This is a genomic window from Streptomyces sp. NPDC031340 (assembly GCF_055569945.1).
Window position 1 is genome coordinate 57,192 of the sequence record NZ_JBVIIE010000017.1, and the last position, 110,972, is coordinate 168,163.

The 110,972-nt window shown below is 72.6% G+C and carries 109 protein-coding genes and 2 pseudogenes (1 of these 111 only partly in view); 61 read left to right on the forward strand and 50 right to left on the reverse strand.

Annotated features, from left to right (window positions below):
• Window positions 1-14: 14 nt before the first annotated feature.
• The 3 genes from ACZ5GT_RS15585 to ACZ5GT_RS15595 form a co-directional block, all read right to left on the reverse strand.
• Window positions 15-1,331 carry a lipase family protein gene (locus ACZ5GT_RS15585; protein ID WP_469022253.1) on the reverse strand — a complete coding sequence of 439 codons (1,317 nt, stop codon included), beginning with the start codon at window positions 1,329-1,331 and terminating at the stop codon, window positions 15-17.
• 228 nt (window positions 1,332-1,559) lie between these two features.
• Window positions 1,560-2,003 carry a large conductance mechanosensitive channel protein MscL gene (locus ACZ5GT_RS15590; protein WP_469022257.1) on the reverse strand — a complete coding sequence of 148 codons (444 nt, stop codon included), beginning with the start codon at window positions 2,001-2,003 and terminating at the stop codon, window positions 1,560-1,562.
• Window positions 2,004-2,154: 151 nt separating this feature from the next.
• Window positions 2,155-3,435, reverse strand: a complete 1,281-nt coding sequence (locus ACZ5GT_RS15595) for an oxygenase MpaB family protein (RefSeq protein WP_469022261.1) — start codon at window positions 3,433-3,435, stop codon at window positions 2,155-2,157.
• 140 nt (window positions 3,436-3,575) lie between these two features.
• Here ACZ5GT_RS15595 and ACZ5GT_RS15600 point away from each other — a divergent pair, with 140 nt between their 5' ends.
• Window positions 3,576-4,139 carry a TetR/AcrR family transcriptional regulator gene (locus ACZ5GT_RS15600; protein WP_469022265.1) on the forward strand — a complete coding sequence of 188 codons (564 nt, stop codon included), beginning with the start codon at window positions 3,576-3,578 and terminating at the stop codon, window positions 4,137-4,139.
• A 37-nt stretch (window positions 4,140-4,176) separates the two neighbouring features.
• On the opposite strand, the gene ACZ5GT_RS15605 is transcribed toward ACZ5GT_RS15600, so the two are convergent.
• Window positions 4,177-4,593 (reverse strand): hypothetical protein, encoded by a 417-nt coding sequence (locus ACZ5GT_RS15605; RefSeq protein WP_469022268.1) that lies wholly within the window; start codon window positions 4,591-4,593, stop codon window positions 4,177-4,179.
• A 109-nt stretch (window positions 4,594-4,702) separates the two neighbouring features.
• Window positions 4,703-6,058 (reverse strand): erythromycin esterase family protein, encoded by a 1,356-nt coding sequence (locus tag ACZ5GT_RS15610; protein WP_469022275.1) that lies wholly within the window; start codon window positions 6,056-6,058, stop codon window positions 4,703-4,705.
• Window positions 6,059-6,320: 262 nt separating this feature from the next.
• Between ACZ5GT_RS15610 and ACZ5GT_RS15615 the strand changes: the two genes are divergently transcribed.
• A complete protein-coding gene (locus ACZ5GT_RS15615) occupies window positions 6,321-6,815 on the forward strand; it encodes a hypothetical protein (protein ID WP_469022281.1) in 495 nt (164 codons plus the stop codon).
• A 113-nt stretch (window positions 6,816-6,928) separates the two neighbouring features.
• On the opposite strand, the gene ACZ5GT_RS15620 is transcribed toward ACZ5GT_RS15615, so the two are convergent.
• Complete coding sequence (locus ACZ5GT_RS15620) at window positions 6,929-7,669, reverse strand: DUF1775 domain-containing protein (protein ID WP_469022654.1); 741 nt, start codon at window positions 7,667-7,669, stop codon at window positions 6,929-6,931.
• A gap of 1,017 nt (window positions 7,670-8,686) precedes the next feature.
• Here ACZ5GT_RS15620 and ACZ5GT_RS15625 point away from each other — a divergent pair.
• Window positions 8,687-11,326 (forward strand): beta propeller repeat protein, encoded by a 2,640-nt coding sequence (locus ACZ5GT_RS15625; RefSeq protein WP_469022285.1) that lies wholly within the window; start codon window positions 8,687-8,689, stop codon window positions 11,324-11,326.
• A 47-nt stretch (window positions 11,327-11,373) separates the two neighbouring features.
• Here the strand turns inward: ACZ5GT_RS15625 and ACZ5GT_RS15630 are convergent, their stop codons facing one another.
• A complete protein-coding gene (locus ACZ5GT_RS15630; RefSeq protein WP_469022288.1) occupies window positions 11,374-11,580 on the reverse strand; it encodes an acetyl-CoA synthetase in 207 nt (68 codons plus the stop codon).
• A gap of 700 nt (window positions 11,581-12,280) precedes the next feature.
• On the opposite strand from ACZ5GT_RS15630, the gene ACZ5GT_RS15635 reads away from it, so the two are divergent.
• Window positions 12,281-13,249 (forward strand): ferritin family protein, encoded by a 969-nt coding sequence (locus ACZ5GT_RS15635; protein WP_469022291.1) that lies wholly within the window; start codon window positions 12,281-12,283, stop codon window positions 13,247-13,249.
• Window positions 13,250-13,437: 188 nt separating this feature from the next.
• Here the strand turns inward: ACZ5GT_RS15635 and ACZ5GT_RS15640 are convergent, their stop codons facing one another.
• From ACZ5GT_RS15640 to ACZ5GT_RS15655, 4 genes are all read right to left on the reverse strand, one after another.
• A complete protein-coding gene (locus ACZ5GT_RS15640) occupies window positions 13,438-14,082 on the reverse strand; it encodes an Rv1733c family protein (RefSeq protein WP_469022294.1) in 645 nt (214 codons plus the stop codon).
• Between the two features lie 299 nt (window positions 14,083-14,381).
• Window positions 14,382-15,119 (reverse strand): rod shape-determining protein, encoded by a 738-nt coding sequence (locus ACZ5GT_RS15645; RefSeq protein WP_469022657.1) that lies wholly within the window; start codon window positions 15,117-15,119, stop codon window positions 14,382-14,384.
• Between the two features lie 77 nt (window positions 15,120-15,196).
• Complete coding sequence (locus tag ACZ5GT_RS15650; protein WP_469022297.1) at window positions 15,197-15,571, reverse strand: TraR/DksA family transcriptional regulator; 375 nt, start codon at window positions 15,569-15,571, stop codon at window positions 15,197-15,199.
• Between the two features lie 46 nt (window positions 15,572-15,617).
• A complete protein-coding gene (locus tag ACZ5GT_RS15655; protein ID WP_469022302.1) occupies window positions 15,618-15,929 on the reverse strand; it encodes a TraR/DksA C4-type zinc finger protein in 312 nt (103 codons plus the stop codon).
• A 354-nt stretch (window positions 15,930-16,283) separates the two neighbouring features.
• Here ACZ5GT_RS15655 and ACZ5GT_RS15660 point away from each other — a divergent pair, with 354 nt between their 5' ends.
• From ACZ5GT_RS15660 to ACZ5GT_RS15680, 5 genes are all read left to right on the forward strand, one after another.
• A complete protein-coding gene (locus ACZ5GT_RS15660) occupies window positions 16,284-17,243 on the forward strand; it encodes a sensor histidine kinase (protein ID WP_469022660.1) in 960 nt (319 codons plus the stop codon).
• A 20-nt stretch (window positions 17,244-17,263) separates the two neighbouring features.
• Complete coding sequence (locus tag ACZ5GT_RS15665; protein WP_469022305.1) at window positions 17,264-18,046, forward strand: response regulator; 783 nt, start codon at window positions 17,264-17,266, stop codon at window positions 18,044-18,046.
• Between the two features lie 44 nt (window positions 18,047-18,090).
• Window positions 18,091-18,591, forward strand: a complete 501-nt coding sequence (locus tag ACZ5GT_RS15670; RefSeq protein ID WP_469022312.1) for a hypothetical protein — start codon at window positions 18,091-18,093, stop codon at window positions 18,589-18,591.
• Window positions 18,592-18,686: 95 nt separating this feature from the next.
• Window positions 18,687-20,930, forward strand: coding sequence for a protein translocase subunit SecD (secD, locus tag ACZ5GT_RS15675; RefSeq protein WP_469022317.1), 2,244 nt, complete (start codon window positions 18,687-18,689; stop codon window positions 20,928-20,930).
• 101 nt (window positions 20,931-21,031) lie between these two features.
• The gene (locus tag ACZ5GT_RS15680) at window positions 21,032-21,772 is read left to right on the forward strand and encodes a VOC family protein (RefSeq protein WP_469022321.1); all 741 of its coding nucleotides are present in this window, start codon (window positions 21,032-21,034) and stop codon (window positions 21,770-21,772) included.
• A 56-nt stretch (window positions 21,773-21,828) separates the two neighbouring features.
• Here ACZ5GT_RS15680 and ACZ5GT_RS15685 read toward each other — a convergent pair whose 3' ends face one another.
• The 5 genes from ACZ5GT_RS15685 to ACZ5GT_RS15705 all read right to left on the reverse strand — a co-directional run bounded on the left by ACZ5GT_RS15685 (window position 21,829) and on the right by ACZ5GT_RS15705 (window position 25,112).
• Complete coding sequence (locus ACZ5GT_RS15685) at window positions 21,829-22,113, reverse strand: WhiB family transcriptional regulator (protein ID WP_469022325.1); 285 nt, start codon at window positions 22,111-22,113, stop codon at window positions 21,829-21,831.
• Window positions 22,114-22,421: 308 nt separating this feature from the next.
• Window positions 22,422-22,652, reverse strand: a complete 231-nt coding sequence (locus tag ACZ5GT_RS15690) for a hypothetical protein (RefSeq protein WP_469022328.1) — start codon at window positions 22,650-22,652, stop codon at window positions 22,422-22,424.
• A 56-nt stretch (window positions 22,653-22,708) separates the two neighbouring features.
• Window positions 22,709-23,476, reverse strand: a complete 768-nt coding sequence (gene map, locus ACZ5GT_RS15695; protein ID WP_469022332.1) for a type I methionyl aminopeptidase — start codon at window positions 23,474-23,476, stop codon at window positions 22,709-22,711.
• 167 nt (window positions 23,477-23,643) lie between these two features.
• On the reverse strand, window positions 23,644-24,270 hold the full coding sequence (locus ACZ5GT_RS15700; RefSeq protein ID WP_469022335.1) for an ester cyclase: 627 nt from the start codon (window positions 24,268-24,270) through the stop codon (window positions 23,644-23,646).
• Window positions 24,271-24,383: 113 nt separating this feature from the next.
• Window positions 24,384-25,112 carry an SDR family oxidoreductase gene (locus ACZ5GT_RS15705; protein ID WP_469022339.1) on the reverse strand — a complete coding sequence of 243 codons (729 nt, stop codon included), beginning with the start codon at window positions 25,110-25,112 and terminating at the stop codon, window positions 24,384-24,386.
• A gap of 180 nt (window positions 25,113-25,292) precedes the next feature.
• Here ACZ5GT_RS15705 and ACZ5GT_RS15710 point away from each other — a divergent pair, with 180 nt between their 5' ends.
• Window positions 25,293-26,246, forward strand: a complete 954-nt coding sequence (locus tag ACZ5GT_RS15710; protein ID WP_469022342.1) for a LysR family transcriptional regulator — start codon at window positions 25,293-25,295, stop codon at window positions 26,244-26,246.
• A gap of 136 nt (window positions 26,247-26,382) precedes the next feature.
• On the opposite strand, the gene ACZ5GT_RS15715 is transcribed toward ACZ5GT_RS15710, so the two are convergent.
• Window positions 26,383-27,468, reverse strand: coding sequence for an MGDG synthase family glycosyltransferase (locus tag ACZ5GT_RS15715; protein WP_469022345.1), 1,086 nt, complete (start codon window positions 27,466-27,468; stop codon window positions 26,383-26,385).
• Window positions 27,469-27,784: 316 nt separating this feature from the next.
• Between ACZ5GT_RS15715 and ACZ5GT_RS15720 the strand changes: the two genes are divergently transcribed.
• The 11 genes and pseudogenes from ACZ5GT_RS15720 (at window position 27,785) to ACZ5GT_RS15770 (ending at window position 35,849) form a co-directional block, all read left to right on the forward strand.
• Window positions 27,785-28,717, forward strand: coding sequence for a DMT family transporter (locus ACZ5GT_RS15720; protein WP_469022348.1), 933 nt, complete (start codon window positions 27,785-27,787; stop codon window positions 28,715-28,717).
• Between the two features lie 24 nt (window positions 28,718-28,741).
• Window positions 28,742-29,593 (forward strand): annotated as a pseudogene (locus ACZ5GT_RS15725) (polysaccharide deacetylase family protein); the annotation flags it as partial.
• 44 nt (window positions 29,594-29,637) lie between these two features.
• Entirely contained in the window at window positions 29,638-29,769 is a 132-nt protein-coding gene (locus ACZ5GT_RS15730; RefSeq protein ID WP_469022680.1) for a hypothetical protein, read from the forward strand.
• Window positions 29,770-29,831: 62 nt separating this feature from the next.
• Window positions 29,832-29,957, forward strand: coding sequence for a hypothetical protein (locus ACZ5GT_RS15735; protein WP_469022351.1), 126 nt, complete (start codon window positions 29,832-29,834; stop codon window positions 29,955-29,957).
• Entirely contained in the window at window positions 29,954-30,517 is a 564-nt protein-coding gene (locus ACZ5GT_RS15740) for an HPP family protein (RefSeq protein WP_469022354.1), read from the forward strand. Before ACZ5GT_RS15735 ends, ACZ5GT_RS15740 begins: the two co-directional genes overlap by 4 nt.
• Before the next feature lie 106 nt (window positions 30,518-30,623).
• Window positions 30,624-31,175 carry a hypothetical protein gene (locus ACZ5GT_RS15745; protein ID WP_469022357.1) on the forward strand — a complete coding sequence of 184 codons (552 nt, stop codon included), beginning with the start codon at window positions 30,624-30,626 and terminating at the stop codon, window positions 31,173-31,175.
• A 160-nt stretch (window positions 31,176-31,335) separates the two neighbouring features.
• Window positions 31,336-32,154, forward strand: coding sequence for an SDR family NAD(P)-dependent oxidoreductase (locus ACZ5GT_RS15750; RefSeq protein ID WP_469022664.1), 819 nt, complete (start codon window positions 31,336-31,338; stop codon window positions 32,152-32,154).
• Between the two features lie 42 nt (window positions 32,155-32,196).
• Window positions 32,197-33,573 (forward strand): trehalase-like domain-containing protein, encoded by a 1,377-nt coding sequence (locus ACZ5GT_RS15755; protein WP_469022360.1) that lies wholly within the window; start codon window positions 32,197-32,199, stop codon window positions 33,571-33,573.
• Between the two features lie 142 nt (window positions 33,574-33,715).
• Window positions 33,716-34,633 (forward strand): annotated as a pseudogene (locus ACZ5GT_RS15760) (lysozyme); the annotation flags it as partial.
• A 60-nt stretch (window positions 34,634-34,693) separates the two neighbouring features.
• A complete protein-coding gene (locus tag ACZ5GT_RS15765) occupies window positions 34,694-35,053 on the forward strand; it encodes a peptidoglycan-binding domain-containing protein (protein WP_469022667.1) in 360 nt (119 codons plus the stop codon).
• A 25-nt stretch (window positions 35,054-35,078) separates the two neighbouring features.
• Window positions 35,079-35,849: a D-Ala-D-Ala carboxypeptidase family metallohydrolase gene (locus tag ACZ5GT_RS15770; protein ID WP_469022363.1), complete on the forward strand. Its 771-nt coding sequence runs from the start codon at window positions 35,079-35,081 to the stop codon at window positions 35,847-35,849.
• Between the two features lie 25 nt (window positions 35,850-35,874).
• Here the strand turns inward: ACZ5GT_RS15770 and ACZ5GT_RS15775 are convergent, their stop codons facing one another.
• The 4 genes from ACZ5GT_RS15775 to ACZ5GT_RS15790 all read right to left on the reverse strand — a co-directional run bounded on the left by ACZ5GT_RS15775 (window position 35,875) and on the right by ACZ5GT_RS15790 (window position 40,204).
• Window positions 35,875-36,819 carry a 3-carboxyethylcatechol 2,3-dioxygenase gene (locus ACZ5GT_RS15775; protein ID WP_469022366.1) on the reverse strand — a complete coding sequence of 315 codons (945 nt, stop codon included), beginning with the start codon at window positions 36,817-36,819 and terminating at the stop codon, window positions 35,875-35,877.
• Window positions 36,816-38,522: a bifunctional 3-(3-hydroxy-phenyl)propionate/3-hydroxycinnamic acid hydroxylase MhpA gene (gene mhpA, locus ACZ5GT_RS15780; RefSeq protein WP_469022368.1), complete on the reverse strand. Its 1,707-nt coding sequence runs from the start codon at window positions 38,520-38,522 to the stop codon at window positions 36,816-36,818. The genes ACZ5GT_RS15775 and mhpA overlap by 4 nt, the downstream gene beginning before the upstream one ends.
• Before the next feature lie 19 nt (window positions 38,523-38,541).
• The gene (locus ACZ5GT_RS15785) at window positions 38,542-39,402 is read right to left on the reverse strand and encodes an alpha/beta fold hydrolase (RefSeq protein WP_469022372.1); all 861 of its coding nucleotides are present in this window, start codon (window positions 39,400-39,402) and stop codon (window positions 38,542-38,544) included.
• A 121-nt stretch (window positions 39,403-39,523) separates the two neighbouring features.
• Entirely contained in the window at window positions 39,524-40,204 is a 681-nt protein-coding gene (locus ACZ5GT_RS15790; protein ID WP_469022375.1) for an IclR family transcriptional regulator, read from the reverse strand.
• A 100-nt stretch (window positions 40,205-40,304) separates the two neighbouring features.
• Between ACZ5GT_RS15790 and ACZ5GT_RS15795 the strand changes: the two genes are divergently transcribed.
• The 5 genes from ACZ5GT_RS15795 to ACZ5GT_RS15815 all read left to right on the forward strand — a co-directional run bounded on the left by ACZ5GT_RS15795 (window position 40,305) and on the right by ACZ5GT_RS15815 (window position 45,760).
• Window positions 40,305-41,027 carry a TetR/AcrR family transcriptional regulator gene (locus ACZ5GT_RS15795; protein WP_469022378.1) on the forward strand — a complete coding sequence of 241 codons (723 nt, stop codon included), beginning with the start codon at window positions 40,305-40,307 and terminating at the stop codon, window positions 41,025-41,027.
• Window positions 41,028-41,197: 170 nt separating this feature from the next.
• Entirely contained in the window at window positions 41,198-42,778 is a 1,581-nt protein-coding gene (locus ACZ5GT_RS15800; protein ID WP_469022383.1) for an MDR family MFS transporter, read from the forward strand.
• Between the two features lie 258 nt (window positions 42,779-43,036).
• Complete coding sequence (locus ACZ5GT_RS15805) at window positions 43,037-43,636, forward strand: hypothetical protein (RefSeq protein ID WP_469022386.1); 600 nt, start codon at window positions 43,037-43,039, stop codon at window positions 43,634-43,636.
• A 556-nt stretch (window positions 43,637-44,192) separates the two neighbouring features.
• Window positions 44,193-45,194: a sporulation protein gene (locus ACZ5GT_RS15810; RefSeq protein ID WP_469022389.1), complete on the forward strand. Its 1,002-nt coding sequence runs from the start codon at window positions 44,193-44,195 to the stop codon at window positions 45,192-45,194.
• 110 nt (window positions 45,195-45,304) lie between these two features.
• Window positions 45,305-45,760, forward strand: coding sequence for a tellurite resistance TerB family protein (locus ACZ5GT_RS15815; protein WP_469022394.1), 456 nt, complete (start codon window positions 45,305-45,307; stop codon window positions 45,758-45,760).
• 86 nt (window positions 45,761-45,846) lie between these two features.
• Here the strand turns inward: ACZ5GT_RS15815 and ACZ5GT_RS15820 are convergent, their stop codons facing one another.
• The 3 genes from ACZ5GT_RS15820 to ACZ5GT_RS15830 form a co-directional block, all read right to left on the reverse strand.
• On the reverse strand, window positions 45,847-46,779 hold the full coding sequence (locus ACZ5GT_RS15820; protein ID WP_469022398.1) for a M56 family metallopeptidase: 933 nt from the start codon (window positions 46,777-46,779) through the stop codon (window positions 45,847-45,849).
• Between the two features lie 5 nt (window positions 46,780-46,784).
• Window positions 46,785-47,174, reverse strand: coding sequence for a BlaI/MecI/CopY family transcriptional regulator (locus tag ACZ5GT_RS15825; RefSeq protein ID WP_469022403.1), 390 nt, complete (start codon window positions 47,172-47,174; stop codon window positions 46,785-46,787).
• Between the two features lie 184 nt (window positions 47,175-47,358).
• On the reverse strand, window positions 47,359-47,574 hold the full coding sequence (locus ACZ5GT_RS15830; protein ID WP_469022408.1) for a twin-arginine translocase TatA/TatE family subunit: 216 nt from the start codon (window positions 47,572-47,574) through the stop codon (window positions 47,359-47,361).
• Window positions 47,575-47,855: 281 nt separating this feature from the next.
• Between ACZ5GT_RS15830 and ACZ5GT_RS15835 the strand changes: the two genes are divergently transcribed.
• Both ACZ5GT_RS15835 and ACZ5GT_RS15840 read left to right on the forward strand, forming a co-directional pair.
• The gene (locus ACZ5GT_RS15835) at window positions 47,856-48,119 is read left to right on the forward strand and encodes a GlsB/YeaQ/YmgE family stress response membrane protein (RefSeq protein WP_469022410.1); all 264 of its coding nucleotides are present in this window, start codon (window positions 47,856-47,858) and stop codon (window positions 48,117-48,119) included.
• A gap of 191 nt (window positions 48,120-48,310) precedes the next feature.
• Window positions 48,311-48,487, forward strand: a complete 177-nt coding sequence (locus ACZ5GT_RS15840) for a hypothetical protein (protein WP_469022416.1) — start codon at window positions 48,311-48,313, stop codon at window positions 48,485-48,487.
• A gap of 52 nt (window positions 48,488-48,539) precedes the next feature.
• Here the strand turns inward: ACZ5GT_RS15840 and ACZ5GT_RS15845 are convergent, their stop codons facing one another.
• On the reverse strand, window positions 48,540-49,127 hold the full coding sequence (locus ACZ5GT_RS15845) for a helix-turn-helix domain-containing protein (RefSeq protein ID WP_469022421.1): 588 nt from the start codon (window positions 49,125-49,127) through the stop codon (window positions 48,540-48,542).
• 16 nt (window positions 49,128-49,143) lie between these two features.
• Window positions 49,144-50,196 (reverse strand): isopenicillin N synthase family dioxygenase, encoded by a 1,053-nt coding sequence (locus ACZ5GT_RS15850; RefSeq protein WP_469022427.1) that lies wholly within the window; start codon window positions 50,194-50,196, stop codon window positions 49,144-49,146.
• Between the two features lie 267 nt (window positions 50,197-50,463).
• Between ACZ5GT_RS15850 and ACZ5GT_RS15855 the strand changes: the two genes are divergently transcribed.
• Window positions 50,464-51,564, forward strand: coding sequence for an NADH:flavin oxidoreductase/NADH oxidase (locus ACZ5GT_RS15855; RefSeq protein WP_469022431.1), 1,101 nt, complete (start codon window positions 50,464-50,466; stop codon window positions 51,562-51,564).
• A 125-nt stretch (window positions 51,565-51,689) separates the two neighbouring features.
• On the opposite strand, the gene ACZ5GT_RS15860 is transcribed toward ACZ5GT_RS15855, so the two are convergent.
• The 4 genes from ACZ5GT_RS15860 to ACZ5GT_RS15875 form a co-directional block, all read right to left on the reverse strand.
• Window positions 51,690-53,339, reverse strand: coding sequence for a hypothetical protein (locus ACZ5GT_RS15860; RefSeq protein ID WP_469022433.1), 1,650 nt, complete (start codon window positions 53,337-53,339; stop codon window positions 51,690-51,692).
• A gap of 90 nt (window positions 53,340-53,429) precedes the next feature.
• Window positions 53,430-53,621 (reverse strand): hypothetical protein, encoded by a 192-nt coding sequence (locus ACZ5GT_RS15865; RefSeq protein ID WP_469022436.1) that lies wholly within the window; start codon window positions 53,619-53,621, stop codon window positions 53,430-53,432.
• Complete coding sequence (locus ACZ5GT_RS15870) at window positions 53,618-53,896, reverse strand: hypothetical protein (protein WP_469022439.1); 279 nt, start codon at window positions 53,894-53,896, stop codon at window positions 53,618-53,620. Before ACZ5GT_RS15870 ends, ACZ5GT_RS15865 begins: the two co-directional genes overlap by 4 nt.
• A gap of 215 nt (window positions 53,897-54,111) precedes the next feature.
• Window positions 54,112-55,335, reverse strand: a complete 1,224-nt coding sequence (locus ACZ5GT_RS15875; protein WP_469022442.1) for a Rieske 2Fe-2S domain-containing protein — start codon at window positions 55,333-55,335, stop codon at window positions 54,112-54,114.
• A gap of 266 nt (window positions 55,336-55,601) precedes the next feature.
• On the opposite strand from ACZ5GT_RS15875, the gene ACZ5GT_RS15880 reads away from it, so the two are divergent.
• Window positions 55,602-56,489, forward strand: a complete 888-nt coding sequence (locus tag ACZ5GT_RS15880) for an MBL fold metallo-hydrolase (protein WP_469022448.1) — start codon at window positions 55,602-55,604, stop codon at window positions 56,487-56,489.
• Between the two features lie 265 nt (window positions 56,490-56,754).
• Here the strand turns inward: ACZ5GT_RS15880 and ACZ5GT_RS15885 are convergent, their stop codons facing one another.
• The 3 genes from ACZ5GT_RS15885 to ACZ5GT_RS15895 all read right to left on the reverse strand — a co-directional run bounded on the left by ACZ5GT_RS15885 (window position 56,755) and on the right by ACZ5GT_RS15895 (window position 59,649).
• Window positions 56,755-57,405, reverse strand: coding sequence for a tetratricopeptide repeat protein (locus ACZ5GT_RS15885; protein WP_469022453.1), 651 nt, complete (start codon window positions 57,403-57,405; stop codon window positions 56,755-56,757).
• 145 nt (window positions 57,406-57,550) lie between these two features.
• Window positions 57,551-58,009, reverse strand: coding sequence for a DUF5709 domain-containing protein (locus tag ACZ5GT_RS15890; protein WP_469022671.1), 459 nt, complete (start codon window positions 58,007-58,009; stop codon window positions 57,551-57,553).
• Between the two features lie 263 nt (window positions 58,010-58,272).
• Window positions 58,273-59,649 carry an FAD-dependent oxidoreductase gene (locus ACZ5GT_RS15895; RefSeq protein WP_469022456.1) on the reverse strand — a complete coding sequence of 459 codons (1,377 nt, stop codon included), beginning with the start codon at window positions 59,647-59,649 and terminating at the stop codon, window positions 58,273-58,275.
• A 71-nt stretch (window positions 59,650-59,720) separates the two neighbouring features.
• Between ACZ5GT_RS15895 and ACZ5GT_RS15900 the strand changes: the two genes are divergently transcribed.
• Window positions 59,721-60,734, forward strand: coding sequence for an AraC family transcriptional regulator (locus tag ACZ5GT_RS15900; protein WP_469022462.1), 1,014 nt, complete (start codon window positions 59,721-59,723; stop codon window positions 60,732-60,734).
• Between the two features lie 74 nt (window positions 60,735-60,808).
• Here ACZ5GT_RS15900 and ACZ5GT_RS15905 read toward each other — a convergent pair whose 3' ends face one another.
• Window positions 60,809-61,645: an alpha/beta fold hydrolase gene (locus tag ACZ5GT_RS15905; protein WP_469022465.1), complete on the reverse strand. Its 837-nt coding sequence runs from the start codon at window positions 61,643-61,645 to the stop codon at window positions 60,809-60,811.
• Window positions 61,646-62,106: 461 nt separating this feature from the next.
• On the opposite strand from ACZ5GT_RS15905, the gene ACZ5GT_RS15910 reads away from it, so the two are divergent.
• The 10 genes from ACZ5GT_RS15910 (at window position 62,107) to ACZ5GT_RS15955 (ending at window position 73,802) form a co-directional block, all read left to right on the forward strand.
• Complete coding sequence (locus tag ACZ5GT_RS15910) at window positions 62,107-62,832, forward strand: alpha/beta fold hydrolase (protein ID WP_469022468.1); 726 nt, start codon at window positions 62,107-62,109, stop codon at window positions 62,830-62,832.
• 157 nt (window positions 62,833-62,989) lie between these two features.
• Window positions 62,990-63,922, forward strand: a complete 933-nt coding sequence (locus tag ACZ5GT_RS15915) for a pirin family protein (protein ID WP_469022471.1) — start codon at window positions 62,990-62,992, stop codon at window positions 63,920-63,922.
• A gap of 10 nt (window positions 63,923-63,932) precedes the next feature.
• On the forward strand, window positions 63,933-64,274 hold the full coding sequence (locus ACZ5GT_RS15920; RefSeq protein ID WP_469022474.1) for a GNAT family N-acetyltransferase: 342 nt from the start codon (window positions 63,933-63,935) through the stop codon (window positions 64,272-64,274).
• A 195-nt stretch (window positions 64,275-64,469) separates the two neighbouring features.
• Complete coding sequence (locus ACZ5GT_RS15925) at window positions 64,470-65,720, forward strand: MFS transporter (protein ID WP_469022477.1); 1,251 nt, start codon at window positions 64,470-64,472, stop codon at window positions 65,718-65,720.
• A gap of 184 nt (window positions 65,721-65,904) precedes the next feature.
• A complete protein-coding gene (locus ACZ5GT_RS15930) occupies window positions 65,905-68,652 on the forward strand; it encodes a helix-turn-helix transcriptional regulator (RefSeq protein WP_469022480.1) in 2,748 nt (915 codons plus the stop codon).
• 88 nt (window positions 68,653-68,740) lie between these two features.
• On the forward strand, window positions 68,741-69,487 hold the full coding sequence (locus ACZ5GT_RS15935; protein ID WP_469022485.1) for an alpha/beta fold hydrolase: 747 nt from the start codon (window positions 68,741-68,743) through the stop codon (window positions 69,485-69,487).
• Window positions 69,488-69,623: 136 nt separating this feature from the next.
• Window positions 69,624-70,877 carry a sugar ABC transporter substrate-binding protein gene (locus ACZ5GT_RS15940; protein ID WP_469022487.1) on the forward strand — a complete coding sequence of 418 codons (1,254 nt, stop codon included), beginning with the start codon at window positions 69,624-69,626 and terminating at the stop codon, window positions 70,875-70,877.
• Window positions 70,878-70,983: 106 nt separating this feature from the next.
• A complete protein-coding gene (locus ACZ5GT_RS15945; RefSeq protein WP_469022675.1) occupies window positions 70,984-71,838 on the forward strand; it encodes a carbohydrate ABC transporter permease in 855 nt (284 codons plus the stop codon).
• Window positions 71,839-71,849: 11 nt separating this feature from the next.
• On the forward strand, window positions 71,850-72,665 hold the full coding sequence (locus ACZ5GT_RS15950) for a carbohydrate ABC transporter permease (RefSeq protein ID WP_469022489.1): 816 nt from the start codon (window positions 71,850-71,852) through the stop codon (window positions 72,663-72,665).
• 114 nt (window positions 72,666-72,779) lie between these two features.
• On the forward strand, window positions 72,780-73,802 hold the full coding sequence (locus ACZ5GT_RS15955; RefSeq protein WP_469022491.1) for an AraC-like ligand-binding domain-containing protein: 1,023 nt from the start codon (window positions 72,780-72,782) through the stop codon (window positions 73,800-73,802).
• Between the two features lie 88 nt (window positions 73,803-73,890).
• On the opposite strand, the gene ACZ5GT_RS15960 is transcribed toward ACZ5GT_RS15955, so the two are convergent.
• The 4 genes from ACZ5GT_RS15960 to ACZ5GT_RS15975 form a co-directional block, all read right to left on the reverse strand.
• The gene (locus tag ACZ5GT_RS15960) at window positions 73,891-74,628 is read right to left on the reverse strand and encodes a YoaK family protein (RefSeq protein WP_469022493.1); all 738 of its coding nucleotides are present in this window, start codon (window positions 74,626-74,628) and stop codon (window positions 73,891-73,893) included.
• A complete protein-coding gene (locus ACZ5GT_RS15965) occupies window positions 74,609-75,133 on the reverse strand; it encodes a DoxX family protein (RefSeq protein ID WP_469022495.1) in 525 nt (174 codons plus the stop codon). The genes ACZ5GT_RS15960 and ACZ5GT_RS15965 overlap by 20 nt, the downstream gene beginning before the upstream one ends.
• A 54-nt stretch (window positions 75,134-75,187) precedes the next feature.
• Window positions 75,188-75,850, reverse strand: coding sequence for a hydrolase (locus ACZ5GT_RS15970; protein WP_469022498.1), 663 nt, complete (start codon window positions 75,848-75,850; stop codon window positions 75,188-75,190).
• A 131-nt stretch (window positions 75,851-75,981) separates the two neighbouring features.
• Window positions 75,982-77,859, reverse strand: a complete 1,878-nt coding sequence (locus tag ACZ5GT_RS15975; protein WP_469022677.1) for an amidohydrolase — start codon at window positions 77,857-77,859, stop codon at window positions 75,982-75,984.
• Between the two features lie 435 nt (window positions 77,860-78,294).
• On the opposite strand from ACZ5GT_RS15975, the gene ACZ5GT_RS15980 reads away from it, so the two are divergent.
• Window positions 78,295-79,272, forward strand: a complete 978-nt coding sequence (locus ACZ5GT_RS15980) for an alpha/beta hydrolase (RefSeq protein WP_469022501.1) — start codon at window positions 78,295-78,297, stop codon at window positions 79,270-79,272.
• A gap of 245 nt (window positions 79,273-79,517) precedes the next feature.
• Here ACZ5GT_RS15980 and ACZ5GT_RS15985 read toward each other — a convergent pair whose 3' ends face one another.
• Together ACZ5GT_RS15985 and ACZ5GT_RS15990 are read right to left on the reverse strand one after the other, a co-directional pair.
• Window positions 79,518-80,645: a low temperature requirement protein A gene (locus ACZ5GT_RS15985; RefSeq protein ID WP_469022504.1), complete on the reverse strand. Its 1,128-nt coding sequence runs from the start codon at window positions 80,643-80,645 to the stop codon at window positions 79,518-79,520.
• Between the two features lie 50 nt (window positions 80,646-80,695).
• Window positions 80,696-82,063: a dihydrolipoyl dehydrogenase family protein gene (locus ACZ5GT_RS15990; RefSeq protein WP_469022507.1), complete on the reverse strand. Its 1,368-nt coding sequence runs from the start codon at window positions 82,061-82,063 to the stop codon at window positions 80,696-80,698.
• A gap of 249 nt (window positions 82,064-82,312) precedes the next feature.
• On the opposite strand from ACZ5GT_RS15990, the gene ACZ5GT_RS15995 reads away from it, so the two are divergent.
• Both ACZ5GT_RS15995 and ACZ5GT_RS16000 read left to right on the forward strand, forming a co-directional pair.
• Window positions 82,313-82,891 carry a Dps family protein gene (locus tag ACZ5GT_RS15995; protein WP_469022510.1) on the forward strand — a complete coding sequence of 193 codons (579 nt, stop codon included), beginning with the start codon at window positions 82,313-82,315 and terminating at the stop codon, window positions 82,889-82,891.
• A 115-nt stretch (window positions 82,892-83,006) separates the two neighbouring features.
• Complete coding sequence (locus tag ACZ5GT_RS16000; protein ID WP_469022513.1) at window positions 83,007-83,876, forward strand: LysR family transcriptional regulator; 870 nt, start codon at window positions 83,007-83,009, stop codon at window positions 83,874-83,876.
• Window positions 83,877-83,981: 105 nt separating this feature from the next.
• Here ACZ5GT_RS16000 and ACZ5GT_RS16005 read toward each other — a convergent pair whose 3' ends face one another.
• From ACZ5GT_RS16005 to ACZ5GT_RS16025, 5 genes are all read right to left on the reverse strand, one after another.
• A complete protein-coding gene (locus ACZ5GT_RS16005; protein ID WP_469022516.1) occupies window positions 83,982-84,572 on the reverse strand; it encodes a GTP-binding protein in 591 nt (196 codons plus the stop codon).
• Window positions 84,553-84,951 (reverse strand): DUF742 domain-containing protein, encoded by a 399-nt coding sequence (locus tag ACZ5GT_RS16010; RefSeq protein WP_469022519.1) that lies wholly within the window; start codon window positions 84,949-84,951, stop codon window positions 84,553-84,555. Before ACZ5GT_RS16010 ends, ACZ5GT_RS16005 begins: the two co-directional genes overlap by 20 nt.
• Window positions 84,948-85,394: a roadblock/LC7 domain-containing protein gene (locus ACZ5GT_RS16015; RefSeq protein WP_469022525.1), complete on the reverse strand. Its 447-nt coding sequence runs from the start codon at window positions 85,392-85,394 to the stop codon at window positions 84,948-84,950. Before ACZ5GT_RS16015 ends, ACZ5GT_RS16010 begins: the two co-directional genes overlap by 4 nt.
• The gene (locus ACZ5GT_RS16020; RefSeq protein ID WP_469022531.1) at window positions 85,391-87,772 is read right to left on the reverse strand and encodes a sensor histidine kinase; all 2,382 of its coding nucleotides are present in this window, start codon (window positions 87,770-87,772) and stop codon (window positions 85,391-85,393) included. The genes ACZ5GT_RS16015 and ACZ5GT_RS16020 overlap by 4 nt, the downstream gene beginning before the upstream one ends.
• Before the next feature lie 889 nt (window positions 87,773-88,661).
• Window positions 88,662-89,429 carry a FadR/GntR family transcriptional regulator gene (locus ACZ5GT_RS16025; RefSeq protein WP_469022536.1) on the reverse strand — a complete coding sequence of 256 codons (768 nt, stop codon included), beginning with the start codon at window positions 89,427-89,429 and terminating at the stop codon, window positions 88,662-88,664.
• A gap of 129 nt (window positions 89,430-89,558) precedes the next feature.
• Between ACZ5GT_RS16025 and ACZ5GT_RS16030 the strand changes: the two genes are divergently transcribed.
• The 9 genes from ACZ5GT_RS16030 to ACZ5GT_RS16070 all read left to right on the forward strand — a co-directional run bounded on the left by ACZ5GT_RS16030 (window position 89,559) and on the right by ACZ5GT_RS16070 (window position 98,239).
• On the forward strand, window positions 89,559-90,674 hold the full coding sequence (locus tag ACZ5GT_RS16030) for an enolase C-terminal domain-like protein (RefSeq protein WP_469022539.1): 1,116 nt from the start codon (window positions 89,559-89,561) through the stop codon (window positions 90,672-90,674).
• An 86-nt stretch (window positions 90,675-90,760) separates the two neighbouring features.
• The gene (locus ACZ5GT_RS16035) at window positions 90,761-92,128 is read left to right on the forward strand and encodes an ABC transporter substrate-binding protein (RefSeq protein ID WP_469022544.1); all 1,368 of its coding nucleotides are present in this window, start codon (window positions 90,761-90,763) and stop codon (window positions 92,126-92,128) included.
• An 8-nt stretch (window positions 92,129-92,136) separates the two neighbouring features.
• Complete coding sequence (locus ACZ5GT_RS16040; RefSeq protein ID WP_469022548.1) at window positions 92,137-93,045, forward strand: carbohydrate ABC transporter permease; 909 nt, start codon at window positions 92,137-92,139, stop codon at window positions 93,043-93,045.
• A 16-nt stretch (window positions 93,046-93,061) separates the two neighbouring features.
• The gene (locus ACZ5GT_RS16045; protein WP_469022552.1) at window positions 93,062-94,024 is read left to right on the forward strand and encodes a carbohydrate ABC transporter permease; all 963 of its coding nucleotides are present in this window, start codon (window positions 93,062-93,064) and stop codon (window positions 94,022-94,024) included.
• Between the two features lie 5 nt (window positions 94,025-94,029).
• Window positions 94,030-94,362 (forward strand): L-rhamnose mutarotase, encoded by a 333-nt coding sequence (locus tag ACZ5GT_RS16050; RefSeq protein ID WP_469022555.1) that lies wholly within the window; start codon window positions 94,030-94,032, stop codon window positions 94,360-94,362.
• A gap of 158 nt (window positions 94,363-94,520) precedes the next feature.
• Complete coding sequence (locus tag ACZ5GT_RS16055; protein ID WP_469022558.1) at window positions 94,521-95,372, forward strand: fumarylacetoacetate hydrolase family protein; 852 nt, start codon at window positions 94,521-94,523, stop codon at window positions 95,370-95,372.
• Window positions 95,373-95,442: 70 nt separating this feature from the next.
• Entirely contained in the window at window positions 95,443-96,306 is an 864-nt protein-coding gene (locus ACZ5GT_RS16060; protein ID WP_469022561.1) for an SDR family NAD(P)-dependent oxidoreductase, read from the forward strand.
• Window positions 96,303-97,310 (forward strand): aldo/keto reductase, encoded by a 1,008-nt coding sequence (locus tag ACZ5GT_RS16065; RefSeq protein ID WP_469022564.1) that lies wholly within the window; start codon window positions 96,303-96,305, stop codon window positions 97,308-97,310. The genes ACZ5GT_RS16060 and ACZ5GT_RS16065 overlap by 4 nt, the downstream gene beginning before the upstream one ends.
• Complete coding sequence (locus ACZ5GT_RS16070; protein WP_469022568.1) at window positions 97,307-98,239, forward strand: amidohydrolase family protein; 933 nt, start codon at window positions 97,307-97,309, stop codon at window positions 98,237-98,239. Before ACZ5GT_RS16065 ends, ACZ5GT_RS16070 begins: the two co-directional genes overlap by 4 nt.
• Window positions 98,240-99,186: 947 nt before the next feature.
• On the opposite strand, the gene ACZ5GT_RS16075 is transcribed toward ACZ5GT_RS16070, so the two are convergent.
• The gene (locus ACZ5GT_RS16075) at window positions 99,187-100,077 is read right to left on the reverse strand and encodes a fumarylacetoacetate hydrolase family protein (protein WP_469022572.1); all 891 of its coding nucleotides are present in this window, start codon (window positions 100,075-100,077) and stop codon (window positions 99,187-99,189) included.
• 173 nt (window positions 100,078-100,250) lie between these two features.
• Between ACZ5GT_RS16075 and ACZ5GT_RS16080 the strand changes: the two genes are divergently transcribed.
• From ACZ5GT_RS16080 to ACZ5GT_RS16105, 6 genes are read left to right on the forward strand one after another with little or no spacing between them, the layout of a single operon-like run.
• Window positions 100,251-100,976: a FadR/GntR family transcriptional regulator gene (locus tag ACZ5GT_RS16080; protein WP_469022577.1), complete on the forward strand. Its 726-nt coding sequence runs from the start codon at window positions 100,251-100,253 to the stop codon at window positions 100,974-100,976.
• The gene (locus ACZ5GT_RS16085; RefSeq protein WP_469022582.1) at window positions 100,973-101,788 is read left to right on the forward strand and encodes an enoyl-CoA hydratase/isomerase family protein; all 816 of its coding nucleotides are present in this window, start codon (window positions 100,973-100,975) and stop codon (window positions 101,786-101,788) included. Before ACZ5GT_RS16080 ends, ACZ5GT_RS16085 begins: the two co-directional genes overlap by 4 nt.
• Window positions 101,789-101,795: 7 nt before the next feature.
• The gene (locus tag ACZ5GT_RS16090) at window positions 101,796-103,016 is read left to right on the forward strand and encodes a CaiB/BaiF CoA transferase family protein (RefSeq protein WP_469022584.1); all 1,221 of its coding nucleotides are present in this window, start codon (window positions 101,796-101,798) and stop codon (window positions 103,014-103,016) included.
• Window positions 103,013-104,188, forward strand: a complete 1,176-nt coding sequence (locus tag ACZ5GT_RS16095; RefSeq protein WP_469022587.1) for a carbohydrate ABC transporter substrate-binding protein — start codon at window positions 103,013-103,015, stop codon at window positions 104,186-104,188. The genes ACZ5GT_RS16090 and ACZ5GT_RS16095 overlap by 4 nt, the downstream gene beginning before the upstream one ends.
• Window positions 104,185-104,922: an SDR family NAD(P)-dependent oxidoreductase gene (locus ACZ5GT_RS16100; RefSeq protein ID WP_469022592.1), complete on the forward strand. Its 738-nt coding sequence runs from the start codon at window positions 104,185-104,187 to the stop codon at window positions 104,920-104,922. The genes ACZ5GT_RS16095 and ACZ5GT_RS16100 overlap by 4 nt, the downstream gene beginning before the upstream one ends.
• On the forward strand, window positions 104,919-105,992 hold the full coding sequence (locus ACZ5GT_RS16105; protein WP_469022598.1) for an aldose 1-epimerase family protein: 1,074 nt from the start codon (window positions 104,919-104,921) through the stop codon (window positions 105,990-105,992). The genes ACZ5GT_RS16100 and ACZ5GT_RS16105 overlap by 4 nt, the downstream gene beginning before the upstream one ends.
• A 108-nt stretch (window positions 105,993-106,100) precedes the next feature.
• Here ACZ5GT_RS16105 and ACZ5GT_RS16110 read toward each other — a convergent pair whose 3' ends face one another.
• The 3 genes from ACZ5GT_RS16110 to ACZ5GT_RS16120 are packed head-to-tail and all read right to left on the reverse strand — an operon-like array spanning window position 106,101 to window position 108,420.
• Window positions 106,101-106,949: a phosphatase PAP2 family protein gene (locus tag ACZ5GT_RS16110; protein WP_469022604.1), complete on the reverse strand. Its 849-nt coding sequence runs from the start codon at window positions 106,947-106,949 to the stop codon at window positions 106,101-106,103.
• Window positions 106,946-107,764 carry a polyphosphate polymerase domain-containing protein gene (locus ACZ5GT_RS16115; protein ID WP_469022610.1) on the reverse strand — a complete coding sequence of 273 codons (819 nt, stop codon included), beginning with the start codon at window positions 107,762-107,764 and terminating at the stop codon, window positions 106,946-106,948. Before ACZ5GT_RS16115 ends, ACZ5GT_RS16110 begins: the two co-directional genes overlap by 4 nt.
• The gene (locus ACZ5GT_RS16120; protein ID WP_469022615.1) at window positions 107,761-108,420 is read right to left on the reverse strand and encodes a DUF4956 domain-containing protein; all 660 of its coding nucleotides are present in this window, start codon (window positions 108,418-108,420) and stop codon (window positions 107,761-107,763) included. Before ACZ5GT_RS16120 ends, ACZ5GT_RS16115 begins: the two co-directional genes overlap by 4 nt.
• Window positions 108,421-108,594: 174 nt before the next feature.
• On the opposite strand from ACZ5GT_RS16120, the gene ACZ5GT_RS16125 reads away from it, so the two are divergent.
• Entirely contained in the window at window positions 108,595-109,266 is a 672-nt protein-coding gene (locus ACZ5GT_RS16125; protein WP_469022621.1) for a response regulator transcription factor, read from the forward strand.
• Window positions 109,263-110,636: a HAMP domain-containing sensor histidine kinase gene (locus tag ACZ5GT_RS16130; protein WP_469022629.1), complete on the forward strand. Its 1,374-nt coding sequence runs from the start codon at window positions 109,263-109,265 to the stop codon at window positions 110,634-110,636. Before ACZ5GT_RS16125 ends, ACZ5GT_RS16130 begins: the two co-directional genes overlap by 4 nt.
• Before the next feature lie 28 nt (window positions 110,637-110,664).
• Here ACZ5GT_RS16130 and ACZ5GT_RS16135 read toward each other — a convergent pair whose 3' ends face one another.
• Window positions 110,665-110,972, reverse strand: partial view of a TetR/AcrR family transcriptional regulator gene (locus tag ACZ5GT_RS16135; protein ID WP_469022635.1) — the 3' end only. The gene runs 400 nt beyond the window's last position; only the last 308 of its 708 coding nucleotides appear in the window; the start codon falls outside the window, past its right edge; it ends in the stop codon at window positions 110,665-110,667.

Genomic DNA, 110,972 nt, shown 5'->3' on the forward strand with positions numbered 1-110,972 from the left:
CCTCGGGCGGGGCGTCACTTGCCCTGGGGCTGGGGGGATCCGGACGGCCGGCAGCGGTTGACGGGCGGGGTGTTCTTCAGCCGGTCCCGCATCCAGGTGCCGAGGTCGCGCAGGCCGGCGATCGCCACGTCCGGGTGGCCGACGCCGGGATACGACTTCCAGTCGACGACGTCCTGCTCGGCGCAGAGTTCGGTGATCAGTTTCCTGGTGCTCGCCGGGGTCACGACAGGGTCGCTCTCGCCCTGCAGCACGAGGATCGGGCCGGACGACGTCCGTTGCGCCGGGTTCACGGAGTCCAGGAATTTCTTGATTTCCCGGTTCACGGTTTCCCAGTCCGGGTTGAGGGTCTTGTACTTGTTCTCCGGCGCGAAGAGCGACAGGTACCCATCGATCTGGTTCAGGCAGAGGTTGTGCACCGCGGGCTCGGCCAGCTGCCTGGCGAGCTCGGGGGACAGCAGGTCCTCGTACTTGATTCCCTTCGGGTCGAAGAGGTGTATGCCGACGGCGGTGTAGGCGAGGAGTCCGCGGAGTCCCTGCAGGGATACGCCGCTCGACTGATTCTTCGCCGCTTCTCTCAGCCACGCGGCGGTGTGCGCGGCGGGAGCGAGGGCCGCGGTGCCGAGGAAGCGCATGCCCTTCGCCTCGGCCGCCGCTTCGCCGGCGCCCAACGCGGCCTGACCGCCCTGGGAGATGCCCACGGCGAACCACTTGTCGCTCACCTCCTTCCGGTCGGCGTTGCGTGCCGCGAGCGCTGCGTGGGCGACGGACCGGCCCTCCGCACGCAGGTGGAGGTAGTCGTGGACCTTGCCGTTGGGGCCGAGGCCGGGGTAGTCGGCGGCGGCGACGGCGAAGCCCTCCCGCAGCCACTTCACCAGCAGGGGGGTCGTCTCTCCGGAGCTCACAAACCGCGACGGCGCACACGCGGGCCCCACTCCGGTCGTACCGTGCGCCCAGGAGATCACCGGCCAGCCGTCCCTGTCTTTGGGCGCCTTCTTGGGCAGCAGCAGGAACCCGGTGGCCGCGACGGGCCTGCCGCGCTCGTCCGCGGTGCGGTACATGATGCGTTCCGCCCGGGAGGCGGCGGTTCCCAGCAGGGTCGACTCCGGTGTCGGGATCTTCTGCGACTTCAGGATCTCACCCGGCGCCGCCCTGTCGATGAGGGCCTGGGCGGGGTAGTCGTAGAAGGCGTTCTCGCTGTCGTCGGACCGCGGGGCGGCCTGTGCTCCCCGCTCGGCCCCGGGGGCGGATGACGCTCGGCCGCCGGCTCCGCAGCCCGCGGCGCCCGTGGCCAGAGCCAGCAGACCGAGCATGGCTATCGCTTTCCTGCGCATCGGCAGGTACCTCGCTCTCCCTTGCCTTCGGCCTGTGCGGGCAGCGGACGTCGAACCCATTCCAGGCGCGAAGAGTTGTCTGGGGACGGATTGAACGTAGGTCCGGGACAACGGCCCCTGCCTGCCAGGACGCGCATCCGGGTGACCGACGCCGACGGGCATCCGCCCCCGCTCGATGACGAACGGCCGGCCGAGCGAGGCGAGTGGCCGGAGGCTGGGCCGGGCGCCTCACGGGTGCTGCGCCGTGCCCGCCGCAGGCTGCTCCGTCCCGCAGTACCGGCACTTGCCGGCCGCGGCGGGAAGGTCCTCGGAGAGGCAGGCGGGGCACGTCTTCACCGCGCCGGGCTCCTGGAACGCGGCCACACCGCGCCGGGCCTGGATCTTCTTGTAGGGCACGACGATCAGGAAGTAGACGACGGCCAGGAAGATGACGAAGTAGATGACCGCCGAGATGAACGACCCGATGTCGAGGAAGGTCGCCTTGTTCCCGGGCTTCCCGAGCTGCCACCCGAGCCCGAAGGTCCGGCCCCCTTGCGCCCGAGCGATGATCGGGTTGATGACGTTGTCCGTGAACGACATGATGAGGGTGCTGAACGCCAGCGCGATGATCAGCCCGACCGCCACGACGACGATGTCGCCCCGCATCAGAAAGTTCTTGAATCCTCTGAGCATTCTCGTCTCTCCACACTGGCGCTGATTCGACCGATTCAACGTATTTGACTGATTCGTCGTCAGAACGCTAGCGAGCTTGCGCGGTGAGGCCAGGGTGTGACGCGCGGGAATCGCCGTGTCCTCCCGGGCGATCGTCGGCTGGTGGCTGTGCTCAGTGCCTGATGTCGAGCGGTGCGACATCGGGGGCCTGCTCATGGAAGTACCGGCGCAGGTGCCGCCGGATGAAGCGGTCACCGCTGCGCAGGAGGTAGCCGCGGCCGGCCGCGGTGCGGCCGAGGATCTGGTGGCGGAAGAGGTTGGCCACGATGATCGGTGGCACGGCCCAGGGAAGGGCCGGCGGCAGCCGCAGGTCGCGCATGCCCCGGCGGCCGAGGAAGTAGCGCAGCATGCTCAGCAGTCGTGCGCGGGCGTAGGCACGCCGCCACCGGGCGAATCGAGTGAACCGCAGCTCGCCCTGTGCTTCGACGAGCGCGTTGGCCAGGGGCGGACCGGCCGGACCGCCGTAGCTCTGGGTGAGGAGCAGATGGTAGTTGAACCGGTGTTGCTGGAGCTCCCGGTCGAAGAGCCAGTCCTCGTCCACCCCCATCAAGTGGCCGACGTATTTCCACAGGTGCATGAAGGCCCGTGAGTCGGCGCGGGTGACGCGCACGCCGAGCAGGCGGACTCCCAGCAGCTGGACCGCGTTGAAGAGGCCGAGGGTGGCGGCGAGATCGGCCTGGTTGACGGGGAGCCCCCAACGGCCGGCGTCCCAGCGGCCACCGTGCTCGATCTGGTGGTTGACCAGGGCGTGCATGAGGCGGACGTGCACCGTGAGCCGGAATCCCGCCCCGTCGCGGCGCATGGCGTCATGACCGCTGACCGCCGTGGCCCACTGCTGGGTCTCGGCGATGCGCCGGAGGGCGGACCCACCGGTCAGACCTCCGGTCTCGACCAGCACACGCGGCGGCCCGTCGAAGCGGTAGGAACCGATCAGGGCCAGTTGCATCATCACGTCGGCGGCACTGCGGCCGAGCCTTCTGGCGACCCGTCCCCCCTCGTTGACCAGGTCGAAGTCCACCCAGTCCGGTACCGCGTCGACGGCGGCGAAGAAGTCCTTCAGCGGCCCGGGAGGATCGGGTACCGCGCCGATGCCGTCGGCGAGCGCGCGACGGAACTGCTTGATCGTGACCTTGTCCGGAGCGGTGCTGTCGCCGCGCAGCGCGTTCGCCAGGGCGGCTCCGGCCTCGTCGCGGGTCATGAGCCGCTTGCCGATGGTGGCCAGCAGTTCCTCGTCCACACCGCCCTGGTTGAGCAGCAGCAGGCGCAGCGGCCTTCCCTGACGACGGTTGAAGGCTTCGGTCTCCCGGAAGCGCCGGGGGAAGCGCGACGAAGGGGGTGCCGTGTCCCTCGTCCCGGCAGAGGTGTCGACCTGCGATGACTCGTGTGCGACCATGACTCGATGCTGACCGACCACCGCGCTCGCGTTCAATTCGCGTCCTGACCTCCATGTCATCGCCTCATCGGCATCCGCCGCGTGATCCGGGCACTCGCGTTTCCCCGCGCAGGACACCGCGGCAGGAACGGTCGCGGGCGATGGTGAAGCGGATCCTCGACGCCGGTGAACAGATACTTGCCGAGTACGGCTACGAAGGCGCCTCCACGAGCCGGATCGCGGCGACGGCGCACATCAGCCCCGGCTCGCTGTACCAGTACTTTCCGCACAAGGACGCGATCGTCCTGTCCGTTCTGGAGCACTACGGCGATGAACTCGTCTCGCGTGTCACCGCACGGATGACCGAGCAGTTCGAGCAGCCCGCGCCGGTGATCGTCCAGGGCACCCTCGCCGTGCTGCTCGACGGACTCGACGTGGCGCCGCCGTTCCTGCGCGCGGTCGTCGAGCACGGTCCCCGGCTCGACGACGGCCGCGCCCTGCGGGTCTTCGAGCAGCGGATCGGCGAACTGGTCCTGGCCTACCTGACCACGCAGCGCCCGGGTCTGCGCTCGGACGCCTCTCTGGAGACGGCGGTCTGGATGCTGGTGCGCATGGTCGAGCACCTCACCGTGCGCTACCTGCTGGACGGACCGCCCATCCCGAGGGAACGGTTCCTGGACGAGCTCACCCATCTCGCCCTGAGCTATCTGCGCCCGGTGCCGTGAACCGGGAAGACGCTGATGATCCCCCGGCAGGTGCCGGTCACCGGCTGAGGAGGACGAGCAGCCCGCGTCCGGTGCGGGCCGCTTCGTCCAACCAGTTCCGGTGCAGGTCCACGACACCGCGGAAGTGCGCGATGTCGCGGACGTCGTGCCTGGTGGTACGTGGTGGCATCACCGCTCCGGCAGCGGCTTGCTCGATCTCGGGCCACGGCACCGCTCCCGCGCGCTCGAGCACCGTCCGCACCGTCGCCGGACGCATCGTGTAGTACGTTTCGCACTCCGAGAGTGCGATTCCGGCGTCGTCGGCGAGATCCTCGGGCGGCTCGGGGCAGTCCTGCCCGAGGTCGTCGAAGACGCGGCCGAGAAGGGCGTCGGCCGTGGCGCGCAGCCGGCTCGGCAACTGGCGACTGGCGACTGGCGACTGGCGACTGGCGACTGGCGACTGGCCCATCGTCATGACCGAGACGGCGCTGCCGAGGCCGGTCCCGGGCCGGTCCCGGGCCGGTGGCGGCCGAGGTGACGGCGAATCCGCCGACTCCGACGACGTGCTGGAGGCGTCGGCCGAACTACTGGGGCAGGAGCCGCGCGGCGTCGACGTGGTGGAAGTGGATCAGCAGGTCCGAGCTCTCGCGCAGCGACGTGACGGCCAAGGGAGTGGGCCAGACGGTGCCGATCTCCCTGGTCGGGCGTGCCTCGGTCAGCCACTGCCGGGCGGGTTCCCGGACGGTGCGCAGGTCCAGCAGGTAGCCCGGGTGGGGCACCAGGTCCAGAATGTACTCGTTGGTGCCCCGGGCGGGCGGCCCGACGGTGAACGTGCGCAGGGGCCGGGGCAGACGGGGGCTGAGGTCGTCGTACGCGAGGAATGACCCCTCGCCGAAGCTGGTGCGGACGCTGAGGTACCCGGCACCGAACCGGTCGCGCAGGAAGGCGCCCTGCGGCCGGGGATAGGCGGGGCTGTTGCTGACCAGGGCCACGTGCCCGTCGTGCGCGGCGAGCACGGTCCTGCTGCCCGTGTGCTCGTACCACCAGGTGAGGTTGGCGGCCATCTGCTCGTCGCGGTACAGATCCTGCTGGGTACCCTGCGTGGCGTTGTCGAAGGCGTAGAAGCGGGTGCTCTGCGCGATGACCCGGGCGTGCTGGACGGTCCAGTCGAACTCCTCGCGGTCCTTGCCGGGCGGCTGCGAGCGGAGCAGTTCGTACGCCTGCCGGGTACGCCGGGCCAGGTCCAGGCGCTCGCCCTGCGGCCGGTTCCTGAACTCGCGGGTGGCCGCTAGCACTTCGCCCGTCGGATGGCCTCGGTAGAGGTCGGTGAAGCGTGCGCGCAGTGCCGGGAACCGGCGATCGACGTACCGCAGCACCCTGTCGTAGAGCCTGGGTTCGACAGGGGTGATGTCGTCGCCCACGAACTGGAGTTTGCGGCTGCTGCGCGCGTTGTGGGCCCGCATCCACTCGAACAGGTCCAGATACTCCTGGTTGTTCCACAGCCGGTCCTCACTCTGGAAGACCTCACGCATGATCCGGCGGATGTCGCCCCTGCCGGTCAGCACCCAGTCGTTGATGCGCAGGCCGGCGTCCCAACCCGCCTCCCTGGCGAGGGAGGTGAACCCCTTCTCCGCGGCCAGGTACCGGAAGACCCGCTGTTGGAGGGTGAAGAACTGGTGGGAGCCGTGCGTGGCCTCCCCCACGCCCACGATCACCGCGTCATCCACGGCCCGGCCCAGCGGCCGCAGATCCCTCAGATCGTCCATCGGTTCGCCGGGGGACAGCGCGGACGCCACCCGGGTCAGTTCGGCGACGACCGGGTCGGGTACGTATCCGCCCGCCCGGGCGGGCGCCGCCGGAACGATCACCGTCAGCAGCAGGGCCAGCGGGGCGAACAGGGCGGCGCGACGACGGCGCGGTATGTGAGACGCGGACTGCATGGGCCGGTACTCCTCACGTCAGCCCCCTCGGGTCAGCATGTTCCAGGCACCGCCGGCCCGCCCGCCCACTGACCGCTCGTTGGGCCGATCGGGGTAATGGGCCGAGCCCGGGAGGGGGCGGTGTTCCGGCCGCCTCACGGGCCCTTGTGGCCTCACGGCCCTTGCCGTCGTACGGGCCCCTTGCCGTCGTAGGTGGTGAACGGTTACCGGCGTTCGTCCGTACCCCAAGGCAGTACGCACAGACCGTAGATGGAGAGGCGACGTGCCCCAGCAGCAACCGCGAGGTCCCATCGGCCGAAGCGTGTCCTTCGCGTCCGCGAGGCGCGCGGCCGTCGTCGCAGGCCTGGCTCTCCTCCCCCTGGCCACGGCCTGCGGCGGCGACGAGGAGCAGGCGGCCGAGGAGACCGGTCCGTCGGGGATTTCCGCCGCCCCGGCGGCCGGAGTCGTCGCGCCGGCCCGGGTCGAAGTGATCGCCGAGCTGACCGGCTGCAAGCCCGAGATCCGCATCGAGGCGGACGAACTGCGCCAGGGCGTGTGCCACACGCCGGAGGTCGACTACCTCATCACCACCTTCCCGGCGGAGAAGTACAAGGAGACCTGGCTGGACTCCGCCGCCGGTTACGGGGGCAAGTACCTCGTCGGCTCGCGCTGGATCGTCAGCGTGAGGGAGCCGGAGATGCTGGAGGAGTTCCGGACCAAGCTCGGTGGAACCATTCAGCAGTTGCGCGGCATGCGGCCCGTCCCGAGCACCTCCTAGTCCGGGCTCGGCCGTCGTCACCTCCGGCTCGTACTCGCCGGTTCGCCCGTTCCGGCAAACCGGCGAGCCACGGGGCGGCACTCGCGCGCCCCGTGGACTTCCGCACCGGCCGATCAGTTCCCGGCCGAGGCACGGCGGCGCCTGGCCAGCCACCACGCGCCGCCGCCGAGGGCGACGACCGCCGCGACCACCCCACCGGCGATCACCCCTGCCGAGCCGCCTCCGTCTCCGTCGGCCGTGGTCTTGGCCGTGGCGTAGGCGGTCGCGGGCGAGACGGCGGCGGGCGATCCGGTGGCCGACGGGGTCGGGCTGGGGGTCGCGGACGGGCTCTGGCCGATGGGCTTGGCACCCGGGGCGGCGGCCTTCAACTTCAGTACGGGCGCGGGCTGTTCGGGCTCCGCTCCGCCGCTGGGCAGCTCGATCCAGCGGGAGATCTCGCCGTCGCTGTAGGTCTCGATGGTCTTGAAAGCCAGCTGCTCGGCCTCCGGCAGCTGCTTCACCTTGATCTTGTACTCGGCGTCGACGCCGGGCTTCAGGGCGGGTCCGTCGACGGTGTAGCCGTCGTCGGTCACCGTCAGCTTCCAGCCCTTCGGCGCCTCGTCGAGCGTGACGTCGGCGGGAGCGATGCCCGCAGGCAGGACGACGCGCACCTTAAGGAAGCCCGCGTCGTCGGACTCGGCCTCGGAGACGAAGGTGAGGGTGACGTTCTCGGCCAGGGCCTGCGCCTTGTCGGCCTCGACCTCCGCGTGGGCGAAGGCCGGTCCGGCCAGGGCGAGGGTCGCCGTGAGCGCGGCGGCGCCGACGAGCGCGAGACGGCGGGACGTACGGACGGGGAGGCGCTTGGGCATGGACATGGACATGGAGATTCCTCGCTGGTGAAGCCGGGCAGGCCGGAGCCCGGGCCCGGGTGAAGGGACGGTTCGGGACGCGGTCGCGCCCCGGTGGTCCCCTGCGCACCAGCGCGTGTTCCAGAGTTCGTGTCCCCGGCGCCCTCGGAGGCGCGAAGCAGCCGGCCGGCCGTACCGCGAGCGGGGCCGGGACGGTGACGGTGTGCGCCGCCGTCACCATCCGGGCCACGACGGCCGCGGCGAGACGGCGCAGCGCGCGGGCCGTGGCCAGTCCCGCCGCCACGGCCGCGTCCGCGCGCTGCAACAGCACGGCGACCACCAGCGCGGCCGCCACGTGAGCGGTCGTCATGGCCGCCGACGCGTGATGCCAGGCATGACCGTCCCCGGGAACCATCGGCACGTGACCGTCCCCGGGGAACATCGCCGCGTCGCCGTCCATGGGGTTCGCCGCGGGACGGCGGTGCGGGGGCTGCGTGCCGCCGGCCCGGGTCAACGCCCGGTGCAGTACGCCCTGGGCGGCGAGGGTGCACGCGATCACGGCGGGCAGGGACGGCCGACGGCGGGCGAACGGCCACAGGAGGACGAACTGGACGAGCGCGAACGTCGCCACCAGGCGCCAGGGAACGGCTCCTTGGGCGACCGTGTGATGGCCGAGCGCGGCCAGCACGCTGCCGACGAGGGCGAACAGCCCGGCCCTGGCACAGGCCACGCCCCAGCCCGGACACGTGCCCGCGTCCCGGCCGTCGCCCGTTGCCCTGTGATCACCCGGCACGGTCGCCCATCATCCCCTCTCCGGCCGCTGCCCGTGACCCCGGGTCGTGCTGAAGGTCACGGCGGTCACCTCGTCGTATACGTCGTTGTCGGGCGGGGTGTTCACGCGTTGTCGTCCCTGTCGGCCGGTTCGGCTCGCGGTCGTTGGTGACAGGTTCCGATCAAAGACTTGTCCAAGTGCCGGACGGTTCCCGTCGCCGGTGGTCGGGTTCTCTGCAACAGCTGTACGACCACCCGTTCTGGGAGGATCTGGTGTCAGCACCAACCCGCAAGAGACGATGGTTCACGATCTGCGCCATCACCGCATCCGCCGCACTCGTCGCGACACCCGCAGGCGCGGCGGCCGGAAAGGGCCACAAGCCCTTCGGGGCGCGCACCCTGGCGCGACTGGCCGCCGAACGCGAGCAGTCCGTGGGCGCCATGAGCCCCACGGCGAAGGCCGAGGACGACGGCAACGAGGCGGACGAGATAGCCGAGGGCGCGCAGCAGTACGCCGAGGCCCGCACCTCGCCCGGCGTGGTCTCCCCCGGCGCGTACGGCGCCGCCTGGGCCGGCCTCACGAAGCTGCCGAGCACCGGCGGCAGTTGGCGGGACGTCACCGCCCTGCCGTACGACTCCGACGATCCCCGCTACCGGGACATCGACTCCAACTCCAGCGGCGGTTCGGGCAACGTCACCGGCCGCATGGCCGCGATGGCCGCCGACGACGCCGGCTACGTCTACGCGGGCAGCGCGGGCGGCGGCGTATGGCGGTCCAAGCGGGGCGGCGGGCACTGGAAGCCGATCAGCGACAGGCTGCCTTCGCAGTCCACCGGCGCGCTCGCGGTGGACGGCGCCGGGCGGCTGTGGCTGGGCACCGGCGAGGCGACCACCAACGCCGACGCCTACCTCGGCAGCGGCGTCTACGTCCTGTCCCACCCGCACCACGGCACCTTCTCCTCCCGCAGCCGGGTCGGCGGCGACGAGCTGGAGTCCACCACCGTCCACCAGTTGCGCTTCGGCGGCGGCAAGGTGTGGGCGGCGACCAGCGAGGGTGTGTGGAGCCACTCCACGAAGACGCTGAAGGGCGCCTGGAAGCTGGAGTATGCCCCCAACCCCGACTACCTGCCGGGCGGTTCGAAGGGCGACGAGCCCGAAGCCCCGTACAAGAACATCACCAACGACATCGCGATCGACCCGAAGGACCCGTCCAAGGTGGTCCTGGCGGTCGGCTGGCGCAGCGGTGACGACTACAACGGCTTCTACACCAAGGACGCCGGCGGCGCCTGGACCCGGATCACCGGCGGCCTGGGCGACCTGCCGGCCGACCCCGACCAGGTGGGCAACGTCACCTTCGCCCGGTCCGCCGACGGCTCGCGCTACTACGCCATCGACCAGTCGCCGGAGCAGCTGAACACCAACCCCGACAGCGGCCTCGAGGGCATCTTCGTCTCCAAGTCCGGCTCTCCCACCGGACCCTGGACGAAGATCGCCGACTACCAGGGGCTGGCCGCCTCCGGCTCCGCGCTGACCTCCGCCGGTTACATGCCGGGCGTGCAGGCCTGGTACAACCAGTTCCTCACCGTCGACCCGAGCGACCCGCGGCACGTGTACGCCGGGCTCGAGGAGGTCTACGAGACCAAGGACGGCGGCAGCAACTGGTCGACCGTCGGCCCGTACTGGAACTTCACCTTCCCCTGCTGGTCCATCGACCCGGCGAAGCAGAGCGGCGACTGCAACCGGACCACCCACTCCGACCAGCACGGCGTCGCGATCGGCCGCTACCACGGCAAGAGCTTCGTGTACGTCGGCAACGACGGCGGCGTCTACAAGCGCCCGGTCGACGGCTCCCAGGACGCCTCCGGCCACGCCACCGACTGGACCTCCCTCAACGACGGCACCATCGACACCCTCCAGTACTACTCGGTCGGCGTCGGCAAGGACCTGGACCACGGCGGCGTCTCCGTCACCGGCGGCCTGCAGGACAACGGCCAGTCCGTCCTGCGCAGCAACGACAAGGTCATGGGCTCGAACTTCGGCGGCGACGGCGGCGACACGCTCACCGACCCGGCCGACGGCTGCAACATCGCGGAGGAGTACGTCTATCTCGCCGTCCAGGTGACGCAGAACTGCGCCGTCAACGACGGCAGTTGGATCACCGACCCGGCCAAGGCCACCTCGTACGGCGTCGCTCCGGCCGACAACGCGACCGGCGAGGCCCGCTTCATCGCCCCGCTCGCGGCCGACCTGAAGAGCAGCTCGACGTGGATCGCCGGCGGCCGCCACGTCTGGGTGCAGACGCACGGCTACGCCATCCGCAGCGGCGACGAGTGGAAGAGCGTGTACGACCTCGGCGCCGGCCGCACCGCGACCGCCGTCGCGGCCTCGGGCGGCAAGGTCTACGCGGCCTGGTGCGGCCCCTGCAACAACCAGGGTTTCGCCCGCGGCATCTCCGTCGGCAACGCGGACGGCACCGGCTGGCACGACATCGCCCTGCCCGTGGACGGGACGGTGCCCAACCGCTACCTCAGCGGCTTCGCCATCGACCCGAAGAACGCCGACCACGTCTTCCTCGCCGTCAACGGCTTCTCCCGGCACTGGACCGAGGGCCCCGGCGCGGGCGTCGGCCACGTCTTCGAGTCCACCGACGGCGGCACCACCTGGAAGGACATCTCGGCCAACCTGCCCGACGTGCCGACCGACTCCGCGGTCGTCACGCCGAACGGCGGCCTCGCCGTCGCCACCGACCTGGGCGTCGTCTACCGCGCCCCGGGCCACACCAAGTGGCAGCGCGTCGGCAGCCTCCCGGCGGTCGCCGTGCTCCAGCTGAAGCTGGGCCCCGACGGAAGCACCCTGTACGCGGCCACGCACGGCCGCGGCATCCGCAGCATCAAGGTGCGCGACTGCGACTGACGCGCACCGCGTGATGAAGGGAGGGTTGATTCCGGGTGCTCCCGGGGTCACCCCTCCCGCGCGTACGGGGTCACCGTCATGTCGAAGAAGAAGGCGCCGCGCGCCGCTCCCGCCACGTCCGGAGCCTTCGCCAGCGCGGTGATCTCGGCGCTGCCGCCCCGGGTGCCCGCGCACCGCAGCGCGGCGTGCGCGGTGCCGTCGGCGTCCACTCGCCATCCGGACACCAGGACGAAGACCGGCGCGGAACTCCGCACGGCCGTCCACCGTTTGTCGTCCGTGCGGGGCCGGAGCACCAGTGACACCACGGTCCCCGGCCGCACGCACACCTGCCGCCGGAGCGGACCACCCGGCGCGACGGTGATCTCCGTCCGCCCGGCGGCACAGCGGGTGGCTGAAGCCGAGGACGAGGCGGCGGGCGCGGACGGGCCGGGTCCCGTCGGGCTCGCGGGCCCGGTGGAGGCCGGGCCCGGGGGCACCGGCGAGACCGGTGGAACGGAACCGCTCGACGGCGCACCGGCCGTAGGCGCGTTGCTCGTGGGCGCACTGCCCGGCGGCTCCGTCGCGCGGTCCCCGGACGCCCCTGCGGCCGGTCCACCACCGGGCGACGCGCCGCAGGCGGCCAGGGCAATCATCCCGGCGACCGTCCATCCCCCGGCCCACCACCGCATGCCGACACCTCCCGGCCCGCTGTCCCGGATCCCAGGATGCCCCGTCGTCGCGGACGGAGCGGCGGTCGCGCGAGAACTCGCCGAGGACCGGGGCGCGCCACCACCTGCCGCCGGGCCACCGGGCCACCGGGCCACAGGGCCACAGGGCCACGCGACCGAAGTGACTCGCCCCGCTTCTGGTGACGTTCCGTCACCCGGGAGCATCAGCAGAAAGGGCGGGAACGGGACCCATCGGTTCGGATGAGCAAGGGGCGCGTCATCCGAGAGGCCCCCGGAGGAGGAAGTCGTGTTCCGCCATTCGTTCCGTACGCTCCTGGTCGGTCTGTGCGCACTGACCGCAGCGTCGCAGGCAGCCCCCGCCCTGGCCGTCGCCGCCCCGGTCGACGCCCATCCGGCGGTCCATGCCGGCACCCGGGCTCTTCATGCGCAGACGCTCGAAGACCTCAACACCACCATGAAGGGCGAGGCGTTCGCCTTTGCCTCCTACGACCTCTTCGGCGCGCAGGCCGACCGCGAAGGCCACCCCCGCGTCGCACGGCTCTTCCGGAGCACCGCACAGACCGAGCTGAACGAGCACCTGCGCGAGGCGGCCACGCTGGCCGGCGTGGTCGGCACGAACGCGGCCAACCTGCGCCAGGCCATCAACGGGGAGACGTACGAGCACCAGATCATGTACCGCGAGTTCGCGGAGCAGGCCCGGCAGGACGGGGACCAGAACGCGGCCGAACTGTTCACGGAGATCGCCGCGGACGAGGGCCTGCACCGCGACGCCTTCCGTGCGGCGCTCGCCGTCCTGACGACCGGCCACGGCACCATCCCGCCGCCGCCCCAGGTCGACCCGGTCTCGGTGCCCGCCGGGCCGCCGCAGGTGCACGCCGCGCGGACGAAGGCCAACCTGGACACCGCGATGCACGGCGAGGCTCTCGCCTACGCCAAGTACATGCTGTTCGCGGAACGTGCGAGGCAGACCGGGAACGAGGCACTGGCCCGTCTGTGGGAGGGGACGGCCGCGGTCGAGCTGCGCGAGCACTTCGCCGGCGAGGCCGTCCTGGCCGGCCTGGTGCGAACCACCAGGGAGAACCTGGAGAGGGCCATCGCCGGTGAGCGCTCGGAGGCGACCAGCGTCTACCCGGGCTTCGCCGCCCGGGCCGCCGCCGTCGGCGACACCGCTGCCGCTCGCTTCTGGCTCGACACCGCCGCGGACGAGGCACGGCACGCCATCGCCTTCCAGGCGGCGCTGATCCGGCTGCGCTGAGCGCCGGGCAAGTCGGTCACCCGGTCGCCAGGCGGCCCGGACCCGTACCGGCCGGGTGGCCTCTGGGGGCCCGCAGGCCGGTACGGGGCACTGCCGGTCCGCCCGCCCGGTCTGCCCATCGGTCCGCCCGTCGGTCCTCCCACCGGTCCGCCCGTGGTCCACGGCGCCCGCGGGTGCCGGATCGCGGGCTACGGCGAAGTCGTCCAGCGGGGTGCCGTCTCGGCCCAGGCGGTGTCCCATGCGGCCAGGTTGCGGCGCTGGACGACGCGGCCGGCGACGCCGTAGGCGGCGGCTGCGGTGGCGTGGACGCCGAGGGCGGCGATGATGGCCGAGCCCATGGCACGGCTGCGGACCTGGCCGGGGCTCATGGGCGGGTCGGTGATCTTTCCGTCGGTGCCGACCCAGACGCGGACGGTGCTGCCCCTGGGCAGTGCGGGCTCGACGTCCGTCGTGGCGGTGTGAGTGTGTCCGTCGGGGCCGGTGAAGCGGACCTTGGCCGGGTAGCGGGTCTTCCTGGCCTCGGCGGAGCCGGGTTCGGGGTGACGCCGGGCGTCCTCGACTAGGACGGCGGTGGTGTGGTGGCGGGTGGCGGCCTGGTGCCGGGCGGTGCGGGTGCAGTGGTGGTAGGAGGCGTCCCCGGCCAGGAACATGGCGGCAGGGGTGGCTGCCAGGGCGGCCAGGATCAGGCCGAGGCCGATCCAGGCCTGCACCAGGTCGCTGCGGCGGCGCAGGGGGTTGCGCCGCAGCCGCCAGAGCGTGACCCGGGGCAGTTCCCGCGGTGGCGGGGGTGGGGATGGTGGTGGGGCCGGGGACGGGGGTGTGCGGCCGGGCACGTGTCCTCCTTTCGGCGGTGGACGCAGCGGATGCGGAGCGCCGAGGAAGCCGAGGAGATCGGGGACGGCGGCGCGGCCCAGGGCCTTTCGTCTGGATCAGGCCGGCTGTGAGGTTCGGTGCCTTGCGGCCGACCCGAGCGGGGTCTGGTGCGTGCAGCTGCAAGGCGGAGGAGGGCGTCGACGCGATGGGGGTCCCCCCGCGCGAGCGCAGCCGAGCGTGGGGGAGTCGGCAACCGACGACAACGCGGCAGATGCGCGTGCCAGACCCCGCGCCGCCGGGATGATCCAAACGCCAGGCCCTAATGAGAGCGGGCGGCCGGAGGCGGGGGGCCGGAGGCGGAGGGGTGGGTGTGGGCGGCTTGCAGGAGCTCGGCGGCGCCGCGGACGGCCGCGGTGTGCGGGGCCGGCACCACACGCAGCGGCGCGTGCAGCCGCCCGGTGAGGTGATACGTGATCTCGGGGCGCAGGGCGCCTCCGCCGGCCAGGAGGACACCGCGGTGCAGGGCGTCCACGGTGAGCGAGGTGCGGTCCTGCCGGAGCATCGCGGTGAGCATCGTCGCCACCGCCTCGGCGATCTCCTCGGGTGTGGTCGATCCGGCCAGGTCGCTGGTGCCCAGGGCGGTACGGCGCGCGTCGGTGATGTCGCCGTCGCCCAGCAGGACCGCTTCGGTGAGGTGGGCTCCGATGTCCACCACCATCAGCGGACGGGACAGGTCCGCGCCGGCCGCCACGGCGATGGCCCGGGCGCTGGGCACGGTCAGCACGGTGCGCGGGCGCAGCACGTCGATCGCGGTGCGGGCCTGGGTGCGGTAGGCGACTCCGTCCAGGCCGGGAGTGGTGACGATGACCATGGGGCGGGCGACGCGGGGCAGTCGGTCGGCGAGCAGGCGCCGCAGCATGCGGGCGCACCCCGGCGCGTCGACGATGGTGCCGCGCTGGATGGGGAACACCGCGTCGGCGCCGGGAAGGGTGACGGTGGGTACGTCGACGACCACGCCCCGGCCGGCGATCCAGGCGCGGGTGCGGGCGCTCCCCATGTCCAGGGCGATGCCGCAGCAGCGCCGGCACGCCGGCCAGGGCCGGTGCGGGGCGGCGGTGTGCGGGAGGGACGCGGTCACGGTGCTGCCTTCCTGACCTGCTGGCAGCGTCCGCAGTAGCGGGCCTGCGGCACGATCATCAGCCGTTCTCGGTCGAGGGGTCCGCGGCACAGGTGGCAGGTGCCGTACGTGCCCTCGTCCATGCGGGCGAGGGCGGCTTCGACGTCGGCGAGGACCATGCGGGCGGAGGCGGCGAGCTTGACCTGCACCTCGATCCGCGCGGCGTCCTGCTGCCGGAGTCGGTCCTCGGTGCGGGAGGTGACCTCGCCGACGAGCTGCCGCAGTTGCTCCTGGCGGAACAGGAGCTGGTCGTGCAGGGTGTCGCGCAGGGCGGCGAGGTCCTCGGCCGACAGGTGTGCCGTGCGCTGGCCGATGGTCTGGTGGTTCACCACTTCACCCCTTTGAGGGCAGGGCGTCGGAGGGTCGGTGCGGGCGTGGTCAGGTGGTGCGGCGCCGGCAGGCGACGCAGAAGCGGGTGTAGGGCAGGATCTCCAGCCGTTCCGCGGGGATCGGCTGGGTGCAGCCCAGGCAGGTTCCGTAGGTACCGTCCTCGACGCGGGCGAAGGCTTCCTCGATCTCTTTCAGGGCCCGTTCCATCGCGGTCCGCTGCTCGGACAGCAGGTGGTCGTCCGGGGTCTGCCCGGTCTCGTCGATGGCGTGCAGCTGCGCCAGCCGGGAGCTGCGGGCGTGTTCCAGGCGCTGTCGCGCCTCGTGCAGGTGGGGTTCGGCCCGGGTGACGTCGAGCGACATGGTCGATCCCTTTCTCGAGGACTCGCCGCACGCGCGGCGTCGCGCGGGCGGGTGCCGGACGTCGGAGTGCCCGGCGGCTTGCCGGGCCGACCGCTTCGGCCGGCCCGGTGCATTGCCTTCCACCCTGGCCGGGCCGGCGGCGGACGCCCATCGGGCGCGGGCCCCATTTACGCCGGGCCACGGGATCCATGCGGCGACGCGTGGGTGGTGCGCGTCCCGGAAAATGGGGTCCGGGTCCCATCGACGGGGCACGCGGAACGGGGCAGGCTGGCCGCAGACTCACTTCGAGCACCCGGCACCGTGAACGTGGCGGGCCACAGTGGAGGTGAAGTGAGGGGGAAAGGCGTGCGGCAGGTGTCGTTGTTCTGGCGGATCTTCGCCCTCAACGCCGTGGTGCTGGGCACAGCCACGGCCCTGTTGCTGTGGTCCCCGGTGACCGTCTCGGTGCCGGTTCTGCTCACCGAGGCGATCATCCTGGTCGCCGGTCTGGCGGTCATGCTGGTCGCCAACGCCGTACTCCTGCGGCTGGGCATGGCGCCGCTGGACCGGCTCGCCAAGCTGATGACCACGGTGGACCTGCTGCGTCCCGGCCAGCGCCTGCCCGCCTCCGGTGGGGGCGAGGTCGCCGAGGTGATCCGCACGTTCAACGCCATGCTGGAGCGGCTGGAGCAGGAGAGGGCCACCAGCAGTGCCCGGGCGCTGCTCGCGCAGGAGGCCGAACGCCGCCGTATCGCCCAGGAACTGCACGACGAGGTCGGCCAGACCATGACGGCGATCCTGCTGGGTCTGAAGCGGGCCGCGGACGACGCGCCCGAGCCGCTGTGCAAGGAGCTGACCGAGGTGCAGGAGATCACCCGGCAGAGCCTGGACGAGGTCCGCCGCCTGGTGCGCCGGCTGCGGCCGGGCGTGCTGGACGACCTGGGTCTGGTCAGCGCGCTGACCTCGCTCACCGAGGACTTCGCCACCCACACCGGGCTGCGGGTCACCCGCCGTTTCGACGCCGACCTGCCCGCCCTCGCGCCGGAGACGGAACTGGTGCTCTACCGCGTCGCGCAGGAGTCGCTGACCAACGTCGCCCGTCACGCGGAGGCCGAAACGGTCACCGTGGCCCTGTGTCACACCGACGACGGCGTGGTGCTGACGGTCACCGACGACGGCTCCGGCATCAAGGCCGCCCGTGAAGGCGCCGGCATCCGCGGCATGCGTGAGCGGGCCCTGCTCGTCGGGGGCAGCCTCGAGATCAGTCCGGCACCCCGCACCGGCACCCGGGTCCGGCTCGCCGCGCCCGTCCCCAGGAAGCAGCTCAGCCCATGACCGGAACGACCACGACCTCCATGAGTGAAGCGAGCACGAAGTCCGTGAGCAGCCGATCGAACACGACCCCCGTGAGCGGGCCGGACACGCCCTCCGTGAGCGGATCGGACACGACTTCCCTGAGCCGGTCGCGCACGGGCTCCGCGAGCGGCTCGGGCACGATCCGCATCCTGCTCGCCGACGACCACGCGCTGGTCCGCCGCGGGGTGCGGCTCATCCTCGACCAGGAACCGGACCTGGAAGTGGTCGCCGAGGCCGGTGACGGCGCGGAGGCCATCGAACTGGCCCGCACCCTGGACGTCGACCTGGCCGTGCTGGACATCGCCATGCCCCGCCTGACCGGACTGCAGGCCGCCCGCGAACTGGCCGTCCTCAAGCCGGGCCTGCGGATCCTGATGCTCACCATGCACGACAACGAGCAGTACTTCTTCCAGGCTCTGAAGGCCGGTGCGAGCGGGTACGTGCTGAAGTCCGTCGCCGACCGGGATCTGGTCGCCGCCTGCCGGGCCGCGATGCGGGACGAGCCCTTCCTGTACCCCGGCGCGGTGACCGCGCTGATCCGCAACTACCTCCACCGGGCCCGCCACGGCGAGGAGACCCCCGACCAGATCCTCACCCCGCGCGAGGAAGAGGTCCTCAAGCTGGTGGCCGAGGGGCACTCCTCCAAGGAGATCGCGGACCTGCTGTTCATCAGCATCAAGACGGTCCAGCGGCACCGCGCCAACCTGCTGCAGAAGCTCGGTCTGCGTGACCGTCTGGAACTCACCCGCTACGCCATCCGCGTCGGCCTGATCGAACCCTGACCTCCCGGCCCGCACCACCCACCGTGATGAGAGGGGGACGGTGCATGCACCCCAACGCGCGCACCTCCCCCGCCCCCGGCTCCGCCCCCCGCACCAGCGCCGCCCGGCCGCCGGCTGCCACCATGCTGACGGCCGCCGCGGTGCTGACGGCCGTGGTACTGGCACTGCTGGCCGTGCTCGCCGCCGCCGGACCACTGCCCGGTACGGCGGGCGGGCCGATGACCGCCGCGGCGGGCGAGCCGGCGGTCGGCGCGAAGGGCGAGCCGGCGGTCGGCGCGACGGCGGCAGCCGGTCACCTGCGTGACGCCGGGCCGCACGCCGGCGACGGGTGCGACGCCGTGTGCGGCGTCCGGGCGGCGACCCGCCAGGAGCCGCACGGCGAGCACCCTCCCCCGCGCGGCCACCTCGCCACCTGCGGTCCGGGCACGCACATCGCCTCGCCCCGGCCGGCCCGGCCGTCGGCGCCGGCCGGGCACACTCCCCTGTCCGATCCGCACGCGCCCCACGACCGTGGGCGGGCACCGCCCGTGCCCTCCGGCACCTGACACCCCCTTCTTTCGCACTTCACACCCCACCTCACCGGGCTGCGGCCTTCTGCCGGCCGCAGCCCTGGCTGTGGTGCGCCTGCCGGAGGCCCGCGTTGAACCGTTCCGTGCGTGTGAGGGCGCTGCTCGCCCTCGCCGTGATCGCCCTGTCCGTCTACATCGCCGCCACCGTGCCGGTCCGCCTCGGACTGGACCTGCGCGGCGGAACCCAGATCGTGCTGGAGACCCGCTCCACCCCCACCACCGAGGCCGACCGCGACGCCACCGACCGCACCCTGGAGGTGCTGCGCGGCCGTATCGACGCGCTCGGCGTCGCCGAACCCACCCTCGTCCGCTCCGGCGACCACCGGATCATCGTCGAACTGCCCGGCGTGCAGGACCCGAAGAAGGCCGCCGACGTCCTGGGCCGTACCGCGCAGCTCACCTTCCACCCGGTGCTCGGCACCGCCGACGCCGCCTCCCGGTCCCTGCCCGAGCGGGCCGGCGAGCGGGTCCTGCCCGACGAGTCCGGCGGGTTGCTGCGGCTCGGGACCGCGGCCCTGACCGGCGAGCACGTGAAGGAGGCCGCAGCCGGGTTCGACCAGCAGGGCGGCGCCGGATGGCACGTCACCGTGGACTTCGCGGGCGCCGGCCGCGACGGCTGGGCCCGGCTGACCGGTGAGGCCGCCTGCAATCCGGCGGGCGATCCGGCGCGGCGGGTGGCCATCGTCCTCGACGACAAGGTCATCTCCTCACCCCAGGTGGATCCGTCCGTCAGCTGCGGCGCCGGTATCCGCGACGGCGCCACGCGGATCACGGGCTCCTTCGGCACGGAGGAGGCCCGCGAGCTTTCGCTGCTCATCAACGGCGGGGCGCTGCCCGTGCCGGTCGAGACCGTCGAACAGCGCACCGTCGGCGCGACCCTGGGCGCGCGGGCCATCACCGCGAGCGCCTGGGCGGCGGCCGTCGGCACCGCGCTCACCGCGCTGTTCGTCATCGTGGTCTACCGACTGCTGGGCGTGCTGGCCGCCGTCGCCCTGGCCTGCTACGGCCTCGTCTCCTACGCCGCCCTGGCCGCGCTCGGCGCCACCCTGACCCTGCCCGGCCTGGCCGGTTTCGTCCTGGCGATCGGCATGGCCGTGGACGCCAACGTGCTGGTCTTCGAACGGTCCCGCGAGGAGTACGCGGCCCGCCGTCATCCCAGCCCCCGCTCGGCGCTGGCGGCCGGGTTCCGCAACGCGCTCAGCGCGATCGCCGACTCCAACATCACCACTCTGATCGCGGCCGCTCTGCTGTTCTTCCTCGCGTCCGGGCCCGTGCGGGGCTTCGGCGTCACCCTCGGCATCGGCGTGCTCGCCTCCATGTTCAGCGCCCTGGTGATCACACGCGTGCTCGCCGAGTACGCCGCCGGCCTCCCCCGGGTCCGCCGCAGCCCCCGCCTCACCGGCATCGCGACCACGGGCGCCGTCCGGGACCGCCTCAGCCGCCGCGACCCGCACCTGATGCGCCGCCCCCGCCGCTGGCTGGCCGCCTCAGCCGCCGTGCTCGTCCTGGCCGCGTCGGGCATCGCGGTGCGCGGGATCGGCCTCGGCGTGGAGTTCACCGGCGGCCGCCTCATCGAGTACACCACCGAGGCCCCCGTCGACGCCGACCGGGCCCGCACCGCGCTCGCGCGGGCCGGCTTCCCCCGGGCCGTCGTGCACTCCTCCGGCGGCAACGCCCTGACCGTGCGCACCGATCCGTTGAACGACGCCGAGGAGGCCGAGGTGACCGGCACGGTGCGCGACCTGGCCGGAGGGGCGGACAAGGTGCGCGACGAACTGATCGGCCCCAGCCTCGGGAAGGAGCTGCGCCGGGGCGCCCTGATCGCGCTCGCGGTGGCCCTCGGCGCGCAGTTCGTCTACCTCGCGGCGCGGTTCCGCTGGGTGTTCGGCACCGCCGCGGTCGCGGCCCTGGCCCACGACGTGGTGATCCTCGTCGGCGTCTTCGCCTGGCTGGGCAAGCCCGTCGACGGGGTGTTCCTGGCTGCGCTGCTCACCGTCATCGGCTACTCGGTCAACGACTCCGTGGTCCTCTTCGACCGCGTCAGGGAACTGACCCGCAGGTGCCCCAAGGCGCCGCTGCCGGACCTCACGAACCGGGCGATCCTGCAGACCCTGCCCCGCACGGTGAACACCGGCATGGGCGCCGCCTTCATCCTCACCGCCCTGGCCGTGCTCGGCGGGTCCTCACTCACCGATTTCGCCCTGGCCCTCCTCATCGGCCTGGCCGTCGGTACGTACTCCTCCGTCTTCACCGCCGCCCCGGTGGCCGTGGAGATCCACCGGCGCACCACCCGCCGCCCCTCCCGGCACCCCTGACCGGCACCCCTGCCCCGCCGGACGGACCCCCGCCCGTCGCTCTCCGTCCGGCGACGGCAGCCGCGGATGCCGTCGCCGAACAGGCGCATAGGATCGCCGGCATGGCACTGCGACCCGTGCATGTGAACATCAAGGCGCTCGACGCCTCGGCTGTCGGCCGGTTCTGGGCGGAGGCGCTCGGGTGGAGTGCTTACCGGGCCGGCGTGACCACCTACGTCGGCCCCGTCGGCGGCCTGGTCTGGCCGCACCCGGTCGCCGTCGGCGTCGACGTCGTTCCCGTCCCGGAACCCGGAACGGGAACGAAGAACCGTGTGCACCTCGATCTGGCCACCACCTCGGCGGCCCATCAGGCTGAACTGGTCGCGCGGTTGAGGGCTCTCGGTGCGACGCCCGCCGACGTGGGCCAGGGCGACGTGCCGTGGACGGTCCTCGCCGACCCGGAGGGCAACGAGTTCTGTGTGCTGGAGCCTCGGGAGGTCTACCGGGACACCGGGCCGATCGCGGCCGTGGTGGTCGACTGCGTGGATCCGCGGGCCATGGCCCGGTTCTGGGGCGAGGCGGTGGACTGGACCCCGCACGAGGTGAGTGACGGCCACGCGGTGTTGCGCTCCGCCGCGGGCGTCGGCCCGTATCTGGAGTTCCTGCGCACGCCCGGCGTGAAGACCGTGCCGGACCGCGTCCACCTCGACCTGCTGCCGTACCCCGGCGACGACCAGGCGGCCGAGGCGGACCGGCTGCGGGCCCTCGGCGCCACCGACCTCGACATCGGCCAGGGGGACGTCCCGTGGACGTGCCTGGCCGACCCGGAAGGCCACGAGTTCTGCGTTCTCGCCCCGTCCTGACGCGGAGCCTCGACGACACCCCGGCGGGCGTCCCGGCCGGTCCGGGGGGACGCGGTTCACGTCGTGGGAGGCGGCGTTTGCGGCACCGCACGGCGGATGGCGCGGCGCTGGGCGGCGGTGGTCGCACCCCAGATGCCGTGGTCCTCACCGTGGTCGATCGCCCAGGTACGGCAGGCGACGACCACCGGGCACCGGCAGCACAGCGCCCGGGCCAGGGACGCCTCCCCCGCGAAGGCCGCGGAGTCGGAGAGCGGGAAGAAGAGTTCGGGGTCCTCCCCGACACAGGCAGCGCGATCACGCCAGTCGGAGCGTGCGGGGATTCCGTGGGGTGAGCCAGTCATGGTGCACCTCTGATCGGCCTGGCGGCAGGCAGTGCGAGCGGTGGTCACGGCACACGGGTGCGCCGCGTGCCCGGCAGAGGTGCGTTACAGCATAGGGGCAAATACCTGATTTGCGACAGAGGGACCGGAAGCCGGTCCGCTACCGCCCGGGGACGTCATCACGGGCCGGCGGCCCCACGTCGGCACGCCTTCCGGATCGCCGGGCGGCGTGCCGTTGCCCGGGACCGGGACCGGGACCGGAGCGGAGCGGCCGGCGCGTCGGCCACGGCACCGGCACCGGCACCGGCACCGGCACCGGCGGCGAACGCCTAGACGGCCTTGTGCAGCAGGTCCACGACCAGTTCCCCGCGCGGCCAGGTCCGCGGCGGGGCCCCGACTCCGGTGGCGTTCTCCAGGACCTGCTCGTCCTCCAGGGTTCGCGCGGGCACGTAGGAGTTCGGCCGGCCGGTCAGGCGCTGTTCGGCCTTCTCGCCCAGCGTCATCACCACGGCCCCTGCCGCTCCCGCCACGAGCCCCTGCCACGCCGCCTGCCCGATCACGCCGCCACGGGTACCCGTCCCGGCGGATCCTTCCCGCTGTCCGGTACCGAGCCGGGTCAGGGCAGGGTCAGGATGCGGGGGCCCTGGTCGGTGATGGCGACGGTGTGCTCGATGTGGGCGGCCCTGCTGCCGTCGGTGGTGCGCAGCGTCCAGCCGTCGATGTCGGTGCGGTAGGTGTTCTGCCCGCCGGCCATGAGCATGGGCTCGATGGCGAGGACCAGGCCGTGGCGGAGCGGGAAGCCGCGGCCGGGGCGGCCGCGGTTGGGGACGTGCGGGTCCTCGTGCATGCGCCGGCCGATGCCGTGGCCGCCGAAGTCGGCGGGCATGCCGCAGCCCGCCTTGCGGGCGACGGTGTCGACGGCGTGGGAGATGTCGCCGATGCGGCTGCCCACCCGGGCGGCGGCGATGCCCGCGTCGAGGGCTTGCTGGGTGGCGTCGATCAGTTCGAGGTCGCCGGGGCGCGGCGTTCCGACGGTGAAGGTGATGGCCGCGTCGCCCGTCCAGCCGTCGAGCTCGGCGCCGCAGTCGATGCTCACCAGGTCGCCGTCGCGCAGCCGGTAGCCGGTGGGGATGCCGTGCGACACGGCGTCGTTGACGGACGTGCAGATCACGGCCGGGAAGGGGACCGGGGCGAAGGACGGCCGGTATCCGAGGAACGGGGAGCCGGCTCCGGCCTCGTCCAGAACCGACCGGGCCGCTTCGTCCAGTTCCCGCAGGGACACCCCCACGCCGGCCGCTTCCTTGACCGCGGCCAGGGCGTGGGCCACCACCCGTCCGGCTTCCCGCATCGCGTCCAATGCGGCATCGGTCTTGATCTCCACCATGTGCGTGACTCCCCGGAGCAGGTCGACCCAATACTTATACCGGTATTAGTATCACGGTCGGGGTGGGGGCTCCCCGGACGCCGTGGGAGCGGGAGGGTGGCGAGCGGTTCGGCGCGCCGCACGCCCCGGGGTGCGCCGACGGCCAAGGCCGCCGGCGCGGACGGGTGTCAGCCGGTGGCTCCGAGCTGGCTCAGCAGCGTCTCGTTGTCCTCGATGTGCCAGTCCTCGATGATCTTGTCGGTTCCTACGTGCTGGATGTCGATGGCACCGAAGCGGATCCGCTGCCCCTTGCCGTGGACGCCGTCGAAGGTGCCGGTGAAGTGGCCGCGGAAGACCAGCCGGGCGGTGATCTTGTCGCCGGTGACCAGGAGGTCGGCCAGTTCACAGGTCAGGTCCGGTACGGCGGCGCGGAAGTTCTTCGAGGCGAAGAGCGGCCCGGCGGGGCCCTGGGGGCGGCCGGAGGGCAGGGTGTCGTCCCGGAAGCGCGGGCTGACCGCGGCGTCGAGGTACTTCCGCTCGCCGGTGTTCCAGAACGTGTACAACTGCTGGGCCAGGCGCACCTCCTGGGAGGCCCGCCGCTCGCCGATCGAGCGGTCCACGGTCAGCGCCCCGGGCCGGACCAGGCCGGGCGAGTGGTCGACGAGGCCGCGCGGCGACGCCGGTGCGCCCGGCCCGCTGAGCTGCTGACGGTGGTAGCCGAACGCGCCGACGGCCATGACGGTGCCGACGGTGAGCGCCGCCGCGCCGACGACGGCGGCGGCGGTGATGAGGACGGTGCGGATCACCTTGTGCATGAGGGAGCTCTCTTGATTTCGATGTGGTCGTGGTTGCTCGGCCGGCGGGCGTACGGTCGCCCTGCCGGTGCCGGTGGACGCGCCGGACACCGCCACGGCCGCCTCGCCGTGTTTCAGGCGAGCCGACCGCCGCCGTCGACGTGCAGCACGGTGCCGGTGACGTAGGGGTTGCTCATGGCGAACAGGACCGCCTGGACCAGGTCGTCCGGGGTGCCGACGCGGCGGGCCGGGTTGCGTTCGGCGACTCGGCGCAGGAACGCTTCCTTGTCCGCGCCGAGGCCGTCCCAGGAGCCGGTGTCGACGATGCCGGGAGAGACGGCGTTGACCCGCACCGGGGCGATCTCCACGGCCAGGGCCTGGACCAGGAAGGCCAGCGCCCCGTTGGTGGTGGCCATCACGGTCCGTTCCGGGGCCGGCCGCCAGGCGGCCACCCCGGAGAAGAAGGTGAACGAGCCACCCTCGTCGGCCTGCCCCGCCAGGTGCTTGGCCAGCAGCAGCGGGCCGATCACCTTCGCGGCGAAGGCCCGCTGCACCGCGGCGAGGTCGAGGTCGGCCAGCGGCCCGTTCGCGGGCATCGCCGCCGTGGACACCAGATGGTCGAAGGCGCCGGTCTGCCGGGCGAGCCGGGCGATCGACTCCTCATCGGCCAGATCCACGGGCACCACCAGGGCGGGGCGGCCGGACAGTTCACCGGCGGTCCACTCGAGTCGGCGCGGGTCCGGCCCGGCCAGCACCAGGTCGGCGCCGGAGGCCGAGGCAGCCTGGGCGACCAGCCTTCCCGTACGGGAGCCCGCGCCGATGACGACCAGGCGCCGCCCGTCGAGAGCCGCGGAAGAAGGCACGGAAGCAGGAGAACCAGGCATGGGAGTAGGCATGGGAGTAGGCATGGAAGTGCTCCGTCGAATGATCGGGAAAGGGATCCGCCGTCCGCGTGCTGAGCGCGGCGGCCACGGCACGAGCCTCTCCCACACTGCGCCGATGAGTCCAAGGCTTGCTTTTCAGCGCAGCGATAACATTTGTTCATGGCGACGCTTCGGCAACTCGAGTACCTGGTCACGGTCGTCGACACCGGGTCCTTCACCCACGCGGCGGAGCTGCTGCACGTCACCCAGCCCGCCCTCTCCCACCAGATCCGCGCGTTGGAGACCTCCCTCGCGGGCCCACTGCTCGAACGCCTGCCGCGCGCCATCCGTCCGACGCCCCTCGGCCGCGCCGTGCTGCCGCACGCCCGCGCCGCCCTCAAGGACGCGGACCGCCTGCGCTCCGCCGCGCGCCGGGCAGCGGGACTGGACGGCGGTGAACTCGAGGTCGCCACCGTCTACTCCGTCAGCCTCGGGGTCCTGCCCCCGGTCCTGCGCGCCTGGCGCCGCCGGCATCCGGGCGTCCGCATCCGGCTGCGGGAGTACCCGCACAGCAGCCGGCTGGAGGCGGCGATGGCCGCCGGCGAGGCCGATCTCGCCGTCGGCCCTGCCCCGCAACGCTGGGAAGGCCCCGTGCGCGACCTCGGCGTCGAGGAGTTCGTCGTCGTCCTGCCCGCCGACGACCCGCTCGCCGACGGCGCTCCCGCGGCCATCGCCCTCAGCGCGCTCGCCGACCGCGACTGGGTGCACTTCGCCGCCGGCAACGGCCTCGCCGACCTCCTCGACCAGGCCTGCGCGAAAGCGGGCTTCCAGCCCAGGGTCGCGGTCCGTGCCGAACAGACCTCCGCGGTCCCGCTGCTCGCCGCCGCCGGACTCGGCCCGGCACTGGTGCCCGCCAACATCGTCCCGCGGGAGTTCGACGGCGTGGCGCTGCGCCTCGACCCTCCGCTGCGCCGCACCCTCACCGCGTACACCCGCACCCGCCCCGACCCGCTCACCACCGCCTTCGCCGAGGTCCTCGCCCGGCAGGCCTGCGTCCTGCCCCGGCACCTCCGTACCCAGGACGCCCGGTCGGCCGCTTCGGACGACGTGCCCTCCGAAGGCCCCGCGGGCTGACACGCTCAGCGGCGCGGGGCCGGAGTCCGTAGAGCATGGGGGCGGGCCGGCCGGTCGGAGCAGACCGACGGTGAGGTCCCAGGCGGCGGCTGCCCGAGCCGTGCGGCGCTCGCGGATCGTCCGTCCCGTCGGCGGGTCACCCGGCGAACCTGGCCGCGAGTGCTTCCACCCGGGCCAGGGCATCGGCCCGGAACAGCTCCTGCCCGCGGGCGATCCTGCGGTCCCGCTCCGGAGCGTCGGCCGAGAACCGGCCGAGAGCCCTCAGCAGGGCCGCGCCGTCCGGGGCGGCCTCCGAGACACCGAGCGCCGCCATGCGTGCCACGCCCTCCGCGCCGTGACCGGGCAGCGGACGATGACCCACCACGGGCAGCCCGGAGGCGAGAGCCTGTACGGCGGTCTGGCCGGCGGCGTTGTCGACCAGGACCCGGGCCGCACGGAGCAGGCCGGGCATGTCGTCGACCCAGTCCACCGCCAGAGCGTCCGGAACCACGGACGCCCGGGTCCGCAGCCGCTCGTTCCGCCCGCACAGCGCGACCGGCAGATACCCCGCGGCGGCCAGCAGTCGGATCGTGTCCTCCAGCCCCGGCGCGGCTCCCCAGGCTCCGGCGGACAACAGGACGGGCGGACGTCCGGGGGCGTACCGTTCGAGGCGCTGCCGCCACGCCGGGGCCCCGGGAGCCGGTGCGAAGAAGCCGGGTGGCACGACCGGGCCGGTCGTCTCGGCGGGCACGGTGACGCTCCGGTTCACCTCCCGCGCGGCCTCGTCGGTGAGACAGAGGTAGACGTCGTTGCCGGGATGGAGCCACTGGCGGTGAACGGCGAAGTCGGTCAGGCAGACCGCGCTCGGGCACCGCAACCGCCCTTCCTCTCTGAGGTGACCGGTGAGCTGCGCGGCGAGATGAAACACCGGAACCACCACGTCGGCTCCCGTGCGCTCCGCCAGCGCCGTCAGCGGACCGCTCGCCAGTCGCGCGAGGGGAAGGCCGCTGGGACGGTGCCGCGGGCCCGGGCGCAGAAACGCCCGGTACAGGCCGCCGTAGGCCCAGGGGAAGTGGCGGACGGACGACCGGTAGAAGGAACGCAGCGCGGTTCCCGAGCCGGCCGGCAGCAGTCTCAGGATGTCCACGATGCGGCTGTCGTGGCCGCGTGCACGGGCGCGGCGGGCCAGTTCGCGGGCCACCGTGTCGTGGCCCGCTCCCATGCTCGCGCTGACGATCAGCATCCGCAGCGTGCCGCCTGCCGGCCTCAAGGGCCCGGAGGGCGCCGAAGACGGTGGGTGCACGGTGCGCGGGTGCCCCTCCACCACCCGACAAAACGCTCCTTCCCCTATGTTTCGACCTTCGGAGCGCGGGATACTTCGTCTTTCTGACCCTCCGGGCACCGGCAGTGACCGCGGTCGGCCGTTTCCCGTACGTCCGCTTCCGGAGCCGAGGTTCGGCCCATGTCTCACCTGCTTCCGCCCCACCTGCTTCCGTCGGGTGCCGCCCAGGCCCCGTACCGGCGGCCGGGCGCCGCGTTCCGATGAGCGTTGGTGCGGCGTGCTGACCGTCGTCCTGGCCTTGTGCGCGGCGCTGTCCAATGCGTCGGCTTCCGTGCTTCAGCGGCGTGCCGCAGTGGACGAGGCCGAAGGCGGCGCCGGCCCGTGCCAGGCCGCTCGCTGGCTGTGGCGCGTGGTGCGGCGGCCCCACTGGCTCGCCGGTGTCGGCCTGCTCGCCCTGTCGACCGTCCTCCAGGCGGCCGCTCTGCGCGTGGGGAGCCTGTCGCTGGTCCAGCCGCTGCTCGCCGCCGAGCTGTTGTTCACCCTCGTTGTCGGCAGCGTGGTCTTCCGCCGGCGCCCGGACTTGAGGACCTGGCTGGCGTTCGCGGCGCTGGCCGCCGGGCTGGCGATGTTCCTGACGGCGGCCGCTCCCAGCGCCGGCCGCTCCACCGCCGACCCGGGACGCTGGCTGCCGGCCGCGGGGGTCGTGCTGGGTGTCGTGGTCGTGCTGGTGACGACGGCCCGCCGGGTACGGGGCGCGCCTCGCGCGGCGCTGCTGGGGCTGGCGTGCGCCGTGTCCTTCGCCGGCACCGCCACGCTGCTCAAGGAGGTGACCGGCCGGCTCTCGGACGGGCTGGGCGCGGTGCTGACGACGTGGCCGGTGTACGCGACCTTCTGTCTGGGAGTCCTCGGCTTCCTGCTGCTGCAGAGCGCGCTGCGGGCGGGACCGCTGACCGCGTCCCAGCCGGCCCTGACTCTCGGTGACGCGCTGACGAGCGTGGCGCTGGGATGGGCCCTGTTCGGGGAGGCCATCGCCCTCGGCGTGCGAGTGGTGCCCGAGGTGATCGGCGTGGTGCTCATAGGAGCGGGGAGCGTCGGGCTCGCGCGGGCTCCGTCGATCGCCGGCAGGTGGGACACGGAGCCGGACGCGCGGGACGAACCAGGGCCGGACTCGCACCGGGCCGTGACACAGGGATGCCGGCCCACGCGGTGATCCCCGGCAGGAGGAGCACAGCAGATGCCCGGATCCTTCGGTCACCGCCCCGCTCGGAGTGCGGCGGCCGCCCTGGTTCCCGCCGCGGCCGTCGCCGCCGCCCACATCGCCCCGGCCGCCACCTGGCTGCCCGCGGTACGTCTTCGCTGTTTCCGGCGCCTCGCCGGGGTCGGCCGCCCGGACCATGTCGCCCTCACCTTCGACGACGGGCCCGACCCCGCTTGCACGCCCTTCTTCCTCGACGCGCTGGACCGGCTCGGCCTCCGGGCCACCTTCTTCGTGCTGGGTGACAGCGTCGTACGTCATCCCTCCCTGGCCCGCGAGACCGTCCGCCGCGGACATGAGGTGGCGGTGCACGGCTGGACTCACGACCGTCCGTGCCTTCCGGCTCCGGCAGCCGACGCGCAGGCGTTGCGCCGTGCGGTCGCCGCGGTCCACGGCCTGACGGGAACGCGCCCCCGGTGGTACCGCCCGCCCTACGGCATCCTCACCTCCGGACGCTGGGCCGCCGCGCACGCGGCGGGCCTGCGGACGGTCCTGTGGACCGTCTGGGGCCGGGACTGGACGGCAGAGGCCACGGCTGAGGAGGTGTACTCCACCGTCACGGCCGGCCTGTGGGGCGGCGGCACCGTCCTGCTGCACGACACGGACCGGCTTTCGGCCCCGGGCTGCTGGCGGTCCACGCTCGGCGCGCTGCCCGGCATCGTGTCCGCCTGCCACGACGCGGGCCTGTCCGTGGGCCCCCTCGCCGACCACGGGATCAGGGCCCCTGCCCAAACCGCTCGGACTGGAGCGGGTCGCCGCCGCCGCCCGCGAGGCGGGGCGCCAGGTCCGGGTCGTGGACCTCCAGGTGCACAACCACGGCGCCCTGCGCCGCGCCGTACAACCCGAACCGGCAGCCGGCCGACCACCGCCGTCCGGTGCGCTACGAACTGCCGCTGCCGCGCCGGCTGGACGTCGGCGACCGGCGCCGGCTCTACGTGCACTCCGAGAGGGCCGCTCGCTCCGGTTCCTCTCCCCGTACCGCGAAGGACCCCGGCGCGGAGTCGTGACCGGAGCCGTGATCCGGAGCCTTGATCCGGAGCCCTGCCGGGTCCGGCCCGCTCGGGACCGCGTGAACGTCCTGATTGAGGCGTGCGGTGTGCGGATACCCGGACATGCCGCGACATGGGAGGAGGCCGGCATGGCCACCGAGAAGCTGCCGACCACCGCCGCCGATGCCCTCGGCAGGTCCGCATGAGCGCCGGTGAGGAGCGGGAGGAGCCGGCGTCGAGCCCGTTCAGCGGCGCCGGGACGCGTGTGCGGGGCGGGCTGCGGCTGTTCCTGCTGTCCGCACTGCTGCTCGCCGGAGTGGGCTCGATCGGCAGCCTGATCGGCTGGGTGACCCTGACCGCGTCGCTGGGGCCGACGGCCTATCTGCTGCTGGCCCATCCGGAGTCGGTGGATTCCCGGCTTCGCAGCGCGGTGACCGGTCACGCCGTGGCCATCGCGATCAGCCTGGCGTCGCTGGCCGTCTTCGGCCTCTGGGAGCACCCCTCCGTCACCGAGCAGCAGCACGAAACCCCGCCCCAGATCGGCGCCCAGGCCCTCGCCGTCGGCCTCACCCTCTTCCTGCTGCACCTGATCCGCTCGCACCACGCGCCCGCCGCCGCCACGGCACTGCTGATCACCTCCGGCATCGCCAAGCCGGGGCCGCCCCTCTACGGCTTGCTCGTCGGCCTCGCCCTGGTGCTCGTCATCGCTCCGCTGTTCACCGCGGCGACCTCCCCCAGGGCGCCGGACGAGGGCTCCGGCGGCTGACGCGCCCGGCCGGGCCCGTTCCTCCGCGTCCTCGTGGACCGCGTACGCATCTCAGGCACATCAGGCACATCGCAGCCGAACATGGCCCCGGACCGGGAGACACACCATGATCCGCACGAGGAGGGACGCCACCGGCCCGGGGCCCGACGTGAGGCTGGAGAAGGACCGCCGAGGCCGGACGGTCTGGTCCGTGACGATCGCCACCGTGCCGTCGGCGCAGACACACATCTACCAGGTCGACGCCGTGACATCCGATGTCGTGAACAGCCGCACGTCCCCGGGGAACTCCACCGTCCCCAGCGAGCCGGCCGCCGCCCGCATCGGATGGGGAGCCCTCCTGATCGCGGCTCCGCAGGCCGTACTGCGGCACTGTCCGCGCACCCGGCCGAGCGCGGCGGCAGGCGCCGTCGTACGCGTGCTGGGGATCCGCCACGCGCTGCAGGGTCTCGCCACAGCGTCCGGAGCCATGCCTGCCGCCTGGTCCGTGGCGCCCGACGCCCTGCACGCCGCCGGCATGGCCGGCCTGGCGCTGGGCAGCGACCGGTGGCGCACGGCCGCCTGCCTCGACCTCGCGATCGTCGGCGCACTGGCCGCGGGCGACCTGCGCGCCGCGGGCCACCGGGCCGGGCTCCGGGTGGCTACGGCCGCCTCCCGGTAGTCCGCGGGCGCGGAACCGTTTGCGAACGGGATGCCCGGGTTACTCTGCGGAGCGCCCGGCCCGCCCGGCCCCGGAACCGGCGTGGTCCGCCCCCTGTCCGACAGCGCAGCGAGGTGCCCGTGTCCCGCTCCCCTTCCGCGCCTGGACGCCGTCCGTGACGATGCCCGGGCCGCGGCCGAACCCGCTGACACGCGAGCGCACAGCGAGCGGTGCGACCGCGTTCCGGGGTAGGGCGCTCATCACCGGCGCGTCCTCCGGTATCGGTGCGGCGGTGGCCCGTCGGCTCGCCGTCGAGGGGGGCTGGCGGATGGTCCTCACCGGGCGCGACGCCTCGCGGCTGGCGCAGGTGGCGGCGCAAGTGGCAGCGCAGGCGTCGGCCACGGTGTTCCCCGCGGATCTCACCCGGCCGCACGCCGGACGGGAACTCGCCGCTTTCGCCATGGACCGGCTCGGCCGCCTGGATCTCCTGGTGGCCTGCGCCGGCGTGGGGTGGGCCGGCGACTTCACGGGCATGCCGCCCTCCGCGATCGAGGAGCTCGTCGCCGTCGACCTGCTCGCCACCTTGCACGTCGTCCGGCAGACGGCACCGCACATGGCCGCGGCGGGCGCCGGGCGCATCGTCCTGATCGGCTCGGTCGCCGGCGGCTTCGGAGTGCGCGGCGAGGCCGTCTACTCCGCGGTCAAGGCCGGGCTCGGCTCCTTCGCGGACGCCCTGCGCTACGAACTCGGCCGGACCGGTGTGGGGGTCAGCCATGTGCTGCCCGGGGTGGTGGACACGCCCTTCTTCGAGCGGCGCGGGGTTCCCTACCTGCGGTCCTCGCCCAGACCGGTGTCCCCGGAGCGGGTGGCCGACGCCGTGTGGGACGCGGTGCGACGCGGCAAGGACGAGGTGTACGTGCCGGCCTGGTTCCGGCTGCCAACACGAGTGCGGGGCGCCTGCCCGGGGCTGTACCGGCGCCTGGCCACCAGATTCGGATGAGCGGCCCGGCCCGACGGCTCGGTCATGAAGGAGACGGCTGACATGCGAGCAGACGCGGCCGACGACGTGTGCCCCCCGTGGGCGCTGAGAGGCTACGCGGTCCTCGCCGACGGCGAACGCGGCGCCGTGGTGGACCCGGAGGGGCGGATCGTCTGGCTGTGCGCACCCCGCTGGCACAGCGACGCGGTGTTCTCCGCGCTCATCGGCGGCGGCGGGTACTTCGCCGTACATCCGGAGGACCGCTGGCACGTCTGGGGCGGCTACTACGAGGACGGCAGCCTGATCCGGGTGAGCCGCTGGGTGACCGCCGACGCCGTGATCGAGTGCCGCGACGCCCTCGCGATGCCGGCGTCCGCGGACCGCCTGGTGCTGCTGCGCCGCATGCGCGTCGAGAGCGGCGAGGCGAGCTTGGGAGTCGTCCTCGACCCGCGGCCCGGATTCGGCACCGGGCAGGTGTCCGGCCCGCGGCCGGCGGGGGACGTGTGGACCGCTCGGGCCGGTGGGCTGCGCCTGCGGCTGGCCGGTGCCCGACAGGCCGACTGGACCGCCGGGTCAGGGCATCGCGGCCGATTCCGGCTTTGCAAGGGCGAGCAGCACGACATCGTGCTGGAGCTGTCGGCCGGAAGCGACGCACCGCGGCTGGACGCGCGGCAGTTGTGGACGCGGACGGAACAGGCGTGGCGGCGAGCGGTGCCGGACTGTTCGGCGCTCGCGGCGCCGCGTGACGCCCGGCACGCCTACGCGGTACTGCGCGGGCTGACCAGTTCCTCCGGGGGCATGGTGGCCGCGGCCACCACGTCGTTGGCGGAGCGCGCCAACACCGGACGCAGTTACGACTACCGCTTCGCATGGGTGCGCGACCAGTGCTACGCGGGCCTCGCCGTCGGCGCGCACGGTCCGCACGAACTGTTCGACACGGCGGTCCGCTTCACCGCGGAACGCATCCTCGCCGACGGCGAGGATCTGCACCCGGCGTACGCCGTCGACGGCGGTCCGGTGCCCGAGGAGCGGAAACTGCCGTTCACCGGCTACCCCGGCGGCAGCGACCGGCTCGGGAACAAGGCGGCCCGGCAGTTCCAGCTCGACGCGTTCGGCGAGGCGCTCCAGCTGTTCGCCGCCGCCGCGCACCACGACCGGCTCACGCGGGAAGCGGAACAGGCGGTCACGGTCGCGGCCGACGCGGTGGCACTCAACGGCCGGACCGTTCCGCGCTCATTTCTTCCCCCGGCCCGGGAGGTGCCCGGTGTACTCGGTGAGCTTCTGCCGTACGCCCTCGGTCAGGCGTTGCCGGACGTGATCAGCGACTTGGGTCCTCAGGGTTCTCCTGAGCGGGGAGGCGACCAGTCGGGCAGGGGGGTGCCTCCCGGCGCCGCGTGTAAACCGGTCCGGGGTGGTGCGGCGGCTGGTCTCTGCGCGTAGATTCGCTGCGGGACACCTCTTCCCCCGGGCGTCGGACGGCTTCTAGGATTCGGATGTCATGTACATGAAGGGCAGGCGGAACGGGCCTGTCCCTCTACCGCCCCGTGCCCTGTACCGCCCGTCCCCCGTGCGGAGATTCCCCATGCCCGAGAACAGACCGGCCCGGCTCCCCTCCCCCCTCTCCGGCCCGCGCCTCCGCACGGCCGCGTTCCTCGCCCCGCTGCTCGCGGGGCTGCTCCTGCTGTCCGCTCCCGGCGCCGCCCTCGCCGCCGGTCGGGGCGCCGAGGGCCGAGCGGCGACGTCCGCCGGTTCCGCGGCGGACGCGTCGCCGCCCCGGCGGGGCACCGCGCACGCCGGCACCTCGCTCGACGGCAGCGTCTCCGCGGCGAGGACCGCCTCCACCGTCGCCACCGTGGAAGCCGCCGCCGCGGCCTCCGGCGGCCCGCTCGGCCTGGACGTCAGCGGCCACCAGGGCAACGTCGACTGGACGTCCGTCGCCGCCGACGGCGCCTCCTTCGCCTACGTCAAGGCGACCGAGGGCGTCAGCTACACCAACCCGTACTACAGCCAGCAGTACAACGGCTCCCGCAACGCGGGACTGATCCGCGGCGCCTACCACTTCGCGCTGCCCGACGTCTCCGGCGGCGCCGCCCAGGCCGACTGGTTCTTCGCCCACGGCGGCGGCTGGACCGCCGACGGCTTCACGCTCCCGCCGGCCCTGGACATCGAGTACAACCCCTACGGCGCCTCCTGCTACGGGCTCAGCGCCAGCGCCATGGTGTCCTGGATCAAGGCGTTCAGCGGCGAGATGTACGCCCTCTCCGGCCGCTACCCGATGATCTACACCACCACCGACTGGTGGAGCACCTGCACCGGCAACACCAGCGCCCTCGCCGCCACCAACCCGCTGTGGATCGCCCGCTACGCCAGCAGCGTCGGCACCCTGCCGGCCGGGTGGGGCGCGCAGAGCATCTGGCAGTTCGCGGACTCCGGCACCTTCCCCGGCGACCAGGACGTCTTCAACGGCACCACCGCCCAGCTGCAGGCGCTGGCCCTCGGCACCGGCGGCTCCACCACGAACGCGTGGCCGACCGTCAAGAAGGGCGCGAGCGGGCAGACGGTGAAGACGATCCAGTACCTGCTCGACGCGCACGGCGCCTCCCTCACCGTGGACGGCGGCTTCGGCACCAACACCTACAACGCCGTCGTCTCCTTCCAGTCCGCGAACGGACTCGACGCCGACGGCATCGTGGGCCCGCTCACCTGGGCCGCACTCGTCGTCACCGTGCAGAAGGGCAGCAACGGCCCGGCCGTGTCCGCCGTGCAGAGCGAACTCAACGCGAGCGGCGCCTCGTTGACGGTGGACGGCAGCTTCGGCACGAACACCTACAACGCCGTCGTCGCCTTCCAGTCCGCGCACGGGCTCACCGCGGACGGCATCGTGGGGCCGCTGACCTGGCGCGCCCTTGTCACCTCCTGAACCGCGATCCCGTGAGGAGTCAGCCATGACCCCCGACCCCCGACCCCGTCCCGGCCGCCGCGGCGTGCTGCGCACCGCCTTCGGCCTCACCGCGGCCGTCGGCACCGCCGGCCTGCTGGGCGCGGCCGCGGCCGCCCCGGCCTCCGCCTACGGCTGGTCCAGGACGCTGTCCCAGGGCTCGACCGGCGCCGACGTCGCCGAACTCCAGATCCGGGTGGCCGGCTGGGCCGCCGACAGCGCCAAGCAGACCTACGTCGCCGTCGACGGCGACTTCGGCTCCGGCACCGCCGCCGCGGTCAAGCGGTTCCAGTCCGCGTACGGGCTCAGCGCCGACGGCGTGGCCGGCCCGGCGACCCAGTCGGCGCTCAACGCCCTGGAGAGCTCGGACGGTTCGACCGCGCACTTCGACTTCAGCGAGTTCACCTCCCACGACGGCGCCGGCTTCACCGGCGGCAACGTCTCCTCCACCCAGGTGAAGGAGAACATCCGGCGCCTGATGTACAAGCTGGAGGCGCTGCGCAAGAAGGCCGGCGACCGGGCCGTCACCGTCAACTCCGGTTTCCGTAGCGTCTCGTACAACTCCTCGATCGGCGGCGCCTCCAACAGCATGCACACCTACGGCGTCGCCGCGGACGTGGTGGTCTCCGGGCTGTCCACGCTCTCCGTCTACCGCATCGCCGAGACCTGCGGCTTCTCCGGCCTGGAGACGTACTCGGTGTCGTGGCAGCACGTGGACAGCCGGATCGAGTACCCGTACGGGTCGCAGTTCTGGTGGTGGCAGGACGGCGTGGCCTGAACCCGTCACGGCGTGGCCCGAACCGTCAGCGCGCGGTGCGCGCCGTCATGACGCCGAAGCCGGCGATGTACTCCCGCACGGGCCGGTAGAACCGGTACGTCACCTCGTACGGGCCCGCGGCACCGAGCGCCGCGAACGCGGCGACCCAGGTGCGGACCTCGTGGGAGGAGTTGCCGGCCTCCTCGGCCATCCGGTCGGCCGTCATCGCGTCGATCGGTGACAGGTCGCCGGAGGCGAGCGTCGCCATCAGGGCGCGGTCCCATTCGGGGTTGAGGTCCCGGATGGTGGCCGTGCCCGCCGCGAAGGCCTTCGCCGTGTCGATGACCCGGCGCTGCCGGGCGTCGCGGGCGGCGGCCGTGGGGTGCCTGCCGTCGAGCAGCATGGCGCGGGCGGTGTCGTCGGCGGTGGCCCACTGCGGTACCGGCGGGTCGTGGGAGAGGCCGCCGGAGCCGATGACGAGCACCCGCTCGTCCTCGAGTGCGGCGAGGTAGCCGCCGATCGCCTCGCCGAGGCGGCGGACCCGGCGCATCGTCACGAAGGGCCTGGCCACGCCGTTGACGAAGACCGGGACGGTCGGGACGGCGGCGAGTGAGCCGAAGAGGATCTCCAGCGGCTGGACCGTGCCGTGGTCGACCTCCATCCGGCGGGAGATCGCCACGTCGATGTCCCGTTCCGCGACCCACTGGGCCAGTTCCCCGGCGCGTTCGGCAGGCACGTTCAGCGGCCCTTCGGCGGTGCCGTAGTCGCCGACGCCCCGGGCCGCGTAGCCGATGCAGAACGGCGGCATCAGGTCGTAGAAGAAGCCGTTGTAGTGGTCGGGTGCGAAGCAGACGACCAGGGTGGGGTCGTACTCCTCGACGAAGGCCCGGGCGGCGTCGAAGGCGCCCTGGACGGCGGCGGTCACCTCGGCGGGCGGGTCGGCGTACTCCAGCAGCGGGCTGTGCGACATGGTGACGAGGGCGAGGCTCATGCCCGGTCTCCTTCCCTGGCCAGCGACCCTGCCGTGAGGACGGCGGCGAGGGCCCGGGAGGCCTGCTGGGTGAGGGAGGCGGCGGCGACGAAGCGGTCGGGGCGCAGCACGACCAGGCCGCAGGCGCGGACGTCGAACCAGTCCTTGAGGGCCCCGGTGCTGTCGCCGACGACGGTGACCGGTGCCGGGGAGCCGGCGTACCGCTTCTCGGCCCAGGCGCGCTGCGTCTCGGGCATGAAGGAGACCAGTCCGAACCGGTGGCGGCCAAGGAGCGCGAGGTCCGCGGCGGAGAGGAAGGCGGTCGGGTCGGTGCCCCAGGTGGCGAGGGTCCACCAGTCGCCGGTGACCTCGTCGAGGAGGACGTCCGTGGCGTCGCAGGTGTTGACCCGCGGCTGGATGAACTGCAGCCCGACCGGGGAGAGTTCGCCGGCGGAGTCGGTGAACGGGGCCAGCCGGCCGCGCTTGAAGCCGGCTTCCGCCCTGCCCGGGGTGAGGGTGGCCTGGTCGACGACGACGCCCTCGGCGTAGCGCGGCATGGGCTTGAACCGCAGCTCGGTGAAGTACGACTTCCACTTCGGTACGAGGTTGAGCGCGGAGGCGGACACGTCGCGCAGCGTGCCTCCGACGCGGCCCATCTTCATGACCGTGCCGGCGGCCATGTTCACGTCGATCATGTCGGAGACGTGCTTGCGGCGCTCCTCGGTGTAGGTGTCCAGGAGGGCGTCGCCGGCATCGCCGTCGAGCACGGCCGTGAGCTTCCAGGCGAGGTTGGTCGCGTCGCGGATGCCGGAGTTCCAGCCCTGGCCGAGCCAGACCGGCATCAGGTGGGCGGCGTCGCCGGCGAGGAAGACGCGGCCCTTGCGGAAGTCGGCGGCCACGCGGCCGTGGTGGGTGAAGGTGCGCTGGTTGATGACCGTGAGCGCCGCCGGGTCGGGGACGTGGCGTGCGAGCAGGGAGCGCAGGAAGGCGGGGTCGTCGACCAGTTCGGTGGGCTCGTCGTCGTGCAGCATGAACTCCCAGCGGCGGATGCCCTGCGGGAGACCGATGGACACGTACGGTCGGCGCGGGTCGGCGCCGAGGTAGACCGACGGGGTGCCGACCGGGTCGTTCTCGACGTCGATGACGACCCAGCGGGTCGAGGGCGACTTGCCCTCGAACGGCACGCCCATCCACCTGCGGGTGAAGGAGCTGCCGCCTTCGCAGCCGACGGCGTACCGGGCGGTCACGGTGACCGTCCCGGTGACCTCGTCGTCGGCGCTGAGCCGTTCGGCGGTGACCTCGACGTGGTCGCCGCGGTCCACCAGCCCCACGACCCGGTGGCCGAAGCGCAACGAGGTGCCGGGGAACCGGTCGAGCCCGGCGGCGAGTTCCCGGTCCACCAGCGGCTGGATGAAGCCGTGCTTGCGCGGGTAGCCGAATTCCTGGGTCTTGGGGTCGTTGGTGGCGAGGACCTGTCCCGCGCCGTTGACCAGCCGGACCACGTGGTGCGGGACCGTGTAGGGCTCGATCTGCCGCCACAGGCCGGCGGTGCACAGGGTGCGGATGGATTCGTCGTCGAGCCCCACCCCGCGGGGGTAGTCGATCAGCTCGTGGCGGGCCTCGAGCACGGTGGTCCGGTGGCCGCGCACGCCGATCAGGTTGGCGAGGGTGAGGCCGACCGGCCCGGCTCCGATCACGACGACGTCGGTGTCGAAAGTGGTCATGGGCTGCGTCCGATCCGGGTCAGTTGTGCGTCAGGAAGTCGGTGACGAGGCGGTTGAACTCGGCGGCGTGCTCGATCATCGCCCAGTGGCCGCAGCGGTTGAGCAGCACCAGCCGCGAGTCCGGGATGTTGGCCAGCAGCCACAGGCTGATCTCGTAGTGCAGGACACGGTCGTCCTTGCCGTGGATCAACAGGGTCGGCGCCTGGATGCCGGGGATCTTGTCGCGGTCGACCCTGACCGGGATCGGGGCCCCGTGCGCGAGGCCCTCGACGTAGTTCCTGAGGTGGTCGGGGCGGGCGAGCGCCGCCTCGGAGCGGGCCCGGGTCAGCTCCGGCGTCGCGAAGCGCTCCTTGTCGTAGGTCATGATCTCGACGAGCGCCTTCATGTTCTCCGGGCTCGCGTCCTTGTAGGCCCTGACGAGGACCTTCAGCCCTTCGCTCGGCCCGTCGCCCGCGCCGAAGAGGGTGGCGGGACCGCGGCCGAGGGAGGCGCCCATCGTCACCAGGTGGGTGACGCGCTCGGGGTGCAGGGTGGCGAAGCGGATCGCGGTGTGGGCGCCCATCGAGTTGCCGACGAGGGCGGCCTTCGGCAGTCCGAGCGTGTCGAGGAACTCCACGAGCGTCCTGTCGTGGTCCATGTCCTTGGTCGCCTGCGCGTCGGAGTCGCCCCATCCCGGCATGTCGGGGGCGATCACCTGGAATCCGGCGTCGGCGATGGCGCCGATGTTGCCCGAGAAGTTCGACCACCCCGTCGCGCCGGGACCGGAGCCGTGCAGCAGGACGACGGGCGCGGCACCGGCCTCCCCTGCCTCGTAGTACCGCATACGCAGGCCCGAGGGCAGGGCGATGTCACGCGCCGCGGATTCCTTCTTGATGGACATGACCCACTCCTCGTGCAATATATGCACGCTCAAATTCGATAGTTGCACACCGCGGCTCATGGAACGCCTGTCACAGAGCAATGTCAAGAGGCGGTCCGGCCCCGGCCGGCCGCCCCCGGTCTCAGCTGAGGTCGCGGCGCAGGCGTTCGGCCGCCGTCATGAGCGTCGGCGCCGCATGCTCGGCGATCTCGGCGCGCGAGGTGATCAGGTTGAGGCAGGCGGCCGGGAGACCCTCGACCGCGACCGGCACCGCCACCCCGTAGGCGCCGGGCTCCACTTCGCCGAACGTCGCGGCGAAGCCGCGCTCGCGCGCCTCGGTGACGCCGGCGGCCTCGCCGGGAGAGGGCGGCTGCGCCGCGAGCAGCGCGACGCCCGCCGAGCCGCGCCCCAGCGGGTGCCGGCTGCCCGCCCGGAAGCTGATCCGGTACGACGCCCCCGGCGGCTCGACCACCGACAGGGCCACCGCCTGGCTCCCCTCGATCACCAGCAGCGAGATCGTGGCGCCGAGACCGGCGGCGAGCTCGTGCAGGACCGGCTCCGCGGTCGCGCGCAGGGTCGCGTGGATGCCCGCGGCGAGTGCGGCGAGCCCGGTGCCGGTGCGGTAGCGGCCGTCGCCGCCGCGGGTCACGAGGTGGAAGTCCGCGAGGGTCGACAGCAGCCGGGAGGCGATCGACCGGTGGACGTCCAGTTCCTGGGCGACCTCCTGGATGCTCAGGCCGTCACCGGCCGTGCTGACGAGTTGCAGGGCGCGCAGTCCACGGGCGAGCGTCTGGGTGCCGGTGGCACGGGGGGAATCCGCCATACGCCGAAGCCTAGAACCCCTGATCGCGCCCACCGTTCCCGGCCGCACCCCGAGAAAGTTGCAGCTTGTGCAATCTTTGCATCATCTGCAAAAATGAGGTGTGTCTTCCACTTCCCGTAGCTCCGCTTCCGCCGCGTCCTCCGCCGCCCCGGAGGATCTGCGCGCCCGACGGCGGCGCGAGACCCGGCACAGGATCAACGTCGCCGCCGTGCGGCTGGTGGAGCGTGAGGGGCTGGCTCAGGTGACGGTCAACATGATCAGCGCCGAGGCGGGTGTCTCGCCGCGCACCTTCTTCAACTACTTCCCGACCAAGGAGTCCGCCCTCGTCGTGGTTCCGCCGCCGCTCTCCGACGAGCAGCGGCGCCGGCTCGCCGCCGGGGACCCGCGACCGCGCCGCGTCCTGCACGACCTGGTGGACGTCCTCACCCAGCAGACGGACGAGGACCTGATGCTCCCGGGCGGACGCGGCCACTTCCGGGCCATGGTCCGGATCGCGTCCGCCCACCCCGAGCTGGCCGCCCTGCTGCACGCCCGGTTCGACGCCTTCGAGAGCGAACTGACCGGCGTCGTCGCCGACCGTCTCGGCGTCCCCGCGACGGACCCGCTGCCCGCCCTCCTGACCGCCCTGGCGTTCTCCGTCGTCCGCGTCGGGCTCCAACAGTGGTCGTCCGGCGAGGAGGGCCCCGCGGGCCAGGGCTCCGACGACACGCGGGCCGGGGCCGGACACCGTGACACCGACGCGCCGGGGACTTCCTCCCTGACCGCGGAACTGCGGCGTGCCGCCGCCCTGTTGCGCACGCTCATGCCTGACCAGCCCGAGTGAGGAACACCAGGAACACCAGAACACCCAGGACCACCCTTCCCTCTCCACGACCCGGGTTCCCATTCCGGCTGCGGCTGCGGCCGAGGCATGGAGCCGTCGGCCGCCGCACATCCCGCCGCCGGACCGTGCCGGGCTGCCCGCACCACCCACTGACTCAGAAAGTTCCGGACATGCCCGCTGCTTCCGCCCCGGCCCCACCCGACCCCGGTACGCCCGGAAAGGGCACCGCCGACGACCCGTTCACCGAACGCGCCCGCCTGCCGCGCCACTTCGGGCTGATCTACGCCAGCCTCATGATCGCCATGCTGCTCGGCGCCCTCGACCAGACCATCGTCTCCACGGCCCTGCCCACGATCGTCGGGGAACTCGACGGCGTCAGCCACATGGCCTGGGTGACCACCGCCTACATCCTCGCCGCCACCATCGGCATGCCCGCCTACGGCAAGCTCGGCGACATGCTGGGCCGCAAGGCCGTCTTCCTCACCGGCATAGCCGTCTTCGTCCTGGGGTCCGTCCTCGCGGGCGCCGCGCAGTCGATGACCCTTCTCGTCGTCGGCCGGGCCGTGCAGGGGCTCGGCGGCGGCGGCCTCATGATCACCTCTCAGGCGATCATCGCCGATCTGGTGCCGCCCCGGCAGCGCGCCAAGTACATGGCGCCGATGGGCGCCGTTTTCGGTCTCGCCTCCGTCGTCGGACCCCTGCTGGGCGGCTGGTTCACCGACAGCTCCGACTGGCGCTGGTGCTTCTGGATCAACCTGCCGCTCGGCGCCCTCGCCCTGGCCGTCTGCGCCTTCGGCATGCGTCTGCCGCGCCGCCCGGTCAAGGTCGCCTTCGACTACGCCGGCTTCGTGCTGATGGCAGCGGCCGTCGCCTGCACGGTGCTCGTCGCCACCTGGGGCGGCAACGACTACGGCTGGACCGACCCCCTGATCCTCGCCCTGGCCGCCGGAGGTGTCGTCGCCTGGGCACTGTTCTTCGCGGTCGAGGGCCGCGTCACCGAGCCGATCATCCCGCTGGGCATCTTCCGCAGCCGGATCTTCAACATCTCCACCCTGATCGGCCTGCTCGTCGTCGGAGTGGGCATGTTCGCCGTGGTCGGCTACCTGCCCACGTATCTGCAGATGGTGTATGGGAAGACCGCCACCGAGGCCGGGCTGCTGATGATGCCGATGGTGGCCGGCATCATGAGCACCGCCATCCCGTCGGGCATCCTGATCAGCAGGACCGGCCGCTACCGGATCTATCCCATCGCCGGCTCGGTCGTCACCGGTCTCGCCGTCTTCCTGATGTCGACGCTCACCCTGGACGACCCGATCGCGCTGGTGTGCGCGTACGTCTTCCTGATGGGCGCCGGCGTCGGCCTGCTGATGCAGACGCTGGTGCTCGCCGTGCAGAACGACTTCCCGGCCACCGAGGTCGGCACCGCCACCTCCTCGAACAACTTCTTCCGTGAGATCGGCGCCACCCTCGGCACGGCCGCCGTCGGCTCCGTGTTCGCCTCCCGGCTCACCGACCGGCTCGCCTCCACCCTGCCCGGCGACGCCACCGCCTCCGTGGGCAGCTCCCAGTCGCTGACGCCGGCCCTGGTGCACGCCCTCCCGGCGCAGACCCGGTCCCTGGTCGTCGACGCCTACCAGCACGCGCTGACCCCGGTGTTCCTGTACCTCACGCCGGTCTTCGCCGTCGGCCTGGTGCTCTCGCTGATCCTGCCGGAAAAGCGCCTCGCTGACGCCCAAACAGACGCCCGGTAGGGCTCCGCGGAGAGGGGAGACCCATACATGTGACTGGTTGTGACCGGTTTTTGGGACACGCTCTCGCCGCGCCGACACGCGCCGGGCCACCCATGTCGAGGGTTCGGGCGCATGCGCCGGTCCACGTGTGTGCGACCGGGGCACGGGCCGGGGTTCCGGCCCGCCCGTGCCGGTTCACACGTCGGTTCCTGGCCTCGGCAGGCTCCCGCACTCCCAGTAGCATGCGCTGCATCATCCACACTGAGGGAGTGAACGGCTGTGCCCACCACATCAGCCACCACCACGATCCGGTCGCGATATGCCGAGCAGGCGATCTCCGATCTGGCCGAGAATCGCCGCCGACAGAAGGAATTGACCCGTCAACTGGAGGCGCTGCAGCAGGAGGAGACACTGCTGCTGAACATCCTGAAGCTCGCGGGGCCTTCTGACGCCGCCTCGGATCTGACCTCCGTACCGCAGCAGGCACAGAACGAGGCGGAGGTGCCGGCGCCCGTCACCCCGGCCACCTCGCCCGACGCCGCCGAAGCCCCGGCGAAGCGTCCGCGTGACACGGGTGCGAGCCCTGACACCCGCCGGCGCAAGGCGCCCGCCGACGGGACCGGCGCCAAGGGTGCGGGCAAGCAGGAAGAGCGGCCCGCGCTCCTCCAGGACCTGCTGCTGGAGCTGCTCGGCGCGCACAGCGAGCCCCGTCTCGCGGCGGAACTGCGTGAGGAACTGCTGGGCGCGCACCCGGACCGGCAGCCCACGCCGCAGGTCGTGCGCAACACGCTGGAGGCGCTGGTGGCCAAGGGGCGCATCCAGCGGCACAAGCAGAACAGGTCGGTCATGTACACCGTGGTGGAGTCGAACGACGCCTGAGCCGCCGAGTCGTGGCCGACGGAACGCGGGTCGGGCCGGCTGACGTGGTCGTCCCGCACCAGTGCGTGCCGACTTCCGTCGGTGTGCGCCTGCTTCCGTCGGTGTCACGGCGGACGATCGCCCCGCCTTCGATGCCGCCCGCGCACACCCGCCCCGCACGGTCGGTCTCCGAACCGTCCGGTATCCCCTCCACACCTGGACCGGCCTGCGCTCCGCAAACAGTTGACAGCGCTCCCCCGCCTTCGTGCTTCCGCCGGACGACTGACAGCCTCGGCGATGATCCACTGATCCGCTGATCCAGTGATCGTGTGAGTCGTCCGGCCGGAGCGGGCTCCCGGTAAAGAGTCCGCAAAGCGCCCTCGTCAAGCAACCCGCACCTGCCATTCGGGGGCTCTTTTCAGCCGTTCGTTCCAGGCGTGCCGTCGCACGGCCCCGGAAGGCCGCACCGCACCTTAGGCTTCTACAGACATGTAGAAACGAGGAGCCGTGGCGGACACCCCCGGTCACCTCCTCGGACATCCCGCCGTGACACGCACGTAAAGGAGTGAACGCCCCGATGGTGTTCAAACGGCTGCTCGGTTCGCTCGGCATGGGCGGGCCCACGGTGGACACGGTCCTCGACCCCGGTGCCGCCCTTCCCGGTGGCACCCTGTCAGGACAGGTCCAACTCAAGGGCGGCACCGTCGACTTCGACATTGACCAGATCACCCTCGAACTCGTCGCCCGCGTCGAAGCGGAGCACGAGCACGGGGAGAGCGAAGGCACCGTCGCCTTCGAGAGGTTCACCGTCGGCGGCGGCTTCCGCCTGAGCGAGGGCGAGCACCGCAGCGTCCCGTTCCGTGTCGGCCTGCCGTGGGAGACCCCGGTCACCGAACTGCACGGGCAGCCGCTGGGCATCGCGCTCGGCGTGCGCACCGAACTGGCGGTCTCCGGGGCGAAGGACAAGGGCGACCTGGATCCGCTCGCGGTTCGCCCGCTGCCCGCGCAGGAGGCGGTACTGGAGGCGCTGGGGCAGCTGGGGTTCGGCTTCAGGTCCGCCGATCTCGAGCTCGGCCACATCGGCGGCACCGGCCAGCGACTGCCCTTCTACCAGGAGATCGAGCTAACTCCCGCCCCGCAGTACGCGCACCAGCTGAACGAGCTGGAGGTCACCTTCCTCGCCGGCCCCGGCGGCCTGGAGGTCGTACTGGAGGCGGACAAGCGCGGCGGCATGTTCACGGCCGACCACGACGCGCTCACCCGCTTCACCGTCTCCCACGATGCCGCCCAGGACTGGAACGCACTGGTCGACGGCTGGGTCCGGCAGCTCCTGGAGCACCGCTCCTCCTACGACACCCACGCCTCCTACGGGCACGGCGACCCGTACCCGGGCCACGGCGGCCACCACAGCCACGACGACCACCACGGGGGGCACCAGCGCTCCGGGCCGGGCATGGGCACCGCCATCGCCGCGGGTGCCGCGGGCCTGGCGGTCGGTGTCGTCGGCGGCATGGTCGCGGCCGAAGTCGTCGACGAGGTGGGCGACTTCTTCGAAGGAGAGGACGAGGGAGAGGACTGAGGGCGCCTACGGAGGGCGCCTGACACCCTGCTAACTTCTACACGACTGTAGATATTTCGAGCCCGGGGCCGCACGTGGCCCCGGGACTCCCGTCGAGACCAGGAGCGTTCATGGCCCTGTGGGACCGCATCAAGGAATCCGCCACCACCATGCAGACCCAGTTGGCGGCGAAGAAGAACGACCTCAAGAGCGGCGCCTTCCGCGACGCCTCCATGGCGATGTGCGCGCTCGTGGCGGCCGCGGACGGCACCGTCGACCCGTCCGAGCGGCAGCGGGTGGCGCAGCTCATCGCCACCAACGAGGTGCTGCAGAACTTCCCCGCCGACGACCTGCGCCGCCGTTTCGAGGACAACCTCGCCAAGCTCGCCGCCGACTTCGACTTCGGCAAGGTCGGTGTGCTGCAGGAGATCGCCAAGGCGAAGAAGAAGCCCGCGGAGGCGCGTGCCGTCATCCAGATCGGCATCGTCATCGGCGGCGCCGACGGCGACTTCGACAAGGACGAGCAGGCCGTCGTCCGCGAGGCGTGCTTCGCCCTCGACCTGCCGCCGCACGAGTTCGACCTGTGACCGCCGCCGTGGCGTGAATCGCGGCACCACCGTGGCGCAGACCGTCCGTGAGCCGTGCCGCCGACCGGCGGCACGGCTCACGCGTTCTACAGCGGGGTGGCCGCCTTCAGCACGAGGAACAGCGTGACGGCCGAATTCGCCGACGACAGCGCGGACGCCATGGTGCCCGCGGCGGCAGTCCACGCCGCCAGGCCCACCGCGGTGAACACCGGCGGCCACACCCGCACGGCGGGAGCCGGGCCGAGCAGGGCGGCCACCCGGCGCGGCACCGGTCCGGCCGAGGCGAAGCCGGCCAGTGCCGGCGCCGGGGTGCCCGGGGAGACCAGCGCCGCCTTGCCGACCGCGAGGGCCATCGCCCGGCGGCTGCCGATCCGTTCCGCCGCCTCCTCGTCCGCCCACCGCTCGACGGTGTAGGACACCGACGTACGCAAAGGCCGCAGGAACGGGTTCGCCCGCGCCGCGAGCTGCACCAGCAGCAGGAACCGGTGATGACGGCCGGCCAGATGGGCCCGCTCGTGGGCGAACAGCGCCCGGCGTTCCCGCCCGTCCAGGCAGGACAGCATGGCCGTGGACACCACGACCCGGCCCCGGTGGCCCGAGGGCAGCGCATACGCGTACGGCACCTCGTCGGGCAGCACCGCCACCGACCTCCTCGGCAGCCCCGCCAGAGCCGCTTCGGCCCGCCGCCGTACCCGGAGCTGCCGCCACAGCACCCGTGAGCAGGCCACCACCACGGTGAGCAGAGCGGGAATGGCGGCCTTGCCCGCGACCTCGTCGTACGGGACGGCTTCGCGCACCTCCTCGTCCGACCAGCCGTCCGGCAGTGGGTTGCCCGGCAGCTGGGCAGTGCCCACGACCATCAGCAGCGCCAGACAGACCGTGCTGCACGCCGCCAGGACCCCGGCCGTCAGCGACAGCAGCCACGTCGCGGTCCGCGGGTGAAGATGCTGCTCGGCCAGCCGCGCCACCGGCCAAGCCGTCAGCGGCAGCACGAGCGGCAGGAAGACGAAGACCCCCATGGGCTTCAGTCTGTTCCTTCCTGGTCGGGCCGGCCCAGCAACTGCCGCAGCAGACGTTCGTCGTCCGGGTCCAACGAGGTGACGAAGCGGGCCAGCACCGCTTCCCGGTCGCTCTCCCGGTCGAGCAGCTTGCGCATCTTGCGCGCGGCGAGTCCGGCCTGGTCCGACACCGGCGTCCACACGAAGGACCGGCCCGCGCGCTCCCGGGTCACCGCGCCTTTGGCGAGCAGCCGGGTCAGGATGGTGATCACGGTCGTGTAGGCGAGGTCCCCACCGAGGCGTTCCTGCACCCAGCCCGCCGACGCGGGCTCGCGCGCCTCGCGCAGCGCCGAGAGGACCAGCCCCTCCAGCTCCCCCTGCCCCCGTCGCCGGGGACGCTGCCACTGGTCGCTCACGCCTTCTCCCATCCGCCTGTCACCACGTCACGAGCCGCAGACCGTGGAGGCGGCCCGTACCGGCCCCTCCCTGAGATCATGCCTCGGCGGTGCGCTCGCCCTGCCGTCGGCCACCGCCTCCCGCGCGGCACCCCTCGGCGACCGACCTGAGCGTACGCCGACCCACCGGTGCGGCCGCACCCGTTCAGGCCGCCGGGGGCCGGTCGTCGCGTCGCAGGACGGTGCCTTCCACGACCGGCCCGGAAGACGGCGCCGGGTCCTGCTCCTTCAGCGCCTTGGCCTCGCTCTTGAAGATCCGTGCCGCCTTGCCCGCGGACCGCGTCAGCTCGGGCAGCTTCTTGACGCCGAGGACGACGACCACCACGAGAAGGATCAGCGCCAGCTCACTCAGGCCGAACATCAGATGTGCTTCCTCTCCACGGACGGCGACGTCAAGGACCCGACGCCCCGCCGATATCTACATTGCTGTAGAAGTCTGACGCAGAGGGTGATCACTCAACAAGCCCGCCTTCCGGCACGGTGGCCGGGAACAGTGTGCCGCGCCGGGGACGCCCGACAATTCACGGTCACCGTCTTCTGCGGGATCCGTGCGCAGGCGCCACCGGCCGTCGAAGCGGAACCGACTGTCCCCGCCCACAGCGGGCACACGTACCCGAGGACAGGACCGACCAAGGGACGGACATGGAGATCTCCGGCATCATCAGCGCCATCGTCATCGGCGTCGTCATCGGCGTCCTCGGCCGGCTCGTCGTCCCCGGACGCCAGCACATCGGCATGCTGTGGACCATCGTCGTCGGCATCGTGGCCGCCCTCATCGGCTCCGCCATCGCCGCCGGCCTCGGCGTCGCCGACACCAAGGGCGTCGACTGGATCGAATGGCTCATCCAGATCGCGCTCGCCGCCCTCGGCGTCACCGCCCTCGACCGCGCCAAAATCCACCGCTGAGCGCCGGCCCACGGCGGCAGGCAACTGTGCCGGGCGGGCCGGTGGCCGGTGAGGCGCCATGCCGCGGCCCGGCGGGCTCCGCCGGGCCGCGGCACGCTGCCGGTGTCGCCCGCTTGGCCCCGGCAACAGGCCGACCCGGGCCGGCCGTGCTCGTATTGGGAGTGTTCCCCACATCGACCTGGGAGGTGACCATGCACGAAATGTGGCAGGGCGCGGACCCCTCAGGAGAACCGGTGTGGCATGTCCTGACGCCTGACAAGACCGCCACGTTGTGCGGTGTGGAGAAGCCGGAGCAGCCCAGCCGTCAGGAGCCGACGGACAAGCACTGCTTCGCCTGCATGAGGGCGTTCCAGGCAGCCATGGTGTGACTCCGGTGTCAGTCAGGCGCACCAAGGCATACCAAGGTGTGCCCAGGTGCACTCAGGAGTGCCGTGCGTGGGCGATGACGTGGAGGACCCGTACGGGTCCGTCCGCGGTGGCCGCCCAGCGGCAGCGCGCCTTGGCGGGGTAGAAGATCGTGTCACGCGGGCCGAGGCGGTACCTGCCGTCGCCTGCGACGTCCACGTCGAGACGGCCGGCGATCAGGTAGGTGGCGGCCGGGGTGGGGTAGTCGAACCACTCGTTGTGGTTCTGGGTGTGGTCGAACTCCATCTCGGAGAGTTCGAAGGAATGGTGGGTCAGGCCGGCCATGAAGCGGACCGGGATGGCCGATTCCTCGGTACTGGCGATCCGGCGGCCCCCGTGCGCCCGTACCACGGTCGCGCCGGGCCTCGGCGTCACGACCGGCAGCAGGTCTCCGGGAGTGACGTCGAGCGCTGTCGCGATGCGGTACGGGCTCAGCATGGACGGCGAGGCCTCGCCGCGTTCGATCTTGCTCAGGAACGGCTGCCTGATGCCGGCCGTCTCGGCCAACTGCCGCATCAGGAGGCCGCGTTCGGTGCGCCAGCGGCGAATGCGTTCGCCGACGGCGAGGGCGACTGCGTCGGACCCGGGTTCTTCGGCTTCCATCAGCGGGAACGCCGGTCTACGAACCCTGCTGAGCCGCGAGGACCCGGGAGGCCTCACGCACGGCGGCGGTATTGGCCTTGCCGTGCCGCGAGCCGGCCGGCTTGGCCGCGATGTGGTCGCGAACGAGGATCGGCTCGTAGGCCATGCCGCCGTCGGCGTCGAGGTGGCTGGGCAGGGTGGCGACGGTCGCGTCGATGTTGCCGTCGTGGAAGAACGCCACCGACCGGCGCCGCCTGATCGTGCCGTCGATCACCGGCGGCTTCACACGGTGGAGGGTGGACATCCACCGGTCGTTGGTGAGCCGGGCGGTGAGGTCCCCCAGGTTGATCAGCAGAGCGCCGTCGATGGGCTGGACGTCGTGCCAGACGTTGTCGCGGCCGAGGACCTGCAGGCCGGCGACCTGGTCGGCCCACAGGACGGTGACGAGGCCGAAGTCGGTGTGCTCGCCCATGCCGGTCAGGTCGCCGTCGAGGGAGACGTCGGTGCCCTCGGGAAGGGCGTAGTTGTTCATCCGCAGGACGTCGACGGAGTGGTCGGTGAGGTGCTCGAAGAAGTCGCCGGGTTCTCCGAGCGCGTCGGCGAAGACGGTCATCAGGGTGCGGGCGACCCGGGCGGCGTGGTCGTAGTAGGCCTCGGCCCTGGGGCGGAAGGAGTCGATGTCGGGCCAGACGTTGATGCCGTAGTCGGCCTCGGACAGGTCCAGTTCCTCGAACCAGCGCGCTTCGGAGCCGATGTTGAACGCCTCGAAGAAGTCGTTCATGCGCGACGCCGACTCCACACCGAGGCTGAGGCTCAGCGACTCGCTCTTCGGCGGGCTGTAGCCGCGGTTGCCCGGCACCTGGTACGCCTTCTTCTCCTCGATGCCGAGCGCGAAGAAGCCGTCGACCGCTTCGGTCAGGCCGGCGATCACGTCGTCGGGCACGCGATGGCCGAGGATCTGCACGAAGCCGACGGTGGCGCAGGCCTCGTCCATGGCGCGGGCGACGGCCGCGCGCGCCTGGGCGCCGCCCTGCTCCGTGTAGGCGGATATGTCCACGACGGGAACGGTGAACGGGCTGTTGTCGGGCATGGGTTCCTCCGGAGGCCCTGAAGCTTGAACGCTGGAAGGCTGCTGGCGAGGAAGGTGACGTCCAGATTCTCCTGAGGAATGCGCATTCCTTGGATGAATGGGACGTCACGGTCACGTTGCCCGGCCGGGTCGATGCGAACGCAGGTAGGCGGCGGGAATAAGAAACCCGCGCATGCAATTGGTCTACGGTGAGCGTGTTCCGCGTCCGCGGGGTGCGCCGCCCGTCCGCCGTCCGTCGTCCGCCCAGGACACTGCCAAGGAGTTCGTGTGACCTCCCTCTTCACGCCCTACGATCTCAGGTCGCTGACCGTTCCCAACCGCATCTGGATGGCCGCGATGTGCCAGTACAGCGCCGAACCCGAGGGCGAAGCGGTCGGAGTTCCCACGGACTGGCACTTCACGCACCTGGCGGCGCGGGCCACCGGCGGGGCAGGGCTGATCATCACCGAGGCCACGGCCGTCAGCCCGGAGGGCCGGATCAGCCCGTACGACCTCGGCATCTGGAACGACACCCAGCTCGCGGCGTTCCGTCGCATCACCTCCTTCCTGACCTCGCAGGGCGTCGTCCCGGGCATCCAGTTGGCGCACGCCGGGCGCAAGGCGTCGACCGAGCGGACCTGGGTCGACCGCGGCCGGCAGATCCGCCCGGACGAGCCCTACGGCTGGCGGCCGGTCGCCCCCAGCGCTGTCCCCTTCGCGGACTCCGCCACCACTCCGGCGGAGCTGACCGCGGACCAGATCCGGGAGGTCGTCGGGCAGTTCGGCCAGGCCGCCGAACGCGCACTGCGGGCGGGTTTCCAGGTCGCCGAGGTCCACGGGGCCCACGGCTACCTGATCCACCAGTTCCTCTCCCCGCACAGCAACCACCGCACGGACGAGTACGGCGGCTCCTTCGAGAACCGCATCCGCTTCGCGCTGGAGGTCGTCGACGCCGTGCGCGCGGTGTGGCCGGACGAGCTGCCGGTGTTCTTCCGGGTCTCCGCCACCGACTGGCTCAGCGAGAATCCCGAGGACGGCCGCGAGGGCTGGACCGCCGACGACACCGTCCGCCTCGCCAAGGAGTTGCAGATCCGCGGCGTCGACCTGATGGACGTCTCCACCGGCGGCATCGCCCCCGACGCCCGGATCGAGGCCGGTCCCGGCTACCAGGTGCCCTTCGCCGAGCGGGTACGCAACGAGACCGGCATGCCGGTGGCAGCCGTAGGGATGATCACCGAGCCCGCCCAGGCCCAGGAGATCGTCGCCTCGGGCCGCGCCGACGCCGTTCTCCTGGCCCGCGAGCTGCTCCGCGACCCCTACTGGCCGCGCCACGCCGCCGCGGCGCTCGGCGGCCGGGTGCCCACGCCCGTCCAGTACCACCGGGCCTGACCGAGCGGTGGGCGGGACACCGTTCCCGCCCACCGTCGGCCCTCATCTGTTCAGGCATCCCACACGTGTGTCACCGGCGTTCCGGGACCACGTGTCGACGCCCGTGACCGGTCCCCGGTCGTGGCCTAGGAACCGAATCCGCCGATCACATCGCTCATCGGGTAGCTGTAGATCTCCCGCTTGCACGACGAGCAGGAGCTCGGCGCGTGCTCACTCAGTGACCAGAGCTGGGGAGCGAGGCCGGTGCCCCTGCCGTGCGTCAGGTAGAGGTCCTCGGGGCCGATGGCCGACTTCAGGACGGTCGGGGCGGCGACGAGACGGGCGGTGCCGTCGACCGTCTGCACGGTCGCCTGCAGCAGGCGGCCGGTGCTGTAGCCGTTGCTGCGGTGGAAGTACCACTTGCCCTCGTAGCGCATGACACCCTGGATCTTGTGCCACAGGGCTTCGCCGTTCAACGTCCCCGTGGCCGGCAGGCCGTAGGCCGCGTCCGCGTCGGCGAGGGTGCCCGTCGAGCCTTCGACGGCTGCCGTCAGTGCGGTCATCGGGTACGTGGCGACCCGACCGGGGCTGTTGTCGGGGTTGTCGCGGCCGGGGTTGAGGTTGCAGTACTCACCGATGACCATGTGGTCCGTGCCGGTGCGGTCCAGCGAGACGTAAGACACCTTGGGACGGCCGGTCGCGTAGCACTGGTTTTGGTCCGTGGGGCCGCCGTTCCGCGCCGTCGTCATCTTCAGCGAGGCGACCTGGGGCATGACGTACCGGTAGCCGAAGCTGTACCAGACGTTGCTCTGGCGGCCGATCAGCTTCTTCTCCGTGACGTCGCTCTCCAGCCCGTCGGGGGTCGGGTCGTTGACGGCGTCGTCGTTGTCCGGGTTGAGGTCCAGGATCTGACGCATGTCGAACACCCGCAGTCCGTTGGCGGTGTCGGCGACGTACAGGTAGTTGCCGTACCAGGTCATGCCGCCCGCGTGGATGCCGTTCTGCGCCGCGCAGGACGGCGTCACGATCGACACGCACGAGCCTTCGCGCGCGTGCAGGGCGTCGAAGGAGATGTGGTTCTTGGAGTTGACGTACGGCCAGACCAGCAGCACGTGACGGTACTCGTGCGAGGTCGTGTTGAAGAAGCTGACGCGGACGCCCTTCTCGTTGCAGGCGTCGGAGGCGGTGGACAGCAGGCAGTTGTTGAGTCCGCCGGAGGCGTAGTCGCTGCGCCCCGGGTTCTCCGCGTCGTAGGAGGCGACGGCCAGCGGGTTGGAGTCAGAGGTCCCCCAGGTCTCGTCCTCCTGGGCGTCCGAGATGCCGGTGATGGCCTGCGGCACCCACTCCGTGGACGTGGCGTCGTCGCTCTTCCAGCAGACGCGGTGGTACGGCGTCAGGTCGGAGTCGTAGATCGTCTTGGTGCCGCATCCGTCGTCCCAGGCGGCGTCCCGGTTGGTGTTCTCCACCTTCATCAGATCGGTGAGGGTCTCTTTGGGCAGCGCTGCGTCCAGCTGCGACACCAGCCCGCTGAGGTCGCCGCCCTTCTTGAGCTGGAAATCCCTGGGGCGACCCGCGACCAGCGTGGAGGTCCCCGTCGTGGTGGCGCCGGCGAAGTCGTCCTGCTCCCCGGCGCCCTCGTCGTCGAAGCTGTCGTCCGGCATACCCGCTTCGTAGGCGGTGGTGGGGTCGTCCGCCGCCGCGGCGGGGGCCGCGTTCGACACCGGTACGAGCCCGAGCAGCACGCCGGTCACCAGCGCACGGACGACGAAGCGCGCCCTGCGGGAGGGTCTTCCCATCTGGAGCCTTTCCTCAGGAGCGGCTGACACGACGTCAGCCGCATGAGGGAAGAACGTTAGCAATCATGATCGTGGGATTGCATGCACCTGTCAGCGCACCCCGTCGCGGCCTGCGACCGTGCAGAAGTAGCGGCCGTCCGCGGGGGCGGCGGCCGCTCCGCCCCCGACGGAGGTCACCACCGTGGACTCCACCCGCCCCCGCTCCGCCAGCACCATGCCCACGGCGGTCTGCGGAGCCTGCTGCGAGAGGCAGACCGCCAGCACCAGCACGGCACCGATCAACGCCCGTCCGGCCCGCACGCCGGCCAGGTACAGCGCGAGCGCGGCGGCGCAGACCAGGCCGCCCTCCCCGTCCGCCAGGCGCCGATCCCGTACCAGGTGCCGGCGACCGAGCTGCCGACGATCAGCGCCGCCGCCAGAGACCCGGCCAGGAGCCCCTTCGCGGCCGACCACCGCGGGGGCAGGCCGACGAACTCGGCCGGACCCCACACCGCGGACCGCAGATACGCCATCAGGTCCGTCTCGGCTGCGACCGCGGACCGGTGTCTTCGGCGCATGGCAGCTCCCTCCCCCTCGTCCATGATCCCGGCGTCAAGGGCACACGACGGACCCGCTCCGCCGCCGGCCGGGCGTGGACACACAGCCGCCGTCGCCGGGATGCCGCAGCGGGGCGGCCACCGCTGCGTGATTCCCATGCATTATGCAAGCAGGCATCTCGTCGGGTGGCGGGCGGGTGCGGCGGCCTGTCAACTGCCTCACGGATGACCGTTGTTCACTCTCCGCCGTCCGCCCGCCCGCCCGGGCGCGCAGACGCGTCCGGTCGCGAGCCGCTGTGGCCGTCGGCCGACGCCGGCCGGTCGCACGGCGGGGTGGTCCCGCAAGCCGCGGGCCGGCATCCGCCGGCAAGCGGGACGCCGTTGGCCCGCAGCACTTCCCGGACGTCCAGGATCAGGGGGAAGACCTCCTGGTTGCGGTCCTCGCCCTGCTCGTCCCACGCCCGCTGCTCGGCTTCGACGGCCATGCGGTCCTCGGCGAACACCCGCTCGGTGAAGCGCCTGATCAACGGCCAGGCCAGAGGAAGGACGCCGGGCATCCGGGGCTTCTCGATCATGAGCAGCCCGAAGGCGCGGCAGGTCCGCTGCTCGGCGCCCTCGGGAACGTACGCCACCCAGAGGCGGAAGGCGGGACGCTCGGCCTTCTCCGGGACGAGGTCGAGCGTCTGGTAGGGGTACTCGGTCCGGATGGTCATCACATCGGCGGAATCGCCGCCGCGCAGGCCCTCGCCGGCCAGCAGACCGGCGCCGAGGTTGCGCTTCCCGCCGGCGTGGGTGAACAGGTACCTGGCCTCCACGGATCGTGCGGAGGTCCGGTGTTCCAGCAGTTCGGGGCGGAGTCTGCCGACCACACCCCGGTGCAGGAACTGGTGGTTCATGTCGAGCAGGTTCTCGTGCATGAACGAGTAGTGGCAGCGCACCGACCGGGAGAAGGTCATGGTCCGGTACCGGGGTGAGCCGAACTCCGGCAGCACGGGCAGCGCGGCGGCCGATGCCTGCCGCGGGTCGCCGGGGAACACGAACAGCAGGCCGTAGGCCTCGTGGACGGGGTAGCCGCGCACGCCGCGCGGCGGCCGGTGGTCGCCCTTGGACAGGTACGGGATCTGCGAGATCCGGCCGTCGCCTCGGTAGGCCCACGCGTGATAGCAGCAGCGGAGCACCTCGCCGTCCACGACGCCCATGCTCAGCGGCACCTGCCGGTGGGCGCACCGGTCCTCCAGCGCGTGGACCGCGCCGCTCTCACCGCGGTAGAGCGCGATGCGCTCACCGGCGAAGGCGGTGGCGACCACCCGGCCCTTGCGCACATCCCCCGACCGGGCCACCGGATACCAGTAGTCCGGGTTCGCCCCGAGACGCCTCAGGTCGACGGGACCGTGATCCGGATCGTGGCGTCCTCGGGGGCGCCGACGTCCACCGGTTGCGTCGATGTCGGTGTCGGTCATACGTCTCCCCTCGTCCACGGGACGGCACCCGCCCATGCTGACCGCCGGCCGCGGCCACGGCCCGCCCAGCACGTCCGGACGGGTGAGCGGCGCGTCGGCTCCGGCGGTCCGCAGACCCGAACGTCCTGACCGGCGGCGTCCGGACCGCCCAGAGCAGCGTGCTGCCGCAAGTACAAGGTCCAGGCTCTCTTCCTTCGTCCGCACGGCCCGGGATATCCCTGATGGTGAGCGGCCGGCCGGCGGGCGCGGCGTGGAAGGAGCGGGCCATGGGCGATGAGCAGTTCGAGGGCGACTGGCATGTGGACGGGCGTTGCACCAACTGCGACGTGGCCCGGCAGCTTGCCCCCGGCCTGATCGGCGAGGCCGGGGGCCGCTCGGTCATGCTGCGCCGGCCACACGGCCGGTCCGAGCTCCGGCAGCTCCATGCCGCCGCGTACGCCTGCCCCACGCGGTCCGTCCGTCCGCCGGCCGGACGGCTGGACGCGGCATGGGACCCGTTTCCGATGGCTCTGGACGACACCGTGTACCTGTGCGGGCACAACTCCCCGCGCACCGCGGGAGCCAACTCCTACCTGTTACGCCGCCCCGACGGCACCGCGGTCATGGTGGACACGCCGCGCTGGAGCACGTCGTCGGCCACGCGCTACGAGACGCTGGGCCCCGTCACCGACGTCCTGCTCACCCACCGCGACCACGCCGCACACGGCCGCGCTTACGCCGACCGCTTCGGCGCCCGGCTGTGGATCCACGAGGGCGACCTCGATGCCGCCCCGGACGCCGACCGCGTACTCCGTGGCACCGACCCGGCGGAGATCACCGACGGTGTCGTCGCCTTCCCGCTCCCCGGACACACGCGGGGCAGCGTGCTCTACCTCGCCGACGAGCGGTACTGCTTCAGCGGCGACAGCTTCTACTGGTCGCGCACGACCGCGGACGTCGAGGTGGCCGACAGTGTCACCTGGTACTCCATCGAGGAGCTGGCCTCCTCTCTGGCCCGGACCGTCGGCCGACTGCGCTTCGAGTGGCTGCTGCCGGGCCACGGCGACCGCCGGCGCCTCCCCGCCGACGACATGGCCCGGCGGCTGCGACGGCTGACCGCGCGGACCCGCGAACTGCGGCCCCGCCCGGTCGACTTCACCGCGGTGCGCTGGTGACGGCCCGGCACCCGCCCCCTGCACCGCCCGTGCCGGATGACCGATCAGAGCCTCGGCCCGGACCACGGCGCGACACCGGCGTCCCCGGCCTCAACCTGTCGACGCACACCCTCGCCCGCGCGGTCATCACGGCACGCTTCTCCGTGGACCGACCGACGCACACGTGTGCCGACGGCCGGCAGACGCGGGTCCCGGCCGACGGCCCGTATGACAGCCCTGGCGGCGTCGCGGGCGAACCGGACACAACTGCCGAACGGCAGCGTCGTCACACCGGGCCGAGCCTTTCACGCGCTGCCGTCGCCCAGCCCAGAACACCCCTTGCTCCACTCTTCTCGGCCAGTGCCGTGGCCTCGTCCAGCAGCGCCGCCACGTCGCCCTGGCGACCCTCCTCCGCGGCGAACTCGGCAAGGGTGATCAGGTTCGCGGCGACTCCCGGCAGAAAGCCGATCTCGCGACGGAGGCGGGTGGACTCCTCCAGGCGTGCTTTCGCCGCCTCCGTCTCTCCGGCCATGTGCTCGGCGAAGCCGAGGTGTCGCAGCACGTAGGACTTCGTCAGCTTGTCGTCGGCCGCGGTGGCCAGACCGAGGGCACGGGTGAAGGCAGGCAGGGCTTTCTCCGTATCACCGCGGACCACCTGGTGGAAGGTGCCTGCCCAGAAGAGTGCCTCGCCCTCTCCCCGCGCATCGCCGGCCCGCTCGTACAAAGTCGCTGCGCGCTCGAAGAGTTCCAGCTCCTGTGCGTCTTCGACGTGCTCCTCCAGGAAGCGGGCATGCACGAGGCGGCCTCGGGCAAGGGCGACGTCGGCCTCGAGGCTGTCGAGTCCGGCTTCCGCGACGGCCAGGGCATCACCGTCTCCGCCGAAGACGGCCCGCTCGTAGAGGAGTCGGGCCTGCTCGATTCGTTTGTCGGCAGTCATGCGGTGAGCGTACGGCCGCAGGCCGCCGGCCCGCCGATCATTTGCGACTGCCGGTGCCCGGCCCGCGCCGCCGGGCGTCGGGCGTCGGTCAGACGGTGACGGCCCGTCCGGCGGGTGGGCGAGCCGTCACCCGAGTGTCCTCCGCTCAGCCTTCGAGGTACGTGTCGGACTCGGCGACGAGATGCATGGCCGCCTCCTCCGCCGAGGCGCCGGCGCCGTCCAGGCCCACGTCGGAGGCGACCAGGCCGGACCGCCGGGCCAACGCGTCGCCCGCGTCGGGCGCGAGGAGACGGCCCGCCCGTTCGTCGCCGACCTCCGCGTCCAGGAGCTCACCGTCGGTGTCCCAGGTGTCCCCGATACCGTCACCCAGCCGCATCGCGACGTCGGGCTCCTCCTCGGCCAGACGCTCGTCCAGGCTCTCCCCACGCAGCCGCTCGGCCGCCGTGACGCCGGTGTGCTGCACGCCCCACGGCCGCTCCGGAGGCGAATACCCCTCGTCGAGAGCCTCGTCGCCCGCCCGGTAGTCCAGAGTGTCCGAGGCGTCCAGCACCCCGACGTCGTCCTGCACCTCGGAACCGTCCGGCTGGTAGACGTCGTCGCCCATCGCTTCGTCGGTCAACTGCGCTCCTCGTTCCCGGTTCGGCGCGGGGCGACGGTTCAGCCGTCCTGTCACGCGCCTTCCATGCACCGGCCCCCTCCGGGCGACGGCGAGTCCCCAGCGTATCCGCGCCGTTCACCGGGCGCTCGGCGTCCGCCGGAGAGACCGGCAGGAGTCACTCTCGGGCACATGATGTGCACGGCGGGACCACGTCCAGGGCCGCTCAGGGCCGGCGTCGGCGACCGTGAGCGCCGCCGACCCACGACGGGCTACTGACGCACCGCGGCGAGGACTTCGTTGAACGCCTCGGTCGAACTGGGGTGGGTGTAGACGGTGTCGCGGAGTTCACTCGCCGTGACCCCGTGCCGCATGGCCAGGGCGACCGTGTTGATCAGCTCCTGGGAGTCGACGCTCAGCAGAGCGGCGCCGAGGACGCGGTCCGTGGCGGCGTCGATCACGAACTTCATCAGGCCGCGGGTCTCGCCGACGATCTTCGCGCGCGGCATGGCGGCGATCCGCGCGACGGGCTTCGCCGCGACCCGCACGTCGTGGCCGCGTTCACGCGCCTCGCGCTCGGTCATGCCCACCCGGGACAGCGGCGGAGTCGTGAACAGGGTGTAGGGGACGGCCTCGCGGTCCGCCGTCGTACGGGCCCCGGAGCCGAGCAACTGGTCGGCGACGACGCGGCTGTCGTCGAGGGAGATGTAGGTGAACTGCGGCCCGCCGTTGACGTCGCCGACCGCGTAGATGTGCGGTCTGCTGGTACGCAGGTGCTCGTCCACCACGATCGCGCCCCTGTCGGTGGTCCGCACTCCCGCCGCCGCCAGCCCCAGCCCGGCGGTCGCGGGCCTGCGGCCGGTGGCGGCCAGCACGGCCTCGGCGTCGAGGGCGTGGTCCTGGCCGGCGACCCGGTAGTGCACCGTGGCGTGCCCCGCGCCGTCCGTGATCCGCGTGACCTCGGCTCCCGTGACGAAGGTGACGCCCTCGTCCCGGAGGACGTCGACGACGGCCCGCGCCACGTCCGCGTCCTCGCGCGGCAGGATCCGCGGTCCGGCCTCCAGCACGGTGACCTCGGACCCGAACTTCCGGTACATCCCGGCGAATTCGAGCCCGAGGTAGCCCGCGCCGAGGACTGCCATGCGGGCGGGCAGTTCGGTCCCGCGCACCAAGTCGGTGCTGACGCGCGTGTACGCGCTGGAGCGGAGACCGGGAACGTCCGGGAGCACCGGCTCGGCACCGGTGTTGACGACGATCGTCGGCGCGGTGACGACCAGCCGGTCGTCACCGGCGCTCACCTCGACGGACTTCTCGTCGAGGAAGCGCGCCCGCCCCGTGATCACGGTGACGGAGTCGATGTCGTCGAGCATGCTGAAATTACGGTCCCGCAGCGCCTCGGTCAGCGACATGGTCTTGCGGACCGCGGCGCGCAGGGCGTCGCGCGGCGGCTCATCGGGGCGACGCGCCTGCGCGTGGTGGATCAGGGCCTTCGTCGGCACACAGCCGATGTTGATGCAGGTGCCGCCGTACATCTGCGACGACTGCTCGACGAGGACGACGCGGCGTCCGGCGGCACCCATCCGCGCGGCGAGCGTCTTGCCGCCCTTGCCGAAGCCGATGACGAGGAGATCGACATGCATGGTGTCCATGCCCCTGACCTTCCCTCCTGCGCAACGCGATGACAAGGTGAGGATGTCGCATTTTCTGTCGAGGAAGTTTCATGGACGCTCTGAGTCGCCTCATCCGTCTCGCGCGCCTGCGCGGCAGCGTGGACGTCCGCTGCCTGGTCGCCGGCCGCTACACCCTGGACAATCCGGCGTCCGGGGCCGGTCAGGCCCCGTTCCACCTGCTGCTGAGCGGCGCCTGTGAGCTGGAACTGCCCGGCCGGCGGATCGAGGTGGCGGCGGGCGACCTGGTGCTCCTTCCGCGCGGCGCGGCGCACCGGATGCACGTCCGGGGCAGGCGGACGGCAGCGCACGTCGAGCGCCGTGACGCGGGCCCGTACGAACTCGTCGGCAACGCGACGGCCCAGGTGACGGCAGAGACTACGGACGAGACGACGGAGCGTGCCGCGAACGCCCGGCGGAGCGGACCGGATGACCCCGTCGACCTGTTCTGCGGCCACTACGCCTGGGAGCCGGGACCGGGGCAGGTCCTGATGAGCATGCTTCCCGAGGTCGTCCACGTCCGCCTCGGGGCCGGGGCGGGCGACGCACCGGACTCCCTGGGCCGCCTCGGAGCGCTGGGACCGCTCAGCGACCTCATGCGTGCGGAGGCCCGCGCCGCCACCCCGGGCACCGAGGCGGTGCTGGACGCGCTGTGCGACATCCTGCTGGCGATGGCGCTGCGCGGCACACCGGGGCTCGGGCGGACGGTGTGGCTCGCCTCGGCCGAGGACGTCGTACGGACCGTGACCGAGGCGGTGCTCGGCGACCCCGCCCACGACTGGGACATCGAGAAGTTCGCCGCCCTCAACGCCATGTCCCGGGCGACCTTCATCCGGCACTTCGCCCGCGAGGCGGGGATGAACCCGGGCGACTACCTGACCCGGCTGCGGATGCTGCTCGCGGCCGACCTGCTCACAGGCACCGACCGTCCCGTCGGCGCCGTCGCCGGCGCCGTCGGGTACAGCTCGGAGTCCGCCTTCGGCCGGGCCTTCCGGCTGGCCACCGGGAGCACACCCGCGCGGTTGCGCCGGGCGGCCCGTGAACGGGAGCGGCAGCCGGGGAACTGACGTGCGTGCGGCCGGCTCCGGCGGCCGGCCGGCGCGGCCCGTGCGCAGGCCCGTCGAGCGGGCCTGCGGCGGGGTCACTTCCGCAGGAAGGCGAGGAGCGCGGTGTTGACCTCCTCCGCGTGGGTCCACAGCAGACCGTGCGGGGCTCCCTCGATCTCCACGTAGTCGGCGGACGGGAGCGCCTTGTGGAAGGGGCGCGCGGTTCCCTCGACGGGCAGGATGCGGTCGCCCGTGCCGTGCAGGATGAGGGCCGGCACGTCGATGGCCGGGATGTCGGCCCGGAAGTCGGTGTACCAGGTGGACGGCGCGGCGGCGGCCGCGAAGAAGCCGCCGCCCGCCGCGACGTTCCAGCTGTTGCGCACGGCCTCCTCGCTGATCCTGCTGCCGAGGTTCTCGTCGAGGTTGTAGAAGTCCTTGTAGAAGTCCGTGTAGTACGCGTAACGGTCCGCCTTGACCGCCGCGACGACGCCGTCGAAGAACTCCTTCGGGGCGACCCCGTCGGGGTTGTCGTCGGTCTTCAGCAGGCAGGGCTCCAGCGAGGCCAGGAAGGCGACCTTGGCGATCCGGGCGGTGCCGTAGCGGGACACGTACCGGGCGACCTCTCCGGTGCCCATGGAGAAGCCGACCAGGACGGCGTCGCGCAGATCGAGGGTCTCCAGCACGGTGTTCAGGTCGGCCGCGAAGGTGTCGTAGTCGTAGCCGGTGGTCGGCTGGCTGGACTGGCCGAAGCCACGGCGGTCGTAGGTGATCACGCGGTAGCCGGCGTCCAGCAGCACGGCGCTCTGCCGCTCCCAGGAGTGGCCGTCGAGCGGGAAGCCGTGGATGAGGACGACCGGCTGCCCGGTGCCGTGGTCCTCGTAGTACAGGTCGATGGCGGTGGAGTTCTCCTGGCCCACGGTGATGTATGGCACGGGCTTCGTTCCTTCGTACGGAGTGGGTGGCACGCGCAGGACCAGGTTTCGTCTCGGCATGCGCGGCACGGGATGTCCGCACGCTAAGGCGAGCGCCGCACCGCCTGTTGTCCTCCGACGCACCGCTTGTTGCCTGGAAGTGCCAGGCCACCGCCCCCGCTCCTCTCGCGGGCGCGCACGGACCACAGGTGATGCACCGACAGACAAGACGCCTTCCCCGGCCGCTCCTAACGTGCTGTTCGCACCCGCGGTCCGTCCCCGGCCGGACGCCGTATGTGTCGGTCCGGCCCGGTGAAGCGCCTCGGTCGAGGCGGTGGTTCCGCTCTCCGGCGCCGCTCGCTCCCGGCGAAACGGCGAAGCGGCCAGACGGCCAGGCGGCCAAGCGGCCAAGCGGCGGACCCGTTCCCGCCCGGCCGGCCGCGTGTCAGCCGATCACCACGACATTCACAGGGAGTTGTTTCGTGTCCCGTTCCGACCGTCCGACCGTCGTCCTGGTTCACGGCGCCTTCGCCGATGCCTCCAGCTTCGCCCGCGTCATCCCGGAACTGATCGCCCGCGGCCTGGACGTGGTGGCCCCGGCGGTGCCCAACCGCAGCCTGCTGTGCGATTCCGCGTACGTGGCCTCGGTCGTCCGTCAGACACCCGGACCGGTCGTCCTGGTCGGGCACTCCTACGGCGGCGCCGTCATCACCGTCGCCGGGGTGGAGGACAACGTCAGGGCGCTGGTCTACCTGGCCGGTTATGCCCTGGAGGAGAACGAGAGCCTGGGCGAGCTGCAGGGCGGCTTCCCGGACTCCGACCTCGCCTCCGCCCTCGTGTACACGCCGTTCCCGGTCGAGGGTTCGGACACCCCGGGCACCGATGTGTCGGTCGAGATCGACAAGTTCCCCGCCGTCTTCGCCGCCGACGTCGACCCCGGCCTGGCCTCCGTGCTCGCCGTCTCCCAGCGTCCGCTGGCCGCGCTGGCCTTCAGCGAGAAGGCGCCGAGCGCGGCCTGGAAGACCAAGCCCTCCTGGGGGCTGGTCGCCACCGCAGACCACACCCTCAACCCCGATGTGCAGCGTCACGGCTACCGCCGGGCCGGGATGACCACCGTGGAGGTCGACTCCTCGCACCTGGTGATGCTCGCCCACCCCGAGCGCGTCGTGGAGCTGATCGAGGAGGCCGTGCGGGCGACCGCCGAGTGAGCCGGGCCGCCCCGCGGCCGACCGCCGCGGGGCGGTGGCCCGCAGGCCGCCGGTTGCCCTTCCCAGCCGTCCTGGAACCCTGAGACGTCCGCACGCGCGTACCCGTCCCGGTCGGTCCGGGCATGCGCCGCCCTCACCGCCCTGAAGGAAGTCGACGATGAACCAACCGATCCCGCCGCGGGTCGACGTGCTGTCCGCACGGGACGTGCCCCTGGGCGGCCCACGAGCCATGACCGTACGGCGCACGCTGCCGCAGCGGGCCCGGACACTGATCGGCGCCTGGTGCTTCGTCGACCACTACGGCCCGGACGACGTCGCCGACACCGGCGGCATGGACGTCCCTCCCCATCCGCACACCGGTCTGCAGACCGTGAGCTGGCTGTTCAGCGGGGAGATCGAGCACCGCGACAGCCTGGGCGTCCACGCGTTCGTACGCCCCGGCGAGCTGAACCTGATGACGGGCGGGTACGGCATCAGCCACTCCGAGGTGTCCACCGCCGGCACCACGGTCCTGCACGGCGTCCAACTGTGGGTGGCGCTGCCCGAAGCGCACCGGCACACCGGCCGCGACTTCAGCCACTACGTGCCGGGCCCGGTCCGGGCGGGCGGGGCCGGCATCAGGGTGTTCCTGGGATCCCTCGCCGGCGACACCTCCCCGGTGCGGACCTTCACGCCCCTGCTCGGCGCCGAACTCGTCCTCGACCCGGGCTCGACGACCACGCTCCCGGTGAGCGCGGACTTCGAGCACGGCCTGCTCGTCGACCAGGGGGACGTCCGCATGGCCGGAACGCTCCTGCGCCCGGCGGAACTGGGCTGCCTCGGCACGGGACACGACACCCTGACCCTGACGAACGAGACGGACGCCCCCGCTCGTGCGGTCCTGCTCGGCGGGACGCCGTTCGAGGAACAGATCGTCATGTGGTGGAACTTCATCGGCCGCAGCCACGAGGACATCGTCGAGGCCCGGCAAGCCTGGGAGAACGGATCCGACCGCTTCGGCGGCGTCGACGGTCACGACGGCCACCGCCTTCCCGCACCCGCCCTGCCCCGCACCACCATCGCCCCGCGCAAGAACCCGACGCACCACTGAAAGGCGCACCATGGCACAGCCCGCCACCACTCCGACCGTCCGGCGAGTCGACGAGAAGCACCGGTACGAGATCCTCGTCGACGGCACGGTCGCCGGCCTCACCGCCTATCGCGACCACGACGACCAGCGCGTTTTCTACCACACCGAAGTCGGCGACGCCTTCGCCGGGCAGGGCCTGGCCTCGGTCCTCGTCCAGCACGCCCTCACCGACGTGCGCGCCGTGGGGAAGCGCATCGTTCCGGTCTGCCCCTACGTGGCGAAGTTCCTGGAGAAGCACGACGAATTCGCCGACATCGCCGACCCCGTGACCCCCGACGTCCTGCGGTGGCTGGAGACCGTGCTGGGGCGGTGACCGCCCGACGGGGCGAACACCGCGGCCTTCATCTCCATCCGCGATAACCGATATCCCGAACCATCGCACCGAGCGAGGAAGAAGCGAGGGGCGGATCACGCTGAGGCCTGTGTGCCGGCGCCGAGGAAGCCGCCGGCCACTCACAGCACGTCCGCCCGCGCCGGTCCCCCGGCCCGCTCCTTCAAGAAGGCGCACATGTCCGCATCGTCCGAGCCCCGGACCTCTCACCGGACCGAAACCACGACGGCCCCGCACGGCGTGCCGGGATGGCTGGTCGCGCTCCTGGCCGTCGCCTCCGGCATGACGGTCGCCAACCTCTACTACGCCCAGCCCCTGCTGTCCGCGCTGAGCGGTGTCTTCCACACCAGCACGGCCACCGCCGGCACCCTGATCACGCTCACCCAGGTCGGCTACGTGATCGGCATGCTCTTCCTGGTCCCGCTCGGCGACCGGCTGGAGAAGCGCGGCCTGATCACCGTCCTGCTGGCGGTCACGACCCTCGCCCTGGTGGCGGCGGGGCTCGCCACCAGTTTTCCCATGCTGCTGATCGCCTCGCTGGTCAGCGGGGCCACCTCGGTGGTCGCCCAGATCCTCGTGCCGTTCGCCGCCGGTCTCGCTCCCGATGACGCCCGCGGCCGCATCGTCGGCCGGGTGATGAGCGGGCTGCTCACCGGAATCCTGCTCTCCCGCACCCTGAGCAGCGTGGTCTCCGATCTCGCCGGCTGGCGCGTCGTCTTCCTCGGCTCCGCGGCCCTGATGGCGGTGCTCGCCCTGGCCCTGCGCCTGGCCCTGCCGCGGCACGCGCCGACCACGACCATCCCGTACCACCACGTGCTGCGCTCCACCGTCCGGCTGGTGCGCACCCACCCGGCGCTGCCGCGGCGCGGTCTGTACCAGGCGGCGATGTTCGGCGCCTTCAGCGCCTTCTGGACCACGGTCTCCTTCGTGCTGACCGGCCCCCGCTTCCACTACTCCCCGATCGGGGTCGGCGTGTTCGCCCTCGTCGGCGCGGCCGGCGCGGCCGTGGCCCCGTTCGCCGGCCACTGGGCCGACCGCGGGCTCGTCCGCCCCATGACCGGCGCCGCGTTCGTGGCGGCCGCGCTGGCCTTCGCGCTGGCCGGGTTCGGCGGGCACAGCGTCGTACTGATCGCCCTGGCCGCGATCGTCATCGACATGGCCGTACAGACCACCCTGATCCTCGGCCAGCACACCGTCTACCAGCTCGACTCCGCCGCGCGGGCCCGCCTCAACAGCGCCTTCATCGCCATGTTCTTCGTCGGTGGCGCGGTCGGCTCCCAGCTCGGCTCCGCCGTCTACCACGCCGGCGGCTGGGCCGCCCTGACCGTCCTCGGCGCCGCCCTCCCGCTGCTCGCGCTCCTCTACTGGACCACCGAGCGCCGGCCGGGCACGGCGGCCGAGCCGGGCACCGCGAACGCGAACCTCTGACACCGGCCGGCGTCCGGGAAGCACGGCAAGGGGTCCGGCACGGTGGGGCCGCAGGACGCGTCCACGGCCCTTGGACTTCGGACAAGATCATTACTTCGGAGACCGGATATGCTGCCGCCTGGTGCGGGCACTCGTCGGCATCGGGCGGCGTCCGGCAGGCGAGTGTGGGCCGGAAGGGGCACAAGTGTTGGGGTCGGGCGAATCGCTGACCCGTAGCGGTCTGCGCGGCCGGGAGGCCGAACTCGACGAGTTGCGGACGCTGATCGCCTCGGTGGCCCGCACCGGAAGCGGCGGGCTCGCCCTCATCCAGGGGGAACCGGGCATCGGCAAGACCACGCTGCTCGCGGAGGCCGTCAGCAGGGCCGGGGCGGCGGGGTTCTCGGTCGGCCTGGGCAAGGCCGACGAACTGCACCGCATCGTGCCGCTGTCGTCGTTGGCGGCCTGCGTCCTGCGCGGCGAGCAGCCGCTGCTGTCCGGCGACGCCTTCGCCGACCTCGCCCGCAACCAGGACCAGCGGATCTGGCTGGTGGAGCGTCTCGCGGAGGCGATCGAGGCCAGGGCCGGCGACATGCCGGTGCTGATCGCCCTGGACGACGTGCAATGGGCCGACCAGCTGAGCCTGTTCGCCCTGAAGCAGCTTCCGGCGCGCCTGCGGACCTCGCCGGTCCTGTGGATACTGGCCGGCCGCCCGGATCCCGCCGGGCCGGCGGAGGAGATCGCCGCGGCCGCGGCCGACGCGCTTCCGACGGTCACGGTGCCCCTGGGGCCGCTGTCCGGCGCGGCCATCAGCCAGCTCGCCGACGACGTCCTCGGCGCGGCCGTCGACGGGCGGGTGCGGGACCTGCTCGACGGGGCGGGCGGGAACCCGTTCCTCGCGGTCGAGATGCTCGCGGGACTGGACGGCGCCGAGGTCTCGGGCGACTCGGTGCCCTCGACGCTCGTGTTGGGGGTGCGCGGCAGACTCAAGTCCCTGCAGCCCGGCACCCTGCGCTTCCTCCAGATGGGAGCCGTGCTGGGGCGCAGCTTCGGCTTCCACGACGCCGCCGCGCTGTGCGGCCGGACGCCCGCCGCGCTGCTCTCGGAGCTCGAGGAGGCGATGCGCGCCGGACTGCTGGACGACGACGGCGACCATCTGGTCTTCCGTCATGACCTGCTGCGCCAGGCGGTCTACGTCGACATCCCGCCGTCCGCCCGGAAGGCGCTGCACCGGGAGGCTGCCGGCCACCTCGTCTCCGCGGGCCGCCGGCCGATCGACGCGGTACCGCACATCCTCAGGGGCGCCCTGCCCGGGGACGAGGAGGCCGTGGCGCTGCTGCGGCAGGCCGCCGAGGACGTGCTGCCGGTCACGCCGTGCCTCGCCGCCGACCTCATGACACGCGCCCTGGAGTTGGTGCCGTCCGGCCATCCGCTGATGTTCGACGTGGGCGAGCAGGCGATCCTCGTCCTGACCCGGGCCGGCCGGAGCCGGGAGGCCCTGTCGACCGGTGACCGGCTGCTGACCCGCCGGCCGCCGCTGGTTGTGTTCAGCCGGCTGCAGGCCGCCCTCGGCGGGACGCTGTGGCAGATGGACCGCGCCGAGGAACTGCTCCGCAGGACCGAGTCCGCCCTCGCCGTCGCGGGCGCCGCCACGGAGGCCGGGGCGAGGCTGGCCGCGCTGCGGGCGCTGGCTCTGTCCCGGGGGCCCGACCTCGACGCGGCGCGTGCGGCCGGCGAGGACGCGTTGCGTGCCGCCACCGCGATCGGTGACCGGGAGGCGCACGTGCTGGCCCTGTCCGGGCTCGGCGAGATCGCGCAGAACGCGGGTGAGAACGCGCTCGCGCTGGAGCGTTTCGCCGCGCTGACCACCATCGACTCCGCCTTCCTGCCCGAAGAGGTCGTCGCGCACCTGCACCTGGACGACTTCGCGTCCGGCGGGCGACTGCTCCTGCGGGCGGCGGAGAGCGCCGGGGCCACGCGCCAGGCGATGCTGCTGTGGGCGCAGGGACAGCACGATCTGGGGCTCGGCCGGCTCGACGACGCCGATGCCGGCTTCGCGACCATGGAGCGGCTGGAGGACGACGTACACATACCCGTGCAGCAGGTGAACGGTCGGGTGATCCGCTCCCGGATCGCCCTGCTGCGCGGCGACCGGGAGGCGGCGCGCGAGCACCTGGTAGCGGCGCGGGAGCGGCTGGCGGTCAAACCGAACCCGGGCAACACGGCCGCGGTGCGCTTCCTGGAGGCGGTCCACGCCGAGGCGGACGGGGACGTCGGCCTTGCCGTCGCCAGGATCCGGCAGGTGCAGGAGGCAGGCTCCTTCATGCGGTGGCGGCTGCTGCGTCACTGGGTCGATTCCGCGATACGCATGGCCCTGCGCGGCGCGGACCGGGAACTCGCCGAGGACCTGGCCGCGCAGGCCGGGGCCCATGCCCGGCGCAACCCCGCCGTGCCGACCGCCACGGGCATCGCGGCGCAGGCGCTCGGGCTGGTGCGGGACGATCTCGCCCTGTTGGAACGCTCCGTGACGCTGCTCGAGGCGAGCCCCCGCCCACTGGTCCGGGCCGCCGCGTACGCCGATCTCGGACGGGCGCTCCTCGCGGCGGGCCAAAAACGCCGGGCGGCCGCCGCGCTGGCGCGCGCCCGGGGCATGTTCGCGGAGTCGGGCGCCCACGCGGCGGCGGCACGCCTGCGGCACGAGCTGGACGGTGCGGGGGCCGGCACCCGCGGGGCAGCGGCCGTGCAGCGCCCCGTTCAGGGCTGGGACGCCCTCACCGCCTCGGAGCAGAAGGTCGCGCGCCTCATCGCCCAGGGCCACACCAACCGGTCGGCCGCCGACCTGCTCGTCGTCTCCCCGCACACCGTCAACACTCACCTGACCTCCGTCTTCCGCAAGCTGGCGGTCAACTCCCGGGTACAGCTGGCGAACGTGGTCATGGCCCTGCCCGACGGCTGAGTGGATCATTGGTACGTTCACGCGATGCCACGCCCGCCCCGCCCGCGCTTGGCTGGGGAATCGCCACACTCAGTCGGAGGTCACCGGCATGCACCCGCTCACCCCCGCAGCACCGCCGGCCGTCGTGCTGGTGCACGGCGCGTTCGCCGATGCCTCGTGCTGGGCGTCGGTCGTCAGCCTCCTGCACGCCGCCGGGATGACCGTACGGGCGCTGGCGAACCCGCTGCGCGGGCTGGAGCAGGACGCCGCCTACATCAGGAGCGCGGTGCGCGAGATCGACGTGCCCGTCGTGCTGGTCGGCCACGACTACGGCGGCGCCGTCATCACCCACGCCGCCACCGACGACGACAACGTAGTGGCGTTGTGCTACGTGGCGGCGTTCGGCCTCGACGCGGGTGAGTGCGTCCTGGACATCACCAACCGCTTCGCCCCGGTGCCGTCGGCCGAGGCGACCCGGATCGCCGCCCTCCCGGTCCGGATCCCCGGCAGCCGGGAGAGCGAGCTGTACATCCGCAGGGAGCGGTTCTCCCAGGTGTACGCCGCCGACCTGCCGTCCGGCGTGGAGGAGGTGCTGTCCGTGGTCCAACGGCCGATCGCCTGTGGCGCGTTGACCGGCAGATCGGGCCCGCCGGCCTGGGCCTCCAAGCCGTCCTGGTACGCCATCGCGACCGCCGACCGGATGCTCAGCCCCACCGCTCAGCGCTTCATGGCGCAGCGCATGGCGGCCACCGAATACCTGCTGGACGGCTCGCACGCCGTGGTGCTGTCGCAGCCCGACGCCGTGGCGGCGATGATCCGGGAAGCGGTCGAGCAGGCGGATGGCCGCGGCCTATAGCATTCGCCCGAACGGACGACACCGGCATGGTCTGATGACGCCTGCCGGACTCGGGAGACCCTCCCGGCACCGACCCCGGCCACAGACGTGACCTTTACTCGTCACTCGTCACTCGTCACTCGGTAAAGGCAGACGCATGATCTCACCGGCCAGACCGCCGGCGCGGCGGATCGCCGCCCTCGTGACCGGAATCGTCGCCCTTTCACTGGCCGCCACCGGCTGCAGCGGTGGAACCGCCGCCGGATCCGCCACCGGCGAGGTCACCACCATCACGGCGCTCGACTACTACACCGACGCGCGCGAACACGCCCAGTGGGGCGAACTGCTCACCCGCTGCGGCAGGACCGCCGGTGTCAAGGTCGAGCAGACCAGCGTTCCGGGGGCGTCGCTCGTCCCCAAGGTCCTGCAGCAGGCGTCCTCGCGGACCCTTCCCGACCTGCTGATGCTGGACAACCCCGACCTGCAGCAGATCGCGCAGTCCGGTGCGCTGACTCCGCTGGACCGGTACGGCATCGACACCAGCGGATTCGCCGAGGGCATCCGGTCGGCGGGCACCTACCGGGGGAAGGTGTACGGACTGGCTCCCGCCGTCAGCACCGTCGCCCTCTTCTACAACAAGGACATGCTCGCCGAAGCCGGTGTCGCCGTACCGAAAACCTGGCGGGAGCTGAAGGCCGCGGCGGCCGAACTGACCCGCCCCGGGCGCTACGGCATGGCCGTCGACGCGAACGCCACGTTCGAGGGCACCTGGCAGTTCCTGCCCTTCCTGTGGTCCAACGGCGGGGACGAGAAACGGCTGGACACGCCCGAGGCCGCACAGGCGCTTCAGCTGTGGGTCGACCTGGTCAGGAGCGGATCCATGTCGAAGTCGGTGCTGAACTGGACACAGGCCGACGTCCACGACCAGTTCGCCGCCGGCCGGACGGCCATGATGATCAACGGTCCCTGGCGGATCCCCGCGCTGAAGGAACAGCCGGACCTGCACTGGGGCGTCGCTCCGGTCCCCGTTCCCCGGGCGGGGCAGACCGCGGTCACACCCCTCGGCGGTGAGGTGTGGACGGTACCGCGGAGCGCTTCCGAGGCCCGGCAGAAGAAGGCGGCCCAGGTCCTCGCCTGCCTGAACAGCTCCGCCAGCATGCTCACCGTGGCCGAGCAGCACTTCACGGTGCCCTCCCGCCCCGCGGTGGCCGCCCGGTACGCCGAGCGGGTCCCGTCGATGGCCGCCTTCGCCGAGAGCGTCGAAGCGGCCCGGGCCCGTACCGGCGAACTCGGCGTCAGGTGGCCCAGAGCGGCGACCGGGATATACACCGCGATCCAGTCCGCGCTGACGGGCCGGCAGACACCGGAAGAAGCCCTCAGGCATGCGCAGCGGATCGCGACCGACGACTGACCAGGACCGGGACCGGGACCGGGGCCTGGACCTGGACCGGGGCTTGGACCTGGACCTGGGGCGGGCGCGTTCCCGGGCGCTTTCCCGGGAACGGCTCGCCCAGTGGATGTTCGTCGCGCCCGCCGCCGCGTACCTGCTGCTGTTCTTCGGCTGGCCGGTCGTCAAGAACGTCGTGATGAGCTTCCAGCGGTACACGATCACGACGTTCTACACGGGTGCCGCGCCGTTCGTGGGGCTGCGGAACTACTCGGAGATCCTGTCGTCGGACATGTTTCCCGGGGCGCTGCTGACGACGGTCCTGTTCACCGCGGGCTCGATCGGCGGCCAGTTCGTGCTCGGCCTGGCCCTCGCCCTGTTCTTCCAGCGCCGCTTCCCGCTCGGCGGCGTGCTGCGCTCGCTGCTGCTGCTGCCGTGGCTGCTGCCGCTGGTGGTCTCCGGGACCACATGGAGGTGGATGCTCGACCCCGACACGGGGGTCGTCAACGCGGCGCTGCGCGGCCTGGGTCTGACGTCGTCCGGCATCCCCTGGCTCACCGGCACCTCACAGGCGCTGGTGTCGGTGATCCTGGTCAACGTCTGGGTCGGAATCCCCTTCAACACCGCGCTCCTGTACGGCGGGCTGCAGGACATACCGGCGCATCTGTACGAGGCGGCGAAGCTGGACGGCGCCGGCCCGGTGGCGTCGTTCCGCCATGTCACCTGGCCGCTGCTGCGGCCCGTGGTGAGCGTCGTGCTGGTGCTGGGCGTGGTCTACACGGTCAAAGTGCTGGACATCATCCTCGTGGTGACCGGCGGAGGGCCGGCCGACGCCACCCAGACCATCGCCACCCGCTCCTACGAACTGTCCTTCCAGCAGTTCGACTTCGGGCGCGGCGCCGCGATGGGCAACGTGCTCGTCGTCGTCTCGCTGGTGTCCGCCCTCGTCCATCTGCGCGCCGGCCGGCGTGCCCGGAACCTCTGAGAGGCGGTCCCGTGAAGCGCGCACCGGGCCGCGGCCTGCCGTCCACCCTCGTCGGGATCGCCCTGCTGGGGCTGATGCTGTTCCCTGTCTACTGGATGGTGAACGCCTCCCTCCAGCCGGCCGGAAACACCCTGCGGGGAAGCTGGTTCCCGGTCCACCCGGACCTCGGTGGATACGCCACGGCGCTGCGCGACCAGGGACGCAACCTGGTCACCAGCCTCGTCGTGGCCCTCGGAAGCGTGGCGCTCAGCCTCGGGCTCGCCGCGCCGGCGGCCTACGCGCTGGCCCGGTTCCCCCTCCGCGGAACGGACGTGGTGGTCTTCGGCATCCTGATGACACAGACCGTGCCGAGCATCGCCGTGGCCAACGCGCTCTACCCCGCCTACAACGACCTGGGGCTGCTGAACTCCCACCTGGGACTGGTCCTCGCCGATTCCACCGCGGGAATCCCCTTCGCGGTCATCGTCCTGCGTTCGTTCATGCGGAGCATTCCCGGGGAGATCCTCGAGGCCGCGCGCGTGGACGGCGCCGGCCGGCTGCGCGTCTTCTGCCACATGGTGCTCCCGCTGAGCCGGAACGCGTTGATCACCGCAGCCGTCTTCACCTTCCTGTTCACGTGGAGCGACTTCCTGTTCGCCCTCACGCTGACCACCACGGAGGACGTGCGGCCGGTCACCCTGGGCATCTACCAGTACCTCGGCGCCCACACCGATCAGTGGAACGCGGTCATGGCCACCGCGGTCCTGGCGTCCGTCCCCGCGGCGGTCCTGCTGGTCGTCGCCCAGCGCTACGTCACCGCCGGTGCCACCAGCGGCTCTGTCAAGTAGCCGGACGTCCCGTCTCGGTGCCGTACCCCCGATCTCACGGATTCACGCGATGTGCCGCCCCGGTGCCCGCTGGCACGGTGTTCCCGAAGACGCAGCGGTTGGAGGACGGAGAGCATGTCGACGGATGTCCAGGAGAGAAGCGCCCCCGGCAGCTTCCACACCACCGATTCGCTGCCCGTCGGCCGCAGACGGGCGTACTGGCGCGAGGCCCTGTCGCGCACCTTCGGCGCCGTGGACATGACCGTCCCCGACGAGGTGTACTCCGGCACCATCCGTACCGCGTCGATCGGCCGGCTCCAGGCCGTCACCGTGGACGGCGGCGACTGCCTGTCCGCGCTGCGGACGCGCCGGCTCGTCCAGCAGAGCGACGACGACGAGTACGTGGTCGTCAAACTGCTGGAACGAGGGGTCGCCCGGCTGGAGCAGGACGGCCGTGAGGCGATCCTCGGGCCGGGGGACGTCTTCGTCTACGACATGGCCCGCCCCGTGCTGCTGAATCTCCCCCAGTCCTTCCGGACGAAGTCCCTCGTCCTGCCGAGGGACGTGCTGGGCCTGAGCGAGTCCGAGATGGCCCGCGTCACGGCCTCCCCGCTCGGCCCCGACACGCCCCTCGGAGCCCTGCTCTCGCCCTTCCTGGCCGGGCTGGTCGACGGCGCCGGGACCTACCCGCCGCGCACCAGCGAACTGATGGCCCGTAACGTCGTGGACCTGCTCGGCGTGCTGGCCGACGAGGTCCTCGGCCGGCCGGATCCGGACACACCCGGCGGGAACCGGGCGCTGCTGCTGCGGATCCAGGACTTCATCGACCGTCATCTCGCGGACCCCGATCTCACCCCGCAGGCCATCGCCCGGGCTCACCACATATCACTGCGCTACCTGCACAAGCTGTTCGAGGGTGAGGACGCCACCGTGGGCCGGTGGATCCAGCGGCGCCGTCTGGAGGAGTGTCGCCGCGACCTGGCACGGCAGGCGAGCGGCGCCACGATCGCCGCGGTGGCGCACCGGTGGGGTTTCACCAGCGCCGCGCATTTCAGCCGGGTGTTCCGGGCCGCCTACGGGATGGCGCCCCGCGAATGGCGCGACACCCAGGCGTCGACGCCGTGCCCCGCCTCACCCACGGGGCTCGTCGACGCGTGAACCGCGGCGCCGCCCCGCCCCGGTGTCCGGCTCGCGTCCGGCGATGTCCCGGGGCGGGAGCCAGTGGCTCAGGGCGGCAGCCCCTGTCTCATGAGGGCGGCCGTGTCCAGGCCGGGTCGGCGGACGAGAGGCGGTGGGTGGTCACCGAGGTGACCACCAGGAGCAGCAGCGTCAGGCTCAGGGTGAGCACGAGGTGGCCGTGCAGGACCAGTTCGGCCCCGACGAAGGCGCCGAGGAGCATCGCCAGCACGGACAGGATCCGGCGGCCGGGCCGCGGCGCCGCGCCGCCGGCCGGAGTGGAGTCCGCGGCCAGCCCCGTCAGGGTCAGGGTCAGTACGGTCGTGGTGAGGTCCGGGACGCCGAGGCGCCGGGCGGCCGCGTTCTGCAGGCCCATGGCGAGCCCGAGGAACACGATCAGCGTGTACTGGACCCACGTGGTGACGCGGCCGTCGGTGACCGCGGCGGCAGCCACGGTGACGGCGACCAGCACCGTCTGCACGGCGGTGGCCGTCTTCAGCAGGTTTCCGCGGTGGGCGGCGAAACGGGTGCCGAGCCTGCCCCCGGCGAGCGCGCCGGCCAGGAACGACGCCAGCGCGACGACGGAGGCGAGCGCGGACAGGTTCGCGGCTCCCACCAGGGCGAATCCCAGGAACACCACGTTCCCGGTCATGTTGGCGACGAAGACGTGCCCGAGCGCCAGATAGCTCACCGCGTCGACCAGGCCGGTGACCACCGTCAGCGTCAGCATCAGGGGAGGCAGCGGGCCGTGGCGGTCCTGTCCGGGCGGTACGAGCGTGCGTACCGCGTCATTCAGCAGCCTGCGCATACGGCTTCCCTTTCGTTGCGGCGGACGGGCGGTGCAGCACCAGGCGGGTGAGCAGCCCGCTCACCGGGCCCATGACGATCGCGGGGAGAACCACCCACAGCGGCCAGGGCGTGACGCCCAGCGCCTGGTCGAGCGACCACCGGCCGGGACCGGTGAGGGCCAGCGCCGCGGAGACGACGACGAGGACCATCGGGTATTCGTAGCCGTCGTTCTGCACCCACAGGCCCTTGGGCCATTTGACGGTGCCCGCGACCGTCATCACGCCCATGGCCGCCATCGCGGCCAGGGGCGTGAGCAGTCCGGCGGTCAGGAACAGACCGGCACCGATCTGACTGGCTCCGGCGACGATCGCGGTCAGCCGGCCGCCGCGGAACCCGTCGTGGCGGAACTCCTCGGTCCCGCCTGCCAGTCCGTGGCCCCCGAGCCGGAAACTCACCTTCTGCACTCCGTGGCCGGCGACGAGGAGCCCCGCGACCAGCCGGAGGACCAGCAGTCCAGCGTCCATCTCTTCCTGCCTGTTCCTGACCGTTCTTGACTGTTATTGGCTATGAGCGGCGGGTCAGCCGGCGGCGTGGTCCCCGATGACGGCCTGCGCGTAGACCACGCCGAGGCCGTAGGCGCCGGCGTGCTCCTTCACCACGTCCATGACGGACAGGTAGGTCTCGGCGCGGGCCCAGTCACGCTGCAGCTCGAGCAGTACCTGCACCCAGGTCACCGGAACCGCGCCGCCCTGGATCATGCGCTGCACGGCGTGCTCGTGGGCCTGCGGGGTGACGCCGCCGGACGCGTCGGTGACCACGTAGACCTCGTAGCCCTGGGCGAGGGCGGAGAGCGTGGGCAGGACGACGCAGACCTCGGTCCACAGGCCGGCGAGGACCAGCTTCTTGCGGCCGGTGGCCTTGACCGCCTCGACGAAGGCGGGATCCTCCCAGGCGTTCATCGTGGTCCGGTCGATGATCTTCTGGTCCGGGAAGACGTCGGCCAGCTGCGGCATGATCGGGCCGGAGAAGGACTCGGCGGCCACGGTGCTCAGCACGACCGGCACGTCGAACGCCCTGGCCGCCTTCGCCAGGCCGACGGTCGAGTTGATGATCGCGGTGCGGTCGCCGCTGCCGGTGCCGAAGAACATCTGCGGCTGGTGGTCGATGAACAGCACCGCGCAGTTGTCCGGGGTCAGCAGGTCGGGGCTGGGGGCAGCGGTGACCTCGGAGATGTTGACCATGAAAGGACCCTTCCAGGTGTGGGGTTGGTCGCGGACGGGTGTCCGCTGTCGAGCGCGACCGCGCGGCCGGCGGTGCGCGTGGAAGTGGTGTCCCGGGAGGGGCGGCTCCTGACCGGGCCCCTCCCGGGAGATCAGAGGGAGAAGCAGGGGTCGAAGAACGTGCTCGCGGATTCCTGGGCCAGACCGCGCCGGGCGCGCCACTGACGGTGCTGCTCCGACTCGGCGACGGCCTGGCCGAGCAGCTCGGCCTGGCGCGCGCCCGACAGGCCGGTGCCGGGCGTGGCCTGATAGCCGCCGAAGTGGGCCACCGGGCTCCAGTCGGGGCTGACCGGCGGCAGTTCCTCGTCCAGGCCCTCGTACTCGGCGGTCGCGTAGACGATGCGGCCGCCGACGACCGTCAGCAGGGACTCGATGTGCGCGATGGCCGGCTCGGGCACGGTGAAGTAGTCCTCGGAAAGGACCGCCAGGTCGCCGAGGAAGCCCGGGCGCAGGACGCCCTTGACGCCCTCCTCCCCGGTCAGCGCGGCACCCGCCTGGGTGAACATGGCCAGCGCGGTCCGGCGGTCGACCCGGTTGTGCGGCGGGCGGAGGACCAGGTCGCCCACGGTGCGGCCGGTGATGAGCCAGTGCAGGGCGACCCACGGGTTGTAGCTGGACACCCGGGTCGCGTCGGTGCCGGCGCCGACGGTCAGGCCGCGCTCCAGCATGGCCCGGACCGGCGGGGCGTCCGCGGCGGCGCCGGGACCGTAGCGGCGCAGGAACGCCTCGCCCTGGAAGGACAGCCGGTTCTGCACGGACATGGCGCCGCCGAGCGCGGCGATGCGGTCCAGACTGTCCGCGGAGACGGTCTCCGCGTGGTCGAACAGCCACCGGTTGCCGGCCGGGAAGAGCCCTTCCGCGGCGAGTTTCTCGAACACCGCCAGGTCCCGGCGGATGGTCTCGTCATAGGTGGCGTGCAGCCGGAATCCCCAGCCGTTCTCCATGAGAAGACGTACCGCTTTCTCGAATTCCGCTTCATAGTCGGCCAGGTGCGGGCGCGGCTCGGCGAAGTTCTCGAAATCCGCCGCGGCCCACGTCAGATTCTCCCCCGCGCCGTTGAGGCGCAGCCATTCGTCCCCGTCCTCGGGGCGGGCCATTTCGATCCAGCGGGTGAGATCGTCGATTTCCTGGCCCGCGGTCTGCGGGAAGAGGTGATAGGCGATGCGCAGCGACAGCTGACCGGCCTTCGCCAGGCCGACGACCGTGCTGTAGTTGTCGGGGAAATTCTGGAATCCTCCGGCCGCGTCGATCGCCGAGGTGAGACCGAACCTGTTCAGTTCCCGCAGGAAGTGACGGGTGGAGGTCTTCTTGTCCTCCCCTTCCAGCACCGGGGCCTTGGCCAGGGTGGAGTAGAGGATGAGGGCGCTGGGGGCGGCCAGCAGCATGCCCGTGGGCTCGCCGTCCCGGCCCCGTACGATCTGGCCGCCCCGGGGGTCGGGGGTGTCCCGGGTGAACCCGGCCGCCCGCAGAGCCGCCCGGTTGAGCACCGCCGCCTGGTAGAGGTGCAGGACGAACACCGGGGTGTCGGGCGCGGCGGCGTTCAGTTCGGCGACGGTCGGCAGGCGCCGCTCGGCGAACTGCTCGGCCGACCATCCGCCCACCACGCGTACCCACTGGCCCTTGGGGGTGCGGGCGGCCTGCTCGCGCAGCATGGCCAGGCCCTGGCGCAGGGTGGGGACACCGTCCCAGCGCAGCTCCAGTACGTAGTTGAGGCCGCCTCGGATGACATGCAGATGCGCGTCGTTGAGCCCCGGAACGATCCGGCGGCCGAGCGCGTCGACCACCCGGGTGTCCGGGCCGACGTGGGCGGCGACGTCGTTGTCGTCGCCGACGACGGTGATGACACCGTCGCGGACGGCGATCGCCTCGGCCTGCGGGCGGACCGGGTCTCCGGTGTGGATCTTCGCGTTGCGGACGACCAGATCCGCGGCGTTGTCGGTGGCGCGGGGAACCAGCCCACCGACCGGCATCGTGGACACCTTGCGACAACCTCCTGCGGGATGAACGGCGTCGATCGCCTCTGCATCGACGTCCATGTGCGCCGGCAGCGGCGGGCGGGAATAATGTGGCGCATGCGCAATCTCTGCGCTCGAAGCTGGACCGATCCGCATTCCGGGCGGGCTTTCTTTGTGTTGCACGGCCCGTACCCGGCGCCCTCGACTGCTGCGCCGCCAGGCTATTGCGCGCCGGAGCGCCCGTGTTTCCCGGCAGTGCACTCGATGCGTTCCGACAGTGCACTGCCGCTCCGTGCACTGCGGGGTCACATCCGGTGCGCCCGTGGTCAATTGCGGGCGCCGGTGCGGCCTAGCGTGGTGACCGGCGGCTCCGCAGGTTTCCGTGCCTGCCCCGAAGCCGCGTCATCCCGCCGGAAAGACCGGCGCACCCCATGAACCCGGGAGAACCACATGTCCGACTCCGAAGCCGTCGTACCGGTCCGGCCGGTCCTGGAACCGGCCGCGGCCGCGTTCGCCGAGGCCACGGCCAACCCGCCCTACCTCTTCGACCTGGCCCCGGCGGAGGGGCGCAAGGCGGTCGACGAGGTGCAGTCCGGCGACATCGAGAAGCCGCAGATCGACGAGGAGTGGATCACCGTCCCGGGCGGTCCGACGGGCAGTGTCCGGGCCCGTGTCGTGAGGCCCGCCGGCGCCGAGGGGACCCTGCCGGTGATCCTCTACATCCACGGCGCGGGCTGGGTGTTCGGCAACGCCCACACGCACGACCGCCTGGTGCGCGAACTCGCCGTCGGCGCGGGCGCCGCCGTGGTGTTCCCCGAGTACGACCTGTCCCCCGAGGCCCGCTACCCGGTCGCCATCGAGCAGAACTACACGGTCGCGAAGTGGGTCGTCGAGGAGGGCGCCGCCAAGGGGTTGGACGCCTCCCGGCTGGCCGTGGCCGGCGACTCCGTCGGCGGCAACATGACGGCCGCGCTCACCCTGATGGCCAAGGAACGCGGCGACGTCCCGCTGGTGCAGCAGGTGCTGTTCTACCCGGTGACCGACGCGAACTTCGACACCGGCTCCTACCACCAGTTCGCCACCGGCTACTTCCTGCGCCGCGACGGCATGCAGTGGTTCTGGGACCAGTACACGACCGACGAGGCCGAGCGCGCCCAGATCACCGCGTCCCCGCTGCGCGCCACCACCGAGCAGCTCACCGGCCTGCCCCCGGCCCTGGTCATCACCGGCGAGGCCGACGTGCTCCGCGACGAGGGCGAGGCCTACGCCAACAAACTGCGCGAGGCCGGCGTCCCGGTCACCGCGGTCCGCTTCCAGGGGATCATCCACGACTTCGTGATGCTCAACGCCCTGCGCGAGACCCACGCCGCCGAGGCCGCCATCACGCTGGCGACCGGCGTCCTGCGCGGCGCGCTGCACGCGGGCTGACACCGGGCCGCGCACACCCCCGGGCGGGCACCGGCGCCCCGCGCCCTCCGCGGTGGCGGGCGCGACGGACCGACCGGGCCCGGGCGGCAAGGCGGCCGCGCGGACGGGCTTCCCCTACGGTGCCCGTCCCCGCGGCCGCCCGGTCGTGCCCGGGGCTGGTCACCGCCGCGGGCACGATACCGCCGCGGGCCGGTCACCACCGCGGGCCTAATACCGCCGCGGGCCGGTCTCCGCCGCCGGCCCGGTCACCGGCGCGGCACCGTGACCACCGCGACCAGGCCCGCCAGGAGCACACCGGCGAGCAGCGCGGGTGCCGGGGACCAGGCGGCCGCCAGGACACCGGCCGCGGCGACGGGAAACGGCATCCACTCCCCCAGGCTCCTCTGGTGCGGCCGCAGGTGCACGCCCCACACCGTGATCAGGAAGACGGCCGCCGGGACGGTGACCGCGGCGCCGGCCACGATCGGCGAGGCCCCGCCGTGACCCGTGACGTGATCGGCGTACGCGGCCAGCCCGGCGCCCTCCGCGGTCGCCGACCCGAAGATCAGGTAGTGGCCGTAGGCCCAGGGGAATCTCCGGTGGCGAGCCTGGTACGTGGTGGCGAGCAGCGTGTGCGCGGGTCGGGCGAAGTACAGCCACCACATGGCGTAGGCCATGAGCAGGCCGCCGGCCGCCAGCGCGTACAGCGAACCGGTGCCCTGGTGCCGGTCGAAGGCGCCGCGGACGGCCACGGTGGCGGCCGAGACGGACTCGCCGAGGACGATCAGGGTGAACAGCTCGTAGCGCTCGGCGATGTGGCGCGGATGCCAGGGCGTCATCCCGGCGGCCTGCGCCCACACGGGAACGGACAGTTCGGCGAGGACCATCACCACGATGCCCGGCAGCCGCACCGGCGCCGGGACGAAGAGCAAGGCCACCCAGCCGAGCTGACAGGCGGTCACCCCGGCCGCGAAGCGCAGCGCGGTCCTGCGCCGGGCGGGGTCGGACAGCGCGGCACGCAGCCAGAGCGTGGCCAACGCCGTACGCAGCACCACGTACCCGAGCGTGATGACGCGCAGATCCCCGTCCTGGAACGCACGGTGCACCCCGGCGGCGAGCACGAGCGAGCCGGTGATCTGCACCAGCACGGTCAGCCGGTACGCGATGTCGCCGGGGTCGTAGGCGGAGGCGAGCCAGGTGAAGTTCATCCACGCCCACCAGATGGCGAAGAAGACCAGCGCGAACCGCAGTACGCCGCCGGCCTGGTCCCCCTCCGTCAGCGCTTCGTGCAGACTCGTGGACGCCTGCGCCACCGCGACGACGAAGCACAGGTCGAAGAAGAGTTCCAGCGAGGTGGCGGCTCGGTGCGGCTCGCCCGGGTTGCGGCCCACCATGGTGCGCCACCGCCCGGGACGCGGGGCCGCCTGCGGGGTCGGGGCGCCGTTCAGCGGAGGGCTCCCAGGGCTGTCTCGATGGTCCGGTGGAAGGTGGGATACGTGTAGATCATATGCCGGAGCCGGGCGACGGGAACCTCGGCGTGGACGGCCACGTTCAGCCCGTACAGCACCTCCCCGCCCACCGGCCCGGCCGAGGTCGCTCCGATCAGCACGCCCCGGTCGGCGTCCTCGACGAGCTTGACGAACCCCTCGTTGCCCGGCCCGTGGATCCAGCCGCGCGCGGAGGAGGCGACGGGCACCACGCCGGTGCGCACGCGCAGGCCGCGCTCCCGGGCCTGGCGCTCCGTCAGGCCCACGGCCCCGATCTCCGGATCGGTGAACGTGACGCGGGGCAGCGCACGGTAGTCGGCATCGGGTCCGGGCTGCCCGAGGATGTCCCGGACGGCGATCTGCGCCTGGTACATCGACACGTGGGTGAAGGCGCCCCGGCCGGTGATGTCGCCGACCGCCCACAGCCCCTCCGCGGCCCGCATCCGCCCGTCCGTGGGAACGGCGCCCGCTTCCGGGTCGAGCCCCACCGTGTCGACCGCCAGCGGGCCCAGGTCGGCCTGGCGTCCGGTGGCGACCAGCAGCCGTTCGGCGCGCAGCGGCCGGTCGTCGCCCTCGATGTGCACGGTGAACCCGGAGCCGTCATGGCCCACCTGTCGCGCCCGCACGCCCGTCAGCACGGTGACACCGTCCGCGCGCAGCACGTCCGCGGCCAGCTCCCCCGCCTCGGGCTCCTCCTGCGACAGCAGCCGCTGCTGCCCCTCGATCACGGTGACCGCGCACTTGAAGCGGGCGAAGACCTGGGCGAGTTCGACGCCGATGGCGCCCCCGCCGAGAACGAGCATCGACGCCGGCAGCTCCTCGACCGCCATGGCGTCCCGGTTGGTCCAGTACGGCGTGCCCTCCAGCCCCGGCACCGGGGGGATCCGGGGCCGGGTACCAGTGGCCAGCACGACACCGCGCCGGGCCTCGAACGTGCGGTCGCCGACCGTCACGCGGCGCGGCCCGGCGAGGCGGCCTTCACCCCGGACGAGCCGGCCGCCCTTCGCCGTGAAGCGGTCGGCGGCCACTTTGTCGTTCCAGTCGTCGGTGGCCTCGTCGCGGATCCGTCCGGCGACCCTGGCCCAGTCCGGAGTCACGGCGGCCTCACCGGCGAGGGCGGGTGCCCGGCCCGCCTCGGCGAGCAGGTTGCCGGCCCGGATCATCATCTTGCTGGGCACGCACGCCCAGTACGGGCACTCGCCGCCGACGAGGTCCGCCTCGACCCCCACCACGTCCAGTCCCGCTTCGGCCAGCGTGCCGGCGACGTACTCGCCGCCCGGCCCCAGGCCGACGACCACCACGTCCGCCTGCTCGTTCGCGCTCATGCCTCTCCTCGTTCCGCCGGCTCTCCGCGCACGGACTTCCCGGCCGACGCTAGGTCGGCCCGGACAGCGGCCCGAGTCCGCCGACGCACGGATGCTTGCCCGAGAGCGAACGCCGGGAGCGGCGGGACCGGGGGCGGGGGCACGGTGCGCTGGCGGGCAGCACCGCATGCACTGCCGGTCAAGACACCCCCCGACCGTGCGCCTAGCGTCACCGGGGTACGCACAGCACGGCACCGCAGGAGGCGGACCATGACCACCAACTCTCCATCCGCGCACGGCAGTCAGCCCTGGCTGCACCAGAAGGGCGAGGTGATCCAGGAGTTCGGGACCGTCAAGCAGTTCCCGGTCGCCCTGTCCTACGAGGCGCGGATGTACTCCTGCCAGCGCATGAACAAGGTCCTCGCGGACACGCAGATCCTCTACGGCCTCTACAAGAAGCACCACTGGCTGATGCGCGGCGCGACCTTCTACCAGCTGCACCTGGTGCTGGACAAGCACGCGGGCGAACAGCTCGAGATCATCGACACCCTCGCCGAACGCGTCCAGTCGCTGGGCGGTGTGGCGGTGGGAGATCCGCGGCACGTCGCCGAGATCACGTCGATCCCGCGGCCCCCGGACGGGGTGGAGGAGGTGCCGGCCATGCTGTCCCGGCTCCTCGAGGCCCACGAGACGATCCTCATCGACACCCACGACGCCGCCGCCCGGACCGCCGAGTACGGTGACGACGGCACCATCGACCTGCTGGTCTCGCAGGTGATCAGGACCGGCGAGCGGCAGGCGTGGTTCCTGGCCGAGCATCTGGTCGACACCCCGCTGGTCCGCGCCTGAGGAACGGCCGCGGGCCGGCTCCGCCCGTCCGCGGACTTTCCCCGTACGATGCAGCGAAGATCGACGCCGGTCGCCCTCGCGCCGGCCGTGAACGCTGCTGGACCGGGAGCGGATGATGGATCTGCGGCAGATGGAGGTCGTCGTCGCGGTGGCGGACACCGGCGGGTTCACGGCGGCGTCACGCCGGCTGCACGTGGTCCAGTCCGCCGTGTCCAGCACGGTCCGCGCCCTCGAACGCGAACTGGGCACCCCCTTGTTCGACCGCACCACGCACCGCGTCGCCCTCACCCCGGCCGGCGAGGCGTTCGTCCCCGCCGCCCGTGCGACGCTCCGGGCCGCCGAACTGGCCCGGGAGGCCGTCGACGCCGTACGGGGGCAGTTGTGCGGGCGGGTGACGGTCGGCACGATGCAGGGGGTGTGGGCGGGGCTCCACCATGCTCTGGCCGCGTTGCGCGCGGAGCATCCGGGCGTGGTGGTGCGGCTGCGGCAGGCGGCCGTCGCCGACATCCGGCAGGCGCTGCGTGACGGCACCGTGGACCTGGCCGTGGTGGCGCTGGACCGCCAGCAGCAGCGCGGGCTCGCGACCCGGCTGCTGTCCCGCGAGGACATGGTGCTGCTGGCGGCGCCCCGGCGGGTGCTCGCCGGCGCGGCGCCGAACGGCGAGGTCCGGCTCGCCGACGTCGCGGGGCTGCCTCTGGTGGACTTCACCCCCGGGTGGGCCATCCGCTACGCGGTCGACCGGGCCTTCCGCGCCGCGGGCGTCGACCGCAGTACGACGTTCGAGGTGAACGACATCGGTGCGGCGGCCGAACTGGTCCGCAACGACCTGGGCGTCTGCGTCATGCCCAAGTCGATCGCGGACGGTTTCCCCGATCTGCCCCAGTACCGCTTCGACCGGCACGCCCCGAGCTGGAAGGTCATGGTCGTACGACCCCCCGGCGAGCCCCCACCGGCCGTCGCCGCCCTGCTGCGCCACATCACCTGACGTCCCCCGGGCTTTTCCGTCCCGCGCGGGGGCGTCGGCCGTCGGGGGGCACGAGTGTGGTCGTGCGTGGACGGCTGACGCCCCCGTGAGGCCCGTCGGGGTGCTTCACACGGTCGGCTGCGGTGCGGAGTGCCGGGCCATGAGGTGTTCGATCAGGGCGAGCAGGACCTCTCGGGCGTCGGCCGGTTCACGGGCGTCGCACATCACCAGCGGAACCTGAGGGTCCAGGTCCAGGGCGGTGCGGACCTCCTGGGGCGTGCGGTCGCGGACGTTGTGGAAGCAGTTGACCGCGACGACGAACGGGATGCCTCGGCTCTCGAAGAAGTCGATGGAGGCGAAGCTGACCTCCAGGCGGCGGGTGTCGGCCAGTACCACCGCTCCCAGGGCGCCGTGCACCAGGTCGTTCCACATGAACCAGAAGCGTTCCTGGCCGGGGGTGCCGAACAGGTAGAGCACCAGCTCGTCGCTGATGGTGATGCGTCCGAAGTCCAGCGCGACGGTGGTGGTGGTCTTGGCGCCGATGCCGACCAGGTCGTCCACGCCGACGCTGGCACGGGTCAGGTACTCCTCCGTGTGGAGGGGGGCGACCTCGCTGACCGCGCCGACCAGGGTGGTCTTGCCCACCCCGAAGCCGCCGGCGATCAGGATCTTCACGGCCTGGGCCGTCTGCGCCGGATCAGAGCCCGCGGAGCCCATTTCTCACCGCCTCAAGGATGGTCATGTCGGGGAGGTTGCCGTTGTGCGCGAAGGCCAGCGGCGGCCGGGCGCGTACCCGTCCGGCGTCGATCAGGTCGCCGATGAGGATCTTGGTCACCGAGACCGGCAGGTCCAGTTCGGCGGCGATCTCGGCCACCGCGACCGGCCCGCGCGCGCACAGCCGCAGGACGGTGCGGTGTTCCGGCTGCAGTGCCTGCCGGTCGGCCGTGGTGTCCGCGCTGGAGACGGTCTGCGCCGTGATCAGAGTGATCAGGGTCAGGTCGTCACGGCCGGCGGTGGTTCGGCCACCGGTGATGGTGTAGGGGCGGACCAGTGGTTGGTCGGCGTCGTCGTCGGCTTCCTCCGTCCAATGCCTCATGCGCCGGCCCCGGGACCGGCGGGCGGTGTCGGGCCGGACTGCGGGGTACGTGCGTCGGTGCCCAGTTTCTGGCCCACCTGCTGGACCAGCGTGTGCATGGCGACCGCCATCACTTCGGCGTCGACCTCCTGAGAGGCGACGACGGCCAGGTGGGTGCCCCGGCCGGCCGCGGTGACGAACAGCCAGAGGTCGGCCATCTCGACGATGACCTGGTGGACCGGTCCGCCCCGGAAGAGCTGTCCGACGCCGCGGGCCAGGCTCTGCTGACCGGTGGCGATCGCGGCCAGACGCTCGGCGTCGGAGCGGTCGATGGTTTTCGAACGGCTGATCACCAGGCCGTCGTCGGACAGGACGACGGCATGCCGGGTGCCGGCGACCTGGTCGACCAGTCCGTCGAGGAGCCAGTCCAGGTCTGCGTCGGTGGCGATGGTTCGCTGAGTCATCCTCGGTCTTCCGTCGTGAGCGGTTCGGGCTGGTCGGTGCCGGGCACGGACGGCCGGGCGCCGTCGGCGCGATTCTTGCGGGACTGCCGCTGGAAGGCGCCGATGGTGGCGCCGGAGCGGGCCGGGGCACTGGGCGGGGCCTGGAAGGCCGGGGGGTCCTGCGGGGTCGGCGCGCGCAGCTCGGCCACCAGGCTGGCCTGACGTGTCCGGCGAGGCAGCGGCGCGGGCCCGGCCTGCGCGTCCGGCGCGGCCGGCGTGTCCGCGGCGGACGGCTCGGGCGCGGCAGCCGGCTCGGTCGCGGTGACGCCGGCCATCGCCTGTCCCCGCGACCGCACCGGCAGGCCGTACGGGCCGTCCGCGCGGTGAGAGCCGTCCGCGGGACGGGAGTCGACGGGCCGGCGCGGCGGCGGCAGGGCGGCGCCGGTGTCGTCCGGCGACGGGCTGTCGGCGGCGTCCGCCACCGACCGGGGCCGTTCGGCCACGAGGTCCTGCGGCACGAGGACGATGACGCGGGTGCCGCCGAACGCCGAAGGCCGCAGTTCCACCTGCAGGCCCAGGCCCGCCGACAGGCGGGCCACCACGTACAGGCCCAGCCGCACGTCGTCGGCGCGGGTCATCACGTCCAGCTGCGGGGGCGCCTGCATGAGGGCGTTGACGGCCTCGTACTGTTCGGCGTCCATGCCCAGTCCGCGGTCCTCGATCTCCACCGCGATGCCCCGGCTGACCGGCGCCGCCTTGATCTCGACCGGAGTCGGCGGCTTGGAGAAGGCGGTCGCGTTCTCCATCAGCTCGGCCAGGATGTGGATCAGCGGTCCCACCGCCCGCTCGGAGACCCAGGGCCGGCCCTCGACGTCGATCGCGATGCGCCGGTAGTCCTGCACCTCGCCCTGCGCGGCGCGCAGTACGTCCAGCAGCGGTACCGGCCTGCGCCAGTGGCGCCGCGGCTGGCCGCCGCCGAGGATCACCAGGTTCTCCTCGTAGCGGCGCAGCCGGGCGGTGAGGTGGTCCAGGTCGAACAGGCCCTCCAGCAGCTGCGGGTCCTCGTGCCGGCGCTCCAGCTCGTCCAGCTTCTTCAGCTGCAGGCCGATCAGCAGCTGGGTGCGGCGCGCGATGCGCTGCAGCAGGCGCTCGAAGCCACGGTGCTGCTCGGCCTGGCGCACCGCGGTGCTGACCGCGCTGCGGCTGGCGGTGTTCAGCGCCCGGACCAGTTCGCCGAACTCGTCCGATGCCGGTGTGAGCGTCGGCACCTCGGCGTCGACGTCCACGTCCTCGCCCCGTTCGAGCCGGGCGACCACCTGCGGCAGCCGCTGCCCCAGGTCCTGCGCCAGGTCGCGCAACGCCGTGACCCGTCGGCGCAGTATCGCGGTCAGCCGCCAGGCCACCAGCACGACCAGGGCGATCGCGACCAGGCCCAGAGCGGAGGCGGAGAACAGGAACAGCCGCAGCCGTCCCACTTCGGCGGCGCCGGCGGCGTCGGCGACGCCGAAGTGGACGCGGGTGAGCCGGCCCAGGGCGTCGACCGAGGCGTCTGTCGCGGCCCGCCACTGGTCCCGGGCCCGCGGCAGCGTCACACCGTCCGCGCCGTCGGCGGACTGGAGCCGCTCCTCCAGCGCGACCCGGCTCTTCCACTCCTTGCCGGCGGTCATCGCCGCGTACATCCGGCTCTCCGCCGGGGTGAGGTTGGGCGCCACGCGGGAGTCCAGCAGGAACTCGTGGGTACCGATGGCGTCGGTGACCCGGTCGTATTCCTCGGCCGACAGCCGGCCCGACGCCCAGCCCCGGGCGAGCAGCGCGTCCTCCCGGCCGATCATGTCCACGACCCCGTTGAGGTCGAGCAGGACCTGCGACAGGCCGGTCACTTCGCCGTTGGTGCCGTGGGACAGCACGGCGAACACCTTGATGCTGGCCTCGACGGCCTCCGTGTAGTAGGCGAAGGCGCGGTCCTGGCCGACGGTGCCGGCGTCCACCGCGCGGCGTTCCTGCGCCAGCCGCCCGGTCGTCTTCATGGTCCGGGCGAGCGCGTCGCCCAGTCCTCGCTGACCGTCGCCGGTGTCCAGCGAGGTCAGCGGCCGGAAGGCCTTGACCGCCCGGTCGGTGAGCGTGCGCTGCCGGGCCAGGGCCGCCCGGGCAGTCCGGGGTGAGGCCAGCGCCTCCGCGGTCAGCCGCCGTTCCTGCTCCAGGGCGCTGAACAGGGCCGCGTTGACCGGCGCGACAGTCGCGCTCAGGTCCTGCTGGGTGCTCTGCTTCCGGTACTGGTCGCCCAGTTGGTACGTGGCCACGCCCCACAGCGCGACCAGCGCCACACTCGGCACGAGCAGCAGTACCAGCAGCACCGTGCGCAGCGGCAGGCGACGTTCACCGGCCGTGGACGGCTGCATGTCGGTCGGGTCCGTACGTCGCCGGCCGGCCCGCGAACCGCCTGATCCGCGGCGTCCGATCCTGCTCGATCCACTCACGCGCGAGACACTCTCCTCGTCACTGTTCAGCCGCACCGTGACGAGATCGCGCCAGGCAGTAGCGGTTGGTGGCCTGATATTAGCCATAGAGCGCCCGAAGATCGAAAGGCCATTCGGCGACGCACGCGAACGAATCGTCGGGAAAACGGATCTATTGCCTCGTGGGGGGATATCGCTTCCCACGCGCCCGCCACGACGATCGGCCGACGCGGGTGGCGTCCCGCCCGGTGCTGTAGGCGATCAAGGCGCCGGAACCCGCAGGCCGGGAGCGGCTGCTCCGCCGGCACGGGCGTTGAATTCGCCTCAGCAGGCCGGAATGTGTCGCACTTGGTCCCCTACACCACTTCGCGGGACGCGATCCCGACGCGGCCGGACAGCCGGGGCATCGGCGTCGGCTGTGCGGCGGCGGGAAGACACCCTTCCGGCCTGGGCGCGCTCGGCGGCGAACCGGTTCCGCGACTGTGCACGCACACCGCTCGCAGGCACGCCGGAAGCCGCCGGGATCACACGTCCGAGCGCGCGGGGCGCACGGCGCCCAACGCCGGGCGCGGTGGGCGAAGCGCCAGACGCGGGGCGCGGTGGGCGAAGCGCCAGACGCGGGGCGCGGCGCCGGACACCGGGCCCCGGACGCCGGAAGCCGGGCGGGACAGGCGGAGCGCCAGATGTGCCGGACGCGGGGCGCGGGGCAGCGTCCGCCGACGCGCGCGGCGCCGTACACGACGCAGGCATCGCCCCCGGCGTGGGGCGGGTCCGCGAGGGCGCGGCGGACGAGCCGGCCCCCTGCCGGGAGGCGGGGCAGGGGCGGGCGGGTCTAGCCGGCCGAGGAGCGGGAGGCGGGGAAGCGGCGGCGTTGCCAGGCCTGCTCGATGTGGGCGGCCATGGCGCGGGCGGCGCCCTCGGCGTCGCGGGCGGTGAGCCGTTCCACGATGCGCCGGTGTTCGGCGTTCGCGGTCGCGCAGGCCCGCTCGTCGGGGGTGCCGTTGTAGAGGCTGGTGGTCCGTGCCTGGGTGTGCACGATCCGGACGATGGACTGCCCCAGCCGGTTGCCTGATGCTTGCATGACAGCGGCGTGGAAGGCCACGTCGGTCTCGATGAACCGCTGCGGGGTGCCGGTCTCCTCGTCCATCCGCCGCAGTACCTCCTCGATGGCACGCAGGTCGGCCTCGTCGGCCACCGCGGCCGCCTGGGCGGCCATCTGCGACTCCAGCGCCGAGCGGATCCCGACCAGCTGGTCGAGGACGACGAGCTCGTCGTCGTGCTGGAAGGTCGCCGCGAGCACCACCGGGTCCAGCAGGTTCCACTCCTCCTGGGCGGCGACCGTGGTCCCCGAGCCCTGGCGGGCATGGACCAGCCCCTTGGCCTCCAGCGCCTTCACGGCCTCCCGGATGGTGGTGCGGCTGACGCCGAAGGTCTCGCACAGCTCCGGCTCGGACGGCAGCACCGAGCCGGGTGGGAAGAACCCGGCGACCACCCGGTCGGTCAGCGCCTCGACAACGGCGTGCGCGAGACGGGCCGGCCGCCTGGGCCAGGGCGCGAGCTCGGCGGAACCACGGGCCTCGCCGGTGCTGATCTGCGCCATCATCTGGTCCTTTCGTCGTCGGATCGCCGCCGCTCAGTCTAGCGTGCGCACACCCTTGACAGCAGTCGTATGACGACTTACGTTACCCGAACATTTCGCCGGAGAGACGAATGAATGAGGTACCGCACGGTGCGCATTGCCGAAGTCGAGAGCCACCCCGTCCGCGTCCCCGCGGCCGATCCGCCGTTCGTCTGGAGGCGGGGACTGCACGGCAGTCCGGCCGAGGGTGAGGCCGCGGTCCTGCGGATCCGCACCGACGAGGGGGTCGAAGGGGTCGCCATGGCGCCGCGCCGCGGCACCGCCGTCATGCTCGCCGACCTCCTGGACCGCGTACTGCGGGAGGAGCTGGTGGGCCAGGACCCGCTGCAGCGCGAGTGGCTGTGGCACCGGATGTGGGAGCTGGACCGTACCGAGGAACTCCCCCTCTATCTGCTCGGCCTGGTCGACACCGCGCTGTGGGACCTGGCGGGACGGCTCGCCGGCCTGCCCACCTGGCAGCTGCTCGGCGGCTACCGCACCTCGATCCCGGCCTACGCCTCCACGGTCACCTACTCCTCGACCGAGGAGTACCTCGACATCGCCGACCAGGCGCTGGAGCTCGGCTACCCCGCCATCAAGCTGCACGCCTGGGGGGACGCCCGGCGCGACGCCCGGCTCTGCCTCGCCCTGCGCGAGCACGTCGGCGACGACGTCCCGCTGATGTACGACGGCTCGGCCGGCTTCGACCTGCCCGACGCCATCCACGTCGGCCACGCACTCGCCGAGGCGGGCTTCCTCTGGTACGAGGAGCCGATGCGGGAGTTCAGCGTCACCGCCTACAAGCGCCTCGCCGACGCGGTGGCCGTCCCGCTCCTGGTCGCCGAGACCTCCGACGGGGCGCACATGAACTCCGCCGACTTCATCCAGGCGGGCGCCGCCACCTTCGGGGTGCGCGCCTCCACCCAGCTGCGCGGCGGCTTCACCGGAGCCATGCGCACCGCCCACCTCGCCGACGCCTACCGGCTGCGCGCCGAGGTGCACGGGCCGGAGATCCCCAACCGCCACCTGTGCATGGCGATCTCCAACAACACCTACTACGAGTCCCTGGTGCTGGGCAATCCCATCACCCGCGAGAGCGGCATCGACGAGAACGGCCTGGTCCACGCGCCCAAGGGACCCGGCGTCGCCCTCCCGGCGGGGCTCGACTACCCCGCGGCACTCCAGCCCTACGTCGACGACGAAACGGTAGTGCCACCCAAAGCCTGAGCAATCCGGCCGATCAGCATACTTTCCTTCGAATCAGTGCAGCTCGACGTCCCGATACTCCGCACACTTCGCACAAGAGGTCAGCCATGAACAACGGTGTTCCCTTCGCGCTCTCCCGTTCCCGCAGACGTGCCATCGGGGTGGCCCTGTCCACCGCGGCCCTGCTGAGCGTCGCGGCCTGCGGCAGCGCGGACCCCACGCCGTCCACCGACGCGGCGTCCGGCGCGTTCAAGCCCGTCACGCAGAAGGCCGGGAGCGAAATCACCGTCTGGGCGGACGCCACCCGCGTGCCGGGGGTGCAGGCGTACCAGAAGGCGCACCCGGACGTGAAGCTCAAGATCGTCACGTACAGCGGTGACGCCAACGGCGCCAACGACCTCCAGACCAAGGTGCAGCTGTTCGACCGCACCGGCAGCGGCTGGCCGGACGTCGCGTTCAGCACCAACTACAACGACGTCACCTGGGCCGCACAGGGCAGCAAGGCCTACGCGGCCCCGCTGAACCAGGACATCGTCTCCGACTCCACCATCAAGGGATTCGCCGACAACGCACTGGCGCCCTGCACGGTCGGCGGCGACACCTACTGTCTCCGCAACGACCTCGCCCAGGGCGTCCTCTGGTACAACAAGAAGCTCATGGACTCCTTCGGGTACTCCGTGCCCACCACCTGGGAGGAGTACCAGGCCCTGGGCAAGAAGGTCGCCAAGGAGCACCCCGGTTACCTGGTCGGCACTGCCGGCGACCCCTGGACCCCCGAGGTGTACTTCTGGGCCTCCCAGTGCCCCGCCAGCACCGTCAGCGGCGCCAAGAAGGTCACCGTGAACCTCCAGGACGCCAAGTGCACCCGCATGGCGAAGCTCCTGGACGGCCTGATCGCCAAGGGCTCGGTGTCCAAGGACAGCGTCTTCGGCGCCGGCTTCATCAAGAACAAGGCGAGCAAGGTCCTGATGCTCCCCGGCCCGTCCTGGTACGGTCAGACGCTCTTCAACTCCACCTTCAAGACCCCCGCCGGGCAGATCGCCGCGGCCGCCCCGCTGAAGTTCGAGGGCGACTCCACCGCCTACACCGGCAACGTCGGCGGCGGTGTGTGGTTCGTCTCCTCGCACAGCCGCAACCTCAAGGCCGCCTCCGACCTGGTCACCTGGATGACCACCTCGGACGACTACCAGGCCACCGCCGGCACCTACCCCGCCTACAAGCAGGCCGCCACCGCCTGGCTGGCCAACCAGAAGAAGACCGGCTACTTCGCCACCGACGTCAGCGACGCCTTCCGCTCGGCGGCCGGCGCCGTGTGGCCCGGCTGGTCCGCCACCCAGTACAGCCAGGAGGCCGTCTACGCCTCGACCGTGATCCCCGCCCTGAACTCGGGCAAGACGATCACCGGCACGCTGGACACCTGGCAGACCGCCATCACCGACAAGGCCAAGTCGCTCGGCTACACCGTCAACAACTGAGGCACCACATGACCACCGCACCGGCACAGCGCGTCCGGCGGGGCGGGCGAACCGCCACCAACCCCGCCGGACGGGCCGGATACCTCTTCGCCTCCGGCTACGTCGTCCTGCTGCTCGCCTTCGGCGTCCTGCCCACCTGCTACGCCGTCTGGCTGGCCCTGTCCAACTCCCGCGGCCAGCTCGTCGGCCTCGGCAACTTCACCCGCACCTTCGCCGACTTCCGGTTCGGCTCGGCGTTCGTGCACATCGGGGTGTACCTGCTGATCTGGCTGGCCGTCCTGATGGTCCTGGTCGTGCTGCTGGCGCTGCTGCTGCACGGCAGGATGCGGCGCTCCTCGGCCACCCTGCGGTTCCTGTTCTACCTGCCGGGCGCGCTGGCCGGCGTGGCGAGCGTGCTGCTCTGGCTGATCCTCCTCGACCCGGCGGCCAGCCCGGTCGGCCGGCTCCTCGAGGCCTTCGGCTGGCACACCCTCGCCCAGGTCATCGCCCCGGGCCACCTGCCGGTGCTGTTCACCGTCATCGCGTTCTGGACCGGCGCCGGCGGCTGGATCGTCATCATGTACGGGGCGCTGAACAACATCCCCCACGAGGTGCTGGAAGCCGCCCGGATCGACGGGGCGAGTCCCCTGCAGATCGCGCTGCGCATCCAGATACCCATGCTGACCAAGTGGATCGCCTACATGCTGATTCTCGCGTTCGCCGCGGGCACCCAGCTGTTCGTCGAACCGCAACTGGTCTCCACCGCCAGCTGGGGCATGATCCCCGACAGCTGGTCACCCAACCAGCTCTCCTACCAGTACGCCTTCCAGGCCGGCGACTTCAACGGCGCCGCCGCGCTCTCCGTCGACCTGCTCGTCCTCGGCCTGGGCTGCGCCGCGCTCGTGGTCTTCCGCGCCGGCCTGTTCGACCGGGACTGAAAGGGCAGAGGTCACCATGTCCGCCACCACCACCCGCCTCGCCGCGAGCGATCCGGCGCCGGCCCCGCCCGGCGCCGGCCGCCGCACCGCGCCGGCCGCCCGCCGGCTGCGGCCCAGGTCCCTGGCCGCCCGGACGGCCTGGATCGTCGTCATGGGCCTGTTCACCCTCTTCTTCCTGCTGCCGGTGGTCTGGCTGCTGCTGGCGCCGACCAAGACCGACGGACAGATCCTGCGCGACAGCCCGTTCGCGTTCGGATCGTTCGGCGGCCTGTCCCGGGCCTGGCACAACCTGTACGCCTTCCAGGACGGGGTCGTCCTCACCTGGCTGAAGAACTCCGCGCTGTACTCCTTCGGCGCGCTGCTGCTGACCCTGGTCACCAGCATCCCGGCCGGCTACGCCCTGGCCCTCACCCGGTTCGTGGGCCGTCACGTGCTGCTGACCGTCACCCTGCTGGTGATGCTGATGCCCTCGGCGGCGCTGGTGCTGCCGCTGTACCTGGAGGTCAACGCCGTCCACCTGGACGGCACGATCTGGTCGGTGATCCTGCCGTTCTCGTTCTTCCCCTTCGGCGTGTACCTCACCTACATCTACTTCTCCTCCAACGTCCCCGCCGACCTGCTGTCCGCCGCCCGCATGGACGGCTGCTCCGAGTGGCAGGTGTTCCGGCTGGTCGCGATGCCGCTCGCGAAACCGGTCGTCGCCCTGGTCGGGTTCTTCAACTTCGTCGGCAACTGGAACAACTTCTTCCTGCCGTTCGTGATGCTGCCCGACAGCTCCCAGTACCCGGCGCAGGTGGGCCTCAACAACCTGCTCACCTCGTCGTCGGTCTTCAACACCTCCAGCGGGCTCGGCGACCAGATCATGCGGCCGGAACTCGCCCTGGCGACACTGCTCACCATCGTCCCGGTGCTGGTGGTGTTCCTGTTCTCGCAGCGGGCCCTGGTCTCCGGGATGCTCGCCGGCGCGACCAAGGAGTGACCGCCGTGGCCGAGCCCCGCCGCATCGCCTCCGTCATCCGGCTGCGGCCCGAGCAGGAGGAGCGGTACCGCGCACTGCACCGGGCCGTCCCGCCCGCCGTGCTGGACACGCTCAGGCGCGCGCACATCACCCGCTACTCGATCTTCCTGCGCGACCACACGCTGTTCGCCTACTACGAGTACACCGGTGACGACTACCAGGCCGACATGGCCGCCATCGCCGCCGACCCCGCCACCCAGGAGTGGTGGCAGCTCACCGACCCCTGCCAGCTGCCGCTCGACACGGCCGCCGACGGTGAGCGCTGGGTCGACGCCGAAGAGGTCTTCCACCTCGACTGAGACCGGCCCGTCCCGCGACACCACCGCCGGCCCCGCGGCGGCTCGCGCCCGGCCGCGGACCACCGCGGGGCACCGGCGGCGGCCCGCCGCGACGACCGTCCCGCGACACCCCCGTACAGACCACAGACCGCAGACCACAGAAGAAAGGCCGGTCCGCCATGAAGTTTCTCCGCGTCGGTCCCCCCGGAGCCGAACGGCCCGTGCTGTCGGACGGCGCCGGAGGCCACGTCGACCTCCGGACGCTGACGGACGACATCGACGGCGCGTTCCTGGCCTCCGGCGGTCCTGCCCGGGCCGCCGAGGCGCTCGCCATGGGCGCCCTGCCGTCGGCCGACATCTCCGGCGAGCGCGTCGGCGCGCCGATCGCCCGGCCCGGGAAGGTCGTCTGCATCGGCCTGAACTACTCCGACCACGCCGACGAGACAGACGCCGCCCACCCGGACGAGCCGGTCGTCTTCATGAAGGCCGCCAACACCGTCGTCGGCCCGAACGACACCGTGCTCATCCCGCACGACGGCGTGAAGACCGACTACGAGATCGAACTCGGCGTCGTGATCGGCAAGCAGGCGCGCTACCTCCCCTCCCCCGAGGCGGCCGGGGACGTCATCGCCGGATACGTGCTCTCCAACGACGTCACCGAACGCGCCTTCCAGCACGAGCGCGGCGGCACCTGGGACAAGGGCAAGTCCTGCGAGACCTTCAACCCGCTCGGACCCTGGCTGGTCACCCCGGACGAGGCCGGCGACCCGCAGGCGCTCGGCATGCGGCTGTGGGTGAACGGCGAGCAGCGGCAGAAAGGCACGACGGCCAAGATGCTCTTCGGCGTCCACCACGTGGTGTGGTACCTGAGCCAGTTCATGGTCCTGGAGCCGGGCGACCTGGTGAACACCGGCACGCCGGCGGGGGTGGCCTTCGGCGCCAACGACTACCCGTACCTGGTGGACGGGGACGTGATCGAACTGGAGATCGACGGCCTGGGGCGGCAGCGGCAGGTCGTCGGCACGGCCTGACCGCGCTCTCCGCAGCTCCCCCGTCCCCAGGACACTCCCAGCCGCTCCGCCCCAGTAAAGGAAGACGCACATGACCCGCCCCGTGCCGAGCCCGGAACAGCCGCCCCCGCCGCCCCCGCCGCCCGCCGACCTGGCCGGGCTGGCGGCCGTCGTCACCGGCGGCGCGTCCGGCATCGGCCTCGCCACCGCCCGCCTGCTGTCCCGGCGCGGCGCCCGGGTGGTGGTCCTCGACCGCGCCCCCGAGACGCTGCCCGCCGAGGACCGGGCCACTCTGCCCGCGCTCACCTGCGACGTCGCCGACGACGACGCGGTCCGCGCCGCGATCGCCGAGGCGGCCGAGCGCCTGGGCGGGCTGGACATCCTGGTCAACAACGCGGGCATCGGCGCCCAGGGGACCGTCGCCGACAACGACGACGCCGAGTGGACGCGGATCCTGGACATCAACGTCCTGGGCATCGTACGGACCACCCGCGCCGCTCTCCCCCACCTGCGCCGTTCGCCGGCCGCGGCCGTGGTCAACATGTGTTCCGTGGCCGCCACGGCCGGACTGCCCGAGCGCGCCGCCTACTCGGCGTCCAAGGGCGCGGTGCTGTCGCTGACCCTGGCCATGGCCGCCGACCACGTACGGGAGGGCATCCGCGTCAACTGCGTCAACCCCGGTACGGCGGCGACTCCGTGGGTCGACCGGCTGCTGGCCGCGGCCGAGGACCCGGAGGCCGAGCGCGCGGCGCTGAACGCCCGCCAGCCGCTGGGCCGGCTGGTGACGGCCGAGGAGGTCGCGGCCGCCGTCGTCTACCTGGCGAGCCCGGCCGCCGCGTCCACCACCGGCACCGCGCTGCCGGTGGACGGCGGCATGGCCGGCCTGCGGCTGCGCCCCGCCAGCGCCCCGGGCGCGGGCGCGGCGGCTGCGGCCCCGGCCGGAGCCGCCCGGTGACCGGCGGTCTCCCGGCGTCCGTCGCCACCCGCCCGGACGTGCTGCACCGGCGCACCGGGCTGCGCCTGGGGCCGCTCGCCCTGGGGACCGCGCCGCTGGCCGGGCTGTTCAGCCCGGTCGGTGAGCGGGCCGCGTACGACGCGCTCCGCGCGGCCTGGGACGCGGGGATCCGGGCCTACGACACCGCGCCGCACTACGGCGCCGGGCTCGCCGAGCAGCGGCTGGGCGCCTTCCTGCGCGGCCTGCCGGAGACCGAGCGGGCCCACGCGGTGGTCTCCACCAAGGTCGGCCGACTGCTGGTGCCGGCCGACGACGCGCCGCACGGCGCCCACGGCGCGGAGTTCGCCGACGAGGACGGCGGCCTGGTGCGGATCCGTGACTACAGCCGCTCCGGCGTACGGCGCAGCATCGAGGACAGCCTGCGGCGCACCGGGCTGGACCAGGTGGCGATCGCGCTGGTGCACGACCCGGACGACCACCTCGACCAGGCGGTGTCCGAAACGGTCCCCGAACTCGTCCGGATGCGCGAGGAGGGCCTGGTGCGGGCGGTGGGCGCCGGGATGAACGACGCGACCCCGCTCGCCCGGCTGGTCCGGGAGACCGACGTCGACTGCGTTCTGCCGGCCGGCCGCTGGTCGCTGCTGGACCGGACCGCGGCCCGGGAACTGCTACCGCTGTGCGCCCGCCGCGAGGTGGCGGTGCTCGTGGGCGGCGTGTTCAACAGCGGGATCCTCGCCGATCCACGCCCCGGCGCGATGTACGACTATCAGCCGGCGCCCGAGCCGGTACTGTCCGCGGCGCTCGAGATGCGGCGGCTGTGCGAGGAGGCAGGGGTCGAGCCGGCCGCGGCGGCCCTGCAGTTCCCCTTCCGTCACCCGGCGGTCGGCACCGTCGTCGTCGGCGCCCGCAGCGCCGAAGAGGTCCGGCAGAACGCCGCGCACCTCACGGCGCACGTGCCGGAGCGGCTGTGGGAACGGCTCGAGGCGCTGGCGGTGTTCCGGTGAGCCCGGCCGCGACGGACACGCCCGCCGGGCCGGCCTGGCGGATCGACGCCCATCACCATCTGTGGGACCTGTCGGCGCGGCCCCAGCCGTGGATCGACCCGGCGACCATGGCGCCGCTGGCCCGCAGCTTCACCCTGGACGACCTGCGGCCGCTGCTGGCCGCCGCAGGGGTCGGCTCCACCGTCCTGGTCCAGTCCTCGGCCTCGCACGAGGAGACCGTCGACCTGCTGGCGATCGCGGCGGCCGGTGGTTCGCCGGTCGCCGCGGTCGTCGGCTGGACCGACCTGACCGCCCCGGACGTCGCCGAGCGGCTCGCGGCGCTGCGTGCCGCCCCCGGCGGTGAGCGGCTGGCCGGCATCCGCCATGTGGTGCAGGCGGAGCCCGACCCCGACTGGCTGAACCGGGCCGACGTACACCGCGGCCTGCGGGCCGTCGCCGACGCCGGTCTCGTGTACGACCTGCTGACCGCCCCGCACCAGTTGCCGGCCGCCCTGCGGGCCGCGCGCGCTCTGCCCGGGCTGCGGCTGGTCCTGGACCACCTGTCCAAACCGCCGCTGACCGGCGGGGACCTCAGTGGCTGGGAGCGGGACGTGCGCGCGCTGGCCGCCCTGCCGGACACCTACTGCAAGCTGTCCGGCATGGTCACCGAGGCGCACTGGGAGCGTTGGACGGTCGACGACCTGCGGCGCTGCGCCGAGATCGTCCTGGACGCCTTCGGTCCGGAGCGGGTGATGTTCGGGTCCGACTGGCCGGTCTGCCTGCTCGCCGCCTCCTACGCCCAGGTGGCCGAGGCGGCGGAACAGCTGACGGCGTCCTTGACCGCGTCGGAGCGGACGGCGGTGTGGGCCGGGACGGCGGCGTCCGCCTACCGGCTGCCCGCCGCGGTGGGCGTACCCGCCGGCGAGGCCTGGGAGCGGACGGCCGGCTGATGGGAGCGGCCGTCCGCTCACTCCGCCGCGCGGTCGGTGGGCGGACGGCCGTCGGCCCGCACGGAATCTCTCTGCAGGTTCAGCCGCGGTGGCACCGGCGCCGGTCGTGGCCGCCGCGGCCCCCGGGCCCGAAACCGGGCCCGGCAACGTCCCGGCGGCTCACTGGCAGCCGGTGCCCGGTCTCCGGCGAACCGGCGCTCGCCGGTGGGCCCTCACCGGTCGCCGGATGTCTGCCGCCCGCCCCGGTGTCGACGGCCTCAGCTGCTGGGCGGGGGCGGAGGGAGGGGCAGGCAGGCTGCCGCGAGGCCGGGACGGCAGACACCGGGGCGGCTTCCGCAGCCCGACGCGGATCCACCGGCGGCCGCGGTGGCAGGGGCCGAGCATGCGCGGCCCCTGCCACCGCGGCCGCTGTGTCGTCGTCCGGCGCGTTCCGGCGCGTCATGTGCCGTAGCTCGGCGCGTGCACGTGCTGCGTGTGCGTGCACGTGCTGCGTGTGCGTGCACGGCGCCCGCCAGGCCGGGCAGAGGCAGCGCTGTTCAGCGGCGCCTGGCAGCCCCGTCCGGACCAGGCCGGCCCGCGCCGCCGCATCGGGTGTGGTCCTGGGGCACGGGGTCATGCCCGTCCGCCGGCCTGCTCGTGCGGGCCGGTGGGCCGCGGGTGCGGGGCCGGGTGACCCGGCCCTTCGCCGGACGGACGCCGTGCCGGCCGTCCGGCGGCGGCGCCACAGCCGGCCGGTCCCGGCCGCGTCGGCGACATCCACTCCGGCGGCCCGGCTCCGGGCCGCCCGCACCGAGTGAGACAGGTGAGACGTGAAGCGGGTGAAGCAAGTGACGCAGGCGCCACCGAGGCGGGTCGGGCGGCCGATGCCGACAGGGGCCGCCTGCCCTGTCGGCCCTACCAGGTCAGCCGGGTCAGCCGGCCCTGCCCGGTCAGCCGGGTCAGCCGGGTCAGCCGGCCGCCGCGTACGCCGGGCCGGTGAGGGTGTCTTTGCCGATCACGACCGGGTTGGCGAGTTCGCCGATCTCCCCGACCCGGATCCGCACCTCGTCGCCGGCCAGCAAGGTGAACGGCAGTTCGGGAACCAGGCAGGTGCCGGTCGCCAGTACGGCGCCGGCGGGGAAGACGTCGGCCCTGAAGAGGTGCTCGACGAGTGTGTCGTAGCGGCGGTTGAGCTGGGCGGTGCTCGCCTCGCCGTGCCAGACCCGGGTCCCGTCGCGGTGGATGGCCAGGGTGATCGGGAGGTCGTAGGCGTCGGCGACCTCCCAGGCCGGGCGGATCGCCGGTCCCAGCGCGCACCCGCCCAGGTACACCTTGGCCTGCGGCAGGTACAGCGGGTTCTCGCCCTCGATGGACCGGGAGCTGACGTCGTTGCAGACGGTGTAGCCGACGATCTCGGCGTGCCGGTTGAGCACCAGGGCCAGTTCCGGCTCGGGGACGTTGACGGCGGAGTCGACGCGGACGGCGATCGGCGCGCCGGGGCCGGCGACGCGCCAGGCGGTGGACTTGAAGAACAGCTCCGGGCGTGCCGCGCCGTACACGCGGTCGTAGACGTCGCCGGAGTGCAGGCTCTCCTGGACCCGGGCGCGCTGCGAGCTGCGGTAGGTGACGCCCGCGGCCCACACCTCGGTGAGGCCGTCCACGGGCGCCAGGATCTCCGCGGAGTCGACGGCGCAGACGGTGGTGACCGCCTCGGCGCACAGCTCGCGGATCTGCTCCACGGGCAGGGAAAGCAGGTCGGCGACGGACGAGGCGGTGGTGATCTCGGCGATTTCGCCCGATCTGACCACGCCGGTCCTCGGGTGCGCCTGGCCGGGGAGGCGGAAGCGGACGATCTCCATGGGCGGTCTCCTGTGCTGCGGGTGTCCGAGGGACCTCGACAGCCGGGGAGCCTAGGAAGCCAAGCCCGACATGTCAACGACTTCATCAGATGAACGAGCCACTTCATCTGATGAAGTTCTTGACGGGAGAGGATGTCGTGATTAGCGTCGGCACCCAAGTCCAGGAGGCACCCATGGCAGCAACCAGCGCGTACCCCGACGGCGTTCGGCACGGCCGCGTCGTCCACGCACTCGGAGAGCGCATCGTGCGGGGCGAACTGGCACCCGGCACGGTCCTCCCCACGGAGGACCAGCTGGTCGAGGAGTTCGCAGTCGGCCGTTCGGCGCTGCGCGAGGGAGTGAAGGTCCTCGCCGGCAAGGGACTGCTGGAGAGCCGGACCAGCGCGGGCACCCGGGTACGCGACCGTTCCTCCTGGAACCTGCTGGACACCGACGTCCTGCGGTGGCGCTTCTCCGGGGACGTCACCGACACGGACGTCGCGACCCTGGCCGATCTGCGCGTCGCCCTGGAGCCCGGCGCCGCGAGGCTGGCCGCCGAATCGGCGGACCAGGCCGCGCGCCACCGGGTGGAGGCGGCCATGGCCCACCTGTGGGCGACCGTCGACGACCCCGAGGCGTTCGTCGAGGCCGACCTGGCCTTCCACCGCGCGGTCTTCGAGGCCGCCGGCAATGACCTGCTGCTCTACCTGCACGACGTCGTCAGCGTGGCCCTGAGCTGTGTGCGCCCCCTGCACACCCACTCGGTGGGCCACAACAAGGAGACGCTGCCCAACCACGAACGCGTGGCCACCGCCATCCGCCGCGGGCACCACCGCCGCGCCGAGGAGGCGATGCGGGCCGTGGTCGAGACGGCCCGGGAGGACGCCGTGCACCACCGGAACGGAGACACACACCCATGACACCCGCACCCGGACCGACCCCGACACCGGCCGGAGCGCCGGCCGGCGCCGGAAGCGTCCGCAGTGAACGCGACGGCCATGTCCTCGTGCTCACCCTCGACCGTCCCGCGAAGCTGAACGCCCTCACCCCCGGGATGACGGACGGGCTCGCCGACGCCGTACGCACCGCCAACGCCGACGACGACGTCCGGGCCGTGGTCCTGACCGGCGAGGGCCGCGCCTTCTGCGCCGGCAGCGACATCGCCGGCCTCGACGGCTACGCCAGCCCCTGGGAGTTCGGCGAGCGCACCGACTACGGCGACATCCTGCGCGGTCTGCGCAAGCCCGCCGTCGCCGCCGTCAACGGCCACGCGCTCGGCGGCGGCCTGGAACTGGCTCTCGCCTGCGACATCCGGCTCGCCGCCGCCGAGGCCACGTTCGCCGCCCCGGAGATCAAACTCGGCTGGATCGGCGGCAGCGGCCAGTCGGCGCTGCTCGCCCACAACATCGGTGCCGGCAACGCCGCCTGGATGGTCCTCACCGGCGACCCGGTCGACGCCGCCACCGCACTGGCGTGGGGCCTGGTGAGCAAGGTGACACCCCGCCAGGACCTCATGCCGGAGGCGCTGGAACTGGCCCGGCGCATCGCCGCCCGCGCCCCGCTGGCCGCCCGCACCGCCAAGCGGACCCTGCGCGCCGCCCACACCATGCCGATCGACGACGCCATCGCCCTCGAACGGCACCTGCAGACCATCTGCTTCGCCACCCAGGACGCCGCCGAGGGCCGGGCGGCCTTCAGCGAGCGGCGCACCCCCGACTTCAAGGGACGGTAGACACCTCATGGGAGCCCTCGACGGATACCGGGTCGTCGACCTGTCGATCGCCATGGCCGGGCCGCTGGCCGCGATGCGCCTGGGCGACCTGGGCGCCGACGTCGTCAAGGTCGAACCGGTCACCGGGGAATGGCAGCGCCACGCACCCGCCGGAGGCGCCACCGGCAACCGGGTCAACGCCTCGTTCCTGTCCCTCAACCGCAACAAGCGCAGCCTCGCGGTGGACCTGAAGTCCCCCGAGGGCCGCGAGATCGTCCTCGAACTGGTCCGCACCGCCGACGTCTTCATCCAGAACTACCGCGCGGGGGTCGCCCAGCGCCTCGGCCTGGACTACGCCGCCGTCCGCGCGGTCAACCCGTCGATCGTCTACGTCTCCATCTCCGGGTACGGCGACGACGGCCCCTACGCCACCCGGCCCGGCCAGGACCTGCTGCTGCAGGCCATGAGCGGCGCCATGGCCAACACCGGCCGCGACGGCGACCCGCCCTCACCCTCGGGCACCTACGCGGTGGACGCCATCACCGGCCACAACGCCTTCGAGGCCGCCCTCGCCGGCCTGCTGCACCGCGAACGCACCGGCGAGGGCCAGCAGATCACCGTCAACATGCTGGACGCCGCGATCGCCGTACAGGCGCAGGAACTGTCCATCTACAGCGTCGGCGGCGTGCCGCAGCGCCGGGGCAGCGAGCCGCACGGCCACACCTACATACGTGCCCCCTACGGCGCGTTCGCCACCAAGGACGGACACCTGGCGCTGGCCATGCCGCCGCTGGCCCTGCTCGGCCGCCTGCTGGGCAGCCCCGAACTCGCCGCCATGGACGAGCACACCGACGGCCACACCCGCCGGGACGAGATCACCGCCATCGTCCGGGAGAAGCTGCCCGCCAGGACCACTCAGGAATGGCTGGACCTCCTCCAGGAGAACGGCATCTGGGCCGGCCCGGTCTACTCCTACGCCGAAGTCATGGCCGACCCGCAGGTCCGGCACAACGGCTCCTTCGTCACCTACGAACATCCCACCGAGGGAACCGTCACCACCCCCGGCTTCCCGTTCCGCTTCAGCCGCACCCCCGCCGAGGTCCGGCGGCCGGCACCGCTCATCGGCGAGCAGAGCAGGGAGGTGCTCGCCGAACTCGGCCACACCGCCGAGGACATCGACGCGCTGCTCGCCGCGGGCGTCGTCGCCGCCGAAACCGCCGGAACCCAGGAAGCAGCGGTACGGCCATGACCGCCCCGCTCACCGGGATGACCTGGGACCACCCCCGCGGATACCGGGTGCTCGACGCCCTCACCGAAGCCGACCGCCGTGCGGCCGCCGCCGGCCGCACCGCACCGCGCCCCGTGGTCTGGGAACGGCACTCGCTGGAGGACTTCGAGGCGCGCCCGCTGCGTACCTTCTGCGACGACACCGACCTGGTCGTGCTCGACCACCCCGGTCTGGGCGAGGCGGTCGCCGACGGCTGTCTGCGCCCGCTGGAGACCCTCCTCACCGCCGGGGAACTCGCCGCGCTGCGCCGGGAATGCGTCGGACCGAGCCACGACAGCTACCACCTCGACGGCAGCCAGTGGGCGCTGCCCATCGACGCCGCCACCCAGGTCTCGGTCGCCCGCCAGGACACCGCGGGCGGGCGGCCCGGCAACTGGGAGGACGCCCGCGCGGAAGTCCGGCGCACCCCCAGCACCCTGTGCCTGGGCGGCCCGCACGCCTTCCTGATGTTCGCCGCGCTCTGTGTGGCCCGCGGCGCCGCGCCGTTCCCGGACGGGGACCCGGACCGGGTGGCGGACCTCGCCATCGGCACCGCCGCCCTGGAGCTGATGGCCGAACTGCTCGCCCACAGCGACCCGGACCTGTCCTGGCGCAATCCGATCGCCGTACTGGACGCCATGTCCGGCGACGGCGGCCCGCACTACTGCCCGCTGGTCTACGGCTACGTCACCTATCAGACGCCCGGCGGCCCCGGCCGGACCGGGCTGCGGGCCTTCGACGCCCCGCGCGGGCCGGGCGGCGCGCGCGGCAGCGTCCTCGGGGGCGTGGGGCTGGCCGTCACCAGGTCCTGCCGGGACCTGCCGGCCGCCCGAGAGCAGCTCCTGAGACTGCTGAGCCCAGGCGTCCAGACCGACGACTACCGCCGGTTCGGCGGCCAGAGCTCACTCGCCGAGGCGTGGGACGACGAGACCGTCCACCGTGCCGTCCACGGCTTCTACCGGGACACCCGCCGCACCATGGACGCCGCCTGGACCAGGCCGCGGTTCCCCGGATACATCGGTTTCCAGCAGCAGGCATCGGCGGCGGTCCGGGACGGACTGTCGCACCGCACACCGCCCGCCCGGGTCCTGGCGCAGCTCGACACGCTGCTGCGTACGGCCCGCGAGGGCACCCGCACAGGAGGCATGTCATGAGAACAGCCGTGGTCACCGGAGCCGGCGGCTCCCTGGGCCGCGCCATCGCCGCGCGGCTCGGCGCGGACGGCTGCGCGGTCGTCGTCACGGACGTCGTCGAGCCGGACCTGCACGCCACCCGCGACCTGCTCCTGGAGCGCGGTGTCACGGTCAGCGCGCACCTCGTCGACCTGCGGGACGAGACGGCCGTCGCGGACCTGTTCACCGCCGTCGCGGCCGAGTTCGGCGGCACGGACGTGCTGGTCAACAACGCCGCCGTCTATCCGGCCGCGCCGTTCCTCGACGTCAGCGTCGACATCTACGACCAGGTCCACGCCGTCAACCAGCGCGGGTACTGGCTGGCCGCCCAGCACGCGGCCCGCCAGATGACCGGGCGGGGCGGCGGCGCCATCGTGAACATCGCGTCGATCACCATGCACGGCGGCTGGTCCGACCTGGCCGCCTACGTGGCCACCAAGGGCGCCGCCACCGCGCTCACCCGGGCGCTGGCCCGGGAACTCGGACCGCACGAGATCCGCGTCAACACCGTCTCGCCCGGCGCTTTCCCCACCGCCGCCGAGTCCATCCACGACGATCCGCGGGCGTACCAGGAGCACGTACTGGCCAACCAGGCGCTCAAGCGGCGCGGCACACCCGAGGAACTGGCCGCCGCGGTGGCATTCCTCAGCGGTCCGGACGCCTCGTTCGTGACCGGGCAGACGCTGGAGGTCAACGGAGGGTGGGTGATGGCATGAGGATCAACGGCCGCGACTACACCAGGCGGCAACTCGCCGAACGGGCCGGCGACCTCGCCGCCGTCGGCGGGGTGCGGGCCGTCGTGCTCGACGACGGCACCGAGCGCGGCATCCGCGCGCTGGAGTTCCGCACCGGCGCCGGGCTGCGCTTCGAGGTCCTGGTCGACCGGGCCATGGACATCGGGGTCGTCGAGTTCGACGACGTCACCGTCGGCTGGCGGTCGTCCACCGGGTTCCGCCACCCGGGGCTGCACGAGCACCACGACGAGTCCGGGCTGTCCTGGCTGCGCAGCCTGTCCGGGTTCATCGTGACCGGCGGCCTGGACCACACCCTCTTCGGCGACACCGTCGACGCCGCCGACTACCACTACCCGCCCAAGACGTCGGTCCGGCACGGCCTGCACGGCCGGGTCGCCAACATCCCCGCCCGGCTGACCGGCTACGGCGAGCGGTGGACCGGCGACAGGTGCGTGCTGTGGGCCGAGGGCGAGGTGCGGCAGGCGGCGGTGTTCGGCGAGCACCTCGTGCTGCGCCGGCGCATCGAGGCCGACCTGGGCGGCACCGAGATCCGGTTGCACGACACCGTGGTGAACGCCGGGTTCGAGCGGACCCCGCACATGTTCCTGTACCACATCAACGTCGGCTGGCCGCTGCTCGACGAGGGCTCGCGGGTGGAGGCGGACATCGAGCGCACCCTCTGGACCTCGGACAGCGTGCGTGAGCAGGGCGTCTCCCACGCGGTGATGCCGGCGCCGCTGCCGCACTTCGTGGAGCAGGTCTACGAGCACGTCCTCGGGCCCGCAGAGGACGGGCGCAACCGGGTCCGGGTGGTCAACGACGCCCTGGGCCGCAGCCTGGAGGTCGACTTCGGCCGGGAGGAGTTCCCGCACTTCTTCCAGTGGCTCAACCTGCGCTCCGGCGGCTACGCGGTGGGCCTGGAACCGTCGACGCACGCCGTGGCCGGCGACGCCGCGGCGCGCCGGGACGGGACCATGACCTGGCTGGAGCACGGCGACGAACGCTCCTACCGCACCGTCTTCCGTTTCGGCCGCGCCCAGCCGCCGGCCTGACCGGAGCGGCCCGCCGGGCCCGGGTTCCATGCCCCGGCGGGCCCGGGTTCCACGGCTGCGCCCCCGCAGGCAGGGAACCCGGGCCCGCGTCCTCGGGCCGGCGCGCGCTCAGTGGCCGCCGACGAGGAGTTCGTAGTCGCCGATCAGGTCACCGAGCAGGGTGCCGGCCGTGAGGTCGCCGGTGACGTGGCCGGCCATGTAGAGGCGGGAATAGAGGACTTCGTCCTGCATCCACCGGTAGTCCGCGGCGCGGTGCGGGGAGAGGGCGCTGAGGAAGGTGACGGCCGCCGCGGCGCGGGTGGCGTGCCGGGAGGGGTAGGAATAGGGGCCCTTGGCGCCGGGCTTGATGTGCTTTTCCGGGCGCAGGCTCGGGTCCAGGACGAAGGGGGCGGGCTGCCTGTCGCGGGCGGCGACCTGGTCGCTGATCGTCTTGGAGAGTTTCAGGGCGGCCTTGAGTTCGGCCTTCTCCGCCGCGCCGCGCCGGGCGGGGATCAGTTCCCGCTGGTCGTGGAGGTAGAGCTTCCAGATGTCCTTCTTGCCGTGGAGTTCCAGCCAGGTGGCGGCCTTCTCCCCGGCGGCGGTGCGGGTCTTGGCGAGTCGCTGGACCTGGTGGAGTTCGGTGGTGCGCTCGGTCGCCGCGGGCGGTGCGGGGACCTGCCGGGCGGCCCAGGCGGCGAACGCCCGGTCGTCGCGGGTGGTGCCGTGCGCCTTCTTCCACTGGGCGAACAGGGCGTCGGCCTTGCCGCGCTGGGCCGCGATCTGCTTGCCGATCCCGGCGGTCTCGGCGTCGGTGAAGAGCGTGGGCGGCGGGCTCTGCCTGATCCGTTCGGTGGCTCCGGGCTTCTTCTTCCCGGAGGTCGAGGCGGCGGCCGGGTACAGCAGGCCGAAGGCGGCAGCGGCGACGGCGAGCAGTGCGATCACGGCGTAGGGCCAGCGGATACCGCGCGGGGCTTTCATGCGGCGGACGTCCTTTCGAAGAGCGCTTCCGTGCTGGTGCGCGCGGTGAAATGGGTGCGGGCGAGGCGGCGCACGTCGTTGTCGGGCAGGCCGGGGGTGAGCAGGGACCGGCCGACGACGTACTTGCTCAGCGACACCGGGCGGGCCCCCAGGCGCAGCAGCAGCCGGTCGGCGAAGGCCGGCCGCGCGCCTCCCTTGGTCTCCACGAGCACCTGCCCGGGGTCGAGGGCGGCGCTGCGGTCGCCGTGGTGGCAGGTGAGGGCGGCGTCGAGGGTGACGCGGGTGCCGTGGTCCAGATCGGCGAGGGCGGCACGGACGTAGCGGATCTCGGCGGAAGGAGACAGGTCCGCGGCCGTGACGGGGATGCCGGACCGTTCCAGCACCTCGTCCACGAAGGCCGCGGCCTCCCCGCCCAGTTCGCCGTACGCGGCGGCCGGAACGCGCAGCGCGTGCTTGACGGTGGCGCCGCGGCCGTCCTTGGTCTTCACCTCCACCCGACACAGTCCGTCCTCCGCGTACAGGCGGGTGCGGACCTTCCAGCGGCGGCGCCGGCCCTGGACGTGGGCACGCCAGGCGGCCAGCCGCTCGGTGTCGAAATAGGTGCTGAGGTAGCTCGTCGTACGGCGTCCGGCGAGGTCGAGGACGTGGTGGCGGTCGGCGAGCAGGCGGACCGCGTCGCGGGCCCGGTCCAGGGGGACCAGGTACTTGCGGTCGGTGCGGTGCTGCAGCGCGGCGGCCGCGTCGACCTCGGCGAGCGCGGCGCCCCGCAGGGCGGACAGACCGAGCGCGGCGGTGAGGGAGGACGGCTGCGTCACGGCGCCGTCACCCGCTCACGCGGCTCGGTCTCCGGGACGGTGGCGGGCTCGTCCGGCGGCGCCGGGTAGCGGGCGGAGACCCGGGTGGTCTCCCGTACGTAGTCGACCTCGTCGACGACCACGGACAGCGGCGCCTGCCCGAAGCGGAACGCGACGTCCTGTGCGATCAGGGAGGGGTCGTCGTAGATCCGGTCCAGTGTGAGCTTCACGCCGCGGGTCGGCGGCTGGTACGACCTGGGGTCGTCGACCACCAGGACGGCGACCAGGACCACCACGACCAGCGCGATGACCAGCCAACTGTCGCGCTGCGGCAGCCCGGTGCACAGGGCGATGACCAGCGTGACGAAGGTGTAGGCGACGTCGCGCAGGGGGAACGCCGCGCTGCGCAGCCGGACCAGGGAGAGGATGCCGAACAGCCCGAACCCGACCCCGGCCGGGAACTTCCCGGCGCTGATCGTGCTCATCGCGGCGAACAGGCCCACGTTCAGCGCGACCAGGACCAGCGGCATCGCCGGTACGCTGGGCCGTCGCCGGTAGAGCCAGCCGACCAGGACGAGCAGGGCGACGACGTCGAGGCCGCCGCGGGTCGTCAGGTCCACGGGGGCGATGTGGGCGGTGATGCCCTTGGCGGCGAGCATCGAGGCCGCTACGTGCATGGCTGTCCCTTCCGTCACGGCACCTCGGACGGCGGGCCGGTCGCGGCCCGCGGAGCACCGCGACGCGAACGACGGTAGGGACGGCACATGAACAGACCATGAAGCCTCCGCGCCGGACGGCGAAGCCTCCCCTCCGCCCGGGGCCGGTGTCGCGGGCGGGTTAGCCTGACGGGCATGCACTACCTGGTCGTCGACGACGAGACGCGCCTCACCGACCTGGTCGTCCGCTACCTCGGCGAGTCCGGCCACAGCGCCGAAGGCCGCTACGACGGCCCGGCCGGACTGGCCGCCGCCCGCGACCCCCGCGTCGACGCGGTCGTCCTGGACGTCATGCTGCCCGGCATGGACGGGGTCGAGGTGTGCCGCACGCTGCGCGCCGAGGGCATCGACGTGCCGGTGATCCTGCTGACCGCACGCGGCGCGATCAGCGAGCGGGTCGCCGGGCTGGACGCCGGCGCCGACGACTACGTGGTCAAACCCTTCGCCATGGAGGAGCTGATGGCCCGGCTGCGGGCCCTCTCCCGGCGCCGCCCCGACAGCTCCGTCCGCCTGCGGGTCGGTGATCTGGTCCTGGACCCCGAGCAGCAGCGGGCCTGGCGCGCGGACACCGAACTCGACCTGTCCCGCCGCGAGTTCGACGTCCTGCGGGTGCTGATGGAGAACGCCGGCCGGGTGGTGACCCGCCTCCGGCTGCTCGACGAGGTCTGGGACGGCGAGACCGACCTGCGCAGCAACGCCATCGACGTCCACGTCTCCAAGGTGCGCGCCAAGGTCGACCGCGCCTTCGGCCGTACGACGATCACGACCCTGCGCGGACGCGGCTACCGCCTGGAGACCGCGCCGTGAAGCGGCGCGGCCGGCTGCGGACCCGGCTGCGGCGGCTGCCCGTCGTCACCCGCCTGGTGCTGGCCGTCGCCGTGACCATGTCGCTGGTCCTGACCGGTACCGCCGGACTGGTCTACTGGCGGGTCAAGACCGCCCTGGACCAGCAGCTCAACGACGACCTCACCACCTACCGGAGCAGCCTCGACCAGGCCGTGGGCGCCGGAGCGGAGCTGCCGCCCGGCCCCAGCGGCAGCCTCCGGCAGGTCCTCGACGGACAGGGCCGCGTCCTGCGGTCCAGCGACGCCCTGCGCGACCAGCCGCTGCTCACCCCCGCCGAGCTGGACGCCGTCGTACGCGGTGCCACCGTCCGGCGTGACGTCGGCTCGCTGCTGCCCATCACCGCGGACACGCTGCGGCTGCAGGCCAGGCGCGTGACGGCGGACGGCCGACCCCGGATCGTGGTCGCCGCCGTCCGGCGCGGCCACCGCGACGAGGCGCTGCGCGAACTCCTCGCCCAGCTCGCCTTCGCCTCCGCCCTGACCCTGATCGCCGCCTCGTACGTCGGCTACCGCACCGCCCGCGCCGCGCTGCGCCCGGTCGAGCGCTACCGCGGCGGGGCCGCCGCCCTCGCCGACGGCTCCCCGAACACACGGCTCGACGTGCCCGCCGACCGGGACGACGAGATAACCCGGCTCGGACACACCCTCAACCACATGCTCGACCGCCTGGCGGCGTCCGCCGAACGCGAGCGCCGGTTCGTCGCCGACGCCAGCCACGAACTGCGCACCCCGCTGACCCTGATGCGCGCCGAGCTCGACGTCGCCCTGCACCGCCCCCGCTCCGCCGGGGAGCTCACCGAGACCCTGCGCTCCGTGGACACCGAGGTGCAGCGCCTGATCGACCTCTCCAACGCCCTCCTCGACCTGGAGGAACTCGGCAGCAGCGACCACCTCACCCGTGCCTCCGTGCGCCTGCCCGACCTCGTCGAGGCGGCCGTCGCCCCGCATCTGCGCACCGCCGAACGGGCCGGGCGGACCGTGCGCGTCGAGGTGGCCGACGCGGACGTCGACGCCGACGCCCGCTGGCTGCGGCCCGCCCTCGGCAACCTGCTCGACAACGCCCTGCGCCACGGCACCGGGACCGTCCGCCTCACGGCCGCCGTCCACGACGGCAGGCTGCGGCTGCGGGTGACGGACGAAGGCCCCGGCTTCCCGCCCGAGTTCCTGCCCCGGGCGTTCGACCGGTTCGCCCGCGCCGAGGCGAGCCGCACCGGCGAGGGCTCCGGCCTGGGGCTCGCCTTCGTCCACGCGGTGGCCGTCGCCCACGGCGGCACCGTGCACGCCGAGAACACCGGGCATGGGAGCGCCGTCACCCTCGACCTGCCCTGCTGAGCGGCGGGCGGCCCGTCGGCGGCGGTGATCAGCTCGCGGGTCCGCCGTCGACGAGCCGTCTCAGCGAGGGAAGCAGCGCGTCGAGGTCCTGCGCGGTGCGGAAGGCGACGATCGTGGTGCCGGCGGCGTCGACGGCGGCCTCATGCGCCGAGCCCGTCGAGTGCGTCGAGGGCGCCGGGAACAGCGCGAGGACCTCGCTCATCGCCTCGTCCATCTCCGCCACCGGTTCCTGGGACTCGCCCCGCAGCCAGCGGCGCAGCACGTGGTTGTGCGCCGCGACCACGGAGGCGGCCATGAGTTCGGCCTTCAGCGAGGCCGCGGTGGTCGGATCCCCCA

Bases quoted from the DNA above. Each gene is read 5' to 3' on its own strand.
- ACZ5GT_RS15830 (WP_469022408.1), bottom strand. From the start codon at position 47,574: ATGTTCGGCCTGAGTGAGCTGGCGCTGATCCTTCTCGTGGTGGTCGTC.
- ACZ5GT_RS15620 (WP_469022654.1), bottom strand. From the start codon at position 7,669: ATGTCCATGCCCAAGCGCCTCCCCGTCCGTACGTCCCGCCGTCTCGCG.
- ACZ5GT_RS16105 (WP_469022598.1), top strand. From the start codon at position 104,919: ATGAGGATCAACGGCCGCGACTACACCAGGCGGCAACTCGCCGAACGG.
- ACZ5GT_RS16085 (WP_469022582.1), top strand. From the start codon at position 100,973: ATGACACCCGCACCCGGACCGACCCCGACACCGGCCGGAGCGCCGGCC.
- ACZ5GT_RS16025 (WP_469022536.1), bottom strand. From the start codon at position 89,429: ATGGCGCAGATCAGCACCGGCGAGGCCCGTGGTTCCGCCGAGCTCGCG.
- ACZ5GT_RS15965 (WP_469022495.1), bottom strand. From the start codon at position 75,133: ATGGACGCTGGACTGCTGGTCCTCCGGCTGGTCGCGGGGCTCCTCGTC.
- ACZ5GT_RS15835 (WP_469022410.1), top strand. From the start codon at position 47,856: ATGGAGATCTCCGGCATCATCAGCGCCATCGTCATCGGCGTCGTCATC.
- ACZ5GT_RS15715 (WP_469022345.1), bottom strand. From the start codon at position 27,468: ATGCTGATCGTCAGCGCGAGCATGGGAGCGGGCCACGACACGGTGGCC.
- ACZ5GT_RS15945 (WP_469022675.1), top strand. From the start codon at position 70,984: ATGTTCGTCGCGCCCGCCGCCGCGTACCTGCTGCTGTTCTTCGGCTGG.
- ACZ5GT_RS15750 (WP_469022664.1), top strand. From the start codon at position 31,336: ATGCCCGGGCCGCGGCCGAACCCGCTGACACGCGAGCGCACAGCGAGC.
- ACZ5GT_RS15870 (WP_469022439.1), bottom strand. From the start codon at position 53,896: ATGCGCCGAAGACACCGGTCCGCGGTCGCAGCCGAGACGGACCTGATG.
- ACZ5GT_RS16010 (WP_469022519.1), bottom strand. From the start codon at position 84,951: ATGAGGCATTGGACGGAGGAAGCCGACGACGACGCCGACCAACCACTG.
- ACZ5GT_RS16015 (WP_469022525.1), bottom strand. From the start codon at position 85,394: ATGACTCAGCGAACCATCGCCACCGACGCAGACCTGGACTGGCTCCTC.
- ACZ5GT_RS15590 (WP_469022257.1), bottom strand. From the start codon at position 2,003: ATGCTCAGAGGATTCAAGAACTTTCTGATGCGGGGCGACATCGTCGTC.
- ACZ5GT_RS16045 (WP_469022552.1), top strand. From the start codon at position 93,062: ATGTCCGCCACCACCACCCGCCTCGCCGCGAGCGATCCGGCGCCGGCC.
- ACZ5GT_RS15960 (WP_469022493.1), bottom strand. From the start codon at position 74,628: ATGCGCAGGCTGCTGAATGACGCGGTACGCACGCTCGTACCGCCCGGA.
- ACZ5GT_RS15860 (WP_469022433.1), bottom strand. From the start codon at position 53,339: ATGGGAAGACCCTCCCGCAGGGCGCGCTTCGTCGTCCGTGCGCTGGTG.
- ACZ5GT_RS15740 (WP_469022354.1), top strand. From the start codon at position 29,954: ATGAGCGCCGGTGAGGAGCGGGAGGAGCCGGCGTCGAGCCCGTTCAGC.
- ACZ5GT_RS15810 (WP_469022389.1), top strand. From the start codon at position 44,193: ATGGTGTTCAAACGGCTGCTCGGTTCGCTCGGCATGGGCGGGCCCACG.
- ACZ5GT_RS16040 (WP_469022548.1), top strand. From the start codon at position 92,137: ATGACCACCGCACCGGCACAGCGCGTCCGGCGGGGCGGGCGAACCGCC.
- ACZ5GT_RS16035 (WP_469022544.1), top strand. From the start codon at position 90,761: ATGAACAACGGTGTTCCCTTCGCGCTCTCCCGTTCCCGCAGACGTGCC.
- ACZ5GT_RS15610 (WP_469022275.1), bottom strand. From the start codon at position 6,058: ATGCAGTCCGCGTCTCACATACCGCGCCGTCGTCGCGCCGCCCTGTTC.
- ACZ5GT_RS15815 (WP_469022394.1), top strand. From the start codon at position 45,305: ATGGCCCTGTGGGACCGCATCAAGGAATCCGCCACCACCATGCAGACC.
- ACZ5GT_RS16095 (WP_469022587.1), top strand. From the start codon at position 103,013: ATGACCGCCCCGCTCACCGGGATGACCTGGGACCACCCCCGCGGATAC.
- ACZ5GT_RS15790 (WP_469022375.1), bottom strand. From the start codon at position 40,204: ATGGCGGATTCCCCCCGTGCCACCGGCACCCAGACGCTCGCCCGTGGA.
- ACZ5GT_RS15745 (WP_469022357.1), top strand. From the start codon at position 30,624: ATGATCCGCACGAGGAGGGACGCCACCGGCCCGGGGCCCGACGTGAGG.
- ACZ5GT_RS15820 (WP_469022398.1), bottom strand. From the start codon at position 46,779: ATGGGGGTCTTCGTCTTCCTGCCGCTCGTGCTGCCGCTGACGGCTTGG.
- ACZ5GT_RS15990 (WP_469022507.1), bottom strand. From the start codon at position 82,063: ATGAGCGCGAACGAGCAGGCGGACGTGGTGGTCGTCGGCCTGGGGCCG.
- ACZ5GT_RS15655 (WP_469022302.1), bottom strand. From the start codon at position 15,929: ATGTCGCTCGACGTCACCCGGGCCGAACCCCACCTGCACGAGGCGCGA.
- ACZ5GT_RS15595 (WP_469022261.1), bottom strand. From the start codon at position 3,435: ATGGTCGCACACGAGTCATCGCAGGTCGACACCTCTGCCGGGACGAGG.
- ACZ5GT_RS15685 (WP_469022325.1), bottom strand. From the start codon at position 22,113: ATGACTGGCTCACCCCACGGAATCCCCGCACGCTCCGACTGGCGTGAT.
- ACZ5GT_RS15845 (WP_469022421.1), bottom strand. From the start codon at position 49,127: ATGGAAGCCGAAGAACCCGGGTCCGACGCAGTCGCCCTCGCCGTCGGC.
- ACZ5GT_RS15975 (WP_469022677.1), bottom strand. From the start codon at position 77,859: ATGCCGGTCGGTGGGCTGGTTCCCCGCGCCACCGACAACGCCGCGGAT.
- ACZ5GT_RS15970 (WP_469022498.1), bottom strand. From the start codon at position 75,850: ATGGTCAACATCTCCGAGGTCACCGCTGCCCCCAGCCCCGACCTGCTG.
- ACZ5GT_RS15700 (WP_469022335.1), bottom strand. From the start codon at position 24,270: ATGCACAAGGTGATCCGCACCGTCCTCATCACCGCCGCCGCCGTCGTC.
- ACZ5GT_RS15710 (WP_469022342.1), top strand. From the start codon at position 25,293: ATGGCGACGCTTCGGCAACTCGAGTACCTGGTCACGGTCGTCGACACC.
- ACZ5GT_RS16110 (WP_469022604.1), bottom strand. From the start codon at position 106,949: ATGAAAGCCCCGCGCGGTATCCGCTGGCCCTACGCCGTGATCGCACTG.
- ACZ5GT_RS15925 (WP_469022477.1), top strand. From the start codon at position 64,470: ATGTCCGCATCGTCCGAGCCCCGGACCTCTCACCGGACCGAAACCACG.
- ACZ5GT_RS16080 (WP_469022577.1), top strand. From the start codon at position 100,251: ATGGCAGCAACCAGCGCGTACCCCGACGGCGTTCGGCACGGCCGCGTC.
- ACZ5GT_RS15785 (WP_469022372.1), bottom strand. From the start codon at position 39,402: ATGTCCATCAAGAAGGAATCCGCGGCGCGTGACATCGCCCTGCCCTCG.
- ACZ5GT_RS16120 (WP_469022615.1), bottom strand. From the start codon at position 108,420: ATGCACGTAGCGGCCTCGATGCTCGCCGCCAAGGGCATCACCGCCCAC.
- ACZ5GT_RS15980 (WP_469022501.1), top strand. From the start codon at position 78,295: ATGTCCGACTCCGAAGCCGTCGTACCGGTCCGGCCGGTCCTGGAACCG.
- ACZ5GT_RS15890 (WP_469022671.1), bottom strand. From the start codon at position 58,009: ATGGGCGACGACGTCTACCAGCCGGACGGTTCCGAGGTGCAGGACGAC.
- ACZ5GT_RS15770 (WP_469022363.1), top strand. From the start codon at position 35,079: ATGACCCCCGACCCCCGACCCCGTCCCGGCCGCCGCGGCGTGCTGCGC.
- mhpA (WP_469022368.1), bottom strand. From the start codon at position 38,522: ATGACCACTTTCGACACCGACGTCGTCGTGATCGGAGCCGGGCCGGTC.
- ACZ5GT_RS16000 (WP_469022513.1), top strand. From the start codon at position 83,007: ATGGATCTGCGGCAGATGGAGGTCGTCGTCGCGGTGGCGGACACCGGC.
- ACZ5GT_RS15985 (WP_469022504.1), bottom strand. From the start codon at position 80,645: ATGGTGGGCCGCAACCCGGGCGAGCCGCACCGAGCCGCCACCTCGCTG.
- ACZ5GT_RS16075 (WP_469022572.1), bottom strand. From the start codon at position 100,077: ATGGAGATCGTCCGCTTCCGCCTCCCCGGCCAGGCGCACCCGAGGACC.
- ACZ5GT_RS15680 (WP_469022321.1), top strand. From the start codon at position 21,032: ATGGCACTGCGACCCGTGCATGTGAACATCAAGGCGCTCGACGCCTCG.
- ACZ5GT_RS15935 (WP_469022485.1), top strand. From the start codon at position 68,741: ATGCACCCGCTCACCCCCGCAGCACCGCCGGCCGTCGTGCTGGTGCAC.
- ACZ5GT_RS16020 (WP_469022531.1), bottom strand. From the start codon at position 87,772: ATGCAGCCGTCCACGGCCGGTGAACGTCGCCTGCCGCTGCGCACGGTG.
- ACZ5GT_RS15840 (WP_469022416.1), top strand. From the start codon at position 48,311: ATGCACGAAATGTGGCAGGGCGCGGACCCCTCAGGAGAACCGGTGTGG.
- ACZ5GT_RS15900 (WP_469022462.1), top strand. From the start codon at position 59,721: ATGGACGCTCTGAGTCGCCTCATCCGTCTCGCGCGCCTGCGCGGCAGC.
- ACZ5GT_RS15920 (WP_469022474.1), top strand. From the start codon at position 63,933: ATGGCACAGCCCGCCACCACTCCGACCGTCCGGCGAGTCGACGAGAAG.
- ACZ5GT_RS15585 (WP_469022253.1), bottom strand. From the start codon at position 1,331: ATGCGCAGGAAAGCGATAGCCATGCTCGGTCTGCTGGCTCTGGCCACG.
- ACZ5GT_RS16090 (WP_469022584.1), top strand. From the start codon at position 101,796: ATGGGAGCCCTCGACGGATACCGGGTCGTCGACCTGTCGATCGCCATG.
- ACZ5GT_RS15875 (WP_469022442.1), bottom strand. From the start codon at position 55,335: ATGACCGACACCGACATCGACGCAACCGGTGGACGTCGGCGCCCCCGA.
- ACZ5GT_RS16125 (WP_469022621.1), top strand. From the start codon at position 108,595: ATGCACTACCTGGTCGTCGACGACGAGACGCGCCTCACCGACCTGGTC.
- map (WP_469022332.1), bottom strand. From the start codon at position 23,476: ATGGTGGAGATCAAGACCGATGCCGCATTGGACGCGATGCGGGAAGCC.
- ACZ5GT_RS15665 (WP_469022305.1), top strand. From the start codon at position 17,264: ATGAGTGAAGCGAGCACGAAGTCCGTGAGCAGCCGATCGAACACGACC.
- ACZ5GT_RS15670 (WP_469022312.1), top strand. From the start codon at position 18,091: ATGCACCCCAACGCGCGCACCTCCCCCGCCCCCGGCTCCGCCCCCCGC.
- ACZ5GT_RS16100 (WP_469022592.1), top strand. From the start codon at position 104,185: ATGAGAACAGCCGTGGTCACCGGAGCCGGCGGCTCCCTGGGCCGCGCC.
- ACZ5GT_RS15880 (WP_469022448.1), top strand. From the start codon at position 55,602: ATGGGCGATGAGCAGTTCGAGGGCGACTGGCATGTGGACGGGCGTTGC.
- ACZ5GT_RS15800 (WP_469022383.1), top strand. From the start codon at position 41,198: ATGCCCGCTGCTTCCGCCCCGGCCCCACCCGACCCCGGTACGCCCGGA.
- ACZ5GT_RS15940 (WP_469022487.1), top strand. From the start codon at position 69,624: ATGATCTCACCGGCCAGACCGCCGGCGCGGCGGATCGCCGCCCTCGTG.
- ACZ5GT_RS16005 (WP_469022516.1), bottom strand. From the start codon at position 84,572: ATGGGCTCCGCGGGCTCTGATCCGGCGCAGACGGCCCAGGCCGTGAAG.
- ACZ5GT_RS15755 (WP_469022360.1), top strand. From the start codon at position 32,197: ATGCGAGCAGACGCGGCCGACGACGTGTGCCCCCCGTGGGCGCTGAGA.
- ACZ5GT_RS16060 (WP_469022561.1), top strand. From the start codon at position 95,443: ATGACCCGCCCCGTGCCGAGCCCGGAACAGCCGCCCCCGCCGCCCCCG.
- ACZ5GT_RS15955 (WP_469022491.1), top strand. From the start codon at position 72,780: ATGTCGACGGATGTCCAGGAGAGAAGCGCCCCCGGCAGCTTCCACACC.
- ACZ5GT_RS15600 (WP_469022265.1), top strand. From the start codon at position 3,576: ATGGTGAAGCGGATCCTCGACGCCGGTGAACAGATACTTGCCGAGTAC.
- ACZ5GT_RS15775 (WP_469022366.1), bottom strand. From the start codon at position 36,819: ATGAGCCTCGCCCTCGTCACCATGTCGCACAGCCCGCTGCTGGAGTAC.
- ACZ5GT_RS15895 (WP_469022456.1), bottom strand. From the start codon at position 59,649: ATGGACACCATGCATGTCGATCTCCTCGTCATCGGCTTCGGCAAGGGC.
- ACZ5GT_RS15915 (WP_469022471.1), top strand. From the start codon at position 62,990: ATGAACCAACCGATCCCGCCGCGGGTCGACGTGCTGTCCGCACGGGAC.
- ACZ5GT_RS15850 (WP_469022427.1), bottom strand. From the start codon at position 50,196: ATGCCCGACAACAGCCCGTTCACCGTTCCCGTCGTGGACATATCCGCC.
- ACZ5GT_RS16055 (WP_469022558.1), top strand. From the start codon at position 94,521: ATGAAGTTTCTCCGCGTCGGTCCCCCCGGAGCCGAACGGCCCGTGCTG.
- ACZ5GT_RS15645 (WP_469022657.1), bottom strand. From the start codon at position 15,119: ATGGGGAGCGCCCGCACCCGCGCCTGGATCGCCGGCCGGGGCGTGGTC.
- ACZ5GT_RS15995 (WP_469022510.1), top strand. From the start codon at position 82,313: ATGACCACCAACTCTCCATCCGCGCACGGCAGTCAGCCCTGGCTGCAC.
- ACZ5GT_RS15885 (WP_469022453.1), bottom strand. From the start codon at position 57,405: ATGACTGCCGACAAACGAATCGAGCAGGCCCGACTCCTCTACGAGCGG.
- ACZ5GT_RS15605 (WP_469022268.1), bottom strand. From the start codon at position 4,593: ATGACGATGGGCCAGTCGCCAGTCGCCAGTCGCCAGTCGCCAGTCGCC.